General features: G+C 46.8%; 107 protein-coding genes and 1 tRNA gene (2 of these 108 only partly in view). 43 read left to right on the top strand and 65 right to left on the bottom strand.

Annotated elements, in window-relative coordinates; genetic code table 11:
- Positions 1 to 469: the 3' portion of a glycoside hydrolase family 20 protein gene (locus tag GK108_RS07395; protein ID WP_163945101.1), read on the top strand. The gene continues 1820 nt to the left of window position 1, outside the view; only the last 469 of its 2289 coding nucleotides appear in the window; its start codon lies off the left edge, out of view; its stop codon occupies positions 467 to 469.
- 58 nt (positions 470 to 527) lie between these two features.
- Entirely contained in the window at positions 528 to 1226 is a 699-nt protein-coding gene (locus tag GK108_RS07400) for an SIR2 family NAD-dependent protein deacylase (protein ID WP_163945500.1), read from the top strand.
- Positions 1227 to 1267: 41 nt separating this feature from the next.
- On the opposite strand, the gene GK108_RS07405 is transcribed toward GK108_RS07400, so the two are convergent.
- The gene (locus GK108_RS07405; protein WP_163945104.1) at positions 1268 to 3811 is read right to left on the bottom strand and encodes a TonB-dependent receptor; all 2544 of its coding nucleotides are present in this window, start codon (positions 3809 to 3811) and stop codon (positions 1268 to 1270) included.
- A gap of 195 nt (positions 3812 to 4006) precedes the next feature.
- On the opposite strand from GK108_RS07405, the gene GK108_RS07410 reads away from it, so the two are divergent.
- Positions 4007 to 4723 (top strand): endonuclease III domain-containing protein, encoded by a 717-nt coding sequence (locus GK108_RS07410; protein ID WP_163945107.1) that lies wholly within the window; start codon positions 4007 to 4009, stop codon positions 4721 to 4723.
- Positions 4724 to 4773: 50 nt separating this feature from the next.
- Here GK108_RS07410 and GK108_RS07415 read toward each other — a convergent pair whose 3' ends face one another.
- From GK108_RS07415 to GK108_RS07440, 6 genes are all read right to left on the bottom strand, one after another.
- A complete protein-coding gene (locus GK108_RS07415) occupies positions 4774 to 5433 on the bottom strand; it encodes a hypothetical protein (protein ID WP_163945110.1) in 660 nt (219 codons plus the stop codon).
- 57 nt (positions 5434 to 5490) lie between these two features.
- The gene (locus tag GK108_RS07420) at positions 5491 to 5976 is read right to left on the bottom strand and encodes a hypothetical protein (protein WP_163945114.1); all 486 of its coding nucleotides are present in this window, start codon (positions 5974 to 5976) and stop codon (positions 5491 to 5493) included.
- A gap of 39 nt (positions 5977 to 6015) precedes the next feature.
- Positions 6016 to 7011, bottom strand: coding sequence for an OmpA family protein (locus tag GK108_RS07425; protein WP_163945118.1), 996 nt, complete (start codon positions 7009 to 7011; stop codon positions 6016 to 6018).
- 169 nt (positions 7012 to 7180) lie between these two features.
- Positions 7181 to 8143 carry an ROK family protein gene (locus GK108_RS07430; protein WP_163945121.1) on the bottom strand — a complete coding sequence of 321 codons (963 nt, stop codon included), beginning with the start codon at positions 8141 to 8143 and terminating at the stop codon, positions 7181 to 7183.
- 39 nt (positions 8144 to 8182) lie between these two features.
- Positions 8183 to 9793: a hypothetical protein gene (locus GK108_RS07435; protein ID WP_163945125.1), complete on the bottom strand. Its 1611-nt coding sequence runs from the start codon at positions 9791 to 9793 to the stop codon at positions 8183 to 8185.
- Between the two features lie 93 nt (positions 9794 to 9886).
- Complete coding sequence (locus tag GK108_RS07440) at positions 9887 to 10759, bottom strand: carbon-nitrogen hydrolase (protein WP_163945128.1); 873 nt, start codon at positions 10757 to 10759, stop codon at positions 9887 to 9889.
- Between the two features lie 246 nt (positions 10760 to 11005).
- On the opposite strand from GK108_RS07440, the gene GK108_RS07445 reads away from it, so the two are divergent.
- From GK108_RS07445 to GK108_RS07465, 5 genes are all read left to right on the top strand, one after another.
- Entirely contained in the window at positions 11006 to 12103 is a 1098-nt protein-coding gene (locus GK108_RS07445; RefSeq protein WP_163945131.1) for a Gfo/Idh/MocA family protein, read from the top strand.
- A 181-nt stretch (positions 12104 to 12284) separates the two neighbouring features.
- Positions 12285 to 12515: a hypothetical protein gene (locus GK108_RS07450; RefSeq protein ID WP_163945134.1), complete on the top strand. Its 231-nt coding sequence runs from the start codon at positions 12285 to 12287 to the stop codon at positions 12513 to 12515.
- Between the two features lie 264 nt (positions 12516 to 12779).
- On the top strand, positions 12780 to 12971 hold the full coding sequence (locus GK108_RS07455) for a cold-shock protein (protein ID WP_163945137.1): 192 nt from the start codon (positions 12780 to 12782) through the stop codon (positions 12969 to 12971).
- 109 nt (positions 12972 to 13080) lie between these two features.
- The gene (locus tag GK108_RS07460) at positions 13081 to 15261 is read left to right on the top strand and encodes a Tex family protein (protein ID WP_163945140.1); all 2181 of its coding nucleotides are present in this window, start codon (positions 13081 to 13083) and stop codon (positions 15259 to 15261) included.
- Positions 15262 to 15336: 75 nt separating this feature from the next.
- Entirely contained in the window at positions 15337 to 15966 is a 630-nt protein-coding gene (locus GK108_RS07465) for a C40 family peptidase (RefSeq protein WP_163945144.1), read from the top strand.
- 83 nt (positions 15967 to 16049) lie between these two features.
- Here GK108_RS07465 and GK108_RS07470 read toward each other — a convergent pair whose 3' ends face one another.
- Positions 16050 to 16304: a GIY-YIG nuclease family protein gene (locus GK108_RS07470; RefSeq protein WP_163945146.1), complete on the bottom strand. Its 255-nt coding sequence runs from the start codon at positions 16302 to 16304 to the stop codon at positions 16050 to 16052.
- A gap of 171 nt (positions 16305 to 16475) precedes the next feature.
- Here GK108_RS07470 and GK108_RS07475 point away from each other — a divergent pair.
- The 5 genes from GK108_RS07475 to GK108_RS07495 all read left to right on the top strand — a co-directional run bounded on the left by GK108_RS07475 (position 16476) and on the right by GK108_RS07495 (position 19690).
- Positions 16476 to 16549 (top strand) — tRNA-Ala (locus GK108_RS07475).
- 93 nt (positions 16550 to 16642) lie between these two features.
- Positions 16643 to 17542 carry a tyrosine-type recombinase/integrase gene (locus GK108_RS07480; RefSeq protein ID WP_163945147.1) on the top strand — a complete coding sequence of 300 codons (900 nt, stop codon included), beginning with the start codon at positions 16643 to 16645 and terminating at the stop codon, positions 17540 to 17542.
- 31 nt (positions 17543 to 17573) lie between these two features.
- The gene (locus tag GK108_RS07485) at positions 17574 to 18053 is read left to right on the top strand and encodes a hypothetical protein (protein WP_163945149.1); all 480 of its coding nucleotides are present in this window, start codon (positions 17574 to 17576) and stop codon (positions 18051 to 18053) included.
- Positions 18054 to 18234: 181 nt separating this feature from the next.
- Positions 18235 to 18585: a hypothetical protein gene (locus GK108_RS07490; protein WP_163945152.1), complete on the top strand. Its 351-nt coding sequence runs from the start codon at positions 18235 to 18237 to the stop codon at positions 18583 to 18585.
- Positions 18586 to 18655: 70 nt separating this feature from the next.
- Positions 18656 to 19690 (top strand): DUF6414 family protein, encoded by a 1035-nt coding sequence (locus GK108_RS07495; protein WP_163945154.1) that lies wholly within the window; start codon positions 18656 to 18658, stop codon positions 19688 to 19690.
- Positions 19691 to 19882: 192 nt separating this feature from the next.
- Here the strand turns inward: GK108_RS07495 and GK108_RS07500 are convergent, their stop codons facing one another.
- From GK108_RS07500 to GK108_RS07600, 21 genes are all read right to left on the bottom strand, one after another.
- Positions 19883 to 20374: an SMI1/KNR4 family protein gene (locus GK108_RS07500; protein WP_163945156.1), complete on the bottom strand. Its 492-nt coding sequence runs from the start codon at positions 20372 to 20374 to the stop codon at positions 19883 to 19885.
- 137 nt (positions 20375 to 20511) lie between these two features.
- Entirely contained in the window at positions 20512 to 20901 is a 390-nt protein-coding gene (locus GK108_RS07505) for a hypothetical protein (protein ID WP_163945158.1), read from the bottom strand.
- A 12-nt stretch (positions 20902 to 20913) separates the two neighbouring features.
- Positions 20914 to 21651: a hypothetical protein gene (locus GK108_RS07510; RefSeq protein WP_163945161.1), complete on the bottom strand. Its 738-nt coding sequence runs from the start codon at positions 21649 to 21651 to the stop codon at positions 20914 to 20916.
- Positions 21652 to 21716: 65 nt separating this feature from the next.
- Positions 21717 to 22985, bottom strand: coding sequence for a sialate O-acetylesterase (locus GK108_RS07515; protein ID WP_163945163.1), 1269 nt, complete (start codon positions 22983 to 22985; stop codon positions 21717 to 21719).
- Positions 22975 to 23622 carry a hypothetical protein gene (locus GK108_RS07520; RefSeq protein WP_163945165.1) on the bottom strand — a complete coding sequence of 216 codons (648 nt, stop codon included), beginning with the start codon at positions 23620 to 23622 and terminating at the stop codon, positions 22975 to 22977. Before GK108_RS07520 ends, GK108_RS07515 begins: the two co-directional genes overlap by 11 nt.
- A gap of 11 nt (positions 23623 to 23633) precedes the next feature.
- The gene (locus tag GK108_RS07525; RefSeq protein WP_163945167.1) at positions 23634 to 24221 is read right to left on the bottom strand and encodes a lysozyme family protein; all 588 of its coding nucleotides are present in this window, start codon (positions 24219 to 24221) and stop codon (positions 23634 to 23636) included.
- An 86-nt stretch (positions 24222 to 24307) separates the two neighbouring features.
- Positions 24308 to 24775, bottom strand: coding sequence for a hypothetical protein (locus GK108_RS07530; RefSeq protein WP_163945169.1), 468 nt, complete (start codon positions 24773 to 24775; stop codon positions 24308 to 24310).
- Between the two features lie 21 nt (positions 24776 to 24796).
- Positions 24797 to 25075 carry a hypothetical protein gene (locus GK108_RS07535; protein WP_163945170.1) on the bottom strand — a complete coding sequence of 93 codons (279 nt, stop codon included), beginning with the start codon at positions 25073 to 25075 and terminating at the stop codon, positions 24797 to 24799.
- Positions 25076 to 25077: 2 nt separating this feature from the next.
- Complete coding sequence (locus tag GK108_RS07540; protein WP_163945172.1) at positions 25078 to 25665, bottom strand: transglycosylase SLT domain-containing protein; 588 nt, start codon at positions 25663 to 25665, stop codon at positions 25078 to 25080.
- A gap of 2 nt (positions 25666 to 25667) precedes the next feature.
- On the bottom strand, positions 25668 to 26381 hold the full coding sequence (locus GK108_RS07545) for a hypothetical protein (RefSeq protein WP_163945174.1): 714 nt from the start codon (positions 26379 to 26381) through the stop codon (positions 25668 to 25670).
- 27 nt (positions 26382 to 26408) lie between these two features.
- Positions 26409 to 26750, bottom strand: a complete 342-nt coding sequence (locus tag GK108_RS07550) for a hypothetical protein (protein WP_163945176.1) — start codon at positions 26748 to 26750, stop codon at positions 26409 to 26411.
- A 51-nt stretch (positions 26751 to 26801) separates the two neighbouring features.
- Complete coding sequence (locus GK108_RS07555; RefSeq protein WP_163945179.1) at positions 26802 to 27359, bottom strand: hypothetical protein; 558 nt, start codon at positions 27357 to 27359, stop codon at positions 26802 to 26804.
- Between the two features lie 69 nt (positions 27360 to 27428).
- Positions 27429 to 27599 carry a hypothetical protein gene (locus GK108_RS07560; protein ID WP_163945182.1) on the bottom strand — a complete coding sequence of 57 codons (171 nt, stop codon included), beginning with the start codon at positions 27597 to 27599 and terminating at the stop codon, positions 27429 to 27431.
- Between the two features lie 95 nt (positions 27600 to 27694).
- Positions 27695 to 28276: a hypothetical protein gene (locus GK108_RS07565; protein WP_163943866.1), complete on the bottom strand. Its 582-nt coding sequence runs from the start codon at positions 28274 to 28276 to the stop codon at positions 27695 to 27697.
- A 36-nt stretch (positions 28277 to 28312) separates the two neighbouring features.
- Positions 28313 to 28669, bottom strand: a complete 357-nt coding sequence (locus GK108_RS07570) for a hypothetical protein (RefSeq protein WP_163945185.1) — start codon at positions 28667 to 28669, stop codon at positions 28313 to 28315.
- A complete protein-coding gene (locus tag GK108_RS07575; RefSeq protein WP_163945188.1) occupies positions 28656 to 29114 on the bottom strand; it encodes a hypothetical protein in 459 nt (152 codons plus the stop codon). The genes GK108_RS07570 and GK108_RS07575 overlap by 14 nt, the downstream gene beginning before the upstream one ends.
- A gap of 2 nt (positions 29115 to 29116) precedes the next feature.
- On the bottom strand, positions 29117 to 29572 hold the full coding sequence (locus GK108_RS07580; protein ID WP_163945191.1) for an NDR1/HIN1-like protein: 456 nt from the start codon (positions 29570 to 29572) through the stop codon (positions 29117 to 29119).
- Entirely contained in the window at positions 29569 to 30225 is a 657-nt protein-coding gene (locus tag GK108_RS07585; RefSeq protein WP_163945194.1) for a hypothetical protein, read from the bottom strand. Before GK108_RS07585 ends, GK108_RS07580 begins: the two co-directional genes overlap by 4 nt.
- Positions 30226 to 30658: 433 nt before the next feature.
- On the bottom strand, positions 30659 to 31534 hold the full coding sequence (locus GK108_RS07590) for a CHC2 zinc finger domain-containing protein (RefSeq protein ID WP_163945196.1): 876 nt from the start codon (positions 31532 to 31534) through the stop codon (positions 30659 to 30661).
- A gap of 351 nt (positions 31535 to 31885) precedes the next feature.
- Positions 31886 to 33097: a VapE domain-containing protein gene (locus tag GK108_RS07595; RefSeq protein WP_163945198.1), complete on the bottom strand. Its 1212-nt coding sequence runs from the start codon at positions 33095 to 33097 to the stop codon at positions 31886 to 31888.
- 158 nt (positions 33098 to 33255) lie between these two features.
- Complete coding sequence (locus GK108_RS07600; protein WP_163945200.1) at positions 33256 to 33507, bottom strand: hypothetical protein; 252 nt, start codon at positions 33505 to 33507, stop codon at positions 33256 to 33258.
- Between the two features lie 133 nt (positions 33508 to 33640).
- On the opposite strand from GK108_RS07600, the gene GK108_RS07605 reads away from it, so the two are divergent.
- The gene (locus GK108_RS07605) at positions 33641 to 34036 is read left to right on the top strand and encodes a helix-turn-helix domain-containing protein (protein WP_163945202.1); all 396 of its coding nucleotides are present in this window, start codon (positions 33641 to 33643) and stop codon (positions 34034 to 34036) included.
- Positions 34037 to 34236: 200 nt separating this feature from the next.
- On the opposite strand, the gene GK108_RS07610 is transcribed toward GK108_RS07605, so the two are convergent.
- The gene (locus tag GK108_RS07610) at positions 34237 to 35820 is read right to left on the bottom strand and encodes an FG-GAP repeat domain-containing protein (protein WP_163945204.1); all 1584 of its coding nucleotides are present in this window, start codon (positions 35818 to 35820) and stop codon (positions 34237 to 34239) included.
- Between the two features lie 7 nt (positions 35821 to 35827).
- On the bottom strand, positions 35828 to 36985 hold the full coding sequence (locus tag GK108_RS07615; RefSeq protein ID WP_163945206.1) for a glycoside hydrolase family 18 protein: 1158 nt from the start codon (positions 36983 to 36985) through the stop codon (positions 35828 to 35830).
- A gap of 256 nt (positions 36986 to 37241) precedes the next feature.
- Here GK108_RS07615 and GK108_RS07620 point away from each other — a divergent pair, with 256 nt between their 5' ends.
- The 3 genes from GK108_RS07620 to GK108_RS07630 all read left to right on the top strand — a co-directional run bounded on the left by GK108_RS07620 (position 37242) and on the right by GK108_RS07630 (position 40435).
- Complete coding sequence (locus GK108_RS07620; RefSeq protein ID WP_163945209.1) at positions 37242 to 38453, top strand: ROK family protein; 1212 nt, start codon at positions 37242 to 37244, stop codon at positions 38451 to 38453.
- Between the two features lie 133 nt (positions 38454 to 38586).
- Entirely contained in the window at positions 38587 to 40062 is a 1476-nt protein-coding gene (locus GK108_RS07625) for a gluconokinase (RefSeq protein WP_163945211.1), read from the top strand.
- 61 nt (positions 40063 to 40123) lie between these two features.
- Positions 40124 to 40435, top strand: coding sequence for a hypothetical protein (locus tag GK108_RS07630; RefSeq protein ID WP_163945216.1), 312 nt, complete (start codon positions 40124 to 40126; stop codon positions 40433 to 40435).
- 76 nt (positions 40436 to 40511) lie between these two features.
- Here GK108_RS07630 and GK108_RS07635 read toward each other — a convergent pair whose 3' ends face one another.
- From GK108_RS07635 to aat, 3 genes are all read right to left on the bottom strand, one after another.
- Positions 40512 to 41762 carry a glutamate-5-semialdehyde dehydrogenase gene (locus GK108_RS07635; RefSeq protein WP_163945219.1) on the bottom strand — a complete coding sequence of 417 codons (1251 nt, stop codon included), beginning with the start codon at positions 41760 to 41762 and terminating at the stop codon, positions 40512 to 40514.
- Between the two features lie 75 nt (positions 41763 to 41837).
- Positions 41838 to 42872 carry a glutamate 5-kinase gene (gene proB, locus GK108_RS07640; protein ID WP_163945222.1) on the bottom strand — a complete coding sequence of 345 codons (1035 nt, stop codon included), beginning with the start codon at positions 42870 to 42872 and terminating at the stop codon, positions 41838 to 41840.
- 110 nt (positions 42873 to 42982) lie between these two features.
- Positions 42983 to 43621, bottom strand: coding sequence for a leucyl/phenylalanyl-tRNA--protein transferase (gene aat / locus GK108_RS07645; RefSeq protein WP_163945224.1), 639 nt, complete (start codon positions 43619 to 43621; stop codon positions 42983 to 42985).
- A gap of 316 nt (positions 43622 to 43937) precedes the next feature.
- On the opposite strand from aat, the gene GK108_RS07650 reads away from it, so the two are divergent.
- Together GK108_RS07650 and GK108_RS07655 are read left to right on the top strand one after the other, a co-directional pair.
- Entirely contained in the window at positions 43938 to 44555 is a 618-nt protein-coding gene (locus tag GK108_RS07650) for a hypothetical protein (RefSeq protein WP_163945505.1), read from the top strand.
- Between the two features lie 144 nt (positions 44556 to 44699).
- On the top strand, positions 44700 to 45734 hold the full coding sequence (locus tag GK108_RS07655; protein ID WP_163945227.1) for a DUF6807 domain-containing protein: 1035 nt from the start codon (positions 44700 to 44702) through the stop codon (positions 45732 to 45734).
- 69 nt (positions 45735 to 45803) lie between these two features.
- On the opposite strand, the gene GK108_RS07660 is transcribed toward GK108_RS07655, so the two are convergent.
- Positions 45804 to 46199, bottom strand: a complete 396-nt coding sequence (locus GK108_RS07660) for a hypothetical protein (protein WP_163945230.1) — start codon at positions 46197 to 46199, stop codon at positions 45804 to 45806.
- 279 nt (positions 46200 to 46478) lie between these two features.
- Here GK108_RS07660 and GK108_RS07665 point away from each other — a divergent pair, with 279 nt between their 5' ends.
- Positions 46479 to 47171, top strand: a complete 693-nt coding sequence (locus tag GK108_RS07665; RefSeq protein WP_163945233.1) for a type 1 glutamine amidotransferase domain-containing protein — start codon at positions 46479 to 46481, stop codon at positions 47169 to 47171.
- Positions 47172 to 47203: 32 nt separating this feature from the next.
- Here GK108_RS07665 and rfbC read toward each other — a convergent pair whose 3' ends face one another.
- Positions 47204 to 47749: a dTDP-4-dehydrorhamnose 3,5-epimerase gene (gene rfbC, locus GK108_RS07670; RefSeq protein WP_163945236.1), complete on the bottom strand. Its 546-nt coding sequence runs from the start codon at positions 47747 to 47749 to the stop codon at positions 47204 to 47206.
- Positions 47750 to 47866: 117 nt separating this feature from the next.
- Between rfbC and pyrF the strand changes: the two genes are divergently transcribed.
- Positions 47867 to 48688 (top strand): orotidine-5'-phosphate decarboxylase, encoded by an 822-nt coding sequence (gene pyrF / locus GK108_RS07675; RefSeq protein WP_163945239.1) that lies wholly within the window; start codon positions 47867 to 47869, stop codon positions 48686 to 48688.
- 50 nt (positions 48689 to 48738) lie between these two features.
- Here the strand turns inward: pyrF and GK108_RS07680 are convergent, their stop codons facing one another.
- On the bottom strand, positions 48739 to 49173 hold the full coding sequence (locus GK108_RS07680; protein ID WP_163945242.1) for a cytochrome B: 435 nt from the start codon (positions 49171 to 49173) through the stop codon (positions 48739 to 48741).
- Positions 49174 to 49247: 74 nt separating this feature from the next.
- Between GK108_RS07680 and GK108_RS07685 the strand changes: the two genes are divergently transcribed.
- The 5 genes from GK108_RS07685 (at position 49248) to GK108_RS07705 (ending at position 58763) form a co-directional block, all read left to right on the top strand.
- Positions 49248 to 49550 (top strand): DUF4286 family protein, encoded by a 303-nt coding sequence (locus GK108_RS07685; protein WP_163945245.1) that lies wholly within the window; start codon positions 49248 to 49250, stop codon positions 49548 to 49550.
- A gap of 171 nt (positions 49551 to 49721) precedes the next feature.
- Positions 49722 to 54014: an endonuclease/exonuclease/phosphatase family protein gene (locus tag GK108_RS07690; protein ID WP_163945248.1), complete on the top strand. Its 4293-nt coding sequence runs from the start codon at positions 49722 to 49724 to the stop codon at positions 54012 to 54014.
- A gap of 192 nt (positions 54015 to 54206) precedes the next feature.
- A complete protein-coding gene (locus GK108_RS07695) occupies positions 54207 to 54554 on the top strand; it encodes a WYL domain-containing protein (RefSeq protein WP_163945251.1) in 348 nt (115 codons plus the stop codon).
- Positions 54555 to 54853: 299 nt separating this feature from the next.
- On the top strand, positions 54854 to 57175 hold the full coding sequence (locus GK108_RS07700) for a glycosyltransferase family 4 protein (protein ID WP_163945253.1): 2322 nt from the start codon (positions 54854 to 54856) through the stop codon (positions 57173 to 57175).
- A gap of 94 nt (positions 57176 to 57269) precedes the next feature.
- A complete protein-coding gene (locus GK108_RS07705) occupies positions 57270 to 58763 on the top strand; it encodes a glycoside hydrolase family 130 protein (protein ID WP_163945256.1) in 1494 nt (497 codons plus the stop codon).
- 522 nt (positions 58764 to 59285) lie between these two features.
- Here GK108_RS07705 and GK108_RS07710 read toward each other — a convergent pair.
- Both GK108_RS07710 and GK108_RS07715 read right to left on the bottom strand, forming a co-directional pair.
- Entirely contained in the window at positions 59286 to 60758 is a 1473-nt protein-coding gene (locus GK108_RS07710; protein WP_163945258.1) for a SusD/RagB family nutrient-binding outer membrane lipoprotein, read from the bottom strand.
- Positions 60759 to 60830: 72 nt separating this feature from the next.
- Entirely contained in the window at positions 60831 to 64052 is a 3222-nt protein-coding gene (locus tag GK108_RS07715; RefSeq protein WP_163945262.1) for a SusC/RagA family TonB-linked outer membrane protein, read from the bottom strand.
- Between the two features lie 1469 nt (positions 64053 to 65521).
- Between GK108_RS07715 and GK108_RS07720 the strand changes: the two genes are divergently transcribed.
- The 3 genes from GK108_RS07720 to GK108_RS07730 all read left to right on the top strand — a co-directional run bounded on the left by GK108_RS07720 (position 65522) and on the right by GK108_RS07730 (position 68318).
- Positions 65522 to 66043 carry a hypothetical protein gene (locus GK108_RS07720; RefSeq protein WP_163945265.1) on the top strand — a complete coding sequence of 174 codons (522 nt, stop codon included), beginning with the start codon at positions 65522 to 65524 and terminating at the stop codon, positions 66041 to 66043.
- Positions 66044 to 66117: 74 nt separating this feature from the next.
- Positions 66118 to 66573, top strand: coding sequence for a hypothetical protein (locus GK108_RS07725; RefSeq protein WP_163945267.1), 456 nt, complete (start codon positions 66118 to 66120; stop codon positions 66571 to 66573).
- Positions 66574 to 66674: 101 nt separating this feature from the next.
- Positions 66675 to 68318 carry an ArnT family glycosyltransferase gene (locus tag GK108_RS07730; RefSeq protein WP_317166494.1) on the top strand — a complete coding sequence of 548 codons (1644 nt, stop codon included), beginning with the start codon at positions 66675 to 66677 and terminating at the stop codon, positions 68316 to 68318.
- Here the strand turns inward: GK108_RS07730 and GK108_RS07735 are convergent.
- The 3 genes from GK108_RS07735 to meaB all read right to left on the bottom strand — a co-directional run bounded on the left by GK108_RS07735 (position 68275) and on the right by meaB (position 71989).
- Positions 68275 to 69747, bottom strand: a complete 1473-nt coding sequence (locus GK108_RS07735) for a PQQ-dependent sugar dehydrogenase (protein WP_163945272.1) — start codon at positions 69745 to 69747, stop codon at positions 68275 to 68277. The two genes, GK108_RS07730 and GK108_RS07735, sit on opposite strands and share 44 nt — an antisense overlap.
- Before the next feature lie 59 nt (positions 69748 to 69806).
- Positions 69807 to 70877, bottom strand: coding sequence for a plastocyanin/azurin family copper-binding protein (locus tag GK108_RS07740; protein ID WP_163945275.1), 1071 nt, complete (start codon positions 70875 to 70877; stop codon positions 69807 to 69809).
- A 116-nt stretch (positions 70878 to 70993) separates the two neighbouring features.
- Positions 70994 to 71989 carry a methylmalonyl Co-A mutase-associated GTPase MeaB gene (gene meaB / locus GK108_RS07745; protein ID WP_163945276.1) on the bottom strand — a complete coding sequence of 332 codons (996 nt, stop codon included), beginning with the start codon at positions 71987 to 71989 and terminating at the stop codon, positions 70994 to 70996.
- Between the two features lie 364 nt (positions 71990 to 72353).
- Between meaB and GK108_RS07750 the strand changes: the two genes are divergently transcribed.
- A complete protein-coding gene (locus GK108_RS07750; protein ID WP_163945279.1) occupies positions 72354 to 72899 on the top strand; it encodes a YceI family protein in 546 nt (181 codons plus the stop codon).
- A 70-nt stretch (positions 72900 to 72969) separates the two neighbouring features.
- Here the strand turns inward: GK108_RS07750 and GK108_RS07755 are convergent, their stop codons facing one another.
- The 3 genes from GK108_RS07755 to GK108_RS07765 all read right to left on the bottom strand — a co-directional run bounded on the left by GK108_RS07755 (position 72970) and on the right by GK108_RS07765 (position 75235).
- Positions 72970 to 73653 carry a 2-C-methyl-D-erythritol 4-phosphate cytidylyltransferase gene (locus GK108_RS07755; protein WP_163945281.1) on the bottom strand — a complete coding sequence of 228 codons (684 nt, stop codon included), beginning with the start codon at positions 73651 to 73653 and terminating at the stop codon, positions 72970 to 72972.
- Between the two features lie 58 nt (positions 73654 to 73711).
- Positions 73712 to 74755 carry a tRNA preQ1(34) S-adenosylmethionine ribosyltransferase-isomerase QueA gene (gene queA / locus GK108_RS07760; RefSeq protein ID WP_163945283.1) on the bottom strand — a complete coding sequence of 348 codons (1044 nt, stop codon included), beginning with the start codon at positions 74753 to 74755 and terminating at the stop codon, positions 73712 to 73714.
- Between the two features lie 117 nt (positions 74756 to 74872).
- Positions 74873 to 75235: a hypothetical protein gene (locus GK108_RS07765; RefSeq protein ID WP_163945285.1), complete on the bottom strand. Its 363-nt coding sequence runs from the start codon at positions 75233 to 75235 to the stop codon at positions 74873 to 74875.
- Between the two features lie 353 nt (positions 75236 to 75588).
- Here GK108_RS07765 and GK108_RS07770 point away from each other — a divergent pair, with 353 nt between their 5' ends.
- Complete coding sequence (locus GK108_RS07770) at positions 75589 to 76602, top strand: gluconolaconase (protein ID WP_163945289.1); 1014 nt, start codon at positions 75589 to 75591, stop codon at positions 76600 to 76602.
- 104 nt (positions 76603 to 76706) lie between these two features.
- On the opposite strand, the gene GK108_RS07775 is transcribed toward GK108_RS07770, so the two are convergent.
- The 6 genes from GK108_RS07775 to accC form a co-directional block, all read right to left on the bottom strand.
- A complete protein-coding gene (locus GK108_RS07775) occupies positions 76707 to 77342 on the bottom strand; it encodes a 3-keto-disaccharide hydrolase (protein WP_163945292.1) in 636 nt (211 codons plus the stop codon).
- Between the two features lie 109 nt (positions 77343 to 77451).
- Positions 77452 to 77754, bottom strand: a complete 303-nt coding sequence (locus GK108_RS31230) for an anthrone oxygenase family protein (RefSeq protein WP_246224743.1) — start codon at positions 77752 to 77754, stop codon at positions 77452 to 77454.
- A 214-nt stretch (positions 77755 to 77968) separates the two neighbouring features.
- Positions 77969 to 78595 (bottom strand): NAD(P)-dependent oxidoreductase, encoded by a 627-nt coding sequence (locus GK108_RS07785; RefSeq protein ID WP_163945295.1) that lies wholly within the window; start codon positions 78593 to 78595, stop codon positions 77969 to 77971.
- Positions 78596 to 78662: 67 nt separating this feature from the next.
- Positions 78663 to 79481, bottom strand: coding sequence for an AraC family transcriptional regulator (locus tag GK108_RS07790; RefSeq protein ID WP_163945298.1), 819 nt, complete (start codon positions 79479 to 79481; stop codon positions 78663 to 78665).
- Positions 79482 to 79575: 94 nt separating this feature from the next.
- Entirely contained in the window at positions 79576 to 81018 is a 1443-nt protein-coding gene (locus GK108_RS07795) for an amidohydrolase (RefSeq protein WP_163945301.1), read from the bottom strand.
- 268 nt (positions 81019 to 81286) lie between these two features.
- Positions 81287 to 82786 (bottom strand): acetyl-CoA carboxylase biotin carboxylase subunit, encoded by a 1500-nt coding sequence (gene accC, locus GK108_RS07800; RefSeq protein WP_163945303.1) that lies wholly within the window; start codon positions 82784 to 82786, stop codon positions 81287 to 81289.
- A gap of 222 nt (positions 82787 to 83008) precedes the next feature.
- On the opposite strand from accC, the gene GK108_RS07805 reads away from it, so the two are divergent.
- Both GK108_RS07805 and GK108_RS07810 read left to right on the top strand, forming a co-directional pair.
- Positions 83009 to 84313: an aminotransferase class I/II-fold pyridoxal phosphate-dependent enzyme gene (locus GK108_RS07805; protein WP_163945306.1), complete on the top strand. Its 1305-nt coding sequence runs from the start codon at positions 83009 to 83011 to the stop codon at positions 84311 to 84313.
- 144 nt (positions 84314 to 84457) lie between these two features.
- Entirely contained in the window at positions 84458 to 84643 is a 186-nt protein-coding gene (locus tag GK108_RS07810; RefSeq protein ID WP_163945511.1) for a histone H1, read from the top strand.
- 74 nt (positions 84644 to 84717) lie between these two features.
- On the opposite strand, the gene GK108_RS07815 is transcribed toward GK108_RS07810, so the two are convergent.
- Entirely contained in the window at positions 84718 to 85134 is a 417-nt protein-coding gene (locus GK108_RS07815; RefSeq protein ID WP_163945308.1) for a MaoC family dehydratase, read from the bottom strand.
- Positions 85135 to 85269: 135 nt separating this feature from the next.
- On the opposite strand from GK108_RS07815, the gene GK108_RS07820 reads away from it, so the two are divergent.
- Complete coding sequence (locus tag GK108_RS07820) at positions 85270 to 86529, top strand: acyltransferase family protein (protein ID WP_163945310.1); 1260 nt, start codon at positions 85270 to 85272, stop codon at positions 86527 to 86529.
- A gap of 13 nt (positions 86530 to 86542) precedes the next feature.
- Here the strand turns inward: GK108_RS07820 and GK108_RS07825 are convergent, their stop codons facing one another.
- Positions 86543 to 86980: a YybH family protein gene (locus tag GK108_RS07825; RefSeq protein WP_163945514.1), complete on the bottom strand. Its 438-nt coding sequence runs from the start codon at positions 86978 to 86980 to the stop codon at positions 86543 to 86545.
- A 125-nt stretch (positions 86981 to 87105) separates the two neighbouring features.
- Here GK108_RS07825 and fabG point away from each other — a divergent pair, with 125 nt between their 5' ends.
- On the top strand, positions 87106 to 87843 hold the full coding sequence (gene fabG, locus GK108_RS07830; RefSeq protein WP_163945313.1) for a 3-oxoacyl-ACP reductase FabG: 738 nt from the start codon (positions 87106 to 87108) through the stop codon (positions 87841 to 87843).
- Positions 87844 to 87887: 44 nt separating this feature from the next.
- Here the strand turns inward: fabG and GK108_RS07835 are convergent, their stop codons facing one another.
- From GK108_RS07835 to GK108_RS07860, 6 genes are all read right to left on the bottom strand, one after another.
- A complete protein-coding gene (locus GK108_RS07835; RefSeq protein WP_163945316.1) occupies positions 87888 to 88763 on the bottom strand; it encodes an FHA domain-containing protein in 876 nt (291 codons plus the stop codon).
- Positions 88764 to 88882: 119 nt separating this feature from the next.
- Entirely contained in the window at positions 88883 to 92863 is a 3981-nt protein-coding gene (locus tag GK108_RS07840; protein ID WP_163945319.1) for an FtsW/RodA/SpoVE family cell cycle protein, read from the bottom strand.
- A 342-nt stretch (positions 92864 to 93205) separates the two neighbouring features.
- Positions 93206 to 94486 (bottom strand): serine/threonine-protein kinase, encoded by a 1281-nt coding sequence (locus GK108_RS07845; protein WP_163945324.1) that lies wholly within the window; start codon positions 94484 to 94486, stop codon positions 93206 to 93208.
- A gap of 138 nt (positions 94487 to 94624) precedes the next feature.
- Complete coding sequence (locus GK108_RS07850) at positions 94625 to 96169, bottom strand: serine/threonine protein kinase (protein WP_163945327.1); 1545 nt, start codon at positions 96167 to 96169, stop codon at positions 94625 to 94627.
- Complete coding sequence (locus tag GK108_RS07855; protein ID WP_163945330.1) at positions 96169 to 97617, bottom strand: PP2C family protein-serine/threonine phosphatase; 1449 nt, start codon at positions 97615 to 97617, stop codon at positions 96169 to 96171. Before GK108_RS07855 ends, GK108_RS07850 begins: the two co-directional genes overlap by 1 nt.
- Positions 97618 to 97795: 178 nt before the next feature.
- Positions 97796 to 98797, bottom strand: a complete 1002-nt coding sequence (locus GK108_RS07860; protein WP_163945333.1) for an FHA domain-containing protein — start codon at positions 98795 to 98797, stop codon at positions 97796 to 97798.
- Positions 98798 to 99172: 375 nt separating this feature from the next.
- Between GK108_RS07860 and GK108_RS07865 the strand changes: the two genes are divergently transcribed.
- The 3 genes from GK108_RS07865 (at position 99173) to GK108_RS07875 (ending at position 101444) form a co-directional block, all read left to right on the top strand.
- The gene (locus GK108_RS07865; protein ID WP_163945336.1) at positions 99173 to 99826 is read left to right on the top strand and encodes a DUF2975 domain-containing protein; all 654 of its coding nucleotides are present in this window, start codon (positions 99173 to 99175) and stop codon (positions 99824 to 99826) included.
- 3 nt (positions 99827 to 99829) lie between these two features.
- Positions 99830 to 100078 carry a helix-turn-helix domain-containing protein gene (locus tag GK108_RS07870; protein ID WP_163945339.1) on the top strand — a complete coding sequence of 83 codons (249 nt, stop codon included), beginning with the start codon at positions 99830 to 99832 and terminating at the stop codon, positions 100076 to 100078.
- 487 nt (positions 100079 to 100565) lie between these two features.
- Positions 100566 to 101444: a diacylglycerol/lipid kinase family protein gene (locus GK108_RS07875; RefSeq protein WP_163945341.1), complete on the top strand. Its 879-nt coding sequence runs from the start codon at positions 100566 to 100568 to the stop codon at positions 101442 to 101444.
- Between the two features lie 17 nt (positions 101445 to 101461).
- Here GK108_RS07875 and GK108_RS07880 read toward each other — a convergent pair whose 3' ends face one another.
- Together GK108_RS07880 and GK108_RS07885 are read right to left on the bottom strand one after the other, a co-directional pair.
- Positions 101462 to 103585, bottom strand: a complete 2124-nt coding sequence (locus tag GK108_RS07880; protein WP_163945344.1) for a cation:proton antiporter — start codon at positions 103583 to 103585, stop codon at positions 101462 to 101464.
- 12 nt (positions 103586 to 103597) lie between these two features.
- Positions 103598 to 104167 (bottom strand): hypothetical protein, encoded by a 570-nt coding sequence (locus GK108_RS07885; protein ID WP_163945347.1) that lies wholly within the window; start codon positions 104165 to 104167, stop codon positions 103598 to 103600.
- Between the two features lie 429 nt (positions 104168 to 104596).
- On the opposite strand from GK108_RS07885, the gene GK108_RS07890 reads away from it, so the two are divergent.
- The 4 genes from GK108_RS07890 to GK108_RS07905 all read left to right on the top strand — a co-directional run bounded on the left by GK108_RS07890 (position 104597) and on the right by GK108_RS07905 (position 109092).
- Positions 104597 to 105811, top strand: a complete 1215-nt coding sequence (locus GK108_RS07890; RefSeq protein WP_163945350.1) for an argininosuccinate synthase — start codon at positions 104597 to 104599, stop codon at positions 105809 to 105811.
- Positions 105795 to 107057 (top strand): glycosyltransferase family 4 protein, encoded by a 1263-nt coding sequence (locus GK108_RS07895; protein WP_163945353.1) that lies wholly within the window; start codon positions 105795 to 105797, stop codon positions 107055 to 107057. Before GK108_RS07890 ends, GK108_RS07895 begins: the two co-directional genes overlap by 17 nt.
- 39 nt (positions 107058 to 107096) lie before the next feature.
- Positions 107097 to 108077, top strand: coding sequence for an N-acetyl-gamma-glutamyl-phosphate reductase (gene argC / locus GK108_RS07900; protein ID WP_163945356.1), 981 nt, complete (start codon positions 107097 to 107099; stop codon positions 108075 to 108077).
- Positions 108078 to 108207: 130 nt separating this feature from the next.
- Positions 108208 to 109092 carry a hypothetical protein gene (locus GK108_RS07905; RefSeq protein WP_212592750.1) on the top strand — a complete coding sequence of 295 codons (885 nt, stop codon included), beginning with the start codon at positions 108208 to 108210 and terminating at the stop codon, positions 109090 to 109092.
- A 4-nt stretch (positions 109093 to 109096) separates the two neighbouring features.
- Here GK108_RS07905 and GK108_RS07910 read toward each other — a convergent pair whose 3' ends face one another.
- The 4 genes from GK108_RS07910 to GK108_RS07925 all read right to left on the bottom strand — a co-directional run bounded on the left by GK108_RS07910 (position 109097) and on the right by GK108_RS07925 (position 114096).
- On the bottom strand, positions 109097 to 110368 hold the full coding sequence (locus GK108_RS07910; RefSeq protein ID WP_163945359.1) for a replication-associated recombination protein A: 1272 nt from the start codon (positions 110366 to 110368) through the stop codon (positions 109097 to 109099).
- Positions 110369 to 110462: 94 nt separating this feature from the next.
- Positions 110463 to 111062, bottom strand: coding sequence for an RNA polymerase sigma factor (locus tag GK108_RS07915; protein ID WP_163945362.1), 600 nt, complete (start codon positions 111060 to 111062; stop codon positions 110463 to 110465).
- Between the two features lie 100 nt (positions 111063 to 111162).
- A complete protein-coding gene (gene ade / locus GK108_RS07920) occupies positions 111163 to 112887 on the bottom strand; it encodes an adenine deaminase (RefSeq protein WP_163945365.1) in 1725 nt (574 codons plus the stop codon).
- A 3-nt stretch (positions 112888 to 112890) separates the two neighbouring features.
- Complete coding sequence (locus tag GK108_RS07925; protein ID WP_394366272.1) at positions 112891 to 114096, bottom strand: acyltransferase family protein; 1206 nt, start codon at positions 114094 to 114096, stop codon at positions 112891 to 112893.
- Between the two features lie 133 nt (positions 114097 to 114229).
- Here GK108_RS07925 and GK108_RS07930 point away from each other — a divergent pair, with 133 nt between their 5' ends.
- Positions 114230 to 115343, top strand: the 5' portion of a protein-coding gene (locus GK108_RS07930; RefSeq protein ID WP_163945367.1) for a UxaA family hydrolase. It continues 560 nt past the right edge of the window; 1114 of the gene's 1674 nt are visible here — the first part of the coding sequence; it begins with the start codon at positions 114230 to 114232; the stop codon falls past the right edge of the window.

Genomic DNA, 115343 nt, shown 5'->3' on the forward strand with positions numbered 1-115343 from the left:
GCATAAAGGCAAGAATAAATCCTACACCTATGCTATTCCGCTGGAAAACAAGAGCGATCAGGATGGTAAAAAATTAACCGATGGCGTTCGTGGAGAAACCCCGCGCGATCGTCGTCAGTGGGTTAATTTCTTCGGCGATATGGATGTACTGGTTGATCTGGGCGACGTAACGAGCGTAACGAAAGTATCGCTGAACTTCCTGAAAGTTATTCTGGAAAAGAACTTTCCGCCGACTTCTGTCGATATTGCTTTATCGAAAGATGGCGTGGATTTTAAGGAGGCCATTGCCCAGCCCATTCAGTATGAGTTGAATGGCCCCTGGGATATTTTACCGGTCGTGGCCGACTTCAAAACAGCAAGGGCGCGTTACGTTCGGATTCGGGCGAAGAACGTTGGCGCGTGTCCGGCAGGGCATCCGAACGCGGGCGAAAAAACCTGGTTTTCAATCGACGAAATTGTTGTAGAGTAAACGTAGGACTTGGGGAGACGTAGCATTCTCCCCAAGTCCTATGCAAAACCTAAAGAGCATGGAAGCACGTAAGAAACTAGTTGTGCTATCGGGAGCAGGCATCAGTGCTGAGAGTGGTATCCCAACGTTTCGGGCATCGGATGGACTCTGGGAAAACCACCGAATCGAGGATGTGGCTACGCCGGAAGCCTGGCAACGTAATCCTGAGCTGGTACAGGATTTTTACAACCAGCGCAGAAAGCAGGCTCTCAGTGTCCAGCCAAATGCCGGACACCTGGCCTTGGTAAAACTGGAGGATTATTTTGACGTGACGGTCATTACCCAGAATGTCGATAATCTTCACGAAAAAGCGGGTTCGTCCAACGTGGTTCATCTGCACGGCGAATTGTTTAAATCACGTAGTACCAAATACCCCAATCTGGTGTATGACATCGAAGGTTGGGAGTTGAAAACAGGCGATCTTTGCGAAAACGGAAGCCAGCTCCGGCCCCATATTGTCTGGTTCGGCGAGGCTGTGCCGATGATGGACATAGCGACCGATATTACGAATGAGGCCGATATTTTTATTGTGGTTGGTACGTCGCTGAATGTCTATCCGGCTGCGGGCCTGGTGTATGCTGTTCGGAAGGGCGTTCCCATCTATGTAGTGGACCCTAATAGTCCGGACGTTCAGGGGCGATCGAACGTAACATACATCGTAGAGCCCGCCACAACCGGTCTGACTAAGCTAGCCGATCAATTGATTGCCGGTTTGTAGGTCAAGTGGGGTTTGCAATTCTTGCGTGTGTATAGTGTCAGCTACATTTCCCAAACCAGGTTCGTGTAGTAGAAACCTGCAACAGCTGGCCCGCCGATAAACGTGTAATAAGGTTTATTGAACAAGTTGGTACCTCCCACCTTTACCAAAACCCCTGGCGTAGGAAGCCGGTAACTGATCTGCCCATCCAGGGTATTGATCGCCGGTACGTTACCCGTGGCTAATTCTGACTGCCACAAAAAGGAACTCTGATACTTATAATTGACCGAAAAGCCCAGGCCATTCCACAGGTTCCCGTTCGACAGGTTCAGATTGGTAATCCATTGGGACGTATTGAAAGCGCTTTCTAACCCATCGCCATTTTCGGCCCGGTCTAGTCTGGCAAATGAGGCATTTCCGCCAATTGACCAGTTCGTTGTCAGACTGTAACGAAGCCCCAGGCTGGCTCCGTAATTGAATACCTTTGATTGTGAGTTCGTCCAGAGCCGATAGCGATCCTGCGTGTTCGCTGATGAAAAATAATACGCCAATGAGTCGGGATTTGAGCCCTTGGCCAAGTTCGCATTCACCTGAGCAATGAAATTTTTATAGGTCATGTAATAGGAATCCACATCCACAAAAAGCCGCTGACCAGCAAACAGCCCCTTATAACCGATTTCAAAACTATTGACCTGTTCCGGCTTCAGGTAGGTATAGGGGCTTTTTTTGAGCAACCCTTTATTTTTCTGGATTGCCTGACTGGTGGTTAGCCCATTTGTGTTTACATCGGCGGTAATCGCCGTTTGGAAAGCGTTAATAGAGGTGACCAGATAGGCGTTCTCGTAAATCCCGCTCGACATGATCGGTAATCCACCCACCCGCTTTACGCCCCCTGAGTTGATATTCGTAAAGCCTTCGAATAAGGAAGGAAATCGATACCCATTTTGATAGGAGACCCGTATGTTGTGATTATCCACGGGTGAATACACCATGGATAACCGGGGGTTTAACCGGGGAGCAAAATAGGAGTTTTTATCGAGCCGCAGCGAGCCTGCTACTTTTAACTTCGTATCAAAAAACGTTCGGGTAACCTGAATAAAGCCACCCATTTTGCCATACACTAAATCCTGATCGGGCTCGGTTGGATTGATGAAATAATTGCCATCGGGAAATACGACGTAGCGACGAAAATCGAACCCGGCCTGGATCGTCAGACCGGTCTGCTCCCGAAATCGTTTCCAGAGCACCCGTGTGGGTTCCACCTCCCCCTCTACATGATACATCCAGGATTGTACCTGTAAAGCCGCGCCAATGTCCCAGTTGTTAATAGCACGAAGTTTGGCAATCAACTCATTAAAGGCTGGTGTTCCTGGAACGGGCCTTCCCTGATCGGCAACCGCTCGGGCATTTCTGAGCGCGTTGGGAACGGCAATACCCGTCTGTGTCTCCTTGTTGAACTGGCTGGTGAAGTCCGAAAACCATTGATTGTCGGTTTTAAACGATCGGTCGATGTTTTCAGCCATAGATCGGATATTATAGGAATCTCCCGTGTTTTCGCTGCTTCGATAGGCCCGAACCTGGATGGACGGTGTCGTCAGCGTCAGGCTATGCTGATCAAGTCTGTACTTGTCGAGCCGGAAGCGGTTAGTACGTTGGTAGGCATTATTTAACGTAGCGCCCTGGTAGGTGTAGGCCAGTTCAACGGTTGGCGAAAACCGATAATGCAGCGATACATCGCCCCGCAGATTCCGCAAGCCGTAGTCAGTAGCATCCGCTTCGTAATAACCGGTTCGACCAATACTATAGCGTTTTCCTCCCAGCGTAAGCGTTCGCCGATTGGCCGCTTCGTTACCATAGCCGTTGACCGGGTCGTAAGCGGGATTATCCGCGCCAAACAAATTGAGCGACGCGTTGCCATTCGGATTCAAATCGTCCCGATTCCCTGCTACCCAGTCGTAGCCTGACTGATACACCAGATTCACTTTAAAACCAAATCGATCGCTGATCCGACGGGCATATCGGATACTTGTTTCTGAAAATAGCTTGGCGGGAACGGCGGCATCCCCGACATGGTTTATGCCCGTTTTCTGCCCGATACTCAATCCTTGCGAGTCGAACGGATTGCGAGTCAGAATGTTCACTAACCCATTCAGTGCATTCATACCATAGAGTGCCGAAGCAACACCTGGCACGAGTTCAACCTGCTGAATATCCAGGTCAGAAGGGGCTAAGGCACTGCCAATGGGTGCGCCAATATGGGGTGCCTGATTATCACGTCCGTCCACGAGCTGAACAAACCGAACGTTGGTGGTGGCGGCAAAGCCACGCGTATTATAGACTTTAAAGCCCAGACTAGACGTGAGCAGCTGAACGCCTTTCAGGTTTTCAATAGCATCAAAGTAAGATGGCTGCGCTGATAACCGAATCCGTCGGGCGTCGAGAATTTCTATACTCACCGGCGAACGTAGCACCGATTCGGCCACGCGAGAAGCTGACACAACGATCTCGGTCAATCGTATCGAACGTAGTGAATCGGCCTTAGGCAGGCTGTCTGTTGGTGTTGTAGCGGTCGATAAAATCGTCAGGAGTAAAGCTGTGTGCAACATGCCGGAAGACCAGTAGAGTAACGCGGTTGGAATAGGCGTTATTTTCGGGTAAATATAACGATGCGTACTGAAAACACGATACAGTGACCAGGTGCTTTTACCAATTTTTGAACGACGTTGAGGTCGAGTGAGACAACCTGACCAACATTTCGGCATAAATCAGGTTCAACAGAAATACTCAACGTTTGTGTTTTTATGGAATCGACGGCTAGTCTGGCAGAAAAGACGTTGGACGCTCATGACCGACTGAATGCTGTTTATGGCATCCAGACTATTTACGGACGAACTGATCCGATGCATGAATTGATCGGCACTATTTTGTCGCATCGGACCACGCACGCTAATGAAGTGACGGCCTACCGAACCATGCGAGAGCGTTTTCCTACCTGGGAAAATGTTCGGGATGCACCATTAGCTGAACTTATTGATGCGATCAAAACGGCCAACTATCCGGAGGTTAAAGCGCCCTATATTCAGAACGTGCTGGCGCATCTGATTCAGGAAACAGGAGCCGCCAACGTTGATTTTCTGGCTGATCTGTCCACGGAAGACGCCATGCAGTGGCTGACTAACTTGCCGGGTATTGGTTTGAAAACTGCTACGTTACTGCTGCTATTTAACTTTAGAAAACCAGTCTTACCCGTCGATACGCACGTACATCGGGTAACGCAACGAGTTGGCTTGATTGGACCAAAGGTGAGTGCCGAAAAAGCCCATTCCATTTTGCTGAGCTATCTGCCCAAAGACGCAACCGTTCTCTTCAACTTTCATAAACATTTCTACTGGCATGGGCAACGGGTGTGCACGTGGTATGATCCAAAATGCAGCGAGTGCGCATTGCGGGATATGTGTGCTTATTATCAGTCGGGTTGTCGGATGAGTCTAAGCAGTACACCTACCCGCAAAAAATAAAGCACTCGCCGTTTGAGTGCTTTAAAGTTATACCAATATGTGGTTACCGATCAGCTCCTTGGCCCGTATTTCTGCTCATGAAATGCTTTCGATTGGCTGACCCAGTTATCGCGTTCAATCCTGCCGGGAAAGAATTCAATAATTTCGTTCACCTTATCGATGTCTTCTTTGGTGAAATTAGCGATCTGTCGGAATGTATAAATGCCCAGGCTATGAAGCTTACGTTCCAGAAATGGTCCAACGCCCACAATGTCCTTTAAATCATCGGCATCTGCAGCAACTGCTCTGCCGATTCGATCGAAGTTGAGTTCGTCGGCTCGGGCTGCAATACGACTTAATATAGCTGCTTCTGAATTACTGTATGCTGGCATGATGGGCGTCGGAGCAGGAGCGGGGTTGACCGGGTTTTCCGTAATCAGTTCGGGTGTATCATCCTGTGAAAGAGCCGGTAATAGCGGGTCCGCGTGCACAAACGCGGGGATGGCTTCGGGTGTAATAGGGGGAGTAGGCTGAGGCTCTATTCCGGCAGCCTTGGCTCGGCGACAGTCGGCCAGTTCGGCTTCCTTAGCGGCAATGTCGTTACGTAAGGCGCTGATACGGCCACTTAGAACTAATCGGCCCAAAAGCCAGCCAATGAAAGCAATAACGGACAATATGAGAAGGATTTCGGCAACAGCTACCGGGCGACTAAAGGGGTCTAATCCAAACATAATTGGTGTAAGGTTAAGGTGATACGTTCTGGGTTGATGGCCTTCCGCAACCAGAACTTATTTTTTCTTCGCTAATTCAGCGGCCTGCCCAACCCAGTTGTCGCGCTCAATCCGGCCGGGAAAAAACTCAATGATATCGTTCACCAGGTCAATGTCTTCTTTATTGAAATTGGCTATTTGCTGGAACGTATAAATGCCCGCAGCGTGGAGTTTTTTCTCAAGGAATGGGCCAACCCCGACAATAACTTTAAGGTCGTCGGCTTCCGCCAGCGATGCATAGCCAATTCGGTTGAAGGCAAGTACACTGGCGCGGGTACGAATCCGACTGAGCACAGCTTCTTCGTCATTACCGGCTCTGACCAATGGTTGGCGCAGGCAATCGTCCACTTCCCGCTGCGAACTGGCCAGATCACCCTCTAATTGTCGAACCAGCCGTTGCCGGGAAGTATATCCAATAATGAAGCCTAAAACTAACGTAACAGCCCCCATAAGCAGGTGCTGAAACTGGGCTTCGGGTAGGTTAAGCGGGTTTAATTCAAACATGGTTTCTGAGTTTTTTCAGTTCGCCGTCTGGAGTTATACTTACTGCACGACTACCGATACGCGTCGGTTCGCTTTTCGGCCTGATATGGTGCTATTGTCGGCTTTCGGCTGACTTTCTCCTTTGGCTTCTACAACAATCTGGTCGGCACTGATACCCGCTTGTCGCAGTTTGGCCTTCACATCGTTAGCCCGGTCGCGCGAGAGCCGTAGATTGACATCGTCCGGCCCTGAACTATCCGTGTGCCCAGTCAGTCTGAGTTTTTTGTCTTTATGCTCCTTCAGATACGTGGTTGCTTCATCGAAGAATTTTTTTGTTTCTGGCGTCTTAATGTAATTGGCTTCGCTCAGCGGGAAATACAGATCAATTGGCTCAAAAACGGATTTGAATTTTTCGGCAGCCGCCAGATCCGCTTCGGTGGTTGGGGCGGTGAGCGTAATGGGGGCAGGCGTAGTGGCTACGGCAGACGTAGAGGTCGCCGATTCGGTGGTCGGCGTTGTTAGTTCGGTGCCGCTGAAGGTAAAATCAAGTCCTCCTTTAATCGAGTCACCCTGTGCTACAAAGGGTAAATTGCGTTCGGTGCCGGTAGTCGTCAATGACGTAGCAGGAATCCCTTGTTGCACTAAATACTGCTTAATTCCTTCGGCGCGGGCCAGGCCCAGGTTGGTAAAGGAACTGGTATTCGATTCAGAAGCAGCATAGTAGCCAATGATTTCCAGCTTTCGGTTTGGATTGGCCTTCAGATAGGTAACCAGTGATTCCAGCGAGCCGCCCAGCGTATTCATGTTCGCATTACTGCCTGATTTGGCGAAGCTGAAATTGCCGGGTAAATCGAGTCGAAATAAATTCCCGTCCGCTATCGTATAGCCATCCGCACCGGGGGGCGTTGTTTCTATTGGTGGTTCTGGGGAAATCGTTTCGGCTGATGGGGGGGCATCATTGGCACAGAGTTGTTTTATTTTACAGACATGCCACCAGGTTGAGCCAATCATCCATAAAACCAGAAGAACAATCCAGGGAGTTTTGTTGGCAAACATAGGGTAAAGGTTAAGCCCAAAACACGTTAATCAAGTAGACGTACCAACCGAAATCGTAGCCGGTCGATTCGCCAAAAATACAAGTCTGTTACGTAAATGCAAGATAATCAGCCGGGCAGGCTTTAGATGCTGCTACGTTACGTATCAAAATACGTTTGATTGGCAGATTCTATACCGCATAAGACTGGTTGCTGGCTATTCCTGCCAGTTGCAGTGCCCCAACGGGTACGGCATCTTCGCCCAGCTTCGCTAGTAAAACCAGGGGAGCAGGCTGGAATGTTTTCATCACAAAGCGGGGCAGAGCCTGCCGAACAGCCGCCCGTAATGGCTCGCCGATTAGTGATAATCCTCCCCCCAGCACAATGGCATCCGGGTGAAACAGATGAACAACATGGGATAACCCTAGAGCGACTACTGAGCCAATTTGCTCGATCAACATTTTAGCAACCGGATCGCTGGCTTCGTAGGCTGGGTGAAGAAAGCGGGCTTCGCCACCCACTTTTCCCGCTGCATGCGCCTGCTCCACCAGCAACCGTAACGTCGAATCGGCGGGAAGCTGTGGCAGTAAGTCCCGGATTTGTTTATCGACGGCCCAGCCCGAAATAGTCTGCTCGATGGTTTGCCCCGGCGAACCGGACGCATCGGGTGGAATAAGCCACAAATGGCCAATTTCGGCTTCTCCTGGCATTGCCCCGTGGAATAGCTGCCCGTTTTGTACCAGGCCACCACCAACGCCACTGCCCAGTGTTACGTAGAACACAGTATCGAAACTGGTTGCAACACCCCGACGAGCTTCGCCCAGTGCTGCTACATTAGCGTCGTTCTCAAGGCTAATAACGGCCGTTGGCATACGTTCCTGAAGCCAGCCCGCCAGATCAAAGCCAGACCATCCGCCAATCTGATGAGACGTAGCAATACGTCCATGTCGCCAATCGACCGGGCCGCCGAACCCTACGCCAATAGCGTTGGGCTGTTCGGTCAGTTGGGAAAGCGTTGACTCAATTTGTGCCAGAATACCCGAGGCCCCAAGATCGGGGTTTACGGAATACCGGAAGCGTTGGTTAATGTTACCTGATTCGTCGCTGGTGACTAATTGTAGCTTGGTACCACCGATTTCAATGCCAAGATTCATGACTGTTGGGTCGCGTTTAGGATAGGGGAGACCGGTTCTTTACGATCTCCCGGATGATTTCATCGTAGCGCGACCGAGAAAAATCTCATCGCCTTTGAGTGAAATAGTTGTGTAAAAAGTATAGCCGTTCTGAACGTAACGCATCATTACCTGCGTATTTTGATTGGGCCGGGCATACGCTTTCGTAGCAGCTACCAGAATCTGGTTGCCATTGACAATGGCCCGAACAAACGGTAAATCGCGGGTTTTGATTTGGTTGGCATTGTAGGCCACCCAGGTTTTGCCACCATCATACGAGCATTCGGTGGCTTCGTTCAGATACGTTTCTTTGCCATTGAACAAATCGCCATGATGCTTAAATAAGCGCCACATCCCATGAATATAATGTTCGTAGCAGGCATAATTTCGATCATTCCCCAATCCTTTCTGTTGAGGATCATTCGGCGAAGGCTGATCGGGCGTAAGCTGATTATGATCGTCCCAGAATAGCACCCCATAGGCACCGGTAAACCAATAAAAAATGCTGATTCCTTCGGCTACAGCGGGAGGGGCCGGGTGCTCGGCTTTGCCACTTTTCGGGAAGTCGGCACTTTGCGTATTAAATGTCCAGTGCCAGGCGATCCGTTTTTTGGACGATAGCTTCCGGTTCACTTCCTGCTCGGCCAGTAAAGAAGCCAGCCAATGCCGGTCTGCGTCGCTGGTATGTTGAGCCGAGTAATCAAAGTCTGGGTACAGGTAGTACGTACCGGGCATCTGGAAGTCTACGTAATCGGAAAACGATTTGCCCAGAATGTCGTCGGGCATTCCCCGTTGCTTACTGGTCGCGGTATGCTTGGCTGGCATATTCCAGAGCCAGTCGGGCCTGACAGTATAATGTTCAGCTTTCGAGTTACCAAAGCTATTATGAGGTACCGGCGCAATAGAGCCAATTTCGGTTTGGGGGCTTACGTTGGCTTTAATCGTTTTGGCCATAAACGTATATAAATTGGCCTGCTCCTGTTGATTCCCGGCGCTGGTTCCTTCATTTTCAATATCCAGAAACAGTTTTCCGAACGTGCTCTTCCAGCCATCGCCCGAGCAGTCGCCGAAGCCATAACAGCCGCCCGCCAGGTCTGATGAAGCCTGAAATAACGTATTGCGCATGGTTCGGGCATTAGCGGGCGGGCGATACGTAACGTCTTTGGCCAGCTCGCTATTTCGTGCCCAGCCTAGCCCGAAGGAGTTGGCAAAATAATCCTGGTAGATAATGAGCGACCGCTGGCTGGGACGTAGCGTGCTTTTCCAGCCTTTGGGTTGATCGCCATCGACCCATATTTCTACGTTGGGCACCATCCGTGTTTGCTCGATGGCCGAAAAGCCACGCCGGAAAAGCTTGGTGCGGTCCTGCTGAACATGCAGGTTACGGCCAGCTCCACAAAATGTAACGGTTTTAGTGGCTGGCAACGTGAAATCATCCACTACATCAATGTTATAGAAGCCTTTACGGGTAGTGGGTGTAAATCGGGATCGGGGCGTAGGGGTCAGTGCCGTTGACGTGGGTAACGGACCTTGTAACTCAATGGCGACGGGTTCCGGTAGTTTTTGCGGAATCGAATGCCAGATACCCAGACCTGTCAGGCTTACCCCTAGCAGGGAGGCAGCTATTTTCATAGTAGACTTCACGGTTGATCTTGATGGAATGCTGCTCATAGCGATACGTATCACCGTGAACAGGTTGTACCGCTATGAACGAAAAAGAAACGACTATTCGTCAATGTACCGCCGGGTAATTGGCTGGTATGAGTCGATGCGCCGATCACGGAAGTACGGCCAGGTAGTACGGTATTTGTCCGATAGGCCTAAATCAACCTCCTGTACGTGAATAGTTTCCTGGTCGTGAGGAGCCAGGTATAAAAGAGAGCCAAACGGATTGGAAACGAACGACCCGCCCCAGAACTGCTGGTCGGCTTCGCGTCCGACACGGTTCACCGAAACAACATGGACCCCGTTGGCAATGGCATGGCTACGCTGAATCGTTTGCCAGGCGTTATATTGCTCTGTATTCTGGGCCGCATCGGGTTCGTTGGTATCCCAGCCGATTGCGGTTGGATAAAACAGGATTTCGGCTCCCATCAGCGACGTAATACGGGCTGCCTCCGGATACCATTGATCCCAGCAGATCAGCACGCCAATCCGGGCAAATTTGGTATCGAAGACTTTGTAGCCAAGATCGCCCGGCGTGAAATAGAACTTTTCGTAATAACCAGGATCGTCGGGAATGTGCATCTTGCGATACTTGCCCAGATACGTACCGTCGGCATCCAGTACGGCCGTCGTGTTGTGGTATAACCCCTGCGCCCGCTTTTCGAACAGCGAGGCAATAATAACAACGCCCAGTTCACCAGCCAGTTCCCCTAAGCGCTCAGTGGTAGGGCCCGGAATGGATTCGGCCAGGCTGAAGTTGTGATGATCTTCTACATCGCAGAAATACAGCGATGTGAACAGCTCCTGCAGACAAACAATCTGAGCGCCTTTCTGAGCCGCTTCCCGAATGCCACTAATTGCTTTCTGAACGTTGGCCTCGACATCTGCCGAACAACTCATCTGCACTAAACCAATATTTACTTTTTTCGACATAGCAATTGACATAAAACCCATTTGACACCCGATTCCTTTACTGCTTTCTTAAGTGTCAAACGGCGGATCTATCTGTTGTAGATGGAATTGACAAGGATGCCTTTTGCGCGCAAAAATAGATTATTCGCAATTGACAGCATCTAAGGCAACAAAACTCTTATCGGGTGGGTTCGGCATAAAATTGGAGTTTACAAGCGAATAGTCTTAGTTTGAGACGCCAATAGTCAATTCATAAACTCGTTAACCATGACTTCTCGTCGATCTTTTTTACATGCAGTTGCTCTGACCGGAGCGGCAACAGCCATTACGCCAAACTCCCTTTGGGCGGCTACCCGACCCGCTAAAGACAAACTAGGGGTGGCGCTGGTTGGATTGGGCTATTACAGCACCGATTTGCTGGCTCCTGCGCTTCAGAAAACCAAAAACTGTTACCTGGCTGGTATCGTGACCGGAACGCCCGAAAAGGCCGAAAAATGGAAAAAGCAATACAACATTCCTGACAAGAACATCTACACGTACCAGACGTTCGATCAGATTGCCAACAACCCGGATATCGACGTAGTGTATGTTGTTTTACCCCCATCGATGCACGAAGAATATGTAGTGCGAGCCGCTAAAGCCGGTAAACATGTCTGGTGCGAAAAACCGATGGCCATTACGGTCAAAGAATGCCAGAATATGATCGATGCCTGCTCGAAAAATAAAGTATCGCTGGCTATTGGTTATCGACTGCAGCATGAACCCAATACGCAGGAATGGCGGAAAGGGTTACGGGATGGGAAAATCGGCAAAATTCAGATGGTTACCTGTTCCGCCGGTTATAACGATAACCGAACTACGCACTGGAAGCAGAAAAAGGAAATGGGTGGTGGCGTAATGTACGATATGGGCGTTTACGTAGTGCAGGGAGCCCGGCTGGCCGTTGGCGAAGAGCCGATTGCGGTAACTGCTCAACAATTCACGGCTCGCCCGGAGATATACAAGAACGGGCTGGACGAAACAACGCTGGCTCAACTGATTTTTCCGGGTGGCGCCCGAGCCGCTATCCAGACTAGTTTTGGAATGAACATGAATTATCTGGACGTAGTGGGTAACAAAGGAACGCTACGGATGGAACCCTATTCGGCTTATAATGGGCAGAAAGGGTATTGGAGCAACGGTGGTAAAATCGAACATCCGTATGAAGTGCCTTCTCAGCAGGCTATGCAGATGGACGACGATGCCGCTGCCATTATGAGCAAAAAACCAATGATGGTGCCGGGAGAAGAAGGACTGCGGGATATTAAAGTGGTAGAAGCCATCTATCAGGCGGCACGTAGCGGCAAAGAAGTAAAAATCAGCTGAAAAAAATGGGCTTCGGTTATAAATAGCTGAAGCCCATAACTAATCTGTTTCGTAGGGGTTTAGTGGGCATTGTATTTTAGTTGTATTGTATTGATGTTTGGGTTGTTTTATATAAAGTCGATTGGTATGGTTGTGAGAGCAGGGAGTTTTTGTTTATTTCGCTTGTCAACCCCATATGTGTATGCAACCCTCCGACTTTACCGAACTTCCAGCCCAGCAGCAACTCGATACGCTCTACTTTGCTGGTGATATTCTTGCTAATCGGTACGAGGGCGATAATATTTTTCTGCTTTACAATCTCCGCGACTTCTACGTTGAGTTGCGTTACGATGCCTACAATAATCAACTGCATCAGGTGACGGCTTTTCGGAGTACCGACAAACTGGAGCCCTATCTGCCATACCTGGCGTAATACGCTTTACTTATTGTCCTTACGGAAATCTTGAGTGCTACAGGTGAAGTTGTCCTAGACAGCAGGATGCTGTCTAGGACAAACTAATCATTGAATACAAATAGGATCTATAGAAGTTTTGGTTGTATTGAGCGTATAAGGGTGGATAATATATGAATAATTTCTTATTTGTTGGGCCGATGCAATAAATAAGTGCAGAAAAAAAACGATAGTATTTGGAAATGAGCATTATTGTGCCGTCCTTCGCCTAAATTTTAATAAACAATGCAAACAGGAACAGTAAAATTCTTTAATGAAACCAAAGGGTTTGGTTTCATTGTACCCGATGGTGGTGGTGAAGACATCTTTGTACATGCTTCTGGCCTCATCGATCAAATCCGTGAAAACGACAAAGTGAAATTCAACGTCGAACGCGGTAAGAAAGGCTTAAACGCCGTGAATGTCGAAATAGCTTAATTGTAAGATATAAAGACACCCGTAGTAAAAACATGCCATATGGCATGTTTTTTTTTGCCCTATCAGTTTGTAGGCCCATTTTTGCAGGTAGATTATTTTAGTTAATTGCATGTCTCAACCCGCATCAAATCCCTCCGGACGGAGCATCGTAGCGGCTTCTTCGCAGGAAAGCTCTGTTGAACAGAGGCTTGCCCGGCAACTTGGTTTGCAGGCTCGCTCAATAGCTGCTACTATTGACCTTCTTACTGGCGGAGCTACCGTTCCGTTTATTGCCCGATATCGAAAAGAAGCAACCGGCCAACTCGACGAAATTCAGATTGGCCAGATCAAAGAAGCCCACCAGAAGTTACTGGAACTGGATAAGCGCCGGGAGGCTATCATAAAATCAATCGACGAACAGGGAAAGTTAACCAGCGATCTGCGTCGGAAACTAGACGCGACCGATTCGATTACGGAGCTGGAAGATTTATACCTGCCCTATAAACAAAAACGGAAAACCAGAGCGTCCGTAGCGATCGAACGAGGGCTCGAACCGTTGGCTAATCTGATCATGCTGCAACGGGAGGCCAATCTTGAACGAACGGCTCAACGCTACGTAACAGACGCAGTTCCTGGCATTGATGAGGCTCTGCAGGGCGCCCGCGACATTTTGGCTGAACGTATCAGCGAGGATGCGGATGCTCGTCAGCGGATTCGTAACCTCTTCGAACGGGAAGCGATTATTCGTTCTGTCGTAAAAAAAGGTAAAGCCGAAGAAGGTATCAAGTATAAGGATTACTACGATTTTGCGGAACCGCTACGTCGGGTTCCGTCGCATCGATTGCTGGCCATCCGTCGGGGAGAGGCTGAAGGATTTCTGAATGTTAGTATCGGCCCCGACGAAGAAGCTGCCATTGAACGCCTGGAGCGACAATTTGTGGTTCGGTATTCAAGTGCTGCCGATTGTATGGACCAGGTAGCGTTAGCCGTTCGGGACGGGTATAAACGATTGCTAAAGCCTTCTATCGAAACCGAGTTCGACAATCTGTCGAAAACCAAAGCCGACGCCGAAGCAATTAAAATCTTTGCCGACAACCTGCGTCAGCTTTTGTTAAGTCCGCCTTTAGGACCGCAGCGGGTGCTGGCTATCGATCCTGGCTATCGGACGGGGTGTAAAACCGTATGCCTGGATGCGCAGGGTAATTTGCTGGCCGATGCGGTTTTGTACCTGTTTCAGTCGGAAGCGCAGAAGCAACAGGCCATACAGATCGTTCAAAAGCTGGTGGTGAACCATGCCATTGAAGCCATTGCCATTGGGAACGGAACGGCGGGTCGCGAAACAGAAGAGTTTATACAGAGCCTGCAATTAGGCAAGCCAATTTTTATGGTCAGTGAGCAGGGAGCATCGGTGTACTCTGCATCGGAAGTAGCCCGTGAGGAATTTCCTGATCGTGACGTTACGGTACGAGGAGCGGTAAGTATTGGCCGGCGCCTGATGGACCCGTTAGCCGAACTGGTTAAGATTGACCCTAAATCAATCGGCGTGGGGCAGTATCAGCACGATGTCGACCAAAGCGATTTGAAAAGCAGCCTGGATACGGTGGTTGAAAGTTGCGTTAATCAGGTTGGTGTGTCGCTGAACACCGCCAGTGCCTACCTGTTACGTTACGTATCGGGGTTAGGGCCTCAGCTGGCCGGGAATATCGTTACGTATCGAGCCCAGAATGGCCCCTTCACTTCGCGGGATCAGCTGAAAAAAGTACCAAGGCTGGGACCAAAAGCATTTGAACAGTGTGCTGGCTTCCTCCGGATTGAAGGAGCAAAGAACCCGCTCGACAATAGCGCTGTGCACCCCGAACGATACGCGGTTGTTGAACAGATGGCCTCCGATATAAAAAGCTCGGTAATTGATCTGGTTCGAAAGGCAGAACTACGTCAGCAGGTCAAGCCAGAGCGATACGTAACGGATGCGGTGGGTTTGCCCACGCTACGTGATATTCTGAACGAACTCGAAAAGCCCGGCCGGGACCCGCGCGAACAGTTATCTGTATTCGAATACGACGACCGTATTCGTTCGGTTGATGACTTGCACGAGGGTATGGTGCTGAATGGCGTCGTGACAAATATCACTGCCTTTGGGGCTTTTGTCGATATTGGCGTAAAACAGGATGGTCTCGTACACGTTTCGCAGATGGCCAATCACTACGTATCGGACCCTAAAACGGTCGTTAAAGTGTACCAGAAAGTAAGAGTTAAAGTGTTGGAGGTCGATAAGTCGCGCAAACGAATTGCGTTATCTATGAAAATTTAATAGTTTGCATTAGTCAGTCGGAGCGGCACAGATGCGTTTGCCCAAACTGACTAGTGAAACCCTAATCCCATCCGTATGCGTCAATGCTGGTTGCGGGGCTTATGGCGTCCCGTTCTTCTGAGCACTTGCCTGCTTTCACTACTTACCTCCTGCGAGGTACTACGTTCCTCCGGGCCTTCTCATTCGGTTAGCCGCCGTTCTGGTTCGTCGGGCTCGGTGGCTCGCCGTACGTCAACTGGAAAAACGCCTAATCGGCCACCAGCCGTACCCGCCAAGTCGGCCGGTCGAGTGGTAGATTCGCGTACGTACGAAAATCAGTACGTACCGGAGGTGGTTAAAATTGCCAGAACCTATACTGGTACGCCTTACCGATCGGGCGGTAACACAACCACTGGTATCGACTGTTCGGGTCTGGTGTATGCCGTTTTCAATACGGTAGGACTACGTATGCCCCGCATATCGTGGCAGCAATCGGAGGTCGGTCGCGAAGTGGAGGTAACTGATATTTTACCAGGCGATCTGATTTTCTTCGTTCCCGATAAAGGGCAGGCGGGTTATGTGTCGCACACTGGTATCGTAACGGAGGTACACGGATCGAACAATATTCGATTTATACATGCGTCTTCGTCGCGTGGTGTTCGGGAGGATAATCTGTTTGCGGATTATTTTAAGGGGCGATTTGTGAAAGCCTTGCGCCCTTTTTAGAGCTATCGCACGAGTTATAACCAAAACGAAGAAGCCGCTTTCAAAAGCGGCTTCTTCGTTTTACTACCTATGTTCGTTGACGATTAGACGACTAACTGAGGGCTTTCAATGAGTTCTTCCCAATACGTACGATCTCTGTTTTTAAGCTTCATTTCTAAACTTAATGCCTCATTACGAGTAGCAAATGGACGGGTGAATTTAACTTCCCAGGGTTTGCCATCGGCCGTAACGGGGTTTGTTTTAGCGTTATGTTGCCACAACGTAATTTTCAGATCTTTCGTCTGACCAATAAAGTACTGATCGGTCGAGGGGCTGTAAATAATATAAACGGTATGCATACGATGTCGTAGACTATTATCAAAACTACGTAATAGTTAACACAAAACAAACATAGTTTTAGGCAACGTAGCTGCAGAAAGAATGACTTAAAATTTTTTCTGATTGCGTTTTGGCTAATCTGATTTTTTGTTCATCTTTGCACCCACAAAACGCGAAAGAGCGTATTGGACGGGGGTATAGCTCAGTTGGCTAGAGCGCTACAATGGCATTGTAGAGGCCGTCGGTTCGAATCCGACTATCTCCACATAATAGTACTTTTCTAATAACAAGGCCGCTACAGGGAACTGTAGCGGCCTTGTTCGTTTAAATATTTCAAGTTCAAAACAATTTATCCACTATGCGAAAATCACCAACCCTAAAAGACGACTTAAAAGAGTATTTAGAGTACAAAGAATCAATCCTTAGAGACGATAGTTACAAGGTTTACAAGCTGTTTGGCAAGAAGTTCTTATCATTTTTAGAAGTTAAGAAGCTGATAGACACACCAACGAAAGACGTAACGCCGAAACTATGCGAGAACTACAAAAGGCACATTCTTAAACTGCATAAGCACACAACTACACGAAACAAGGAAATCGCCCAAATGAAAACGTTCTTTTACCAGTTCACTAAATCAGGCTGGGAGCGTTACCGGGTTAGTCCTGCTCAAAATATCGAATTGTTACCTAAGCAGGATAGTGAATTACACGAACCATTTAGCGAGAATCAGGCTAGTGAGATCATTGGCAAAATTTTAGAAAAGCGGGACTACTGGTTATTACTTTACATCTACATGATACATTACACGTTTGCCCGGCCCGGTCGTGAAGTACGTTTAATGAAGGTAGGAGACATAAAACCAAGAGCCTTATTAATCCGCCCTGAAAACTCAAAAAATAGACGTACTAAAACACCCACAATTGCAAAACCCGTTGAGCAGTTAATAGAGTATTTAGGCATAAAAAATATGCCTAATCATTATTACATTTTTGGTGCGAATGGTTGCCCAGGCACGAAACCCTGTGGCCGCAATTTATATTACCACCGTCACAGACAAATTCTAAAAGAGCTAAAGATAGAGGGTAAGTACACTCTGTATGGCTGGAAGCACACTGGAAATATCAGGGCTATTACGTTAGGTATCAATGAGCGAGAATTACAATTTCAGAACGGTTTTCGGGATCATAGAACGCTCGAAATATACATACGTAAATTGTCGGCTTATATGTCTAGCGAGATTTACGAAAAGTTTTTATAAAATTGTAACCTAATGGTTGATAATCTACACAATGAAGCACTTGTTCATATCCCTCTCCCTTGCATCCCTCACCCTCTTGGCCGCTTGTAAAAGCAATAATAATACAGTAGCCCCTTCAGTAGACACAAATTCCTTTGTCGGGATTTATGAAGGTGAAGTGACCCTTTCTTATGGCCGTACAGGAGCAATGGCAACTGAGAGGCCGCAAAGTGTTACGCTAACTGTTAGCCGAGTTATTGGGCCAGATCAACCTAAAGGGTTATTGTTTAAAGAACAGTATATAGGCTACAGCCGTCAATATTCCGTGTATTTTGATTTGGATAGTACAGCGTTCAGCGTTGATAAGTTTCAAGAGCAAGTTTCTGTAAATGGAACGCTTGCGCAAGGTGTAGCGAGCGGTATTGGTAAATTCTCTGCCGATGGTAAGAAAGTAAGTTTATATACGTCAACTGACGTAATTGTAGTGGGGCCTTATAATCGTTCGGTCAAAATAGAAGCAATAAAGAGATAACCTCTTACATACTCAATCAAACGGGGGCCCGGCCAATTGGTCGGGCTTTCTTATTAAAGAATTATAATAAAACTTTGTGCCACGAAGAAATTACACTAATTTTCCTCTATGGCAGATACCTATTGAAACTCAAAATAGTTAGTCTATTAGTATGATAAAATGGTTAATTTATACTGTGCTGATGGGAGCTATCCCTTTCTTCGTTAGATTGTTCATTTATTTTTTCTCAACTAAGCTGAAAATTGACTACATAGTTAGTGAGGTAGATATGGTAACATTTGGCCTAGTGCTTAATGTTTCGAATATAAATGAACTAGATGGCAGAAGTGATTTGGATGAAAGAAAAAAATCAATTTATGTAGGTTTATCAACTGTTGCGATAATAATATTTGGTGTTATTCTTGGTGTTGCATATGTAGCTGATATTGATAAGACAAAACTGTTTAATGCAGATAGAATAAAAATCGGTTCAGCTGTTCTAAGTATTGTATCTTTAATATTTAGTTATTCTTTTATTGTAAAAAGAGACTAGAACAGAATGATGAACTATTTAGATATTTTTATACTGATTAGTGTAGCAATAATTAGTATTGCGATGTTATATGTCGCAATTGATAACCTTAAGCAAGCCAGAAGAAAAAGTTATGACGAATTTGTTGAAAATAGAAAACAGCGCCACGAAAAAAATTAAATCATTTCAATATTTGGATACAGATAAAATGTATTCGATTTCATCTCAAATTTTTGAAGGATTGACAGATTATGTACTAAGCTCAAAACAGAAATCAACAGAAGAATCAAATACCCAGAAAGGTAGGGAGTGGGGCAGCGGCCGTATCTTAGCTGATATTATAGAAGAATCTGCTACTACAACGGAAAAGCGTTTTTTACATGATTATTCTTATAATTTATTTGAAGATGCTTTGGTTAGAGCACAGAGAGTAATTGAACTTGATGAAACTAATATCGCTGAAAATATTACCAATATCAACGACAAAAGTTTTGTAAGAATTACAGGTAAGGCATTATTTAATGATACAAATCGTGTAGTTAAATCACTTACAAACTTTAACGAATTCGGCTATGCTGTTTGGTACATGACTCAGGGTAAGGATTTAGTCAAGGCCTATAAAGAAAATAAAGCAAGTGCAAACAAAATTGTAGATAGGAATAAAAAAGCAGCAACATTATCGCATATTGACGGGATTGTAAATTTTAAAGAATTAATAGAAGAAGCTGGCTTGTATATAGATCCCGAACATCTACACAATATGGCATATCTATTAGATTATGGATATGAGGGACAGTTTGAAATACAATTGCCATTATATTTAGAGGATAGTGCTTACTTGTTTAGTGCACAACTAAAAAGAGGTATGCTTAAAGAGGAAGAAGCTTTACTTATAAGAAAGTTTTCAAGAGAAACTGAAAAGGAATTTACAGTTTTTGGAATCTTAACTCAATCACGAGGTGTATCTGAAAAATTAGATTCATATAGAAAAACTGATTCAGATCAAACTTTGAAGCAAGCATTAATGAATTTCGTTTCTACGCTAACTAAACTGGAAGATACATTTACAGGGAAGCTAGAACACGAATATGTAATTGATCCTATAGCAGTATATATTGAACTTTAAAAGGTAAACTAACCAAGACGGGTTTCTCTTTTTCTAAAAAGAGAAACCCGTCTTGGTTAGTTAGAAATTGAAGGTTTACATTTTTGCCTAGCTTCATACTTTATTATATTTAGGAATTTACTTTTAAGGAATTTTCAACTTTTATTACTTTTATGTAGTATTATTGACCCGTGAATTAGTACGTAATACAGGCTATTCATCATAGCCAGGTATTTTATAAAACATTTGCAAGAAATCCTCAAATGAATCAGCTAAATAAATCTTCATTAAATCTCCTGTACTATCTGTATAACCTGCATAATCAAGCAAAATTATCTTACCATAATCGTCTCCTTTATAGCCAATCATTGTTATACTACTATGGCAATAATTTTGGCCTATGGGAAGTAATTCATCAAGATGATAACCTGGTCTATAGCCCCCAATCTCATCCTCTTTAATTTCTTTGATTGCCCCTGTGAGTTCTTCAATACCATAAAGCCAAAATAAGCCGTCAGATGTTTTTTCTCCGGCACTGTTGGTAAAGGTAAACCCCCACTCTGCTGATCCATCAGCACCATTTGATTGTAGCAAAAATGTTCGATATTGTTCAGGTATTTGAATGGACATTAACTTCTCCCATGCATTAATATTTTCCTCTGTAGTAGGGGGTTTATAATATAAGAAGCTTCTTGTTAATTGCATGACATAAAGCGAGTTTGAGTAGTAATTGGACCTGGAAATGCGATAGGATTGTTTATAGTTTGCCACGAAAAATAAGAGATGCTCACATAACAGACTTACTCCCGGATCAATAATATATGAATTATTTATAGCAGTTGCTACAAAAACTGTGCTATCATCTGAGCATCAATACCACGTATGAGCCAATAGTTCGACAGGTTATCCGACTCGAACAGGAAACGAACGATTCGGCAATCGTCCATATCTTCAGATTCTAGTGCCTGCTGCGTTAAGTAATCATCGAAATTGCCGCCGTCAAGAATGCGAACCACAATGTATTTTACGGGAACCGATGGGGTAGGAGCGTCAGGGTTAACTACCTGCGTAACGTACTGATTCGTAACGTACTGATTGTTTACGGCTTCTAGTTTGGCCGTACTGTCGTGCTGTAGTTGGGCAACGGCATTTTCTAAGTTTCGCCTGCGCTTAACTAATACATAAGCTATATAGCCAACTACAGCGAATAAAATTAGGTGTCTTAATTTCATTGTTTGTAAGGGTTAAGGAATGGCTATTATTAAATCACCGTCCGCGTTTTTTACGCCCGTTGGCCGTTTCTCTATGGCGAAAACGGCAATACTGAAAATAGCCGCTAAACCGAATACAGCCAGCGACCGACGAAACCCGCCAAACACGTAAGCCAGAATGACAACAGAAAGCGCGAAATAGATGTAAACCTTTTCGCTCGTTAGTAAGGCTTTTAGGCTATCTGGAGCAACTAAACCACCATACAAATAGAAACGAACGTCTTGCCCTAAACGGTCGTTTGCGCTCAATAACCCGTCTGGCAGTACTACCGTTTTACCGTCGATAGATAGCGGCAAATACGAGTTGTGCCTATCTGCGCTACTGGTTTTCTGGAAGAACGTTAAGGGCTGTTTGTCGTAGGGGTTTTCATAGATTTCTACCGGGTGCGAATGAAACCGAATTGGCAAAGCGCCTGCCTGTAAAACCTCATTTCGAACGATTGCACTGTTAGCAGGCTGATAGGCTGTTTTGCGCTGTTCGCCTTGTAGCTGGTTCGGTAGGAGGGTGAAACGAGTAATTACCAGCGATCCAGAAACAGGGTAGGCCCAAAGAATGCCGCCCGTTTCTTCGTGTAGTGGGTAGATACTCTGTAACTGTTTTAAAACAGCCGCTTTTACTACCACATTAACCGGCGCTTTTAATACTAAGGTCTTGCGCCCTTCGGTCGTAACCTCTTTAAAATACCCTGCTTGTTGAAGTTCTGCTATCATAGTAGTTGCGGATTAAAAATTAAGCCGGGTCAATCCGCCCGGCTTAATTTGGTTATTCATCACGGTTAGACTTTACCAGTTAGCCGGGCTAAGGCCAGAAGCGCCAGCACCAGAAAGGCCCATAGTAATTTGCTGGATCGCTTTATGTACAAACCCACCAGCGCAAGCCCGGCTAAAAGTAGAATTGCCCAATCGACCCCGTTTAATTGAGCCGTAGGAGCTTTGTATAAAACAGCCGGAAAAACAGACGTAGCGCCTTGCGACACATAGGGCGTTGACTGCTTAAAAAACGAGTCGGTTAAGCTGTTAGCCCATTCGATAGCAAACTCGTCTATCGCGGTTCCGAATAAATGATCTTTCCCCGAACTGCTATGATAACTAGGCCAAAACTCTGTATTAAAATCCGGCCCTTTCCATGTATTAGGGTAGGATTGAATAAGCTGTTGTAAACCTTGCGCGGTCGGTATATCATATAGCGAATGAGGAACCGCCGTAAGTTCTTCCTGCACCAAAACAAGGGCTAAATCTGGCTTATTGAACGTAGTACGCACGTAGTTAAACACGGTCTTAAACCGATCTACAAACGTGGCCGTATCGGTTCCCCTATCGTTATAGCCATGCTCTACCAGAATAGCCCGAACGCCCGTTTTCGGCACGTAGTATTGCATGACCGTTTCAAGCGGTAGGAACGGCTGACGGCTTGCCGGGTCGGTGGTTCCGGGTGGTAACTGTGTGCGGGGTTGTCCGGTTAGGAGTTGCCAGTTTTGCAGGATATTTGACCCACCATAGGCGCAACCATACAACAATACCGGAACGCCTAAGCGTTGAACCAGGCGATCACCGAATTGGCCCCATGCGTCGGGCGAATCGTGAAACGGCCCGACTTTGTCAGTCAGTTTGCCAAACTGGTACTTACGGGTGCTAAGATCATCCAGTAAGGTAATTACACGTTCATCCGTTGCCGGTAGCTGGTGGCTTTCATCGTGTCCGCCCTGCATGAAGCTATGCCCGAACAGAATAAAGACTTCACCAGCACCCACCCGGCTAACCAGTACCGTTGTGTCACCCGCCGTAACGGTTAACGAATACCAGCCCCCCGGCACTTGCACCGTACCGGCAAAGTTACCGTTCACGTCTACCGGGATGGTTTGAACAATTGGTAAGGCATAGTCTAGGGTCTGAACATCGCTTACTTTAATTCGGCTAAAGCTGGCTTTTACATTGTCCGTACCAGCCGCAACGGTTCCCATAACTGGAATACTGGCAAACCCGGCATTGTTGCGCTGATAGACAGCGTTTAGGTAGGGTTCCTGAATAGAGAGATTAGTGAGCATGAGGAACAATAGCGGTTAAAAAGTGAAGGAATGCGGCCAGCAATCCGGCCAGAATTGCCAGCCGAACAGAGGGCGAAAGGCTTTTAAAATCGTCCCGTAAGCGTGAGAATGAATACTCGGAAACGAAGCCGAATAAGCTGATACAAGCCAGCCAGCAACCGCCCAACGCTACCGACATAGCCCAACAGATTGACCCGGCTGATTTGAGCAAATAGGCCAAAAAACCGGCTTCAAGTTGGGCGCTGGAATAGTCCGCAAACAGGAAGGCTACAAGGGTAAAAAAGGCTTTCAGAAACAGGCTATTAATCGAGCGTTTTACTTGGTTGTGTTGGGCTTCAATACGTTGTTCGTTCGATGCCTGTAACTCGGTTTCAGATACGATGCCTAATTCTAGTTTTAGCTCGTTTGCCTGTTTGTCTGCTACTTCAGCGAAGCGATAGAGCTTTTGTTTGTCGTCGTCGCTGTCGGCTTTGGCCGCTTGGTTTCTGTAGCCGTTCGCTTCGTTTTCCAGTACTGTAATCAGTCCTAGTTTTTCGTCCCGTTCGGCTTGAATAGCCTGTTGTTTCTGAAAGGCCAATTGCTCTAACTGGCTTTGTAAATCCTGTTCCTGGCTGGTTAAATCGTCTAAGTTTACCATGACTAAAGAGGTTAGGAACCAGCCGGTACAAAGCGGCTGATTTGTTGTTTCACATCGCGAATAGTGATAAGTCCGTCGCGGTTTACGTCGAGCACTTTATTCAGGTTGTAGCGCCTGCGATCTAAGGGCGTTTTGCCGTTGGCTCGGTACAAAACTTGACTGTCAGGTTTGCCCAAAAAAGCGGGAGCAAACACCACTAAATACACGTCGTACACATCGCGCATACGACCTTTGTAGGGTGCGAAATACTTTTCGACGTATGCGAGTTGTTCGACTGCGGACATAGCCGATAACTTGCCCGGCGTTGTGCCTAATCGGGTGGCTGTTGTCGGGATAAATTGGATTAATCCAACCGAACCCGAATAGGGATTCCGAACATTGGCCCGAAACGTTCCCGCCGTTTCGAATCGGATCACGATCATTAACCAATCCGGTTTTACCTGTAAACGGGTCGCTACGGTAACGACTTCCGAAACAAACGCGGCCCGGTAGGTTGCCGGTACGAGTTCAGAATAAACAAGGGTTTGGGGTTTACGTGCGGTATCGGCATAGAGGATGCCAGACACAGCCAAAAGCAGTACCAGAGCAAACGATTTCATAAACAAGAGGAAGGGTAGAACAAAAAAAGGGGGGCCGAACAAGTAGCCCGGCCCCCCTAACAGTGGCCTATTGTGGCCGTTGGTGGCTAGTTATTTATTTCGCTAATCGGCACGTAATGAACCGTTTCGATACAGACGATAACAGGGTACACATCAAGTGAAGCCCGTAAATCAATCGTTTCTTTGATTCCTGCGTATTCGCTTTGAATAGCGGGTGTATAAAAGCGATCCATATATTCACTAGAAAGCGGTTTGTTGGCAAATGAACCGTTTATTGTGTGAGTATCCAGCGGAACCCGGCCCGATATATAATACAGATATTGCCATTCAACTAGGTTGTCGTTATCAACCTCCACGTCAGCCGGTAAAGCGAGCTTACTCACCATTTTGGCAAACTCGCGTTCCCGTTCGCGCCGAATAAGAATCAAGCCGTTACCTATATAATTAGCAACACATATATAGGCTTCATCGCCTTCTACCTGAACCGATTGAATTTTGTTATCAGTGAGTTTAATAAACTCATACTGAGAACGTTTTACAAAATTTTTGATCATAATAAGGAAGGGTTAAGGGTACTATTTTTTATCGACCAGTAAGACCGCCGTACCGACCGAACTAACAAACGCTACGGTATGCGTACCGGCTGTTAGTGACAGCGAACTGCCCGGCTTAACAGCATACAAGGCGTTTAATACCGCGTTTTTGGCTGAAAATGGAAGGTTTTTTATGGCTTCGTCTATTTCCTCATTTGTTACAAGTAAATTACTATCTGAGGTGTTAATGAGCACCGATTTTGCGGCTACGGGGGCCACAACTGGCCCGGCTTGGTTAATCAGGGTGAAGGTTTTAGGCATTGTTAAACACGTTTAAGAGCGAAGAATAAAAACAGGACTACCGCAATAGCGGCAATAGGAAAAACCTTTTCGTCGGTGGTCAGACTACCGGCACTGTAACCGGCTGGAATGTAGCGGCTGATTACGGCCTTTATTTCACCGACTGTAATAACACCGTCGTTATTAGTGTCGAGCGCCTTATTACTGGTGTATTCTTTGGAGGGCGAAACATAGACCTTTTGCGCGTCGGGTCTACCGATATAAACCGGAGCAAAAACAGCTAGATATACGCTGTACAAATCGGTCATTCGGCCCGTGTACGGCTTTAGGTACTTTTCGACGTAATCAAGCTGGGTAATCGCGTCCATCACCTTAATTTGATCGAGCGTAACGCCCAATCCTGAAACGCCCACCTTTGTAAACTGAATCAGGCCGTAGGCTTCTGAGTAAGGGTTTTTAACCGAGGGCGAAAACGTACCGGCTGACTCGAAACGTATGACGATCATTAACCAATTCGGGTCGATCTGCAAGCGGTTTGAAATCGCCTGAACCTTTGCCAGAAAGCCAGCGCGGTAGGAGGAAGGGACTAGATTTTCGTATGCGAGTGCCATAGTTAACCAATTTTTACGGCACTTTTCAGCACCCAATTATACACGTCATACAGGCCAAAAACGGCGGGGTTCGAGTAGCGAACAAAGACGTTTTTATCGCCTTTATTCGGTATATCAGGGAGTACACGTTCTGACACGTATTTGCCCAAAACCTGCCCTTTGGTTGCCTGCGTATTACGCCCTAAGAAATCCGATTCGACATTGTAAGGCACAGCATCGACGCGAATATTAACCGTCTGATTGGCTGTTACGGTCTTGCCGACCAGGTTAATCGGAGAGCTGGTAGACGTGCCGCCCGTACTGCCTGAACTACCTGTTGTAGAGGTGGTTTTGTAGACGTAGTTCCAGAACGTTTGTAAATCAGTACGGCTTAACTCGTTCGATAGATCGGTCGTTAACTCAGAGCCAAACAGCACCCGGTACGAATCAGAAACGGCCTTATAATCTGTTATTTGTTGGCCCGTCTGCATGATCAATTCTACGTCTGTACCGTCTACGTCCATTAGAAAACTAACGCCTGAACGGTTCATTGCATCGCGTAGGGCTTGCGCCTGTTGGGTGTTAGTGTCGGTTCCTGCACCGTCCAAATAGGTCTGCTTTTTAGACTTGTTGAAGCCCGAAACAAACAGGTAAATAACAACAACGACGACGACTACTAAGAGCAGGTTATTATAACCGCCGTCGTTGAGTTCTTTAAGTCTATCATTGTTGCTCACTGTTGTAAGGGGTTAAGGGTTAGGAGGTTAAAACTTAAAGGTTTTGACGATTGCCCAAAAAGGAATTTTTTTAGCAATCTCCGGGAATGCCTTTTCAATATCATCTAATTTGATGGTTCCCGCGTCGGCTTTGGCCTTTAAGGAGTAGGCTTTTGCGATGTTGTCAGGGGTTAAGATTTTACGCGCGGTTGCCGGGTCTTGCTCAATACCGTCAGCGATTTTTTCGATAATATCGCAAGCCGTAGCCGGGTTGTCGGTCGCATCAGCCAGCCCGTTAAAAAGCCGGGCGAGTTGCTTTTGTACGTAGTCTTTGTCAATTACCTGCACGTCCATTGGTGCTGGTAATTCAGCGGTTTTTGTCGTTGCCATGATGGTATTTTTAAAGCGGCTTAGGGGATAGGGGTTGCAAGGGGAAAGGGCTTAAAGCCGGAAGCCGTTACCACCCGAAAAGACTTTCTTAATCTCGCTAGCGGCCTGAACTGTATCACTGGCTTTTTGGGCTACCTGCAAGAAATCGGGCATTCCGTCCTCATCCTCATCAGCGAACATTTTTTCTAGTTTCAAGACTCGTTTTTCAAGGTCTTTTACCAAATCCACCAGCGGCCCGAATTTGTCGTACATCTGTTCAAACATCATCGTTTTACGGGCTTCTTCAACGATCTGTTTATAAACATGATCGGCAACCCCGTAAGCATTTGTCGAGTTCACAGACTGCATAGAATGATTGGTTTGCTGGCTGGTTTGGCCTTTGGTGAAGGGGAATAGATAGGAGCCGGAGCGGTCTTTCGGATTGCGTGAACATTCCATTTTGTAGGAGCCAGCCGGTAAGAACTGAACCGTTTTTCTGAACTGCTCTATACTGCTGTTAATGTCGCTTTCGTCGGTATTATCGCCTATCTTATTATTGCCTGATTTGATCCACCAATAGGGCGTATTGTTGTGGCGTAGGTACTCAATCGCCTGTTCTACCGTATCCATATATACGCAAGATTTAAACAGGCCCGGCCAACGCCCAACGGGTAGGGGATTCTGTTAGCCGGGACGCTGTTATTTTTTCATTTTAGCCACCCGTTCACGCACTTGCTTACGTTGCATCGCTTCGCGTTTGATCGCGTCGTTATGCGCTTTTACTTTTTTGCAAGCTGCTTCGTATTTCTGCAAGGTTTTCAGGCTTGCCCCCGCTTTGGGAGCTTTGGGGTAACGCTTTAGTTTTGCCATTACTGACAGAGAGTTAAAGGGTTAAAAAAGAGGAAAGTTGCCGGGCTATTTGGGTCAACTGGAAGCCCGGCACAACCTATCGCGGGTCGGGGTTGTTATCGGCGTTTTTTCTTGCTCAAACCGAGAGCCGGAGCAATGAACGGTTTCCAGAGCAGAATGACCAGAATGAGTACGACTAACCACCAGTAGTTCGATAGGAACGTACTGATTTGTTCGCTAATGGTCGGAGCCTTATAGGTCGTGTCGGTCGTTGTTACCGTACCGCCCCCGGTGGTTGTACCTCCGCCCGTAGTAGTACCTCCGCCTGTGGTTGTACCGCCCCCGGTGGTTGTACCTCCGCTTGTTGGTGTGGGAGCGCCTACGTCTACCCAATCCGATTGGATATTTTCGTAGTAGTCAAACTGTGTGCCGGTTGCTGGTTGCTTGTAAGCCGGAATATTGCCAATGATCTGATTATCAGTATATGGCCCCAGCGTACAATCTGACGCGGCTTTCGGGAATTTGTAACGGTCGCCGTTGGTGCTCGTCTGTAAGGCTGACGCGTAAGCAGGTTGCTTAACAACCAATTTGTTTACGGCTATGTCGCCCAGAATAACAACAAACTTGCCCGGTGCGGCTGCATCATCGTAAAAAACTGGGCCTGCTTTACCTAAATAGCCGGTTTGAATAAGTGCCATTTTGAAATGGATTTAAGGGTTAAAAAAGTGAAAGGGTTACGCGTTAAAGTTTTGGTAAACAATCGGGTTGAACGATTTCCAGCCTACCGAATTTGACCATGCTTCGACAAAGGCCAGACCAGCACCCAACGCCAACGCGGGAAAGCGGTAGTCTCGGGTGGTTGTGTTGTTAGCATCTAGCCGGAGCGTTTGACGAATATCAGCCGGGCTAGATTCAAACCTTTTTGCTACGTCTGAATACACGCCAAGACTGCGTAAATAGTCGGGAGTTCGAAACATAACCCGCCCATTATCATCGGTAGAAAAAGCGTACCGCTTGCCGTTTACCAGCACTTCAAACAGGGGCTTATTAATGGCCGTTTGGCCGAACTGAGCCGTTCTAACGTTTGGCATTGGATTTAGGGTTAAAAAAGAGGAAGTAGAATAAGATTAACAAAAGCAAAAAGGTTATTATCAGAACTTTAGGGTCTGTAAAGTCGATATTGAAAACACGGTTGCTGGCACTAGGAGCGTTGTTTGTGGTGTCGGTCGTTCCAGTCCCTAACAGGCTGGCATAGGAGGGGTAAGAAGCTACTAAGTTTTGATTCTTAATAATCCCGTTTTTGGTCAGGATAGATAATGCCTTATCGCCGTACTTAAGGATGAAATCTAACGTATTCGCCAGTTTCGTATTACCGCTTGCGGTAGCGTTATCTTTGGCTACAGTAAGATCAGCGGTTAGTTTCGGATCAGACGGGGAATTAATTGCGTAGCCTTCGGATTCGTAGAAATCACGGTATGACTGCACATCGTCGTAACTCCAACCCTCCGACATATAGAACTCGTCAAACTCATTCATAATCAGATTGATTTAGTATCGAAGTCGAAAGATTGTTTTACAGGAATCTGGAAGCCTTCGGCATAGACTAGACCGTCGAGCGTTAGGTTTACTTTGCCTGATTTGAAGATGTTAACTATAGAACCTGCCGCCGTCAGTAAGTCGAAATAGGAGACTGTAACCTTGACGGGTAGGGTAGTAGTGCCGTTCGGGTTTATCGTTACCGGGCTGGTAATTAATGCTTTGCCTAAGAACTTACCGGCGCTCATTACGTCAAAGTCCGCCGATTTGATATTAACCGAACCGCTGCTAACGTTTTGCGCAATAAGCGGTAATTCAAACGTTACGGCCCCACCTTGTAAACTAAATTGTCTGGGTAAACCAACGCTAAATTCTAATTGTCTGGCTGTACTCACCTTGTTCAAGATGTATAAGGCAATCAGGAGTACAAAGACCAGAACGATAAATCCTTTTTTCATCTACGATTGCGGTTTTTAAGCCAAAGGAAGAAAAGCAGTAGTAAAGCAAAACCAGCGAAATAGTACCACGTCGGTACGGCTGTAGCTGCGTTGTTGGTTGGGTCGGTGGTCGTGTCGGTCGTGCCAATTTTGACCAAATCAGCGAGTAACTGATTACGAATAGTAGCCAACTGCTTTAAATCGTCGGCGTAAGCCTGAATCAGTGATTGAACCTTTAATTGCTCAATCGCTTGTGCTGTGTTCGCCTGATTGCTGATTAGCGTAATAGCAGAACCCACAACAGGAACCAAGCTAAGAGCCGACGTGACGATTTTAGAAAAGGCGTTGTAACTGTCTGCTGACTGACTTTGCAGTCTGGACAAAAGCTGATCGGTTCGCGTTTTAATGAACTTGACGCGCTCGTTAATCGCGTTAATTCGTTCATTGATCCATGCTTCACGCTCAGAATCGGTAGTGCCTTTGTAAGCGACTTTTACCGCGTCGGTCGTGCTGATTGCGTCCGCGTTTTGCTTTCGAATCTGATCTCTGATTTCGTCAGGCAGATAAATATTTCGCCACGCTTGCCACGGCCAGAAACCCGGCAATTTTGCGATAATTACGTCCGGGTCTTGAAAGTCAGGAGTTCCCGAATACGTTGTGTTTAGATAAGCCATTTACATAGTCTTGCTCAGTTTGTTTAATCTGCTTTCGCTGAATTGACAATGCAAGAATAGTATGACTTTTAGTATGTATTTAGGTTTACTAACTTTAACGCACGAAAACAGAGGAAAACAGAAGATGACCCACCTTTACGCATGAAAACACAAAGGCTAGGAGTATATAGTAAGACCGATTTTTTACTAGCTTATGGGGTTACAATGCCCACCTTTGAGAAGTGGATCGAGGACATAAAAGAGCCTATTGGCTGGAAAAAAGGCCAAAAACAGAAGTTCCCGCCTAAGCTGGTACAAATCATATTCGACCATTTAGGGGAACCATAAAAAAGCCCGGCAATTTGCCGGGCAATGATTGTAAGCCTACCTAATAGCCATCCGATTTTTTATACAAAGCCTACCAAAAGCCTGTCAAAAGCCACCTATAAGCCTATTATCTTGCTTTTAGGAACTCGTTAAAATCGTTGTAATGTGAGTATAGATTCGAGCGATCTATAACCGTACACCCGGCGTTTTGAATGTCCTGAACCGCTTTTCTCCCTGCCTTATCGTTATCGAGATAGCAAAACACGCCTACAGCGTTTTGCAATAGGGGTAGGGCTTGCTTTATGTTGCTGGTTGAGTTCAATACAATTGTAGTAGATCGGCTGGCAGGCTTGCCGAAATAGACAAGGGCAGACAGGAAGTTAAAAAATCCCTCAAATACATTTACTGTCTTACTGCCAGTTACTTCAATGGTTGTAATCTCGCTCTTTCCAATCCACGTTTTAAAGCCCGGATTCCGAACCGCCCAACTACCAGCGTCAGTCCGAAAGCCAACGCCAAAATAACGTTTATCCTTACGGGTGTAATGAATCTGACGAACCCACGGTTGAGCATAGGCGTAAGGAATACCACGTTCTTTTTCTACATATTCAATTAGTAAAGGATGCTGTAATGTGCGTACTGCTGTTATTTTAAAGTCAGTATTTTTTATTGCATCGTTCGCAATTTCATAAGGTGAAAATTGCAATGGTTCTGCAATGCTTATAAACCCTTGCAAACGCTTAACTGCATTAACAAATGTTATGCGTTCAATTTTTTGAACAAGCCTAATTACGTCGCCTTTTTCGCCTGTGCTGAAATCGTTAAAAACGTTGTCTCTCTCGTTTACAAAAAACGATGGTGTACGTTCCTGCGATAATGGCGAACAATAGGCATAGTCGTTTATTTCGCTGTTTAATTTATGCACGGGAAATACGCCTTTAGATTGTAAATAGGATGTAATAGGAACGCGCTTTACTTCATCGATTACGGTTTGGGGAATCATAGTTTTTGTTTGAAAGTGTATTTTTCTTTTAGCGGCTAAATACAACTTATTAGGCCGCTAAAAGAAAAGTGACGGTTTGAGAAAAAATAAAAAGTTTTGAAAAGTAGGGTACTACAACTCACTACTTACTACATTTTTACATAACGCATTGGCCCCTAGTCCCTTGTGACCCTTTACCGGCTTTTACTCCCTTACTACATACTACAACCTAAGCCCGAAAATGTAGTAAGTAGTAGTAAGTTTGTAGTAGGTACTATCTAACAGAGTTACTACATATAATACGCTGACTCTCTGTTATGTATGTAGTAAGTAGTAAGTGTAGTAAGTGGATTAGCAGAAAAAAGTATTTTTTCAGAATTGAGGGGTTGTGTCGGCCACTGGCTGACCATCGATATTGAGTAGGTTTTCTTTAAGATAGTAGCCATAAACTGGCATTTGTCCTATTCTCGTCTGTTCCTTTTCTACTCCCATTTTGCGCAAAGCCTTACCTATATTCTCGCTTGTAAGGCGTACCGTGTTACTTGCCAACTGTGTAAGACGTTCAACGAGTTTATAGGGCTGGTAAAATATTCCGCCTTGTTCTTTTTTGCAGGGTGTAAAATATTGCAGTAGCATTTGAAATTCTACAGTATCCCGTCCATAACGTGCGTTGTTATTTTCCGAATGTGCAATTTCTTCATTACTCAATTGTACCGGAAAACCGTTCTTAAACAAGTAATAGGCTTGCGCCCAAACTTTGTTTATGTCAATAGCTTTATAACCTTTCGGCCCTCCCATATCGTGGTTAATATGTAAGACCTCAAAAACTATCCATCGAACATTTCCCGTTTCATCGACAAGGAATTCACGCATATTTGTTGAGCCTACAAAAGAAGCCCGGCGTAACATAATAGAATCCTTTTTGTCGTATGGTAAACGTAATTTAATTTGTGATTCAGAAAAAAACGCTTTTGCTCGGTTTACGTCTTGTTTAGATAAACCTGCTAATTCATCTAGGTTTATCATAAAGTTTTCTGCTAAACTTCTTTTTGAGTCTTTACCCTCAAATTCAATATTCTTTTTAGAATAATTTGCCAATGGTGTTCCTTGAACAAGGTTTTCAAAAAAGTAAGTTTTCCCGTCGTTCTGATTGCTGAAAAACGTAAAACAATGTTTATTGAAAGCAATTTTGTTTAATCCTTGTGCAACCATTCGAACAAGCATTTTCTTGAATTGCCTTACATAAAATTCCTGATCGGTCGTTTTTACGTAATTAGCTAACATACCTATGTAATCATTTTCATTGTCCCATTTTGGTAAGTTTTCAAAGTATTCTAATATCGGGTCAAATTTTGGGACAAAAGACGATTTTAATAAGGCCGCTAATTGCTTGTCAAATCCTGTAAAACCTTCTAATAAAAGTTCTACTTCTAAATCAGATGGGTTTAACGTTTCCCATTCATTTGACTTTTTTAACTTATATTCTAAATCAATAGAAACCGTATTAAAACGGAAGTCGTATTTCTTTTTTAAGTAATCCATGATTAGCAAAAATTTAATTGGTTTATCTCCTGCTTTACTCATAGTGAAATTTTAGGAAAATTCGACGTAAAACGTACTGAACTTTTTATTAGTCGTGTGTTGAAAAAAAAGTCTTAATGCTTCTTGGAAATTATCTGCATTAATATTTACAATTCCTTTAATTCCACGTCGAATAGTGCGATAGTGAAAACGATAGCTTTTCATTGTTCTGTTACGTTATGGGTTTGGTTTTCATATTCTAGTATTTCATCAGCCAGAACAACAATCATAAAGGGAGCCTTACCTATTTTGTCTGTGTACTGCCAAACATCGCGGAACGCCCTCCAATAGTTTGTTTTATCGATTTCCCCGGCTTCTAGTAGTGCCGCTTTGTACTGTAATTGCTTGTGTGCCTTTGCGTTCTTGTAAGCCTGTCCGAGTACGTTTAAGGTTTTGCCTTTTACTGGATTCATAGTTTTTTTTTGTGGGTTGGTTAAACTTTACTATAGATTTACGTTCAAACGTCTAAATATTACGCTTAAGTGTCTGCAACGTTACGTTATGTTGTAATATTTGTCAACTAAAAGTTGTAGAAAATTTATAACTATGGAGCATCACGGAAATAAATTGAGGTCTATTGTAAAGGCTAAAGGATTTAACCTTAGTGAGTTAGCCTTTGATTTTGGCGTAACTAGAGCTGCAATAGATAAGCATATGAAAAGCGAAAGACTTACGCGAAAGGTTTTAAAACAGTATGCGGAAAAGTTAGACTTTTCGTTAGATGACTTTTTTGGAGATGTAATATTGAAGGAGTCGGCAAAGCCAGTGCTATCAGTTGATGACAACCGAACAAGCACAATAGTAAACCAGAATGGTACAACAGTACCGGCAGAAATGCACTGGGAACTACAACGAAAGTATTTTGATCTACAGGAGCGGTATAACGATTTAGTTATACGTTTTTTTCCGAACGCGGTACAACAGGCTATAATTACGGCGTAAATGAGCCTGCTGGTAAACCATATAAGAAATGAGGTTTATTCGACTGTAAAGTCGTACCGCTATTATGTGGAGATTGACGGAGTTTCCGACTATCTCCACTAAGTTGTATGAATCTTATGAAATGGCTGCGCAAAACACTGCGTAGCCATTTTTGTTTGAACTATTCCGAGAGACTTCAGCGCTACAAAAATCATCCCTGCTTACTTAACTGCTCTGCCGGAATTCTTTAACGTATTGCGTAACAATAGAATACCCGTTCCGGGCTTTTGCCACTGCTTCATCAATATGATGTGCCGGGGATCTGTTGGGCGAAAAAAGGACCCTAGCAAAATATCCTCGTCGCCGTCCTGATCCATATCGCCCGAAGTTATGGTTAGCCAGCGTCCACGTTCTGCATGGGCAAAGGTTCGGGGTTGAAACTGTAGATTACCCTGGTTCTCGAAAAAAATAAAACTTTCGTTGGGGGAGTGAGAAAAATCAGGGAAGTGGGCAATAGTGGCAATGTCGTCGTCGCCGTCCTGATCGAAATCCCGAACGATTGTCTGGGTAGCGCCATGCATTGGATAAAACCAGGCCTCCTTAAATCGGAAATTCCCGTCGTTACGAAAGATGCGCAGGCCATGATACGGCTTCAGTACAATTGAATAGTCAGCATTATCGCCGTTCGTGTAAATCAGATCGTCGTCGCCGTCACGATCTATGTCGGCCATTTCGACAGAACTGGAGCCGTAAACCGGCGGGAAGCGCAGGATAGTTTCTTTGCGAAACTGGCCGTTACGTTGGTTATAATAAATGGCAATCTGTTCGTCGCCCTGGGTGAGCAGCGCAATAATGTCTGGCCATTGATCTTTGTTGACATCCTTGATAATAACCGTTCGGGCTCCCGGTAAGCTGTCCAGTAGATGTTCGGTGTATCCGGATGCGGTCTGTTCATGCCAGGTTAATTTGCCAAGATGATGCCCAAACTGAGAGACCACTACGTCCTGCCGACCATCGCGATTCAGGTCGGCCAACGTAGCGTTTACGGGGCGCTGCAGTTTGGTCAACACAGGCGTTGGCGCTGTTGTTGGCTTCATCGACCAATGATTCCAGACACCCGCCTGTCGGTCGTTGGGATTTAGCACGCCAACCGTTAGCAGATTGGCGCTCCCATTGTTATTAAAATGAATGTCAGTGATTGGACTCGTTAAACGGACTGAGTCAAGACGGTTCAGGTTGTGGTCGAGCGCAAAGAGGTTGCTACGTCCGTCGCCCGCCCAGATCCGGTGCGAAACCGAATCATACCGTAGCAACGTAACAAACGCATCGATAGCCGATTTGGAGGGCTGAACATCAAATAAAGGTAGCTTTACGCTGACTGGTTGATGAGTGGGCTGGTTAGGTAACGTAGCAGGCGCTGTTGTTACGTAATAATCGACGATTTTTTGCCAGTCGGCGGGATGTAGGGTAGGCGTTTCGGGGAACGTTTGCGCATTCATCAGGCGCATCATCTCATCCGTATTGCTGATCCGCACATACTCCGTCATGGCATTGTCTGCCTGCCCCATCCGAAGAGCCATCTGGGGCAAAACACCCCGTTTCCAGGTTTCCTTGTCCAGCAGTGAAGGGTCTGGATACTGGTGGCAGCGGCTGCAATAGCTTTGACTAAGCTGCTTACCAGTTAGTTGTGTTTCAAGCGGTAAAGCCCGACTGTTGGTTGCTGCTGTTTCGGACGACGACGATTGGCAAGACACTATTGCTAGTGAACTAATGACAATAGCGCTTGCCAGTCGGAGAGAAAACATGAATGGATTAGTTACGTAGTTCCTTAATGAGTTTATTCAACAGTTTTTGCTGCCGCAGATCATAAATGTATTCCCAGAACATAACACCCGCCAGTCCTTTCGACTTAACGTAATTTACCTTGTGCTCGAAAGATTCTTCGTCGGCGTAAGATATAAACGTACGTGACTGTGGGTTCCATAAATAAGGAGCTTTGGCATCATCATCCCAATAACGGACGAAGCCATTTTTGCTGATGAATTTGTCGGCCAGTTCATCGTAACTGATAAACGAATGCTTTCCGGTAGCTGGCTGGTAAAGACCATTATCGTTGGGCGTTACGTCGGCCCAGCCACGTCCGTAAAAAGGAATGCCCAGCACGATTTTACTGGCTGGGACCCCGGCTTTGATATGCCCATCAACGCCGTCGGCCGAGCTGTTTCTCGATTGATTCCCCTTTTTCGACTGATACAGATTACTATGATGCCCGGTCACTTTATCATTTCCGTGATAAATATCGTACGTCATGATATTAACGTAATCCAGATACCGTTGCGCTTTGCCTAATTCCGTATGGCTGACAAAAGCCGTGTCGACGCCGGTGGCAGTGGTGAGCAGGTAGTGGTTAGCACCCGTACGTTTGTCGATCTTTCCTTGTTTGTCGAGCTGTTCGCGCAGTTCTTTAAAGAGGAGCGTGTAGTTCTGCTTGTCTTCCGGGCGGAAAATATTGTTATCGCCAATCTGGGCTGGGTACTCCCAGTCAATGTCAATCCCGTCGAGCTTATATTTTTTCAGCAGATCGATAGCGCTATTGGCAAATTTCCGGCGGGATGCGTCGGTCAGCGCTGCATCGGAAAAGTATTTGCAGCCACCCCATCCACCGATGGAAATAAGGATTTTCAGGTCCTTGTTGTCGGCTTTTAAGGTCGATAAGGTGATCAGATTCTGACCATCTTTGGCGCTCAGCGGGGCTAGTTCTCCGTTTGCCGCCGGAACAGCAAACGCATAATTTATGTGCGTAAGCTTTTGAGCATCAATCTGGTTTTTTGTCCAGCCGCCACCACTAATATAGCCAATGATGACGGGCTTAGTCGGACCCTTTCCGGATTGAGCGAATGAGAATGTTGAGTTGTTGATGAAGAAGGCAAGAACAATACTGAATGCAACGAGGTGATTTTTGGTTTTCATGCAGGTACAATTAGACTGGCAAGGTACTAACAACCGCTGAATCTAAGAAAGCAGTGTCTGGAAGAGGATAAGGAATGAGCCTAACAAAAAATAATCGGTTAGTTTGACGAGAGAAAAACGAAAAAAAGGAGTATTGAATTTAACTTGTTGTGTTTATAGAGAATACCAGCGTTCTGGTGGAACGTTGGATTCGTGAAATTTAAGCAAATCGGTAGTTGAAGCGTTGATACGTATCAAAGTAATCACGCTGTTTATCATGCAGGATAACGTTGTTCTTTCCGTTATAGATGCCAAGAAAAGTAAGCTGAAGCGGCAGATTATCAGAGAATTATATCGTTCTCAGTCTCGTACTATTTCCCAATTAGCCAATCGGCTGCATACCAGCATTCCATCCACTACGGCCCTGATCGAAGAATTGAGCCTGTCTCACTGGGTGCAGGGTATTGGTACTGGCGTGGCTCAGTTTGGCCGTAAACCGTCGCTGTTTGCTCTCGATGCTACGCAGTATGCTACGGTTGTAGTGGATATCAATATTCATGACACCAAGCTGATGCTCTTTAACCTGGCCAATCAACTGATTTATCGGCTGGATATCGATTTGCGCCTAGACAAGTCGCCCGCGTTTCTGAGAGTCCTGGCTGAGCCGCTGGAGCAGGTGGTGCAGCGAATAAAAAACGATCAGTTGCAAGTTATTGGGGTGGGCGTGTCATTACCCGGATTGGTGAATCCGTGGGAGGCTATCAATCATACGTATCCGAGTCTAAATAGTTCGGAGCAACCACTCGATCAGTTGTTACAGAATCTGTTTGATGCACCGGCCTATCTGATCAACGATACGAAAGCGACGATTTTGGGGGAGCATCGCTTTGGTCTTGCCCAGGGGAAGCGGCACGTACTGTCTATAAACATTGACTGGGGTATTGGATTAGGCGTCATAACAAATGGCGAGATCCTGCAGGGCGCGGCTGGTTTTGCGGGAGAATTAGGGCATATCCAGATGAAAACAGACGGTGAGTTATGTTCGTGTGGAAAAGTCGGCTGTCTGGAAACACTGGCTTCGGCCTCGTCATTGATTCGTCGGGCGAAAGCGGCCCTGGCCGATGGGAAGGCGTCGATGCTTGCCGATGCTGACCCCGACGCCATTGATATTGAGACTATCATTGCCAATGCCAATGCCGGTGATGAGCTGGCTATCGATTTACTGAGTGATGTTGGTAGAGCATTGGGGAAGGCACTGTCGACCACTATTCATCTGTTTAATCCCGAACTGATTATCATCAACGGCGTGCTGGCTAAAGCCGAAAGTGCCATCATCAAACCCATTGAGCTGGCTATCGATACGTACTGCCTGCCCAATTACCGCGATAACCTGACTATTGAATTATCTGAGTTGGGTGAGCTGGCTAAATTTTACGGAACACAAGCCTACGTTATTCAGAACTTACTGGAGCATGAGCTGATACCATAAAACACTACGTAGTGCTACGTTCATTGTTCGCGAACCGGATACAAGTCAAAAAGTATCCGGTTTTTTTATATTAGACGAAGCGACTAACCCGAAAAATATGTTGTTTTGGCGTTTCGAAACCATTTGCTGTTTTATGAATTGTGTGCTCGGAGTCGATATTGGCACCACCAATGTCAAAGTTCTCGCAGTTTCGTCTACCGACTGGGAAATAATTGCTGATACATCGCTACCTGTTCCTACACTATCACCACAGCCGGGCTATGCCGAACAGGACCCTGAGAAAGTCTGGCAGGCCGTTAAGCAAGGAATTAGCGAAGTTACCATTGCGGCAAAGCATAAAAAAGTTACGCTGGAATCGGTGAGCTTCAGTGCTGGTATGCACAGTGTGATGGCTATCGGTGCCGACGGTAAACCATTGACCAACGCTATACTGTGGTCGGATAACCGGGCAGAACCGCAGTCCGATGAGTTGCATACCAGTCAGAAGGAGCTGGGAGATGATATTTATGCCCATACTGGCACGCCCATTCATCCAATGATTCCACTCTGTAAGCTGGCGTGGTTTCGAGCTAATCAACCAGACGTATTGAGCCAGGCGTCAAAATTTGTTTCGTTGAAAGAGTATGTCTGGTGGAAATTGACCGGACGTTATGATATCGATTACTCAATAGCTACGGCAACGGGCTTATTCGATCAGCAGGAAAAAACGTGGTATAAACCTGCGCTGGATGTCGCCGGTGTTCGTTCAGAACAGCTCTCGGAACCTCAGCCAACCACATTTGCCGTTGTGTATGATCCTGAAAAGGAAGGAGTTGCCAGAACGGCTTTACCGGCCGGTATTAATCTGTTTCCGGGTGCGTCGGATGGCTGTCTGGCCAATCTGGGCGCGGGTTGTATTAAACCAGGAATCACAACAATCACGATTGGAACCAGTGGCGCTGTTCGGCAAACCGTCAATAAACCGCAGCGCGATCCGCATGGCCGCCTGTTCTGCTATTATCTGGATGAACGGGATGGTCGGCCGTACTACGTAGTAGGAGGGCCTTCGAACAACGGAGCTAATGTGCTGCAGTGGCTATCCGAAAAGCTAACCCAGCAGGAAACAAAAGCCGTTCTGGCCGAAGCGGAAACCGTTGCCGTGGGGGCTGATGATTTACTGTTCATGCCCTACCTACACGGCGAGCGGGCTCCTCTTTGGGATGCTTCGGCACGGGGAGCCTATCTGAACGTAGATTACCGTCATTCGAGAGCCCATTTTATACGTGCTGCTCTGGAAGGCGTTATGTTCAATCTGCTGAGTATCGAATGTCTACTGGCTAAGCAAACAGGCCCCACCCAAGTGATTCATGCCAATGGCGGTTTTGCCCAGTCTGACTTTTGGGTACAAATGATGGCTGATATATTCGGCGTACCTGTCAAACTGAATGCAAGTAATGAAAGTAGTGCAATGGGAGCCGTTTTACTGGTTTCCGACCTGAAAGCTTCCCTCGAAGACGTAGCGGAAGACGTATTGTTTGGCAAAACGTTTGAGCCAGACCCCGAGCGGCATCAGCAATACAAAGACGTGTTTTCCCGATGGGAAGAGGTACTTAAACGGATGAATGAATAACGTGTTGTTTCCAGTTGGGGCTTAACAACGACTAATAGGTCGAACGTAAACCCTTACAAGTATGGCACTTCGATTTATTCGTGACCGGGTCGTTTTCGATCCAACCCAGGGCCAGATTCAGAATGAGCCCCGCACTGTTAGTTTTCCGAGTCAGGTTCGGTCTGCACAGATTGCCTTAAATGGTTTCGATGTTCGCTACTCGGACGGCGATCATCATATTCTTCGGCAAATTGTCGATATAAGCGATCCGCAGATTAATGGGAATGCCGTGAGTTATACGGTTAGCTTATTATTAAGAGATGGCTCTGGTAACATCGATGACCGTTATCAGGGAACTGTTGACACGTTAGTGATTGCTGATACAGTTGGCTGAGTACCCTTGCATTGAAAACCCGAAACTAGAAACTCTGGTGTAGAGCCTTACGTTTCGGGTTTTCAATGCTTGTTATCTACCAACGTACCTGACCGTCGCCTACTACGATCCATTTTTCGGTCACCAGTTTTTCCAATGCAAATGGGCCGCGTGCATGAAGCTTCTGCGTTGAGATTCCTATTTCGGCACCGAGCCCAAACACGCCCCCATCCGTAAAACGGGTTGAGGCATTGGCGTAAACGGCGGCTGCATCGACTTCTGCCAAAAACTGATCGACAAGCGATTGATTTTGTGATACGATTGCTTCTGAATGGCGCGACGAATAAGTCTGAATGTGTGAAAGGGCTTCATCAAGGCCTGACACTACTTTAACGGCGCACTTATAATCTAAAAATTCCCGGCCAAAATCATCGGGGCTGGCATGTTGCAGTTTTTTGTATCCTGCCTTTTCGAAAATAGCGTAGGACGGTTCGTCGGCGAAAATCTCCACATTCCATTTGGTGAAATCTGCCGTTAACATAGGCAGAAACGTATCAGCAATGGTTTCATCGACCAACACGCAGTCGAGAGAATTGCAGACCGATGGCCGTGAAACGCGGGCATTAACCACAATATTGGCTGCTTTTTGCAGGTCGGCCGATTGCTCAATGTAGGCATGGCATACGCCAGCTCCCGTTTCAATGGTTGGTACGAGCGAATTTTTGCGGACAAACTGAATGAGTGATTCCGAACCACGGGGAATGATAATATCGACGTAACGGGTGGCCGTCAGTAGTTCATTAACCACAGCGCGATCGGGCGGGAGCAGACTTACGGCTGCTTTAGGAACACCAAATTCTTCCAGCACACGCTGAATCAAACTTACCAGGTAGCGATTGGAAAAATCGGCTTCTTTGCCGCCTTTGAGTACGCAGGCATTGCCTGAACGTAAACAAAGCGACGCTACGTCGACCGTAACGTTCGGTCGGGATTCGTAAATAACACCAACAACCCCAAGTGGAACCGCAATTTTTTTGAGTTTCAGGCCCTGCTCGATGGTTCGCTCCAGAATGACTTCGCCGGTCGGGTCAGGCAGAACCGCTACGTCCCGCAAACTTTTCGACAGATCGGCGATACGTGCTTCGGTTAGTTTCAGGCGATCATACTTCGGATCTGACTCAGGCATACGATCCAGATCTTTCTGATTCTCAGCTATAATGTCGGCCGTATGAGCGGTCAGCGTATCGGCCAGCTGATTTAAGAGCGCTGTTTTCTGTTCAGCGCTAAGCCGACGGACGGTAGCTGCTGCTTGTTGCGCATCCTGCAGGAGTGGAGTAATCGGTGTCATAGTAAGAAGCCTGGACGACAACGTCCGGGTATAAACGGGTTCTACTGTATCCAGACGTGGCCGTCCAGGATAGGGCTACAAAAGTACAATATCATTTGCATTTGCGACCTCAACATTTTGCTGGTTAAGCTGTTGGGTCAGATCGGCCGACGAAATACGGGCTCGGGCTACTGCAATCGTAGTTTCCTGGTCATCAATTATTTCGATCATCTCGCCTACCGTAAATTCACCCAAAACGTTACGTACGCCTACCGCCAGTAAACTACGTCGCTGTTGCAACGCCCGTACAGCTCCCCCATCAACGAGTATCTGACCTACGGCCAGACTACCACTGGCCAGCCAGCGATTACGAGCCGAAAGCGTAGTCGGTTGAGGAATAAACTCGGTGCCGATCTCACTTTTCAGGGCTCGATTTACGCTATCAGGCTCGTTTAATCCGAAAATAATGACCCGGATTCCCATGCGTGTTGCCAGTTTGGCAAACGTAAGTTTAGAAGCCATACCGCCTAGCCCTAGTGCTGACTTATCCGTTCGAACAACACCGAATACGTTTTCATCAAACGTAGTAATCTGACGAATGATTTTATTATTGGCATCGAGCAGCCCCCCGACCGAAGTACAGAGCATAAGTGCTTCGGCTCCAAAGCCGACGGCGATCAGCGTAGCAAGTTCGTCGTTGTCCGAAAATTTTAACTCACGATTGCTGACAACATCGTTTTCATTCGCAATCGGTATAATGCCGTTGGCCCACAATTCTTCGTAGGTCTGTTTGAGCTGCAGAAACTGATCGCGATTGGCAAAATGATGCCGTTCGCAAAGGCTCTGGGCAATGGCAATGCCATAAATGGAAAAAAAACGGGAGTACTGATTAAGGAGGAGAAGGTTACCAATGGCGGCAGCCGCTTTGCGCTGGGTAATATCGCCCCGATAATCCTGGATCAGCGATTTACCGGCACCTACTGCCCCCGATGATACCAGGACGATCCGATAATGTGGATGCAGGGCAGCCACTTGCCGGGCTATATCGACCATAACTGGCTCATTCGGTTCGCCGTTAGGTTTTGTTATCGAAGCTGTACCAAATTTAAGTACAAGAACAGGTTTTGACATGGAATACGACGTTTCCGCCTGTGAAATAGTTAACGAGCAGAAAGGCCGCAAAAATAAGCAGAGTAGAGAAGATGTGTACGAGTGAGACGAGTTAAAGCCAAAGAAGTGTGCTACAAAACAGAATCGCCTGCGTGATTTTTGAAAAGATGCTCAATAGTCGGTTCTGTAAAGCGGGCCTTTTTACGTAACGCTGCTTTTAGCTGTTTCATGTAGTCCGGTTTTGGAATTTCAATCGCTCCGTATCGACGAACATTGTCGTTAATAAATTGAGTATCAAGGAGCTGAAACTTTTGCTGACGTAGCGTTATAATTAAATAGTGGAAAGCAACTTTCGACGCATTATCGACCAGATAGAACATCGATTCTCCGAAAAAAGCAGCACCAAGCGATACGCCGTACAAGCCACCAACTAAACGATTATCAATATACGTTTCAATGCTATGCGCTAGCCCCATCCGGTGTAGTTCAGTGTAGGCATCAATGATTTCTTCTGAAATCCAGGTGCTATCAGTTTCGGATCTCGGCAGGGAGCAATAGCGCATAACTTGTTCAAAATTCTCATTGATACGTATGTCGAACTGTTTTTTATTAAGGACAGGACGTAGCGATTTGGCAGGTTTGTAAGTATCAATGGGAATAATAGCCCTAGGATCAGGGGCGTACCAGTAGAGTGTACCGTCCGAATCGGCCATCGGAAAAATACCGTTAATGTATCCGTATATCAGGTCGTCGGCGGTTAGCTTATTCATGAAAGTCGGAATGCCTTTTCGACAAATATAAAAAAATATAGAGAAGGTGTGCAGTATAGATTTTAGCGAGTTAGCGAAGCTTTCCAACTTTGTAAGAATTCAACCATAGGCCTGTGAACGTACATCGTTTCTGGTTGTAAACGAGCCGCATAGTTTGTTCGGAAGAAACCAGCACTCTATCTTTCCGTCTTATTGACGTATATATATTGTATTACAACATAGGCAAGAAACGCTCGAATCACGATTGATAGCGAATTAAACCAAATCTTTTCTATCCTGTCGAATGTTTACGAATAAAATGAATCAATTAGCAACCATGAAAAAAGGACTTGTTCTCTTGCTGGCAGTGCTGCCATTCTTATTTAGCCGGTGCAGCGTGAACCAGCAAATTTCACAGGCAAAAGCGTTGGGCGATTGCCGATATACCATTGCATCGGCCGATAGTGTGTTTCTGGCAGGAACCGATATTCGGGAATTTCGCAAAATCGAAGACTTAAACCCGGCTCGTTTCCCACGACTGGCAACTGGCTTGCTGACACGTAATGTTCCGCTGGATGCTCGGGTTAATCTGGATATTACGAACCCAACCAATAAAATGGCTGGTATTAACCAGCTAGAATACAGAGTTTTATTAGCTGGTCAGGAGTTATTTAATGGCTTTTTGAACCAGCGAATCGAAGTGCCCGCTGGTGGTGGCCGTACGCGCGTGCCTATCAAGTTGAGTACAAACGCCTATCAGCTGCTGACTGATGCGAAAACACGCGATGCTTTTACGCAACTGATACAAAATCTGTCGGGTGCATCAGGGTCGAAGCCATCCAAGCTGACAATCAAAATAAAACCGACGCTGGCACTCGGTAATAAGGCCATCAATTATCCCGGTTATATTACGATTGATCAGGACGTAACAAACAAGATATTACTTGGTAATTAGCCTAATACGGAATATAACTACTAGGATTATTCCGGATTTTGCCGAAACCGATCAGTAGTGTTTAGACAGCCCCGGCTTTTGAGGTCGGGGCTTTTTGTGCTCTATCGGACCCTATTAACCAATTGATTCAAACAATATAACCTGATGCGCCGAATTGTTTTTACCCTGTTACTTGCGGCAACAACGATGTTGACGAAGGGCCAAAACCAGCTAAAAATTACGCACGACGAAGCTAAAAAGCGGGTCGATGTTACGGTTGATGGCAAGCCATTTACTGCCTATATCTATCCTGGTCCTTCTGTTCTGAAGAAACCTGTTCTGTATCCAATTCTGTCAGCGGGAGGTAATTTCATCACGCGTGGCTGGCCGATGGACCCGCGTCCCGGCGAACGTATCGATCACCCGCACCATGTTGGTATGTGGTTCAATTATGGCGATGTGAATGGACATGATTTCTGGAATAACTCGACGGCTGTTGGACCAGAACATAAAGGGCCATTTGGCACCATTGTTCATACGGGGGTTAAGTCGATGAAGAGTGGTAAAGGTAAAGCCGAGTTAGTGGTTACGGCCGACTGGCTCGATAAAGATAACAAAGTGATGCTACAGGAAACAACTACGTTCGAATTTCGGGGCACTGCTGACAGCCGCACAATCGACCGTACTACCACGCTGAAAGCTGTTGATAAAGACGTACTGTTTAAAGATAATAAAGAAGGTATGATAGCACTTCGGATGGCCCGACAACTGGAGCAACCCTCCAACAAGCCCGAAGTTTTTACCGACGCCCAGGGGGTGGCAACTAAAGTTCCGGCCATGAACAATGCCGGTGTAACCGGTATGTATCACAGCAGCGAAGGCATTGAGGGAGATGCAGTTTGGGGAACACGTGGAAAATGGATGAATCTGACCGGAAACATAAACGGGGAGAATGTCTCAGTCCTTCTGATTGATCATCCTCAGAATGTTGGTTATCCAACGTACTGGCATGCCAGAGGATATGGCTTATATGCGGCTAATCCGCTGGGCCCGTCTGTTTTAACGAATGGAAAAGCTCCGGCTATGAACTATACGCTGCCCGCTGGAAAATCGGTTACGTTCCGGTATCGACTAGTAATTAACTCAGGAAATTCTCCCGAAAAGCTTATTGCTGACCAGGTATCTGGCTTTACACGTTAATCATTCCGTATTGGGACACTACCGCCTGGCTGCTTAACCAATCGAGGTTAAGCAGCCAGGCGATTGTTATTAGTTTAAGTGTACTAAGGCAGAACGATATACTCTTCCGTCGAGCGAGCCCATCCATGAGCGCAGCCTATCGTTTTCGCGAGTGGCCTGATTTAATTCAGCGTCAATTTGACGGAGTAGAAAGAATAACTGATGCACGTGTTGCCACTGGTGATGCAAACGATTGGCATCTTCGAGGTTACGGGCGCTTTGCCGGGCTTCGTTGGTTAACTGCCGCAGACTCATCTTAAGATGGTAGCGCAGAATCATTAATCGGCTTGCCATAGGCAGTTCGGCCGGATTACGCTCCATATGCGAAATTCCCTTGGCCAGTACATTGTTACGTTGTTGTAATTGGTCTGAAACAATCATCCAGGCATGTTCGGCCTGAATCGATTCATAGGAGGCAGTTTTCATTGTGAGTAGTACTGTACGGTTTATGAACAAATATACCAATGTTACTGACTTTTCAAAAGGTTATGTCTTGATATTGTAAAATTTTAATCTGTTAAATAGCTATTCAGCCAATTTTTGAAGGGGAATAGTTCAATTTAGCCGTTCTTATAATTTGGTTGTATTTAATGGGCCATCGTATCATATCAGGGCGATAGAGAAGTCCTGATGAATAGGCACTTTGTAGGAAACACTTTATATTCGTGCCGATACTGCTTTTATCGTGCAACTACCTCCTGACCCATGGACCCTATTTATAAAGCGCTGATTGTTTGTACCAATCATACAGACTATCCGACAAAACCGCATAAAACTGGGCTTTGGCTGAGCGAGGCAACGCATTTTTACGATGAACTGGCCGATCGAAATTTGCCTTATGATATTGCCAGCCCTGCTGGCGGAGTTGTGCCAATCGATGAGAAAAGTCTTGACCGACGTGATAACACCAATGAGAAGTGGTATAACAATCCTGCATTTCGACATAAATTAGAACACTCCTTACGTCTGAATGAGGTCCTGCCGTCCGATTATCAGATTCTGTATTTTGCTGGTGGACACGGTGCCATGTGGGATTTTCCCGAAAATGTGATGTTGCAGGCTATTACCCGGCAGATCTACGAAAATGGAGGAATTGTCGCGGCAGTTTGTCACGGAGTGAGTGGCCTGCTTAACGTAGCGTTATCCGATGGATCTTCGCTGATTGATAATCGTCAGATTACCGGATTTTCCAATATGGAAGAAAAGCTGGTACGTCTGGACGATGAAGTTCCTTTTTTGCTGGAGGATGCGCTTAAGCAAAAAAATACGTTGTATAGTAAAAGCATGATCCCCTTTATCCCCTATATCGAAGTCGATGAGCGGTTGGTGACGGGTCAGAATACACTATCGGCCCGAAAGGTTGGTCGGAAAGTGATGGAAGAAATGTACGAAAAATAGCCAGCAGGGGGCATCCTGCTGGCCGAAAGGAATTACACGGCTACGTGGGGGAAAACGTCACGTAACGTTTTAAGCTCCATATCCTTGTCTGAAACAATTGGGTCATTGATACCCCAATCGATGTTCAAGTCCGGGTCGTTCCAGATAATCCCGGTTTCGGATGCTTTGTTATACACGTTTGTGCACTTGTAGCTAAAAACGCTGTCTTCTAAGGCAACGAAACCGTGGCCAAATCCTTCAGGTATATAAGCCATGTTAGCGATTTTTGCATCCAGCAAAAAGGTTTCGTACTGACCGAAGGTAGGCGAATCGGGGCGTAAATCGACGGCAATGTCGAGAACCTGACCGGTGATCACCCGAACCAGCTTGCCCTGTGCAAAAGGCTCCTTTTGCATGTGTAGTCCGCGAAGAACTCCCTTTACCGAAAACGACTGGTTATCCTGCACAAAATCCATTGGCAAGCCCAGTGAAGAGAATAGGACTTTATTATACGACTCAAAAAAGTACCCGCGCTCGTCTTCAAATACGCGAGGAATTAGTTCAATTAGGCCGCTAATAGCCGTTTCACGAACTTGCATAGAGAATAGTTGACTGATAAATAATACTGGTCTTGCTCGTGCAAATCTACAAAAGCGAAAGCGTAGTTTGTACCTTTGCCCTAATCCTATTTTATTCTATGGGGCTATCAAACAAATATGACATACAACGAATTAAGTAGTCAAATTTTTCTGAAGCAATCGTATCTCTGTGTTGGTCTCGACACAGATCCTCTTAAACTACCCAGGCATTTATTAACTGAATCTGACCCCGTGTTTGCTTTTAACCGGGCTATTATCGACGCTACCGCCGATTTTGCGGTTGCCTATAAACCCAACATCGCTTTCTACGAAGCGCAGGGGCCTCGTGGTTGGGAAAGCCTGCAACGAACGCTGGACTATATTCCTTCAGAGTGCTTCACAATTGCTGATGCCAAACGCGGGGATATTGGCAATACGTCGAGTTTATACGCTCGTACTTTTTTTGATCCATCAGCTGCTGGATTGGATTTTGATTCAGTAACTGTTGCACCATACATGGGCCATGATTCCGTAACCCCATTCTTACAGTATGATGGTAAGTGGGTTATTCTATTGGCATTGACCTCTAATGTAGGTAGCGCTGATTTTCAACGGCAGCCGGTTGGCGAGCAGGAATTATTCGAAATCGTTATCGAAAAGGCGCAAACCTGGGCTAGCCATGAGCAACTTATGTTTGTTGTAGGCGCAACGCAGGCTGATGTTGTTAGTCGGATTCGGGAGATTGCCCCAGATCATTTTTTGCTCGTGCCAGGCGTAGGGGCGCAGGGAGGTTCGCTGGCTGAGGTATCTCGTCGGGGACTAACAAAAGCAGGAGGCTTGTTGGTTAATGCGTCGCGGAGCATTTTGTATGCATCCAGCGCAGACGATTTTGCCGACCGTGCCCGAGCTGAAGCCCAGGCCTTGCAAGTGGAAATGGCCCAGTATTTGGCTGAACTGTAATAGTACTTGAGCACAAAGATCGTTATCAACAACATTTGTGCTCAAGTCAATTAAAATAAGCCTGCGCCTAAACCCCGGAACGGCCACGGAATCATGGCTAAAACAAGGAGCAACCCAAGACCGTAAAATATGGCAATAAGCCGTTGCTTGGTACTAGCATTGAGGGCACGTTTTGAACGGGAATAGCCTATGGTTATGAGCACAATAGCAACCAGCATACCACTGATATGCTCTACCGTATAGAATCGGTATAGTTTATCGCTCATCATACTGAAATCAACTTTGGGGCTGATGAAGTATAAGAGTAAGCCTATAACAAGCTGCAGGTGAACACTGATTAAGGTGAACAGGTAAAGCTTACGATTCCCATCGGTATAATTACCCTGACCCTGCCATTTCATTACGGCTGTCAGGACAGCTGCAACTAATAAAAGGAGGGCAATCCAGCGTAATCCAGAATGTGCGTGTACTAGTCCAGTATACATAATAGAGGTTAATTTTTTGCCGTAAAGAAACAACCAAAAAGCTAACTTACGGCAGTTATTAGCGTTTGATACTTATGATTCTATATAATACGACCTATAGTGTTGCTAATGAAGTAGAGAAAGAATGGCTTCACTGGATAAAAACTGATCACATTCCAACTATCATAGCGACGGAAATTCCTGCCAGTTACAGGATATTACGTCTGCTTACTGAAGTTGATAATGGTGGCGCTACGTACTCCCTACAGCTTGACTTCAACGCCATGGAGGATTATTTTACCTATCTGAATCAGTATGCGGATGACATGCAACAACGGATCGTCGACCGCTTTACCAATCAATTTTTATCATTTGATACGTTACTAGAGGAAGTATAGATATGCAAAAATTCTAATTTGTGTATATATTATGTTACGTAGAAACAGTAAATGTAGCTTTTAGCGTAAAGTACTACGAAAAATAAAAATCCAGCCTGAAATTGGCTGTAATATGGCGTTTGTCAGCGAAGATGGTAGCTTTGTTATACTAATCTTCTATTCGCTGGCATTATGGATAATCTCTACGGGCGATTGTATTTGCTGTTTTTTCTGTGTGTTTTTTTTTCTGTGTCTGCTACCGCACAGCAATCAATAACAACTCCCGGAACGTCTATAACTCAAAATTTTAATACCCTACCCGCAAGTGGATCGGCTGTGTTTGCTCAGAATACCTTAATCGTAGGGGTTCATGCCGAACGGAATGGGACAGGCGTTTCTATTGTAGCTAATGATGGATCGTCGAACGCCGGTAATATTTACAGCTATGGTACCGGTACAAACGCAGATCGGGCGCTAGGTGCTATAAGCGATGGAGAGGTTTCCAGTAACGTAGCGTACGGTATTCGTTTGAAAAATAATACAGGAGCAACGATTACATCCCTTCAGGTTCGTTACGTAGGCGAGCAATGGCGAAATAGTGGAGCGGCCGCGCAATCAATTACGTTCGCTTATCTCGTGTCGGCGACGCCAATTCTAACGTTAAGTATGCCGACCAATGAGGCTGTTCCGCCAGGGTATACAAGCGTATCGGCTTTAGATTTTACGAGTCCTGTTTCGGGAACCTCAGTAGCCGTTGGCCCCATTGATGGCAATGCTATAGTTAACCGGAGTGTTCGAACCAGCTTACTTACTGGCTTATCGGTGCCTCCCGGATCTGAGATAATGCTACGTTGGTATGATGCTGATCATCCGGGCGATGATCACGGGTTAGCTATTGACGACGTATCGATAATGGCGTTGACAAGTAGTTCGCCATCCAGCGTTACGCTGGCGGCAACTCCATCCAGTATTACTAACCTTTCTACAACAGTCGGTATTGCATCAGCACCGGCAACATATACGCTTACGGGGCGGAATATAACCGCTCCTGTTACGTTATCGGCTTCGGCTGGTATTGAAATTAGTAACGCACCTACGGGAGCTGTTTATACGCCGACTATTTCCATAACTCCAACGGCTGGTAACATAAATGCAGTTGTTCGGGTACGGTTAACAGGAGCAGCGGCTGGCTCTATAAGTGCAGTGATTACGCATACCACCAGTAATACTGCCGGGCCTATCAGTACGGCGGTTGCGGTAAATGGCGTTGTGCAAAATGCATCTATAGGTATAGGGACAATACTGCAGGCCCGCAGTTTGCCTAACCGAACATCGACGGCAACCTTGCCCGGAGGTAAGGTTGCTGGCCGCGTTACGGTAAGCAGCCAGTTTGGGGGTAAACTCTTCTACATTCAGGATGCAACAGGAGGTATTTCTGTGTTTAATAGTACAACTGCTGTGGGCAATCAAGTGCAGTTGGGGGATTCGATTCAGGTTGCGGGGCCTGTGAATACCTATCAGGGAGCCAGAGAGATTGATTTTACGAGCTACACTATTGTATCCGGAGCACCCCAGATACCTACCCCCCGACTAGTGCGTATTAGCCAGCTGCCCGACTATGAAGGTCAGCTGGTTAACGTTCAAAGTACAACTATCGGTGGAAGCGGAGCGGCTTTTGCTACCACTACCTATCCGCTGTTGTCGGCTTCCGGAACAGGATTGCTTTTTATCAATGGTTCATCCGAGCTGAATGGAGCGTCAAAGCCAGCCGGAGCCGTAAGCGTTACGGCAATCGTGGACCACATTACCAGCGGAACAATTAATGTGTCGCAATTAGTACCTCGCCTGTTGACCGATATTGCCGGAGCCAGTTCGGTAGACCAGACATGTGGAGGCTCCGTTCTATCGACAGATCAGACGTTCGATATCAGTACGTGGAACCTTGACTATTTTGGGGCTAGTGCAGGTTCTGTTACGTGTACAACTGCCCCTCTCAATCGACCCTATAATAACCAGGGGCCTATTGACGAAGAGAAGCAGACCCGAAATGTTAAAACGGTACTTCAAAAGTTAAATGCCGATATCGTGGTAACGGAAGAAGTCAGCGATGAGGCCCGTTATGCCAGCGTTGTTCGATCCTTGCCGGGGAGTTACAGTTATGTTTGCTCGGATAAGTTTTCGAACTATTTTCAAAGCGACTGCGACCAGATTATTAACAGTGATGGGACAATTGCTGGCCCTGGTAAATACGCTCAAAAAGTATGTGTACTTTATAACCGAGCCACGGTTACCCCTATTTTAGCGGAAAGTAAACCACTGCTTGCCGATAAATATGTCTATCCGGGTTCTAACGCCTGGTCGTCTGGACGACTGCCGTACTTATTTGTAGCCAACATAACGATTAACGGTATCACCAGAAAAATTCATGTGGTGGGCGTGCATGCCAAATCGGGAAATACTACGTCCGATTATGAGCGTCGTGCAAGTGACATAAATGATTTAAAGGCTGAACTCGACCGAAATTATGCCAATGCTAATCTGATCATTCTGGGGGATTTTGCCGATCAGGTAAATAGTTCACTTACATCTGGCAGACCTTCTTCGTATAGTGCTTTTACTGCTGATACTGGGAACTATCAGATCGTGACGAAACCACTTGAAACATCATCCTGCGTAACTTTTACTACCGGAGCCAGTTTCGTTGACCATATTATCATGTCGAGGGCGCTGGACTCGGCCTATGTCCCTAATTCGGCCGCTGTATTCCTTCCCGAAACAGGCATCGAAGGGCCTTATACGTCTACTACGTCGGGTCATAACCCGGTTTTAGCTCGTTTTGATTTAAGTACCTTACCCGGCCCATCAGCTCCTTTGGCCGTAACGTTAACCATGAGTCCGGTAGTGGGTGGTAGAACCACGTTATCGGCAATGGCGACGGGAGGAACTCCTCCATACAGTTACACCTTTAGTGGCCCAGGTACTATTACGTTGACTGGTAATACGGCGACTGTTACTAGCTTGACATCGACGGGTATTCAGTCATTTACAGTACGTGTGGCGGATGCTGCAAACCAACTTGTGCTGGCTACCACCAATACGTCTTCCGTGACTGGTTCTAATGGAACAGGTGTTACCGGAACCAATAATCTTTTTGCCGGAACCGAGGCTGGATTTTCCATCACTACGGGTTACGCGAATGTCGGATTAGGGGTGAGAGCCCTGTATGCGAATAAAGCTGGTCTGAATAACGTAGCAGTAGGCGACTCCGCTGGCTATCAGAATCTTGTATCCTCGAACACCTTTGTGGGGGCAAAAGCCGGCTTCTCCAATACGACAGGAATACAGGCTACCTTTATTGGTGATTCGGCCGGATTTTACAGCAATGGCCGGGCTAATACGTTTATTGGGTATCGTACAGGCGTAAACACTACTGCAGGGAATCTGAATACATTTTTGGGGGTACAGGCTGGCTTTAATAATACGACCGGCTCCAACAACCTGATTACGGGTACGAACGCGGGCTTCAATAATACAACGGGTTCGGCAAACATCTTTATTGGCGATAATGCTGGTGCCGGAAATACAACTGGCGGTTCCAATATTTATCTGGGGGTTAATGCCGCTAATGCCGCTGGCGTAAATGGGGCCAGTAATGTAAGTATTGGCGTTGAATCGGGTAGGGGAAATGTAGGAGGGTCAACGAATACATTTCTTGGGTTCCGGGCCGATGCTGGAGCTGCCAATCTTATAAATGCAACGGCTATTGGTGCAAATGCTAAAGTAACGGCCAACAATTCGCTTATATTAGGAAACAGTGCCAATGTAGGCATCGGAACTACGGCTCCTACGGCCAGACTTGAAGTCACGAGTGGCGTAGGGGGCAGTTCTGGGATTAAAATAACGAATTTGACGAGTGCGTCGCCAGCCAGTATTGCGGCCCGTAAATTCCTGACTGTAGATGCCGCTGGTAACATCGTCCTGGCTAGTCTGGCAGCCGGGGCTCGTGTGGGCGTGTCGGAAGATACAGCAGATGCACTCTGGCAACGTAACGGTGCTACGTTGCAAAACACGGGTGGTGAGGCCGTTGTTATTGGCAATACCATCAGCAAATTACCCGCTGGTTATAAACTGTTTGTGGAAGAAGGAATTTTAACGGAGCGAGTAAAAGTTGCCATTAAAAACTCTGCTGACTGGGCTGATTACGTATTTGCCGCGAACTATACGCTAAAACCTTTAGCTGAGATAGAAGCATACGTACGGAAGTACAAGCACTTACCTGGCATTCCTTCGGCAGAAGATGTAACAAAAGAGGGGTTAGATCTAGGCAAGATTAATGCCAAACTTTTAGAGAAAATCGAAGAGTTAACACTTTATAGTATTCAGTTAGAAAAGGTGAATAAATCTCAGGAGTTAGAGTTACAAGAAGTTAAACAAAGGTTGCTAAAGGTCGAGCAGATGATCCAGGACCTTTTAAAGAATAAGTAGCTTTGATTCGGGGTTAAAGCTATTGAGTTAAAGCCGTAATAGGTTGATCTTTAATTGATTAATAGTTGTCAAAAAAATAAAGTAGGAAAAAAATGCGTATATGAAGGTTTTGGCATACTATATGGTGTAATATGTCATGTCAATAACGTTCTACATGATCTACTTTCTTTTCAGCCATAAACTACCTCTTAAATGAACCCACAACTACAAAATCACTTCCTTACGGTTATTGGTACTGCAATAACCGATCATCGGGTTATACAAATCAAGTATAACAACGTTTGGCGCACTATAGAACCTTATATGGCTGGTTTACACAAGGAAAGCCAGATGCCCAGCCTTTACGGTTTCTGCCGTGATGTGACACCTACGCTCTACACAAAGACAGACAATCGCTGGCAGATTTTTTCATTCAGCGATATTGAAGACATAGAATTAACCTATTACGAATTCAACCCCCACCTCGAATATACGGGGGCTAACGATCGGCTTCAGCCTGTTTACGTAAAATTGGCACCCAACCGAATTTTTAGTCGGTAGCGCAAAGCCAGCTAGAAAAACGTTTATTGATGGGGTTGTTTATCGAGAAATTATTTGATGCCCGTTGCTACGTATATAGGCAACGGGCATTTTATTTTTTGCTTTAGTTCTTTAAATGTGGTGAAAGAAATTATTTGTTGGATAATTTAAATTCAAGGGCGGAGGTAGAAATGAGGAAACGGAAAAAGTGAGTTTAAGTGCTAAACAAAATAGCCTAATAGATGATTAATAGTTAATGAACCGTGTTCCCGGTTGCCTGTTGAATTTCTGATTCTGGGCTTAACAATTACTCAACGGCTATGACAACGCATGCAACTGATTCGGTTGTTTGGACCCACAACCCTAAAAATGTGGCCTTTATTGGCGATTACCTTCCTCGGCAATGCGGCATCGCTACGTTTACTTCTGATCTTTATAAGTCCTATAATTCATTCATACCTAACTCCAGAGCAATGGTTGTATCGGTAAACGATACCCAGGAGGGTTATGATTATCCAAGTGAAGTACGATACGATTTCTATCAGCATGATCAGGAAGCCTACCGAAAAGCGGCTGAGTTCCTGAATGCAAAAGATACGGAAGTTGTTTGTCTGCAACATGAATATGGCATTTTTGGAGGGCCAGCAGGAAGTTATATCCTAACGCTTCTGCGTAACCTCACCATGCCCGTTGTAACTACGTTTCATACTATTCTGAAAAACCCGAATGAAGAACAGTTACTGGTCCTGAAAAGCATTGCTGATCTTTCTTCGAGGGTGATTTGTATGTCGGAGAAAGGCCGGGATTTTTTGATCAATATCTACGAGATACCCGAAGAAAAAATCGACCTGATTCCGCATGGTATTCCCGATATGCCATTTGTTGATCCGCATTTCCACAAGGACCGTTTCGGCATGGAAGGCAAACAAACTCTGTTGACGTTTGGACTTTTGTCGCCAAACAAGGGTATTGAAAACGTAATTCGGGCGTTACCACGTATCGTAGAACGTTTTCCGAATCTGGTCTATATGGTTCTGGGAGCTACCCATCCTCACCTGATCCGTCATGAAGGAGAAGCGTATCGGGATAGCCTTACCAAACTGGCTGCTGACTGTGGGGTTCTTGAGAATGTTCGGTTCTATAATGAATTTGCAGAGCTGAATGATTTGCTGGAATACCTGGGTGCCGCCGACATTTATATTACACCTTATCTCAATCCTGCTCAGATTACGTCAGGAACCTTATCGTATGCATTTGGTTGCGGCAAGGCAGTTGTATCGACGCCCTACTGGCATGCAGAAGAATTACTGGCCGATGGACGTGGAGTGCTGGTTCCGTTTGGGGACTCAGACGCCATTGCCGACCAGATCATTAATCTACTGGCCGACGAGCCCGCCCGTCATGCTATGCGTAAAAAAGGGTATATGATGGGCCGCGACATGATTTGGGAGCGCGTCATTCAGGAGTATGCCGGATCGTTTGCTAAAGCCCGTCGCGAGCGGATGAGTACAATCAATAATCAGACGCCATACGATATGGGTGGTAACGGTAGTTCGGCCTATAAATTACCGGCTTTACGGCTGGATCATCTCTTCCGCCTGACCGATTCTACCGGGATTGCACAGCATGCGCGCTTTCATCTGCCTTTTTATGAAGAAGGCTACTGCACGGACGATAATGCCAGAGCACTGATTCTTGCGCTTATGGTCCAGGAGGCCGGTTTGGGAAGTCAGAAACTAGCGCAGGCATCCGATGATTATTGTGCTTTTCTAAATCACGCTTATACGGACGATTATCGACGCTTCCGCAATTTTATGAGCTATGATCGTCGCTGGCTCGAAGAGGTTGGTTCGGACGATAGTACCGGACGTACTATTTGGGCATTAGGCGTTTGTATTGGGCGAGCCGTTGATCGAAATACGTCTACCTGGGCTATGAGCCTTATGGAAAAAGTACTGCCATCCGTCACGGATATGTCGTCGCCAAGAGCCTGGGCGTTTGCCTTACTTGGTATTTATGAATATCAGAAAAAATTCAACGACGACCGTCTGGCGAAAACCATTCAACGGCAGTTACTGGATAAATTAATGTTCCGTTACACCGAAACGGCAACCGATGAGTGGCCCTGGTTCGAAAACGTACTGTCGTATGATAACGCCGTACTGGCCCACGTACTAATCCGATCCGGTGTGTCGCATTTAGCTGAAATAGGTTTAAAATCGTTACGTTGGCTGGTGGATTTGCAGACGTCTGAACGCGGTCATTTTCAGCCTATCGGTTCCAATGGATTCTACACAAAAGGCCAAACTCGGGCTTATTTTGACCAGCAACCGTTGGAAGCGCAGAGCACGGTTTCGGCTTGTCTGGCGGCTTTTGAGCTAACGGGCGATGAGCAGTGGCATCGGACTGCCATTCGGGTATTCAAGTGGTTCTCTGGTTTAAATGATTTAGGGTTGCCCCTGTACGATACGCAAACGGGCGGTTGTCGCGATGGTTTGCATATTGACCGGGTTAATCAGAATCAGGGAGCTGAGTCCACATTGTCGTATCTCCTGGCATTAGCCGAATTATATAGTGTTCAGAAACAGCGGAAAGAAGTTAAATCCGTAAATGTCGCTATTTCTTCACTCGTAAACGGATAAGAATTAAATAATCGGATCGTTGACTGATTGAATGTAAGCGTAATCGCCTAAATTCAACCAATCAACGATCTGATCATTTAGTAACGTAACATAGATGAGTATAAAAGCAACTCGTACTGGCATTGTGCTACGGCCCGACCCTACACGTGTTCTGTTTCGCCCATTTGAACTAGGAGGCACCACTCGCACATTAAAAATTATTGCTCGGGTTGGCGGAATGACCGACGAAGAAGTAGCTCTGAAACTTGACGAAGTTATTCGGGAATTTGGCGGACGTCACTACAAACTGGAGCGTTTTTTATTACAGCGATTTGAGCAGATTAAGCCGCAATTGCTGACTGATGAGCCCCTGACATTGGAGCGAAAGCTGCTTTTAGGGGCTTATTTTACAATGGAGTACTCGCTCGAATCGGCGGCTCTGTTTAATCCCTCCATGATCTGGCATCCCGATCAGACGAACGTCCCACCGGGCTATAAACGATTTATTCTAAGTCTGAGAGCTACCGGTGAAGGACACGTATCGTCGATATCCTTTCGGATGGGGTATATTGACGAAGAAGGTAAAATCGTGTTGCGCAAACCATCACGCTACGTTACGTCGCCCGAAATCGTCCCCAATCATCGGTTCAACCGGGCCCAGTTCGAGCGGAAACTCTACGAACTTCGGCTCGAAAACAGTATTCAGGAAAAAATGATGATCGGGCTGGGCGACGAGTTTAGTTTGCCCGAACTCGAACAGCAAATAAAGCGCGTTTCTGCTCAGTATCGATATAATGCTGAGTACGAGACCATTGCCAGTGGTTTGCTGGCCTTGGCAAAGTCGAATTATGAAATTCACTTCGAAGAAGACCAAAGCCTCGACGAACGTTGTATTTTCCCTACCTCGCCTAATGAAACAAATGGAATTGAAGATGCGCGGTTTGTGCAGTTCACCGACGATGACGGCGAAGTAACGTATTACGCTACGTACACTGCTTATAATGGTCGAGTTACCTTTCCTCAATTGCTCGAAACTAAGGACTTTACGCATTTCACCGTCAGTACGTTAAATGGGGCCGAAGTATCAAACAAAGGTATGGCGCTGTTTCCAAGAAAAATTGATGGACGCTACGTCATGATTTCCCGTCAGGATGGCGAAAACATCTATCTGATGTATTCTGAAGACCTGTACTTCTGGCAAACAAAAGAACTTCTGTTAAAACCGACGTATCATTGGGAATACGTCCAGCTAGGAAACTGCGGATCGCCTATTGAAACCGAAGCCGGTTGGCTGGTGTTGAGCCACGGCGTAGGGCCTATGCGTAAATACGCGATTGGTGCCTTTCTGTTAGATTTGAATGACCCCAGTATTGTGATTGGCCGAACAACAGAGCCCTTACTGAGTCCGGACGAAAACGAACGGGAGGGATATGTGCCGAACGTAGTGTATAGCTGTGGCGGATTAATCAATGGCCGTGAACTGATCATACCCTATGCCATGTCTGACTATGCCAGCAGTTTTGCTACGGTAAATGTCGATGAATTACTGGCTGAACTCACCAGCAAAAGTAAACCGGAAACAATCACCTCAACGGAAACGATTTCGTAATTGAATAGAGTCTGAAGGCAGGTTTATAATAAATGCATTCGGGCAAGTAGAGGCAGCTTCTCAAACCTGTCTTTACTTGCCCGAATGCATTTATTTTTTTATTAATTTGTATTTGAAATATATTATTTGATTTACTTGTTGGGCTAATGGTTCCAGTCTGGATTCTACGTACCGCAATTGTTGTTTGCATAATAACTATTTTCTATCTTTTTTCTACCATCGGGCAATATGAGATTCATACAGTATATGCAATAAGTGCTACTGTGTATATTGTTTCTGTTGTTGGTTTTTTTCTGTATCTCCAACGATTTTTCGGAAACTGGCGAAAATCATTACCCATTACGTTGGGGTTGGTTTTATTTAGTATTTTGGTGTGGCTGTTAATTAAAGAATAAAAGCAGAAAGGGTTATTTTAGGTATTTCATTCACTAGATTCTAGCGCTCGATGAATACCTAGAGGACAAAACAAAAAGAGGGGGCCGAAAGTATCGGCCCCCTCTTTTTGTGTAGAAAGACAGAACGCTATTTCTTATCCCACCATACACGGGTGTACTGATCATCTTTACCCTGACTAGCTGTTACGGCGGCATAGTTAGCCGCGTTCAGCGTCGTTTCGGTTACAGGGTAAGCCAGACGACGAGGTATATCAGTTCCACCATTTAGCGGGCTTGGCGATGGTTTCAGGGTTGGATAACCGGTCCGGCGCCATTCGCTCCAGGCTTCAGTACCCTGGAAGAAAAGAGCGACCCAACGCTGATTGCTGATCAGCTCGATTGCTTTAGCGTCCGTATAGGCTACGTCAGGCTGCGCGATATACGTAGCGAACGTAGCATCCGAAAACGCTGAGCCCAGCCACTGCTGCATCGACGCTTTAATGGCCGATTCGTACAACGTTTTGGCATCGCCCGCTATCCAGCCCAGTTTAGCCGCTTCAGCCTGCGCAAATAGCACCTGGGCGTAAGTCATCAGGTTGACTGGGGCCGTTTGGGCGCTAATTGCTGAACCAGCCAGCGAATAATCCTGCGCTTTACCGGGAGCCGGGAAAACGCCATAGGGTGCTCCTACGATTTCGCCCTTAAGATTTGGCGCGGCATAAACAGGTAAACGCGGATCACTCAATTTTTTGAGATAATCGACAAACGTACTGCTCAGTGCGAAATCCTTACGGTTCGACCGAACATAGTTGGCGTACAATGGATTCTCGTTGTTGGCATCAGCCAAAAACTTGTACTGTACATTGTCGGCGTTAGATGCCAATACACCATCGGCCAGAGCAGCCGCAAATTCGGCTTTTCCGGTGGCCGGATCAACTTTCGACAGACGTAGCGCAGCAATCAGACGTAACGAAGCCGCAAACTTTTTCCAGCGCGTAGCATTGCTCGACAACAGGATATCGCCTGATACAGTCGCTCCGCCATCGAACTGAGCAGCCGCAGCCTTCCATTCCTTAAACAGGTCTGTGTAGATAGCCTGCTGCTTGTCGAAAGCGGGCGAGAAATTCTGGTCACCTTTCAGTGCCTGCGTGTAGGGAATATCGCCCCACCGATCAGTCATGAACTGATAGATGTATGCCTTCAGAATACGGGCAATCGCAATCTGATTAGCATTAGAGCCATACGTAGCAGCGCCACCGCGTGTTGCCTCATTTGTATTCTGATCAATTACCTGCTGGAGGTCTACCAGTGCGCCCGTATTAGCGCCTGACCCCGAAGCGCCGTAAATGGTATTGTAGCTAAAGTTGATGGTTTTATACCGCGAGTCCTCAATGTAGGTAACATCAGAAAACTGTTGTACGTACAGAGCAGGAGCGATATTAAAGCCACCAGGACCAACCTGCGAGTTTAACGTACCAACGACGCGTTCGGCACCGGTCATCAAACTGGCTGTATTCGGAAATAGAGCGCTGTTGGGGCTCACGTTCATATCCCCAAAATCATTGCAGGCAACGGTTGTTACCAATAGGCCCGCAAGAAGCGTGTATGTATATCCTTTCATTGTTTCTTACTATCGTTTTTAAACGCACAGCTCATGTATCCTATTCGGATAAACTCTGCTGTTTTTGTTTGTTTAGAAGCCTAACCGAACGTTAACACCAAATGAGCGAACAGGAGGGAGCTGACCACCTTCATACCAGATCGTTTCTGATTCGGAAATGTCGATACCACCACCCACAGCGCTATAGATCAGCAATGGATTCCGGGCAATCAGTGAGATATTGACTGATTTAGCCCACTTGTTGATCAGGCGGTTTGGCAGGTTATAGCCAAACGATACCTCACGTAGTTTGATGTAGGTTTTGTCGTAGATCCAACGCTCGTTTAGAGCAAACAACCAGCCCTCATACAGGTTCTGAGCATCTACACGCGTGGTGTTTTGCTTACCATCTTCGGTTACGCCATCCAGCAGAACGCCACCGCCAGTAGATGGATCGTCACGTAGTGGTTTGCCTAATTCGTTCAGACCAGCAGTTTCAGCAGCCAGACCTGAGCCAGCATTAAACATTTTAGTCGTCGAGAAGAATTTACCACCAACCACAAAATCGGTGTTGACACGTAGCGTCAGGTTTTTGTACGAGAACGTATTCAGCCATCCACCCTTGAATTTAGGCAGTACGGATCCCAGTTCTACGTTGTCCTGTTTGATATAAAGACCTGCGTTAGCTCCGCTGCCGTAAACCATTGGACGACCATTAGCATCTTTCTGAATACCCTGTCCAACGAGTAAGCCCCAATCCTGACCGGCGCGTGCATTTAGGGTCAGTGTCCGCCACTGTGGGCCATCGATCTGGTAATTGGTTAAGCCACTGGCCAGTTCCACAACCTCCGTACGGTTCCGGTCGGCATTGATATCGAATTCCCAGTTAAATCCACTCTGCGAACGAACTGGATTAGCATAGATATGCAGCTCCAGACCCGTCGTACGAATCAAGCCAGCATTGACTACGGCATTCGCATAGCCACTGGTTGGGGCTACCGGCAGTGGAATAATCTGGTTCTTGTTATTGTTTTGGTACGCTGTAAGCTCCAGACCAATTCGGTTATTCAGGAATTTAAGGTCAATACCGCCTTCAACTGATTCCGATAAGCCAGGCTTAAGGTTTGGGTTTGGAAGGGTACCGGGCAAAAAGGCCGTTGGCTTGTCGCCATAAGGCACACCGGCAGTATAAGCCAGTGCTGTCTGGTAAGGTCCTACGTCTGTACCTACCTGTGCATAACCCGCCCGAATTTTACCATACGACAGAATATTGTTCTTGGCAATGAACTCGGTGAAAATCAAGCCACCCGATATCGATGGATACAGGTAGGAATTATTAGCCTTAGGCAGCGTTGATGACCAGTCGTTACGGATCGATGCTTCCACAAAAACGAAATCACGGAAACCAAGACTTACGTTGCCAAATACGCTATTTACCTGACGCTCGAACAGGTAGTTATTCGAGAGCGGTCGGTTGATCGACGCAGCGATGTTGTAGAAGCCAGGTGCTGATAAACCGCCCTGCGTAGCCTGGAACAGAACGTCCGTACGGTTGTAACGAATGTTACCACCTGCGTTGGCAACTACCGAGAGGTCTTTGAAGTTCTGGTTGTAGTTTACCAGGACTTCGTAGTTGTTTTCGCGGCTGTTTGTATTCAGCGTAGAGAAGCCACCGAGGCCACCTTCGTTCAGGGTACCAATGGCAATACGTCCCTGCTGATAATAGGCATTCTGATCGCGACGTACCGTAGCCGACGCTTTCAGTGCAGGCGTGAATTGATACGTCAGGCCAATGTCGCCAAATAACCGGTCACTGCGGTTCGTGTTCGTATTTTCATACGCCTGCGTGTAGGGGCTGTCCCAGTATTTAGGATGAGGATCCGTTGGGCCGCCAATGTTCCAGCTACGGAACGTACCATCCGGGTTTTGGTAATTCCGAAGGTCATCCATCTTTAGCTGACGTTGGAACCACTGGTTAAACATACCCATTGTCTGGTTATACCCATTCAATACGCTGTTGCTAATGGTCAATGGAGAGCCTGTTCCTGTCAGGCCGCTGTTTTGCGGAGACGTACCGCCTGATGATCCGTATCGGTCAGCGGGCTGGTTTTTTGTGTTAGTTGATGTATAGTTAATATTCAGATTAGCCGTCAGATTCTTGGCGAATGTAATGGCATTCTTAGCACTGATGTAGTCCCGAGTTTGTGATGAATTTGGAATAATACCATTGTTGATGATATGCGTGTACGAAATACGCGACTGAAACGCATCGGTACCTCTCGAGAAAGCAATGTTCGTGTTATTGCTCACTGGCTTCTCGAAGAACTCGCGCACATTGTTCGGTTGTGGCGAGAACGGCGTTAGCTGGCCAAACTCAGGCCCTTGCTGCCAGGAGAAGGCCGACCGGTGTGGCGAGCCATCCATGCGAGGTCCCCAGCTTTCATCGGCCGAGTAATCCAGAATTTTTTGTCCATTGAACGATGACCATGCCGCCGGGTGGATTTTTGGATCGTACTGGAAGGTTTCCCACTCCTGCGAATAACCACCACCGTATTCATTCTGATACTTTGGAAGCAGAGCGACCATATCGAGCGTAGTGCTGTGATTGATATCTAACCGCGTTTCACCCGACTTTGCACGTTTGGTCGTGATAACAATAACCCCGGCTGAAGCCCGGTTACCATACAGGGCCGTAGCTGAGGGGCCTTTCAGAACAGTCAGATTTTCAACGTCATCCATGTTAACCTGACTGATGTCGGTAGGTGTGCCATCTACTACGTATAGTGGATCACCACCGCTCAGGGAGTTTACACCCCGAATCCGGATGTTCGGATTTCCGAATTTAGCACCCGACTGACCCAATACTTGTACGCCAGCAATCTTACCGGCCAGCGCATTGCCTACGTTCTGATCCCGTGCGAAGTTTAGCTTATCTGATTTTAAATCCTGAACGGCGTAGTTCAACGCCTTCTTCTCGCGTGAGATCCCTAGAGCTGTTACAACCACTTCCTGCAACTGCGAAGCATCCGGATTCATTACTACGGAAAGCGTTGTGCGATTGCCTACCGCAATTTCCTGACTTGTAAAGCCAATAAAGCTAAATACCAACGTCGAGTTGGCTGGGGCGTTGAGCTGGAACGACCCGGAAGCATCTGAACTAGTTCCGCGTGACGTTCCTTTAACGGTGATGTTAACACCGGGAAGCACTGATCCGTCCTCTGCAGACGTGACCTTACCGCTGACTGCAATATCCTGCGCCAGCAATGGCAGTGCGAATAAACACAGCAAGAGCTGTGTTAATAGAAGTTTACGCATAAAAAAAAGTTTAAGTTAAGAAGTGCTTTAAAAAGCAATTAAGAGCAAAGGTATTAAAAGAAATCTTTATTAAATAGGTGTTAAATTTTGTCAATATTTCATATGTAATGTATTTAACTGAGCTTTCTTGTTTTTTACCAAATTCTCTTCGCTTATTCTGCTTTTTCTAACTATTTGAGGTGTTTTTCGTAAGATAGATTAGACCTAAATCAAGCGCTTCTGAAGCCTGATTTATTTAAATAGAGACCGTTTGTTAATTTTATGAGGAATTATTTAATTGAATTTTAATCTTAAATTAATTGAATTTTAATCTGTAATTAAAATTCAATAGTCAGTATTTTTGTGGTAACTTGCAGATAATCAGTGGTATAGATTGGTAGATTTTCGGTAATTTGGTATTGGCTTATAGAGGGATTTAAAAGTATTTAGGAGATTATACTTACGAATAAATAAAATAGGCTTTATTTAAGTAATATCGAATAAGTCAATTCTATTTATCTATTCTTTTAACAAAAGGCTATGTGCTTTTTCGTTATTAATATATTCTTTTGTGATATGTCGTTCAGTAGGTGTAAGACGATTTGTTTTAGTTTTCATTTCTTAAGTATTTTTGCTTATGCATGTGAATCTCATTCTGCATACTATGTCCTAAAATAATGGCTAGTTTTTTGCGATTAATATAGGTACTATCAATATGTTTTATTCTATTTATATTGGGTATAAAAAAGAAATAACCCTCCCCTTTTTATTGCTTAAATCGCGGTAATACCAAGGGCATAATTTAGCTTGTTTGCATCATGCTCTAGTATAATTGCTACCATACATACTCTCCAATAAGACTGCAAATACAGGTTTGATGCCTATAAGATGGATTAGTAGAATGCATTGCTTTTTACCGGAATGCTCTATAATAGCTAGCAGAGAAAGAGGGTAGTCAATGACTAATCGACAGCTGGTAGAGCAGATCGACTAAAATGGAGGGGGGAATTGTTGTCAAGCTAGTTGTCAGATGATTTTTGCTGATACATCTGCATAAAAAAAGTGGGCCAACATGGTCAGCCCGCTTTTTGCATTACGCTTTATCCAACTATTAAATTATTGCTAGTATGAAACGCTTTAAAAATAGCGTTAACAAATATCTGTGGCTTTGATAAGCTGATAATGAGAACACAAAGGAACTTAGTCCTTTTGTAAGCTCACTATACCGCCGAATAAATAATACTGAAAAGAGGAAATTTATTGTGTTTTTCTACTTTTAAATTGTTTTTTATTGGGTAGATTAATTGTCTATGTTACGTGTATTTATTAAGCGGTGGTCTGGGTTTTGTTTTGCTCTTTCTTTGATATATGCCATTAATTATGATGCTGTTCTCATGTATTAGCCCCGGACCCTATACTTGAGTAAGTGAGAGATAAGCTAAACTTTTTTAGAATTGACGAGTTTTTAAGAGAGTAAATGACTCAACGCCATGAAAAACGACACGAAGGACGCAAAGCGCAATGGTGCACAAATAAGCGGTCGGACCGAAGGCCCCTTCGGTTCTGATGGTGCAGACATTGATCGTCGGAAAGAAGATAACAAACATTGGGAGGACCAGGAAAATTCGGCCAATGGGCTCGATAGCCAGCAGGTGAGGGGCGGACAGGATGGCCGTAACGACCGGGCTATCGGTAGTACCGATATGGATAGTAAAAATGGTATTCTTCGGATGGGCGACCAGACAAATAGTACCATGGAGGTTACTCAGGAAGGTCTTGATAGTGCCGTAGAAGGTCAGGATAAGACGAATACTGCTATGGTAGACGTAACAACCAGCGGTCCTGACGATTACGCTTCTGCCGATCAGGTGGGGACTCCGGAAGCAGAGAAAGAGGCTAAAGAGCAGAATAATGAGGATGAGTCACCGGAACAGGCTCCCCAATCTCAGGTTGATACTGATGGTGATGTTGCCCAAACGGGAACAGATCTAAATAATAAGCCTACGTATTAACTGGCAACACCCAATAACGGACAGCGATTCGACGCTGGCCATTTTACCAACTCAACACTAAACTAATCAACGTTATGAGCGTAAGTAGCAAAATCCGCAAAGAGAGCACCGAATCTTATGCAGCACGTCAAATGCATAGCACGATGGGAATTGCTCCTGAGTTAGCACAATTGAATGACAAGAATCTTGATAATGAACTTCCTTCACGCGTAGCGTCCAGTCGGGATACCGATGTACCCGGTGACGTAGCGGCAGCAGAGGCTCGGGCCACCGAAGAAGATGAGCCATCGGCGGCCGATGTTGAAGAAGCCAGACGAGCCTCATGGGGGCAGCCTGCTTTACCCGCTGATGCTGAAAATGCCACAGTAGATAAAGAAGATCCTATGACGGCCTACCAGCCACCCAATCAGGAAGCTAGCCTGCTAAACGATCAGGAAGTTCCAGATGCTGACTGGAATCGAAGCACAAATGATGCTGCTATACCAGCTACGCGGGCCAATGAACCTGATCGGACATTGGGTAATTCGTAAGTAAGAAATTCGATAAAAGTGAAGGGCGAACCAATGGTTCGCCTTTTTTTGTGTCAAAATGTAAACATAAAGTATCTGTGAGGCATAGTTCTGAAACAAAAGTGCCAAAGATTTTAACGATAAGCGGTTGGCCCGTGCTGATTATCGGCTTATTCATCATAGCCGTATTTTCGTATTTAGGCTATCTGCCAATCGATACCAGCTCCGATGAACCAAGGCGGGCTCTAGTCGCTCTTGAAATGATTTTGTCGGGCGACTATATCACGCCAACCATCAACGGGGAATTGTATTTCAATAAGCCTCCTTTTTATAACTGGGTTATTATCGCTTTTTATCGACTTTTAGGTAACTACTCGTCCTTTACGTTACGACTCCCAATGGCTGTTTCTCTGCTTCTTTTGGGACTGACTATTTTTTTTTTCGTACGTAAATATGTACCAGCCCGGAAAGAAAGCGCATCTGCTATAGCGTTCGTGGTCGCCATGATGGTATTAACGAATGGACGAGTGCTTATTTACGATTCGCTCTGGAGTTCAATCGATATTCCATTTGCCTGGCTGACGTATTTAGCTATGATGTTAGTGTACCATTTTGAGCGCCGGGGCAATTATTGGGCGCTTTTTCTGGCAACGTACGCGCTAACAGCTATTGGTTTTATGACAAAGGGGTTACCCTCCCTTGTTTTTCAGAGCTTTACGTTGCTAAGCTGGTTTGTTTATACAAAGCAATTTCGTCGTTTATGGCATCCGGCTCATTTTGCTGGCATTGGTTTATTCCTGCTTATCGTAGGAAGCTATTACTGGGCATACTTTAGCCGGAATCATATCCCACTGAGTAACGTAGCGGACGTACTGTTTGAGGAAAGCACCAAACGAACGGTCGTTACGTTCGGAGTAGTCGAAACAGCGCTCCATTTGCTCACTTTTCCCTTCGAGATGATTTATCATTTCGTACCGTATATGCTGTTGCTGGCGCTGCTTGTTCGCGCTAACAGTTGGGCAGTGCTACGTACCAATTCCTTTATTGCGTTTAACGTAGTGGTTTTTCTGGCCAACATATGGGTCTACTGGTCGTCACCACAGGTTTATGCCCGATATCTCATTGGCCAATTACCGCTGGTTTTTACTGTTTTGGCGTATTGCTACTACGAACTCAGCTCTCCCGACGACACGTCCCGTAAATGGATCGAACGAATCTGGTTAGGGTTGAGCCTTTTGGTTACGGTAGGGTGCTGGGTGGCGTTAGTTCACCCCAAAACGCGACTTATTGATGGAATTGGATGGAAAACGACAGCGGCTTTTTTGATGATGGCTATCGCCACCTGGGCGCTTTGGCAGGATAAGAATAATCGGCTTCGTCGTATGCTGTTGGTGATGATCGTTGTGCGGATCAGCTTAAACTGGATTGCCTTGCCGGGGCGGCTGGCTTCCCGCGTCTTTTACAAAAAGGAGTCCGAGCGTATTGCCCACGAAAGTTTGGGCGCACCGCTCTATGGCTACAAGGAAACGATTGGCAGCACAGGGGCCACGGATGTCAACTCGTTTCATATAGCCGCCTTCCGAGGAGAAATACTACGTTTGTCGAGTCGAAGACAGGCCGGAGCGTATTACCTTGCTGATTCGGTTAGTTTAGTGGGTGAACAATACGAGACAGTTGATACAACACGTCTGTTTGACCGACATCCGGCTAAACTGGTACGGTTTATTTCACCAACCGATTCAACGTATAGAAAACAGCATGATTAGCCAATTTCTGTCGACCGTTATTAGCAAGTAGATTGCCTAGCTTTAATTCGTAAATACGATTTATCTTCAGGTCATTAAGTGTTAGTGAAACCGTTTTGCGATCAGTGGAAAGCGTTACATCCGAAACCGAAACCGATCGGACATCTTTTTGCGGAGAACCATAGGCCTGATGATATTCGTAGTAATAACTGCGGCACTGGTAGTTAGCCAGATCGCGAGCTGCTGATTCGTCGAGCGGTTGGGTGAACGTAACGTCGAATCCGGTTGGCGTTAGTTTCATGCTGAGAATATCCAGCGGAACACCTCCTTTATACCGAATGCGTTGAATCCCCCGATCGCCAAGCCAGCCGTGGTCGGCCTGCCCGAGCCATAAGCTGCCATCTGGCGAAAAAGCCAGTCGGTTATTGCCGATACGTAACGGATTTTTACCGCCAGCATGATCATAAAAAGGAATACAGGCTCCCTGAATCTGACCATCAACTTCATCAGGAAGGATACGGATGAGCCGGGAAAAGTCCATCTCTCCTACAAACATCTGCCCGGCGAAAGGCCCGAATTTGCCGCCCGTATTGTCAGTGACGAGCTGAGTAGGCGAATGAGCAATCAGCTCATGTGGAAAAGCGACCGACTCCACCGTACGCATACTGTCGAGCGTGTGAACGGGTAGGGTAAGCGGGTCAATATCAGGAAAACCGTCTCGCCAGACCAGACTGGCTGGATGCCCATAAAATTTGCCTTCTTCTACGTGGTAGAGTTTGCTTGTTCCAAGCCAGTCGCCCTGATTGTCGGTAACGAACAGTCGTCCTTTGGCATCAAATCCAATACCGTTGGGCGATCGAAAGCCGCTAGCGAACGGTTTTACTGTACCATCGGGTGTAATTTGCATGACCCAGCCACGATACGGCACACAGGCATACATTCGTCCCTGGCGCCCTAAAGGATCGTATTTCCCGCGAACCTCGTCGCGAATACCAGCCCCATTCGATGCGGTGTTCAGACTGATATAGATGTTTCCTTTAGCGTCGCGTACGGGGCCGAATGCAAACTCGTGGTAATTGCCCGACATACCAAAATGATCCGTTACGGTCTCGTAACGATCGGCCACGCCGTCACCGTTTGTGTCCGTAATTCGGGTCAGCTCTGGCCGTTGCATAACCAATAGCTCCTGATTGCTGACGGCCAAAATACCCAGCGGATCGTGTAAGCCTTCAGCAAAGAGTTTCCAGGTTTTGGTTTTAGGATTATACAACATGATTTCACCGCGATGAAAGCAGGCTGCTAATCGCCCATCGGGCAAAAAGGTTAGCCCACCCGTTTCGGCTACCAGTCCCGGTGGTGTGGCAATGGTTTCTACGTCGTAGTAATCAGTAATCGTATCGGAAGGAGTCGAAAAAGATAGTAGGGTAGAGAGCAGGAAAGCGGCAAACATAAGTGAAACGACGGGGGATGCAGGATAGGGGACTATTGTTCTAACGTAGCATACTTCAATTATTGAGTCGATACGGTCATTGTAAACTGGCGTGTGCCGACCGGAAGCTTAACTTCGCCATGCTGTAGCCGGCCTACAGACGGCTTAAAACGGATACCGGGCTGAGCCGTGGCCAGGAACGTAACGGATTGCTTTGTTGGGGCAATCGTAAACGTTCGGATTAGTCCGCGACCCGTTGGCAGTGGTTTGATCAATTCACGAATCTCAACGCCATTGACAACGTAACGAAATTCAGGGTACCGGTTTATCAGTCTATAGCCTTTAAATTGTGGAGCGTCCGGCTGATTGGCACCCACTTTCCAGGGAAATCCGCCCGTATCCCGAAAATAAATCTCTCCAACAACTTTAGTAAACCGTTGCCCTTTTCCGTCCCACTGTTCCGTATTGTCGACAAAACCACCCGACCAGGCGTAACGCAGCCGACATTGTCCCGCATCAAATACATACGACTCTCCACCAGTGGGGGCTGGTAATCCTACGGCAATAGCGGCAGGACCACAATCGGGCATGAAGGTGCGGTAAACGGCTGGGAGTTGCAGCGGATAAGGATGCCCCGATTCGGCAGTATGATGATGAGCTGCTTCAGTAGTACGTTCCGGGTTAGGTATGTTTCTATCAGTTTCGGGAGAAGGCAGTAATTTCGGTGTGTTTGTTGCATAGATGATACCGTACATGATTGAGCCATGACCGGGGTACGTACAGACAAACGGGAAAGCGCCTTCGGTTAACGTAACGGTTAAAGAGTCTTTACCCCCTGGCTCCACGCTCGATGTGTGGGCCAATACGTCATCCATCATCGGGACATGATGCTGAGTGGGACCTTTTGCGCCTAATGCCAACGCAAATTCAACGACTCGTAGTCTTGAATTTGGGCGCGTGATGACCAGATTATGGGCCATATCATCCTTGTTCTGAAAAACAAGCCGCAAACGAGTGTTGGGCTTAAGCACAAGCCGCTTCTGGTCAAACTGCAGACCTCCCGATGCCGAGATGGTAATGAGCGTGTCGCGTTGAGCGATCGCCTGCAAAGTCGTCAGGAAAAGGCCTGCAAACAGGAGAAATCTGTCCATGTAACAAAGATAAAGAGAGCTGACCCAGATTGAGCTTTTCAGAAGTAGTTTAAGAGACACGCCAGCATTGAAAACGTGCCGAAGCCAGTCCGCAGGCTATTTTTTGCTAGTACTGATCAACTTTCTTCCGGGCTGCCTAACAGCGATTGAACGGCTTGAACGGGGAACAACGTACCGGCCTTGACCTGTTTTTCAATCGCTTCCAGTTTGGCCCGAATGGCTGGCTGCTTGAAAAAGCGACTATCCAGTTCATGCCGTAATAACGACCGAAACCAGGCTAGTTGCTGCTCATGCCGATGTGTTGTATGATAGCCACTCCGACGGGTCAATTGCTGATGCTCAACAATGGTTTGCCAGATGTGATCTATGCCATCGCCGGTCGTGGCCGAACAGGTCAGTACGGGTGGGTACCAGCCTGTGTCTGTAGGCGGAAAGAGGTGTAAAGCATTCTGATACTCCACTCTGGCCCGATTCGCGGAAGGGATATTATCGCCGTCGGCTTTGGTAATGGCCAGTGCATCGGCCAGTTCCATGATGCCCCGTTTCATGCCTTGTAATTCATCGCCAGCGCCTGCCAGCATCAGCAGCAGAAAGAAATCGACCATACCATGAACAACCGTTTCGGACTGACCAACGCCCACGGTTTCGATCAGAATAACATCGAACCCGGCGGCTTCGCAAAGGAGCAGCGTTTCACGGGTACGGTGAGCCACGCCACCCAGCGAATCGCCCGCTGGAGAAGGCCGAATATAGGCGTTGGGGTTCATCGACAATTGCTCCATCCGGGTTTTATCACCGAGTAAACTACCGCCCGATCGCTGGCTGGTGGGATCGACAGTTAGTACGGCCAACCGATGGCCAAGGCCAGTCAAATGAGCACCCAGTATTTCAATAAAGCTACTTTTTCCAACACCTGGCACCCCCGTAATACCAACCCGAGTGGAATTGAAATTGGTTGAACTCTTTGCCAGCACTGTAGATAAAACGTCCTGAGCCAATAGCTGATCGTCGGGATGGCGACTTTCAATGAGTGTAATAGCCCGGCTTAGCAGGAGCCGGTCACCTGCCAGAATGCCGTTAACGTATTGGTCACAAGAAAGTCGTTGACGCATAATTTAATTCAAGCCATAAAACGGGCGTATATAGTAACCAACACAACTCGTTGGTGAAAGCCAAAATGCTTCCTGTAAAATAAGCGACTGCGGCTCAGAAAACAGAGAATTAGCAGCGTTTCGACGCTGGAACTAATTGGTAAAGGCAACGTAGTGCAAACAGTTTGCTTTGAGTGAATAGCCGTTAATGTAAGAAAATGTTGACTAGGCGGTATCTCAAAGGATAGCGCTATCCTTTGAGATACCGCTATCTTACGCATACCAGGAGGTAGTAAGTTTGTGACAGCAATCACGAGATTGTGTGCTGCCGGTAGCCATGCTGTCGACAGAAAAGCAAATTTGTTCTATTAAAATGTAGTGTATCATGTCACAAACAACCTGGAATATCGATCCCTTTCACTCTGAAATACAGTTTAAAGTAAAGCACCTGGTTATTTCAACCGTTACCGGCTCGTTTAAGTCATTTAACGGGTCAGCCGTAGCGGATGGCGACGATCTGGAGAATGCGAAAGTAACGGTCAACATCGACGTGAATAGCGTTGATACGGGTCAGCCCGGCCGTGATGAGCACTTACGTAACGCAGACTTTTTTGAAGCCGAGAAATATCCTCAGTTCAATTTCGTTTCTACTTCCTTTAAAAAGAAAAAGGGCGATCTATATTCGTTGGTAGGTAATTTAACCATTAAGGGCATTACCAAAGAAGTGGAGTTAGAGGCTGAATACGGCGGTACCGAAAGAGACAATTGGGGCAATACCAAAGTAGGGTTTGAGGTGTCAGGCACCATTGATCGGAAAGATTTTGGCGTAACCTTCAACGCGCTTACCGAAACCGGTGGTCTGGCGTTAGGGGAGAATATTAAGATCCTGGCTAATATTCAGTTAACCAAAGTGCAGGAGGTTCTGGCCTAGATTAGCGATTGATTTTCATTATCCAGCAACGTAGCGCCGGAACGCTACGTTGCTGGATTTTTTTATGCCTTTAAAAACCTCTCAGATCGTCGGGCGTGGTGATTTTAATATTCTCGTATGAGCCCTCTATTAACGTAACCTGGAAACCTGCATATTCCACTACGCTGGCGCAATCTGTAAAAAAAGGTTGTTCGTCGGTCGCAAATGCCTGTCTGAATAAGTCCAGGCGAAAGGTTTGGGGCGTTTGAACAAGTCGGTACATCGTGCGATCTACGGCTTTGCTTCGTCCATCCTGATCAACCACCCGAACAGAATCTTTCACCGGCACACACGTAACGGCCGAGCCTGTCTGTGCGGCCACTTCATAGCTCGCCCGAATAATATCGGGCGAAATAAATGGACGAACGCCATCATGCACGGCTACGATCCCTGCTGAACTCATAATGGCCATTAATCCATTACGTACTGACTGAAAGCGGCTACTTCCGCCCGTAACGATTTGAATAGCCGGGTGGAAATGATGGGCTTCACAAAGCGAGTTCCAGGTAGACAGATCGCGGGCTGGTAGCACCAGAATGATCTGAGAGGCTGGAATAACAGCCAGAAACTGCTCAATCGTACGTTGGAGAATAGGTTTATCGCCGAGTAGCAGAAACTGTTTGGGTACGTCGGTTTTCATTCGGCTGCCACTGCCGCCTGCAACAATAATGGCAAAGTGTTGATGAGAAGAAGAGTCGGTGGGTTGATCAGCCATAAAAAAATAAGGGGTCAATAGACCCCTCAAAAATACGTACGAATCGACGGATGTTATTTTAAATAATCAGCATCGCGTCGCCATAGCTGAAGAAACGATATTTTTCCTTGATGGCTACTTCGTAGGCATGACGAATCAGCTCGTGACCCCCAAAAGCGCTTGTCATCATAATCAGGATCGATTCTGGCAGGTGCAGACTCGTCAGCAATGAGTTTGCAATTTTGAAATCGTAAGGCGGAAAAATAAACTTATCTGTCCAGCCTTCAACGGGCTTCAGACGGCTATTGGCCGATACTGACGATTCGATGGCTTTTAACGAAGTTGTTCCGACGGCGCACACTCGTTTACCAGCATCAAGAGCCGTATTAACGATCTGGGCGGCATCTTCAGGAATACGATAGTTTTCGGAATCTGTTTTGTGTTTGGTCAGATCTTCCACGTCTACCTGACGGAATGTACCAAGGCCAACGTGCAGCGTGATCGGGGCAAAGTGAATGCCTTTGATCTCCATACGCTTCATCATGGCGCGTGTAAAATGCAGACCGGCTGTAGGAGCCGCAACAGCGCCTACGTGTTCCGCAAAAACAGTCTGGTAAAGGTCACGATCAGACAGTTCAGCCTCTCGGTTGATTTCGCGGGGCAGTGGCGTTTCGCCAAGCTCATCAACGGCTTTCATGAATTCTTCATGACTGCCATCGAACAGGAATCGGATGGTACGGCCTCGTGATGTCGTGTTATCAATAACTTCAGCAACCAAATCACTATCACCGAAGTACAGTTTGTTGCCAACTCGGATTTTACGGGCGGGATCAACCAGGACGTCCCAGAGTTTCATCTCGCGGTTCAGTTCGCGCAAGAGAAAAACCTCAATCTTAGCTCCGGTTTTTTCTTTATTGCCGTATAGCCTTGCCGGAAACACCTTCGTGTTGTTAATAACCATCACGTCGCCGTCGCCGAAATAGCTTAACATATCCGAAAACTGCTTGTGCTCAATGGTTTTGTTTTTACGGTCGACAACCATTAACCGTGATTCACCCCGTTCAACTGGGTATTTAGCAATTAAACTTTCGGGTAAATCAAATTTGAATTCGGATAACTTCATGGTGTATCAGCACAGATAAAGAACAGCGCGTTTTGTGTAAAGGCCGCAAACATAGTGAAAATTCCGGAAAAATTTGACATCTATCCGGTATTTTTCTTGCAAATATGCGTAAAAGGTTTATTGCGCGGCTGGCGAGTTCGTAAGTGGCTCTACAGACCCTTGTGTATTGACATTAGCTCTGTCGGATATGTTAAATTTGGCCATTAATTCCGACGAAACTTCATTGGAATAAGTGCCCTGTGCGGATACAAAAACGCCCTTCATGCCACTATTGGTGGTAATGGCATACAACGTCATTTCATCGCCAGGGTCTGATGTGCCTTCGAACCGATGAAATTCATCGACGTTAAATTCTTCGCCACGTAATTTCGTTTCGGTGCTTTTTTCAATCAAGAAATCTTTTTTAGGAGCGAACTCGTGCGTATAACCTCGGTCCCGCAGGTCCTCCATGGCTTCAGTAAGGGTCTCAAAATGGTTCATAACATTGTAAGGATTTTTGTCTATATAGAACTCAAAACGGCATAGATAGTTTTCTCTGAGGCCAGCACTACGTCTTCCTGAGTTAAATAATGAGCTTAGGTCATCAAGTGGCAATAGATACTCGCATTGGGGCCTAAGAGCCGGTAAGATGGGCATCTGGATTGCTGAAAATGACGGAACTACGTTCTGTCTATAAGGTAGTGCTGTTTAACAGAAAGTTAGGTTTGGCCCTAATCTTGCTCATGCAGTATAGAGAGCTGAATAAGAATATACCTATGTTGTGAAAAATAAACAATTGCGCTGTCGTTATAGTAAAATAGTAAATAGATAAGTTCTCTTTAAGGAATATACCAATGACTATTTTTTGCAAAAAGATATCCTTCCTGTTCTTAATGGCGGGTAGTTTCGTCGCCTGTGATACCTACGATCCTGAGTTTAATGAAACGACGCTGCCAGAACGTATCACGTTCACGGCTCCTCGCCAGTATCCAGAGGGCATTGCCTATGCACCTTCCCTCGATAAATTTGTGATTAGCTCGATTACGCAGGGAAAAGTTGGGTTTGTTGATCAGAACGGACGTTACGAGGATTTTATTCAGCGAGATACGTCACTTATCAGTGCCATTGGTCTAAAGGTGTATAATGGAAAGTTATACGTTTGCAATGGCGACCAGGGGGTTTCTACCAAGAGCAAGGCGTCAACGACGCTTAAAACGGCCGGCCTATTTGTCTACGATTTAGCCACGGGTAATAACCTGGCTCGTTATGATCTGGCTGCGCTCTATCCAGACTCAAATCACTTTGCGAACGACGTAGCCTTTGATGACAAGGGGAATGCTTACGTAACCGATTCCTTTGCGCCAGTTATTTATGTGGTGCCTGCCGATACTACCAAACCACGGGTGTTTGTTCAGTCGCCGTTATTTGGGGGGACTACTGGATTTAACCTCAACGGCATCGTCTATCATTCCGACAATTTTCTCATTGTGGCCAAATCAAACGATGGTACGCTATTTAAGGTGAATTTAAATAACCCTAGTCTGATTAATCAGATTGTGGGGCCAGCTCTGCCGAGTGCTGATGGAATGGTGCTTCACGAAAACGATTTGTACGTAGTAAACAGCCGAAACCGGGTTACACGCGTACGGAGTGACGACAATTGGAGTACGTTTAAAATCGTTGAAACCGATTCGAATGGCTATGATCAGGCCACCACGAACGTAGTGGTAGATGGTCGGATCTTTACGTTGAATGCCAGAATAGGAGAGGTAGGAGCGGCAGTTTCGGCTAATAATCCGAATCAATTGCAGGCAAGCGAGTATAGCATTCAGCAGTTCAGGTCTGGCGTCCTGCAGAATAACCAATAAGCCTTAATAGTTTTCAGTTTATGGTTTGTAGTTTATAGTTGGCTGACGCAAGACCGCTTTGCGAACTACAAACTATAAACCATAAACTGAAAACTATAAACTTCTTAATCAGGCAGGACTTTTATCTGAATGTCCTTAAAGTGTACTTCGCTTTTAGGGTCATGACCTTGCAGGGCTACAGTGCCGCTGCTTAGTTTCTTGGGGCTTGATCCGTTGCTGATGCTATCGGGCTCAGTGTATTGGTTAATGATCTTGTCATTAATACGGATCGTCACCTTCTTTCCCTGAACGCTGATTTGCTCCGTGTACCACTCGTCATCTTTTACAAACGTCTCCTTTACGTCCTGTAGCGCATAAACACTACCCGTTTTACGCCAGTCGGTGTGGGTCTGGTTTACCTGAATTTCGTAGCCTTGGGCGGGCCATCCTTTTTCCTGATAAGCCGTGTGGATAAACATACCGGAGTTAGAACCGGGCATGGTTTTTACTTTCGCTTTCCATTCGAAATTTTTGAAATTATGATTGCCGACCGGCCCGTCATAGAACAGGTGAGCCCGTGGTCCATGAACAACAATTTCGCCATCCTGAACACTGAATGTTGCTGGATTTTCGGCGGCTTTCCAGCCATTAAGCGTTTTACCGTCAAAAATACTGACCCAGCCATCGGCATTCGTGCGAACGGTCAGGTTCATAAATACACCCGATAAAACGACGGCTGACAAAATCAACGTTTTTTTCATACAATTGTGGGGCTAGGTTTAACGTATTGAAGCCACCCGATCCTAAAAAGCATGGATTTGCCAAAACCTAATGATTGTGCTTGTCGGATCAATTAGCGGGAGATAGTCCTTAGTCGTTATTCGAAGGAGACAGACAGGCGACAATAACCAGCACAAGAGCCAGTATGGAGGCTGTTGTCCGAATCCTATGCAGCTTATTCCAGGGAATTTCAAAAGCGCGTCGTTGTGCTGCTACGTCGTCTGCCGATGCTGTCTGTATGTTGAATACGTCGAGGGCTTCGTTCAAAGGTACGTTTCCAAAAATTGTCACTCCGAAAACACCGACCAGATACAGAACCGAAGCACTCAGTAGGAGCCAGAAACGCATACGTAGCGGCTGACAGTACTGGAGCCAGGTACTTGCTGGCAGCAATAACGCAGTCCCGATAAATCCAGCGAAAAAACACTGGATTTAGAATTGCCCGATTGATAGATTGCATAGCCGTCAGGTAATCCATAGCTGCTAAACGACCCAAACCTGGGTTTACTAAACAGGAATAAGCGTAGAAAAGACCAGCCACAAGTGCCGTAGTAATAGTGGCACTAACCAAAATTAGGTTCTGAAACATTGCCATGATAAGTTCGGTCTAGTACGATTGACCGGGCGTTTTATGGAAATAAGTAGTGTTGGTTAGTTGCTTCAGCATAAAATCAGCAACGTCGGCTCGGGAAATTTTAAGTGTTAGATCTGCTCCAGATTCAAAAAAGCCGTGTTTATATTGACCGGTACGATTCCCATCGACGAAAGCAGCAGGTCGGGTAATAGTCCAGTCGAGGTGGCTTTGCTGAATGAAACGTTCCTGAAGCTCGTGATCTTTGTATGCTTTTTTGAGAAGCAGGCCAAACATGATGTATTTCCAGAAGAAGTTGAGTGTATTACGGCTATCGCCAGCGCCGAGTGTAGTTTGACAAATGAAGCGTTTGACACCCGTTTGCTCCATGGCGCGAATGACATTGCGGGTGCCTTCAGATCGTACATGGCCCTCTCTTCCGGCGCCGAGTGAGCATAAGACCGCATCCTGACCTGCTACGGCTTTAACTAATGATTCTGAGTCCAGTACGTCGCCCTGAACAACACGGAGGTTGGGGTGTTTGATTGAGTCAAGTTTAGCAGGGGTGCGAGCGAATGTCGTAACAGTATGCCCTTGTTCAAGAGCCTGGGTAACCAGATGGACTCCGATGCTACCAGTCGATCCAACAATGAGTAGTTTCATAGTTCTCTTATTTTTAAGCGAAACTATGCGGGTAAAAGCCCGTAAAATAGAACGAAACCGACAGAGGCTACTGAGTCCATTCCGCCAGGTTTTTGATTAATTCGTTGGTTTGTTTCCGATATTGATAAGGAGAAAAGCCCGTAAATTCTTTGAAGGCTCGAATGAAATGCGACTGGTCGGCATAGCCGTTGTCGAAAGCAATGTCGGAGAGCTTATGGTAGCCACTGTTACGTAACTGGCGCAAGGATGACTGAAAGCGGCAGATTCGGGCGAATAATCGGGGAGAAATACCAACGCGCTGCTTGAAATTACGCTCAAGACTTCGCTCCGATACATTCAATATCTCCTGTAATTCTTTCAGTGATACGTTCCCCTGCGATGCAAAGAAGGTAGCCAGCGCATAATCTGTCGTTACGTCTCGGTCGCAATTATTATGTCGGATTTTTGTCGATAAATAAGTTGATAGGAGGTTAATCTGATCTGTTGTCGTTGAGGCCGCGTTGAGTTGTTCCACCAGCGATTTCTCCTGTACACGCAGCAACAGGTTTATATCAACGCAAGTATCGGTCAGTTCGTTGGCATCCAGGCCAAAAACCGAGTGGAGTACATGCGGATAAAAGCAAATTCCTACGGTTTTGAGGGGGCCGCTTGTATGCAATTCGCGATGATGAACCGTTTGGCCATAGAGAAAAAGCGCGGGAAGTTCCTTCTTGCTCTGATCGAAGAACTTGCCGGATTGCTCCTGTTGAAACAACAGGCCAGGGCAACCGTCGGGGATTGGTCTGAAGATGGTTGATGAACTAGGTACTGTAGGGCTTTCCAACACCCAGAAATACTGAACGTAGCCTTTGAGCGACGGGGGCGGTGGAAGGTGTTGGTAGTTCATTATGTTTCACCAAAAGCGAGCAGACTACTACGTAATGATTTAAAAAGAAAACGTCCCAAAGGTTTGATTTTTTGGGACGTTACAATCAAAAATATTATTTACGGTAATCTAAGGGTGGTTTTCGGTCTCCAGCCAGCGATTTATAGACAAATTCCTGACCGCCACGTGCTTTATAGAGTTCTGTTTTGGCCTGTTTGATAGTATCTGGCTGGTTAAATAAATCGATCGCACTCAGCGAAATGGTTTTGGCAGCTACCATCATTCCTTTATAACCGATCGACATGCCATTGCAGGCAACAGCCTGCCAGCTGTGGGGCGGTATACCCGGAACGAACGTAGCGGTCGATAAGCCAGCGGTTGGAATCACCCAGCTTACATCGCCTACGTCGGTAGAGGCCGAGCCAACACCATTCAGTGCATAAGGCTGAATGGACGCGGCATAGTCGACAGGAGGCAGGCTTTCGCTATAAACGGTTTTGCGGATTTTGTTGGCGAAATCGGTTTCGTTGGCTGTATAGTTTACGCCACCAACTTGCTCCAGGTTTTTCTGCATCACGCGGGCCAGGGTTTCGTTTGGCAGTAGATTATAGAGCCCAGCCAGAATTTCGTAGTCCATAGTGGTTTCCGTTCCCAGAGCAGCCGCCTGCGCCGTTTTCATTAATCGCGCCCAGATTTCTTCTAACCCTTTCGCTGTTGGGTGGCGGATGGTGTATTCTACTTCTGCATAGTCGGGAACGATGTTCGACGTTAGGCCGCCTTTTTTAATAACGTAGTGAATGCGCGTTGTTGAGCTAACGTGTTCGCGCATCATATTGACCATATAGTTCATCGCTTCTACCGCATCGAGGGCCGAACGTCCTTTCTCCGGCGAGGCAGCGGCATGGGCAGCCAGCCCTTTAAACTGGAAGTTAGCCACCCGATAGGCGAGTGACGACGATGGACTGGCGCTATTACGATCGCCAGGATGCCAGTGCAACGTAGCGTCCACATTGTTGAATAATCCAGCTTTCACCAGATACGTTTTACCGCCACCGGCACCTTCCTCGGCTGGTGTTCCAATGAGCTGAATGGTACCGGGTTTTCCAGATTGCTGCAGCCAGTTTTTGACGGCTACTGCGGCTGCTACTGAGCCAACACCAAACAGATTGTGCCCACAGCCGTGTCCATAAGCGTTAGGCACCAGCGGCTTTCGGAAGGGAACCGAATCTTGCGACAGACCTGGCAATGCATCCATTTCGGCAAGAATGCTAATAACTGGAGCTCCCTTGCCGAAACTGGCTACAAAGGAAGTTGGTATATCGGCTACGCCCGTCGTGATGGTAAAGCCCTGTTGCTTTAATTCGTTCTGTAGCAACTGACTGGTCTGTTCTTCCAGGTAGCCGGGTTCGGCGAGTTTCCAGATACGTCCGGCGAGTTCAGCGTAATGAGCATACTGCTTATCCAGTTGCGAAATGATCTTTGTTTTGTCGGTTTGTGCATGAAGCGTACTGCACAGGAAGAAAGCGATGAGCGCAAGAACAGTTGATTTAAAATGCATATGGTAAATGATTGACTATAAGAGATACGGCCACCAATAGTATTAGAAGAAGGTCGGTGGATTATATTTTGCTATAAAGTTAACCTATAGATAAAAAGAATGGTTAATTTTATTTTGTTAGATTATAATTGGGTAATAATTGATTTATGTGATTTAATATTCTTGTTGTAATGGAGAGTATTTGGGGTTATGTAGCCTGGGCGTCCGGGTATAAACCGCACTAGTTTACCAGTACTAGATTGGGCTAATCCAGACATGGACATTCAGGCTACTTCAAGCGGTTTTCTTTCCACTTGCTACGTGTTTGGGTTAATTGAACCGGCGCTACGTTGGTAGTAGGTTTCTGGTTCTGCAGAAGCCAGGCCGCCAGAACAGCTGCGAGATCAGATTCTGTTTGGTCTGATTTAGCTGTTAATGAATCGGGAGTAAAGTAGTTGGCTACGAATCCCGTATCGAATTGGCCAGATCGGAACGCTTCATGTTCCATCACAAAACGGCAGAAACCCAGCGTGGTTTGTACGCCCGAAATCTGGTATTCATCAATAGCCCGTATCATCTTTTGAATCGCTTCCTCGCGCGAATCGCCATACGTAATGAGCTTGGCAATCATCGGATCATAATAAATAGGAATGCTCATACCCTGTTCAAATCCATCGTCTACGCGAACACCGTTGCCCTGCGGCCGTACGTACGTATCAAGTGTTCCGACATCGGGGAGAAAATTATTGGCGGGGTCTTCGGCGTAAACCCGAATTTCAACGGCATGCCCTTTGATCTGTAAATCGTCCTGTTCAATGGCTAACGGTTTACCTTCCGCAATGTAAATCATTTGCTTAACCAGGTCGACTCCGGTGATCAGTTCCGTCACTGGATGTTCGACCTGCAGGCGCGTATTCATTTCCAGAAAGTAGAAATTGAGCTGGTCATCCACAATAAACTCCACTGTTCCGGCCCCGTAGTAACCACAGGCCCGTGCTACGTCCACAGCAGCCCGGCCCATTGCGTCTCTGATTTCTGGCGTCAGGATGGCCGATGGTGCCTCTTCTACCACTTTCTGATGTCGACGCTGAATGGAACACTCCCGCTCGAACAGATGGATAATATTGCCGTGTTGGTCGCCCAGCACCTGAATTTCGACGTGCCGGGGCGACGTAACGTATTTTTCAATGAACACAGATCCATCGCCAAAAGCGGATTGCGCTTCGCTGACGGCTCGATCCATTTGCTCGTCGAAGTCATGTTCTGCTTCTACGACCCGCATTCCTTTTCCACCACCACCCGCACTGGCTTTGATCAGGATAGGATAACCAATTTTTGCTGAAATGGCCTTCGCTTCGGCCCGGTCTGTAATAGCCGACGGCGTTCCCGGAACCATCGGAATGTTATAATTCGCTACGGCAGCCTTAGCGGCTAATTTACTGCCCATGACTTCGATGCTCTCCGGCGATGGGCCAATAAAAATAAACCCGGCTTCGCGGACCATTCGGGAGAAATTGGCATTCTCAGAAAGAAATCCATAGCCGGGATGAATGGCATCCACATTCAATTGTCGGCATACCTCAATAATGACATCAGCTTTCAGATAGGACTCAGAGGAAGGGGCTGGACCCACGCAGTACGCTTCGTCGGCGTAGCGGACATGGAGAGCGTTTCGATCTGCTTCGGAAAAAATAGCTACTGTCTGAATGCCCATTTCTCGGGCCGTACGCATGATTCGCAGGGCAATTTCACCTCGGTTAGCGACTAGAATTTTCTTAATCTCGGGCATAACGAATAGGAACTATCAGATGCTGAACGCTAGCTTTGAGCTGGCTGGTAAAATGCAGGCCAGAGCGGTCAAAAACCAACATCTGCCCAAGTTAAAGCATTTGTAACAAAAGGATTAAAAAACTGAATTTTAGTACACAAGTTTGTACTCCCAAAAGATAAGCGTATTTTTGCACTTACCGCGTAAAAAACAAGGGTTTAGCCCATTAAACTATAAAAAAAAGTGGATTTATTTGAGAAACTGCGCACCAATCTAGGTCCTATCGGCTCACCGTCGCGGGAGTTCAACGGCCACCACTATTTCGCATTCCCTAAGCTTGAAGGCGAACTCGGACCCCGTATGCGTTTCCGGGGAAAAGACGTCCTCAACTGGAGTCTGAACAACTATTTGGGGCTGGCGAATCATCCTGAAGTGCGTAAAGCTGATGCGGAAGCAGCCGCCAACTGGGGGTTAGCCTATCCGATGGGCGCCCGGATGATGTCGGGAAACAGCGATCTGCACGAGCAATTTGAAAAAGAACTGGCGCAGTTCGTTGGTAAGGAAGATTCCTTCCTGCTCAACTACGGATATCAGGGGGTTATGTCGGCGATTGAGGCTGTTGTTGATCACCGCGATGTAATCGTTTACGATGCGGAATGCCACGCCTGTCTGATCGATGGTATCCGTCTTCATAAGGCCAAGATGGGCGAGTACTATAAATTTAACCATAACGACATCGCCAGTCTGGAGAAAAACCTTCAGCGGGCAACCAAAAAAGCCGAAGAGAAAGGTGGCAGCATTCTGGTCATCACGGAAGGTGTATTTGGTATGTCGGGTAAAGTGGGTAGCCTGGACAAAATCGTTGCGCTGAAAAAATCATACAACTTCCGGTTACTGGTTGATGATGCACACGGATTTGGAACAATGGGGCCAACCGGTGCTGGTGTAGGAGAGATGCTCGGATGCCAGGACGGCATCGATTTGTATTTCTCGACATTCGCCAAATCGATGGCAGCGATCGGAGCGTTTATTGCCGCTGACCACGATATTATCATGTATCTTAAGTATAACATGCGTTCACAGACCTACGCAAAGGCATTGCCGATGCCTTACGTTGTAGGTGGTCTGAAACGTCTGGAGTTAATCCGCAATTCGTCAGAGTATCGGGATAAGCTGTGGGAAAATGTTCGGGCGCTGCAAACCGGTTTGCGTGAGCGTGGTTTCGATATTGGTGATACCGAGTCGCCTGTTACGCCAGTATTCCTGCACAATCTGGAAGGTGGCGTTGCTGAAGTAGCAGCTATGACAAAGGATCTGCGCGAAAATATGGGCGTGTTCTGTTCTATTGTTGTGTACCCAGTTGTACCAAAAGGAACAATCATGCTACGTATCATTCCTACGGCTTCGCATAGCCTCGATGACGTACAATTTACACTCGAAGCTTTCTCAACAGTGGCGCAGCGCATAGAAGCAGGAGTATACCGCCTAAATTCGGTGCCAACAGCCCCTAAAACGCTCGAAGTATCGGCCGAAGCAGCCACTGAGTAGGGTTTTGCTAAAAAAGTTGCATTTTTTTGCTATTTTTTTGGCTAGGCTATTGCGCTGTATGGGAGAATGACTAAATTTCCGCTCAAAACCGCGTTTTTGGGCGGAAATTGGGCATTTTTCACACTTAAACCCATACAAATAGTTATGGCTCGCTTTGATGAAGTAAAAAATCTGGTTATGTCTTTAGAGGCAGATTTTGAGAAGTTTTATGAAAAGAACAACCAGGCTGCAGGTACTCGTGTTCGGAAAGGAATGCAGGATTTAAAAACACTTGCACAAACTATCCGTTCCGAAGTTCAGGATACCAAGAATAACGCTGAAAAAGCTTAATCATCGGTTTCTAATCCGTAAAACGCCCTTCTCCAATTTCAATGGAGAAGGGCGTTTTACGTTTTCCAAGGCAGTTACTGAATCTTTTCGCGGTGCATGAGTGTAGCTACTCCACGAGTGGTCACTTTCTTTGTTGAAACATCGCGGACCTCGCCCAGAATCTGCGCTGTGTGTTTAGCTGAATCAATAGACTGGACGGTAAAAGTGGCTTCGTAGTCGGTATCGACAAACATGGGGCGTAGAAACTCCAGCGTCTGACCCAGATAGACCGAACCATAGCCCGGAAACTCTGTTCCTAATACTTTTGTGAAAACACTGGCACCCAGCATGCCATGAATGATTGGCCGTTTAAAAGGTGTTGTTGCCGCGTAATCGGGGTCAAGATGAAGGGGATTGTTATCGCCGGTAACACGGGCAAATTCAGCAACGTCGGCCTGCGAAAACCGGAATGTGTACTGATGAACGGCATTGAGTGAGAATTCAGGAATCATGATACCAATGAATAATGAATGACAAAAACAGGCGAGCCAGCTGACTCAGATAAAGACAAAGTCAGCAAAGTTCGGAATGTACCTCTAAATCATTCATCATTTATCATTGATAATTCTCACGTACCTTCGCAGATTATGCTTAGAAAACTTTTTTCGCTCGAGGCATCTTACGATAAACGTGTGTTTGGGTTGGATGTGATGCGGGCAATTGCTATTCTGGTTGTGGTTGATTCTCACGCTACGGTGGCTCTCAAAGAATATTACAGTGGTACGTTCCTGCACCAGTTAATTCCTGATGGCGTCGAGTTGTTTTTTGTGCTCAGTGGTTTTTTAATTGGGGGTATTCTGATACGTTCCTACGAAAAAAAAGGCAGCTTCGACCGAAGCCTGCTGCTCAATTTCTGGACTCGTCGCTGGTTTCGAACGTTACCTAACTATTATCTAGTCCTGTGTGCCCTGATTGGTTTTACGCTGGCCAGGGCCTGGCGAAGTGGCCTTCAGCATACGCTACCGCCAACCAACGTAGTAATCAAATACTTCTTTTTCATCCAGAATTTTGCCAGCTACGTTCCCGATTTTTTCCCGGAAACCTGGAGCCTGGCCATCGAAGAGTGGTCTTACATTACGTTACCCTTATTGCTTTGGGCAATGCATCTGCTGTTGCCCGCCAGCTGGCCTCGTCGGCGGGTGGTGCTAATTGCTATCTTGACGGTTATTATTGGTACTAATCTGTTGCGGCTGATCATGGCCCTGCAATATCCTATTACAGAAGGTGAGCTAGGTTTTCGTGGGATTGTACTGACGCGGCTCGATGCTATTTCGTATGGCGTTTTAGCCGCTTATGCCAAGCACTATTTTCCTGGTCAATGGAATGATGAGCGGCTCAAACGTCGACTTCTGGTGGTTGGGTTGATATTGACAGTAACGGTTGCTTTTACGGCTTCCATTTATATTTTACGGTTCTACGTAGAAACGGGCGTTTATCCGCTCTATGTTTTTTATAAGCGTACTTTTTACTTCCTGGTTATTGGCTTGAGTATGACCTTACTCATGCCATACATGGACGGGTGGAAAGCAGCTACGGGGGGCTGGGCCCGCTTTGGGCTGGCCAGAGCAATTACGCACATCAGCCTGATTTCCTATTCGATGTATCTGCTTAACCTGACTCCGATTATGATCACGTTCGTGGATCGTGTTCCCACTACGTCGCTAACTGTAGGCTGGATAAAAGTAGGAGTATTTTGGGGATTGGTACTCGTTGTATCAACGTTGCTATTTAAGTATTTCGAGAAGCCGGTTACTGGGTTGCGTGAACGCTTATCGGTGAAAGAGCCAACGTTGCTGGCCGGAACAAAAGATCAGGAGCTACGAAATCGGGAATATCAACCGAAATAGCTTACGTGATTGATTAGCTGCTGGTATGGTCGCTTACAATCAGCCAGCGCTTTTTAATTTTTCGCCATAAAAGCGTAAAATGGCCGCCCGCATTGCCAACTTTGGGCCTTGTCAGATGCCAGCGCCCAATAACATAGGCAACATTGGGAGAAGGAAATGACATTTCCAGTACGTCGAATTTAAGCGTACCCATCGACTCCCGATCTGGATAGCGCTTTTTGTAGTTGGCAAGCGTGGCCGCATAACCATACGTAATACCTGTTTTATTGACAAAGGTGAGCGAATCAGAAGTCCAGTAGGCGCTCATAAATCGGTCAATCCGTCCGTCATTCCAGTCTTCGGTTTGCTGTTTGAGTAGTAGCAAAATGGCTCGTCGGTCTGTTGCCTGCTGGCCTAGTGCTGGTAAAGACAGGAAAGTGAGAAGGATGAATTTAGTAATAACAGCTAGCATTTTTATGCGGCCAGATTGATTCATTTGGGTCTTGACAAGAGCCTTTGCAGTCATGGGTGGTCGAAGTATGGAAGTTGTCTACTTGAGTATACTGTACTCTTCTGTTTATTGTTTACTGATAAGTTATGAGACTGTCTAATAAAGTTGCCATTATTACCGGAGCGGCTCGTGGAATTGGTCAATGTGGGGCCGAAGTCTTTTGCCGGGAGGGAGCTGCCGTCATCATCTGGGATCTGCTGGATGAGGGCGAAACCACAGCACAACGTCTACGTGATTTAGGCTTCCAGGCCAGTTTTATGAAGGTCAGTACAACGGACATAGCGGCCATAGAAGCCGCAACAAAGGCTGTGATTGATCGTTACGGCCGGATTGATATTCTGATTAACAATGCCGGAATAACCCGCGATAAGAGCTTGCTAAAAATGTCGTTCGAAGAATGGCAGCAGGTTATTGACGTTAACTTGTCGGGGGTGTTCAACTGCACGAAAATTATTGCGCCCTATATGGTTCAGCAACAATATGGACGTATCATTTGTACTTCATCGATCAATGGTGTACATGGAGCTTTTGGCCAAACCAACTATGCCGCAGCGAAAGCCGGTATTATCGGTATGGTACGAACCTGGGCTAAGGAACTGGGGCCAAAAGGAATTACGGTTAATGCGGTTGCTCCCGGCTATATTCGAACGCCTATGACGGATGCCATGCCGGAAGAGGTGCGAAACCAGGCTGTTTCGACCATACCGGTCCGCCGAATTGGTGAACCTACTGATATTGCCTATGCCTATCTGTATTTGGCATCTGATGAAGCCTCGTTTGTTAATGGACACGTATTGGCCGTTAACGGGGGAGCAGCGCTCTGATACATAGCCTATCACGATTTAACGGTTACAATACAGGACCATAGCTAGCATAGCTCAAACAGGAGCAGCACTTCGCCCCCCAACTCAATCTGATCGCCACTTTGGAGTGGGTAGCTCATGCCCGCAATATCGGCTCGTTCCGTCGAATCGTTCGAATGTATGATTTTCGTTTTATTGCCTCCAGCCGGCAACCCACCTGGATCGACGAGGAGTGCGTATCGATTTTGAATCAGATCGTAGCGAATGGTCGCATGTGCCCGACTAACCGCCCCATTGCCAGCACCTTTCTGCGGATCGAAACCAGGAGCGTCGTCATTTAAGATAACAATGTCATTGGTACGTACCCGACCCGATGCCGTTTGGGTTGTATGCCCGCGCCCAATACAGAACGTAGTCTTTTTAGTCGAATCGAGAATGTAGTCAGGCTGCTCCATCAGGCCGACCAGAGCCGAAACTTTGGCCAGAAGTGGTGAGCTATCCGGTTTTGCTTTATCGACAACGAATAAGCCCAGATTACCTTCCCGGTACGTAGCATCGGGCAATGCATCTGTAAAAAAGGCGTAGTCAAACTGCCAGTTCTTAGGTAACGTAATGTAATTGTCCGCCAGCTGACGAGTCAGTTCAGCCTGGAATTTGCCCGACTGATTTGTCCATAAGGCGACTCGATACAACTCTTCATCTTCAGGATTTGCACATAAAACAGACAACCGAAGCCCAATCGGAGCCGTGTCCGGCTCATTCTGATAGGCCCGAAGTTTACTAACAATAAACCGCATGACCTGCTCGCGTAACTGCGCGGCTGGTGGCGGACCAGTTGGCGCTGATTTTGGCGTAGCTGGAACCGGTTCGCTTGGCTCATTAGACTGCTGTTCCGCTGGAGTAAACCCGAATAAATTTTTGACTTTTTCTAGTAGGCTCATAGTATGTTAGTTTTTGTAGCGTGGACGTCCCGTCCGCGTAGCCGTAGGCTAATAATGGAGTTAGTGATTTGCCTATGTAACTTAGCCTGCGGCTACGCGGACAAAATGTCCACGCTACGTTAAAAGCTTCCCAAATAGTTACGCTGTTTTAAAATAGGGGCCACTACGGTATTGGCCAGGTTGACCGCATCGGCGGAGGATTCGCCCAACTCGATACGTACCGTAACCACCGTAGGCGACCGCCCGTCGGGTGTAGGGGCGAAAAATACGTACCAGCCGTCGTTTCGCTGAACACCCTGCACAATACGTTCGGGCGTACCCGTTTTCCCTGCTACCCGCGCATCACTGATCTTACTACGTCCCGCCGATGGATTCGATTGTTCAATCATAAATTCTTCTAACTGTTCCGCATAATCTGCCCGACGTGCTACGTTCTTTCCAGCACTGATAGCCCGCGATTTCCCTGCCTTATCCAGTACGTAGCGCGACGGTTGTAAGATGCCCTGATTGGCAATGGAACCTGCCATCCGGGCCATTGATACGGGAGTCGCCGTTAACTGACCTTGTCCCCAGGCCAACCCCGAAAACTCACTCCGATAGCGTCTTGGATATTGCGTGCTTTGATACAATTTCCGACGTACCACAAAGGAGGAGTCGCGCCAGTGTTGCCGAATCTTGCTACGTTCGTCGTCGGTATGCGTATCCGAAAACGAGTAGCCGCCGATCAAATCGACGTTCATGCCCGTGGCTAAATAAAGATCGGCCAGTTCATTATCCAGATTATTATCATTGGCCGTTCGGATAAAATAGACGTTGCTCGACCGAACAATTGCCTTTCGCATATCGACCGATTCTCCGCAGGGCTCCGATTCCCGCGCACCGCGTCGGATAATTTCCTGACACGAAATTGGATAGCTAACTGACGACGCCGACGAGCCCAGTTTATTAAAGGCTGCCATTGCCGTCAAAATTTTAGCCGTGGAACCGGGCGCTGTTGCGTACGTCATGCCCAGATCCCGTTCGGTTACCAGATACGGTAATTTGAGCCGATCCCGATCGGATAAGAGCATAACTTCGGGCGTTTTGAGATTGGGTAATGGGTGAACCGCCGACGCCAGTACGTCTCCCGACTTCGCATCCAATACCACTACCGAAAGGCGTTTGTTATTGTATTCAGATTGGGCCAACCCCTTCTGTAACGCAACTTGCAGTTCGGCATTGATGCTCAGCTTAATATCCCGGTTCTGGGCTTTGCGGTCGGCCACTTCACGGCTATCGATTCCGGCCCGTAAGGCTGGAGCCAACTCGCTATAATCGTAGGCAGTGAGTGTACGCGTTTGCTGAACCGTTGGGCTGAAGCGGTCGGCCTGGTAGTCGGTAGCAACAAGAGTCGTTTTTCTCGGGCGGCTATTAAATCCACGTAACTCGCTGAAATGAGTAGCCTCGGCGTAATAGCCGTTGCTTTGTCCCCAGAAAAGTTGCGTATTCAGATCGCCCGTCCAGAAAAATAAATGGTCACCAAACGGGTAATACCGTTGCAGTCGTTTCTGCGTGAGGGTTTGAAGTTGGTCCGATTTCAGGCCACTTTGCCGAAGCCGCGTTGATTGTTGTTTAACCTGTTCGGGCGAACTGGTTGCCAGTACCAGACCGTTGCGGTCATAAACAGTTCCTGCCGCCAGCACACGAGTCAGCCGCTCGATTCGGGGATTGTAGCTGTACACAGGATCGCCATTGCGGGTCACTACCCGAGCCGGGCGAACTATATACTCATTACCCCGCCAGCCGATAATCGGTAATAAACGACCGATTAGAACCAATACACCAATCAAAAACCCGGCAATACCGGCCATCAGCACTACGTCGTAATGCTTCTCCAAATATTGACGTTGCTCAATCTGCCCCGGTCGATGCGCTACGCTAAACACTGCGCCCATCGCCATTAAATTGACAATTAGCGAAATCTTGCCGTAACTCAGAAATGGTACGCTAATGCCTGTCAGGGGGAGCAAGCCAATGGAGCCGCCAGCAATGATCAAGAATTGAACACCCGTGGCAATGGCAATACCAGCCACGAGGAAGAAACTAAAGGGCTGACCGGCTCGTCGGGCATGCAATAAGATTCGGTGTAGTAGTATGCCCATCAGCAGAAATACGGCCACTACGCCCAAGCCACCCAGCCCTTCGCCCACACTCGGCAGAATCATATCGGTATGGGCGGCTGGCATGGCACTCGCAAAGCCCTTTCCCAATCCCTGACCCGTCCAGCCACCAGATGATAATGCCCAGAAACTGTGTGCCAGATGATCACCTCCATACACGTCGTTATTCCAGGGGTTGAGCCACATTGCTTTCCGGTCGGCAAGGCGACTTCCTACAAAGGGCAACTGATCCCCAAACGAGAACATCGCCATCACCAGAAGAAGTAAGACAGGCGCTTCGGTCAATAAGGCGGCCCAACCCAATTTTGTCCGCGAACGCGCTTCGCCCTGCCAGTACATATACCCGATTAGCACAACTAAACTGAGCAACGTAGCAGCCCAACCCGGTAGTAACCAGAGCGCTATGCCATAGCCAAGCCCCGTTGCCAGCGTTAGGGGCAGGTTCCCGCGAGCAATGCTATAAAACAGCAGAAACGTAAAGCAGACGACCAGAGCCGGACCCATATCGCCCAGCAAGAGATAGAGCAACATAAGCAACCCTGCTCCGGCCAATGCGCCCAAACTCACCCTAAACCGCCAGCGCAGATCGGGTAGTTGGCGAATCTGTTGTTCATTGGCGGCAAAGAATCCAGCAAAGAAGATCAGCAGCAGGTATTTGGTGATTTCGCTGGGTTGAAACGTCAGACCCAATATCGACAGGTTCACTCGTACACCACTCCCTTCCGGCCCCGAACCGATGAGCAATGTCAACGTAGCGAGGCCAACCGCGAGCACCAGCCACGTCCAGCCCGACAGCCGTACGGAAGACCGGTTTCGGAACGTAACAAGCCAGTCGTAGCGCCAATCCGCGTAAAATCGCCCAATGTTTAGCTGGGATAAAATCGTCATGCCAGCCAGACCTATCGCTATGCCCTGTACTGTTTGCCAGGCGTAAAGCATATCCTGCAACGGGTCCTGAATGGCTAAAAGCGTCAGTACCGATATACCCGTCAGCAGCATCAGAATGGGCAATAACAACGGGTCGGGTTGAAAGCGTCGAATATCCCAAAAGCCCTGCACTAGCCAGAATAGGAGTATAAACAACACAACAATTGCCCAGAACTGCGCCGTAAAGGCGGTTGGTGTTCGAACCGTAAACGCATGGTCGTTTTTGAGCTGTCCATAAACGGTTGAGCCAATAAGACGCAGTTGATGCCGACGAGCGGTGAACGTATAGGACTGGTCACTGGTTAAATGGCTCGTCCCTCGGCGACTCCCAAATTCAAATCCGGGCTTCAGTGGAATGACACTATAGCCTGAACGTTCCGTCAAACCCGTAAAAGAGAATCGGCCATCAGCATCCGTTCGGGCGTACGTGAACCGGTCTGGCAACGTATCGGGTTGGGCGGTGGCGGGATGGCGCTTTAGCTGAACCAATACGCCTGCCATCGGTTTTTCGTCGTGCATAACCCGCCCCGATATTGACTCTGACCCACTTCCTGCGTTAACGGTAGCGGGGTATGCTTTGGGATTGTTTAATTCACGAACATACAGCACCGAATCGAAGCCCATTTGCTGACGCGATACCTGCAAGCGACTCTGAAAATCGGTACCGCCAACCCGACTACGCCAGGGAACAGGAGCCAGCACTGAAAATAACCGTTTGTTTAGGCTTCCCAGATTATCGGGCGAGCCATTTTGCCGAAGCTTCACAGCCAGCGAATCGGCAATGAATACCCGATCTTTCAGGTCGCTGTAGTAGTTGCCAGTGTTGAGAATCTGCTGGATCGACGCCGATTTTAGTCCTGCTTCAAGTGTTAACGCCTGCCCGCTGGATAAGGCTTCTTTAGTCTGGTTCAGCGCAGGAGACAAGTTCATATACAACCGCCCAAACAGTAGAAGCAGAATTACCGATGCGCCCAGCAAATAAAAACGCCCGGAAGGGCCAGAGGATATAGTCATGTTGTGATGGTGGTAATCGTAGACACCTGCATTCCTCTATTGATTTGAAGAAATTAATTGGGAAGCGCAATCAATCCATTTTCCTATGCGACCACCCCCAACCCCCGGAACGCCGGACCGCTCCTAAAACAGGAGGGGGCTCTCTCAAAGACACTTGTTGGTCGTTTATTCTGAACTAGAATAGGGGAGCAATTATGTCCCGGCATAGCCCCCTCCTATTTTAGGAGGGGCCGGGCCAGCGTGCTGGTTGGGGGTGGTAAAAAGGTACCCAGACGATCAGCGACCTATTAGGCGATTATTTTCTTCAAATCAATTAGAAACTACGGTAAATGCTGGTATTAGTTAAAACGTCCGTGTTGAATCAACGACTGCTTTCGATGAATCAGGTACGGCTGGTGGCGGTTCGGGTACGACCTCCAGATTGCTTTCGGTTGTGGTCGAATCCGTTGGGCTCTCAATTATGTAGCCTGATGAAGCGTCCGTCGTATCCTCAGGCATTGTGTCGATCGCCGACGTATCAGATGCTGTGTATGTCGAATCTGCTACAATTGGGGATTTAGTAGTGGCTTCATCCTGACGCATTTTGTACAGAATTGCCAGCCCGATGAGTAACGTCACGATAAAGAAAGCCAGGCCAACAGCCCATCCATTTGAGCGACGCTCAGGTTCATCATCAGCGATTGGTTCTACCGGTGCTGCTGGCTGGGGCACTTGTATCGGGGCCGCCATCGTGCGCGACGTAGCAGGTGCCCGTCGATCCGTAGCCCGATTCGGCTGCAACTCTTCAACATGGGCCTGTTTTAGCAACAACACGAATTCGTTGACGTCGCTCAGCCGTTCGGACGGATTTTTGGCTAATGCCCATTCCAGAATGGTGTCCAGACTCGGCGGAAGATACTGGCCGGAAGGAAGGCGTAAAGCCGGTGGCGGGGTTCGCAGAACATGACCCATAAACGTAGCAATTCCAGCACTGTCGATCATCGAGAACGGTACCCTGCCCGACAGGCATTCGTACAACACAACGCCCAGCGAATAATAATCCGTAGCCTTATCAACACCCCGTGGATTATCGAACTGCTCCGGCGACGCGTATTCGTAAGTCATCAGCGATTGGCCCGTCATCGTTTGCGATTGTTCACGCAGGCGGGCCACCCCGAAATCGGTCAGCAGAAAATGGATTTCGCCACTGGGCAAGGGACGATACAGTATATTTTCTGGCTTGATATCGCGGTGAATAATGCCGCGCGTATGAATCGCCTTAAAGGCTTCGGCCATCTGCAATCCCAGCCGAATTGTATTGGATACGTCCAGATAGCCCTGTTCGCCGAGAAGTGTGCGCAGATTTCCGCCCTCCACCCATTCCATCACAATAAACGGCATGGGCATATCCAATTGTACTTCTCGAACAAGTACTACGTTCGGATGCTGAATGTCGGTCATTAACTGCGATTCGAGACGAAACCGACGTAGCGTATCCGCGTCGGTATTGACCGTGAAGTGCTTAATCGCCACTAAATCGCCGGTTGCCAGATGACGTGCCTTCAGCACACGGGCGTTTGACCGACCCAGTTCGCCGATGATTTCGTAACCCGGAAAATACGTATTGACACTAACAGTTGGCATGGTCAATTAATGTAACGAGTCTGTTATGAAACCGCACGAGCGGCCCCGGCAGATTATTATGATCGTTAAGATTGTCAACACTAGTTGTAGAAAACCAAAAAATCATAATTCATCTTATTAATCATAAAAATCTGTGTTCTATTGTGTTGAGTCAGCAGCCATCAGCGAGTCCAGCGGTTGGGCAAACTGATGTTCGACAATTTTGTACGTAACTTTAGTACCGCGATCGCTATTGGGAGCAGTTTCAATTAACGACGAATTGGGCCCGACATTACTGAAATTTACCTTTTCTGATTTGTAAAGACCTCCGTTTTCCTTGTAATAGTTCACCTTAACCCCAACCGACGAAAAGGTGATCTGACTCGGATTTGTCAGTTGAAGCTGTACGTTTTTTATTCCACCGAATAAGCCTACCCGGTAATCATTCACCTTAACCGTTAGCCCCTTAACTGCAGCAAGCGCTTCCAGTCTGAGTTGTTCCTGTCGTACGGCTTCCACTTCTTCCTGTTGCCGACGTATTGTTTCTTCGTTATTATTACTCCCACCAGACGTATCAGGAATGGTAGTAGACGTATCAGAAATCGTTGTACGAGAGCTGGATTTTGGTTTGAGAACAACGTAGTACAGGCCAACGATACCTAAAAAAATAGCCAGTGCAAGGGCCGCCCATTTTAATCCACCCGATATCGGCCGACGAGGTGCGGATCTTGGCAAAGGCTTCGCTTCGGCTACCGTATTGTTTGCTACGTCAACCGCTTTTGGGACAGGCTCAGGGGTGATGGCTAGCTTTATTGAGGCCGAACTTGCAGGCCGTGAAAAACTAGTGCGATTGGTTTGTAGATGAGCTAGTTCGGCTTGCTTGAGTAGCCAGGTCAATTCATCAGGGTCGCTCAGTCGCTCGGTTGCTTTCTTTTGCAATAATCCGCGCAGTAAATCCGTAAATGGGCTAAGTGTCTGGTCATTGCTGGAAATCGTCAGCGCGGGCGGTGCTTCGTTCAGCACTTTATTCATGAACGTAACGATTCCCGAATGATCGTCCAACGCAAACGGTACGCTTCCGTGCAGGCACTCATACAGAACCACGCCCAATGAGTAGTAATCCGTTGCAGTGCCAACATTCCGAGGATCATTGAACTGCTCCGGCGACGCATATTCATAAGTCATCAGCGACTGCCCCGTCAACGTAGTCGATTGCTCGTGCAAGCGAGCCACGCCAAAATCAGTCAGCAGAAAATGGAGTTCACCGCTTGGCAAAGGACGATACAGAATATTCTCCGGCTTGATATCGCGGTGAACAATGCCTTGCGGATGAATCGCTTTAAAGGCACTGGCCATTTGCAACCCTAACCGACTAACCGTCGATACGTCTTGCGCGCCCTGACTGTCGATGAGTTGCTTTAGGCTGCCTCCTTCAATCAGTTCCATGACAATGTAAGGCAACTCCGCTTCGAGCTGAACCTCCCGTACCTTTACGATATTAGGATGGACAATGCTAGTCATAATCGCTGATTCCCGCTCAAAACGACGTAGCGTTTCGGCATCGGTGTTAAGAGCAAAGTGCTTTATAGCCACCAGATCGCCCGTTGCGAGGTGACGTGCTTTCAGGATACGCGCATTGCTACGTCCTAATTCACTGAGCACTTCGTACCCCGGAAACCGTGTATCAAATCGAATTGTGGACATTAGTGGCGCTGTTTTTGGGCTGAATCAGGCTGATTTTGTACTGACAGAAAGACAACGGCTTTGCGGAACGTATCCTGCCGAATAGCCACGCTAATGGGCAAACCTACGTTTTTGAAGTATACGTTTGAGAGCTGCAACTTCGCATCGCGGCTTGTCTCAATCCCCGTTCTAAATCCGTTGATGACAATATTTTCCAGATTTACGGCTCCAGATCGGCTGATACGTAGTGCTACGTGCGTTTGTGCTGAGTCGGCAGGTAGTAAGACGGCTAACCGATTATCGCCCACGATACGTTGCAGGGAATCGTTTATGAGCAAGGTCTTCGTGAGCCGAAACGTATCGGCAGGCAAAATAAGATGATGGTCTTTACTACGGTAGGCCGTTTGTAGCAACGAATCAAATCGCATCTCCTGGGTTGATATCGCTGATGCTACGTTCGGTTTATTGCTGATCGTTGCCAGGCTATCGGCCACTTTTGTGTCAGATTGTCCTGATGGCTGATATTGATACCACACTATTGCCGCTATTAGCCCGATTGCTACTAAACCAAACAGCGGCAAGAACCCCGTCGACCGCTTTTTGGCGGGCTTTATCTGGTTAGATGGTACCGCCTGAGCTACGGGAGCCGCTTGTGGTATTACCGGCGTTGGCACGTCGACAGACTTGGCTGAATTAGGCGGTAGAGGCTTGATAGCAGACGTATCGTTTTTGGCCAGAACAACAGTGATGTTGTCATTACCGCCTTGCTTATTGGCAAACCGAATCAATTCAAGTGTCTGCTCATCAAGGGAACGTTTTTTACTCAGAACCGCCTTCACTTGTGACTGCGTAATCATATCCGTTAAGCCATCGCTGCAAAGTAGTAACTGATCGCCCGGTAGAAAATCGGTTTCGCCCGACTCCAGAAAATCAGGATCATCGACCCGGTGTTCCATGGAGCCAACGTCCCGCAGAATTTCGTTTCGGCGCGGGTGTTCCATCGCTTCGGCTTCGGTGAGTTCATTGGCATCCTCCCGAACGCCAACCAGCGAATGATCGTGCGTCAATTTTTCAAGAACGCCCTGACGGAGTCGATATAAACGGGTATCGCCCACATGAACGTAGTACAACTTTCCTGCCTGACTATCAGCTACAGCAGTAGTCAACACACAGCACATTTGCGCCAGTTTTCGATCCCGCTGCCGCTCTTTATTGATCTGATTATTGGCAAATACGACCGCTTCACGTAGCATCGACAACGGATTGCCGTTTGGCGTAGCCATGTATTGCTCTATCGACTCGCGGGCAATAGCCGCAGCCCGGTCGCCCCCGGCGTACCCGCCAACACCATCAATAACCGCCAGCAATGCAGTATGTTCTGCCCAAATCGTTGAGCAGATAAAGGCATCCTGATTATCGGTTCGGCGCTTACCTACGTCGGTTGTGCCAGCAAATACTAATGAATTCATTTAGTAGCATGCTTTATTCGTTGACAGGATTAACATGATTGACAGGATATGGATGAGAACAATCTTGTCAATCATGTTAATCCTGTCAGAGATTTATCTCGGTAAATCCTGAAAATGTTTCAAAACCAGAAACACAACAAAGAGGAGTAATCCGAAAACAAGTAGTGCATCGATCATGCTACGTAGTACGTTGGAAGTGTAGGGTAACCATACTGTTGAGCAGAATTTGAGCTTTATCGGGCAAGGAATACCACTGTGGATTAGCGGGTTCACTACGTGGAATGAGCTGTTCATTCACGCGGGTTTCGTTTCGACTGAACGAGGCTAGTTGAAACGTTTGGGTTGCATCATCGTACCGAATACGTGCGTGCGGGTTTGATACGTAGGCCGATTCGAGCAGCAAATAGTTCGGAAAATGCTGATTGTCGGGTTCTTTTCTGGCTACTACAATCTCCCGATCGCGCATTAAATACGTATCCTCTTTATTCAATTCGGCAACGTAGTACGTAATCTCGGCTAGTCCGGCGGCCATGCTACGTGGTAAGCTAGGCACGTTTCGTGTAGCTGATCCCGTCATCGGAGCCCGTTCGTTTGGCGAAGGCGACGTATCAAATTTAAATTTCACGACAAAAGCCCCCGGCTCGCGAAAGTCGATATGCTGAAACGTATTCAGGTCGACATCCACTTTTTCGTAGCGGTTGGTTTGTTTGACGCGTCGCGTTACGTGTAGTTTATCGGACGATTGACGCTGTTCGTTACCGGGCAAAATACCTGTGAGCGCACCCACTACGTAGACATCTGTTGGCGAAACCGTTTCTCCCCCAAATTCATGGCCACCCCCAAACTTAAAAAACCAACTGGAGGCCACGGGTGCTATACGTTCATACGGCCCTTTATGCGACTCAATAACCGCTTTAAACGACTTAACCGCTTCATCAACGATTACCGGAAATGCATTCTGGCGTTCCTCGTACGTATCTGGGTGGAGGATAATTAGAAAGTGCGCATTGAACAGCATACTTGTTCCTACAGACTCCCGGCCGATGGAATCCTCGAACGATGTCACCAACTCAGTTAAAATCCGTTTGTTGGTTACGGCAACGGTAGAGCTGGTTTGACTCTGGCTGGGGGGCACGAGTAGATTTCCTAATTTATGAAGCCAGTTGGGCTGATCTGCCATGGGTGAACGTGAATAGGTTCGTACTACACCCTTAAACGATGCTCGCTATCATTTTCTTTTGACAGCCGTCAAGTTGATTAAGTTGAGGGCGGTGGCCATAGGCCTAATAAGGTGAGATATGTCTATTTGCAAGTAATAACTCTCACTAAAACAAGGTAGCTGCGTAATCCGCTACGTTTAATAACTAGTGGAATACCTACCGTTCAGTACAGAAGCTTTCATTGGGTTATGAGTTTTAGCATTCAAACTAAAGTGCTCCTTGTTTAAATAGGATATTTTTATTTATTCAATAAATATTTTCTCTAATTCGATTAATATTTATTGATATTCAATAAATATACTTTCCTTTGTTTCATCAATCAATTATCGACACATATGGAAACTAATTCTCACTTGGTATTTCCAACCGTTAAGGGGCTGGTTACCATCTTTTATTATCTGATGCTGGCTGTTCTGATTCTATTCGCAGCCAAAAGCGGGCTCAAACTGTTACAGGCACAAGCCGGTCCATTTCCTCTGGATCAGGAACATCCAAACTATGTATCGGTTCCGGTAGCCTGGGCACCAGCCAGCGATAAGACCATCATGACGACTGGGAAGCCTCAGCTTTTTTTAACCCCTCAAAAACAGACTGGACAACTCCAGGTTCCAATTCGATCAATTCCGGGGTTGTTGATGAGCCTACTGGGAATCGTTGGCTTGGTGACCGCAACCTGGATGTTCTTATTGCTCCGGCAAATTTTTCGTTCGGTTCAGATCCAATCTCCTTTCCAGGCGGCTATTGCCCGACGCATTACAACAATGGGTTTCCTTTTTTTAGGACAAACTGCCATTGAAGCGCTCCTTAAACTGGCGCTTTGGCAGCAGACCAGGCCTTATTTCAACCACATTCGACTCGCCAATCAAGCTTCGTTGAGCGTGGATATTCAGTTGGATGGCCCTTGGTTGTTGGGGTTAATTTTATTGGCTTTAGCCCAGGTCTACCAACGAGGCATCGAACTCCAACTTGAAAACGAATTAACTGTCTGACTCATGCCTATTATTGTCAATCTGGATGTGATGATGGCCAAACGTAAAATGTCGCTCTCCGAACTGGCCCAGAAAGTAGACCTCACGCTAGCCAACCTCTCGATTTTAAAGACAGGCAAAGCCAAAGCGATCCGCTTCAGCACGCTGGAAGCCATTTGTCAGGCTCTGGACTGTAAGCCCGGAGATATTCTCGATTTTGAATCCGATAACCCCACCCCGTCAACACCGGTCGAAGAACACGCTCTGCTCTGATTTCACCCAACCGTTTCTCGTGGTGATTATAGTGGTTTCATATAAGCCTGATCACCGTGTCTAGTGTCAACTTTCGGTTTACCCTTTCTAACATTCATTAGTTAAGGTGGATGGATACTAAAGGAATGATAAAAAAACGGAGCAATGCCCAGGCCACCCTAAAATCACGTATAAAACAGCCAACGTTTAGTTACTTATCGTTAACTGTTGTAATAATCCTGCGAAGTGTTCTTTTTTTCAAGACATCGTATGCTTCCCTTGTCCTGTTTATACGCACCAGTGAACCTTGAAATGGGGGCTAAAACCAAATACTGGAAGCGGAATCCTGTAAACTGATTAACTTTACATAAGGATTCTGTATGATAACGTAGCAATGGACCGGATCAGGAAATTTTACAACGAGTATAAACCTTATATTTTTTCAGACGGCTGGTACTACGTCTTTATCGTCGTTTTTATTCTCATTCTCTTTATCTTCTTTTCCTGAGTGGCCTCTTTATCAGCCGTTCTGGCTATCATCAACCCCTTATCTGGCACTACGTCTGCTGAGCAAAAAGCGTTGATTCGTGAAACCTTTTTACGAAAGGCTGAAGCCCTTGGCTTTGCCCCGGAGGTAGCCGTAACAACACATCCTGGCCATGCTACAGAATTAGCTGCCCACGCGGTCCTGCGTGGTGTAAATCGTGTTTTGGCCATTGGGGGCGACGGAACAATTAACGAAACAGCTCAGGCATTACGTCGGTCGGCAACGGCCCTCGGCATTGTCCCGGTTGGGTCGGGAAATGGGCTGGCCCGTCATCTTAACGTACCGCTTAATCCGCTGGTGGCTGTTGAACGAGCGCTGCGGGGGCAGCCTGTTGTTATCGACAGTGCAGAAATCAATGGACATCCTTTTTTCTGTACAGCGGGTATGGGCTTTGAAGCTTACGTAGCACACGAATTTGCTCAACAACCAGTACGGGGTTTGCCAACCTATATTAAGACGGCATTTCGCGCATTTTGGGCCTATAAGCCAGAGCGTTTTATCATCGATGGGCAGGAACGGGAATTGTTTTCGCTAACGTTTGCCAATGCTGGTCAGTTTGGCAATAATGCCTGGATGGCGCCTAAAGCCAACATTGCCGATGGCCGACTCGAACAGTGTGAGATACACCCTTTTCCGGCTCAGGCAGCGGCAATGTTAACCTGGAGGCTATTCAATAAATCCCTGGATGCTTCGTCGTATTGGCGGGGAAAAGCAGTAATGAAAGCGGTCGTTGAGGCCAGTGGCCCGCTACGTATCCATGTCGATGGCGAGCCGTTGATGTTACCCGACAATAAAGCCGACATACGAATACTGCCCAGTAGTCTGCTGGTTTTACTGTAAGTAGTTGATTTGTAAGGTTATTTAAAGATTTTGCCGATAATATTACCAATCTCGACAAAGTCTTCATTGTTGCTTACTGATCTTTGCTCTATATAATCGTCGTTGTTGTCGGTGTGCGGGAAGACGAGCAGGTAGTTTTTGTCGGCAAACTTTGAATTCAGCATGTCAGGGATTACGCGCATTTGTGGCATGTAAGAGGTCATATCCCGCTTAGCCATCATCAGGATTAGCCCTTCGTCGTCGTTCAGTGATTTAGTCGCTCGCTCCATTTCGTGCCAGTTATTGATGGGGGTAAAATCGGCTTCAATAGTTACTTTTCTGAGAATGTTCTGGAGAATATCGATGGTCGATTTTTCGGCAAAAAAGCTGAGAACCGCGCCTGAGTTTCGGGCAATATTCCATATCCTGAGCAATGCATAAAAGAATCCCGGTTCCTTATGGGATTTAGGAGGAAGTACAACCAAGTGTCTTTTTATTGTGGATATAGGCTGTACCGCATGATAGACCAGTACATTCGTGCTTTCATTCTGGAGGTAGCCGTTATAGAGATTATAAACAAACGATGGCGAGAATCCCTTGCTGCTTTCAAGGCCGATAATCAGATCGGTAACTTTTTTCTCCTTGATTACATTATTGATCCCGTTGATAACATCGTTGTCATAGCGGGTTAGCGGGCTAAGGCTTATGTCCGCAGCGGAGGCAATATTGACGGCATTGTGCAGAATCTTTTCCGCATTTTTTACAGACGATTCCTGTTTCTCCTCATTAATAACATTCAGCGCGAAAAGACGGTCTGTATTGGTTTTTGCTTTAATGATCAGCGATAGGTTAACCATCTTTTCGACCGTCTCCGAGTGGTTGACGGCCAGCAAAACACGCTCCTCCTCCGGGCTATTACCGGCAACCGTTTCTTCGTGATCGGTTTCGGCTATTTTTTTCGCGTTGGCCATAGAAACGAAAGATGAAACAGTACAGGATACCAGGATCATCAGAATGCTGCCGTTTAATACGTGTTCATTCAGAAGCCTGACAGGCTCACCGGCTTCATTTTCCGAAATAATGATATTATAGCCAACCAGCACGGCCGCCAACGTAGCGGCTGCCGATGCCGAACTGAGTCCGAATATAAGCCCACCTTCTTCTTTGCTTAGCTTAAATGTTTTTTGGGTAGCAACAGCGGCCAGGTATTTTGTACCTATGGCGGCAATCGTCATTAGGGCAGCTACTTTTATGGTTTCCAGGCTTTTAAAAAACACGGAAAAGTCAATCAGCATGCCTACGCTAATCAGAAAGAAGGGGATGAATATGGCATTTCCCACAAATTCTACCCGATTCATTAGGGAGGAGGTGTGAGGTATTAGTCGGTTTAAGGCGAGCCCTGCCAGAAAGGCACCAATAATCGCTTCTACACCCGCCAGTTCGGCCAGCATGGCAGCCAGATAAATCATCACCAATACAAAAATGTACTGGGAAATTTTGTCGTTTACTTTCTTGAAAAACCAACGACCAATAATTGGGAAAAGAAGCAGAACGGTCAGGCCGAAAAGCAATACAGATACAGACAAACGTATCCAGAATTCGCTGCCAACGTCGCCCTGAGCCATGCCAACCGAAATGGCCAGCACTAAAAGGGCTAGTATATCGGTAATCATTGTACCGCCAACCGTTATGTTAACTGCCGGATTTTTAGCTACCCCCATTTTACTCACCAAAGGGTAGGAGATCAACGTGTGCGACGAAAATAAACTGGCAAATAATATGGACGTTAAGGGTGAAAAACCAAGCAGATAATAAGCGCCAAGATACCCTAAAACCAGTGGGATGGTGAATGTATACAGGCCGAACGTAAGACTTTTCCATTTGTTCCGCTTGAAATCGCCCATATCAATCTCCAGTCCGGCCAGAAACATAATATAGAGGAGGCCTGTAGTACCGGTAACAACAATACTACTGTCCCGGGCTAATATGTTAAGGCCATTGGGACCAATGATAGCGCCGGCAATAATAAGCCCCAGCAAGTGAGGAACTTTGATTTTATTGAGCAGGATGGGGGCTGCCAAAATAATAACCAGCACAACCAGGAATTTCAATACAGGATCTTCAATAGGTAGCGACAAGTTATGGATACTCAGTATTGTCATGGTGGTTACTCGTTATTGGTTGGTACGGCTTAATTCTACGGAGAATTTGGCCGAACATTTATTGTCTATCGAAAGGGCGCGCGTACCTCTCATTTTGTTTGGTGTGATTTCATTTAAAACCACATTCATTTCTACTTGCTTGCTGGTAGCGGAGTCGGTTCTAAAACTAAGGTTGATCTGATTGTCGGCATACGTAGCAGCATAAACCCTAACGAGTTTGTTATTATTGATGACTTTGGTGACAATCTGAGTGGAATCACTACTGAACTCCCACAGGTCTGAGCGTTGATCGCCCACAACGTAGTCCGGACAGCTCGACTCGGTACAAATAACTTTGCTGGTCCATGCGCCAGCAATTGTTTCGGGCCAGGCCGCAATAATTACCATAGTGTCGTGGGTAGCCATCAGGCTATCACGCATTCTGGTGAGGGCTTGATAATCAGTTTCTTTTAACGCAAATTGTTTTTCTTTTTCCAGCAGGGCCTGCTCACGTTGTTCCAGTTGCTGCTCGCGTTCTTTATCGTGGCAACCACTTAAGAGGACCCCTGAACTTACGAGGAGTATAATAAGGTATTTAGTCATAATGAGTAAATAATAAGGCTATAACTTGAGTAATACGGCTTAATATACTATTTTTTCTTGAATAGATATAAACGTAGTCCGGTATAAAAGCTGCGGTCTTTCTAATTAATAGACAGATTTTAGAGGGAATTGGTTAGACGGTAGCTTTACCGTAAAGTCAGTACGCACTTTGCCATTAAGACGGCTGTTGAGTCGTAATTCCCTTTAGATTAGGCATATTACAACCCCGCAAATAATAATTGATTGAGGTGTTTTACTGGAAAAAAGGCAGTGCTAGAGGCATCCTAACTCGATTTTCGCTAAAAAGAAAGGTCGTTCATAAACAAAGCCGGGCTTGTTTATGAAAAAGCCCGATATTTGCCCCTCCAAAACTATACTGATGGCGGACAGGCCAATCAATGGGGTCGAGCGTCCGGCGTCCAATGTCTAATGTCGAAGAAAAAAGTAGTTCTTGCCTTTAGCGGAGGACTTGATACCTCCTTTTGTGTTAAATATCTGTCTGAAGACCGGGACATGGAAGTCCATTCTGTGTTGGTCGATACGGGCGGCTTTTCCGATGCTGAAATTAAAGCGATTGAGGAACGGGCTTATTCATTAGGCGTTAAATCGCACGTAACGATTTCAAAAACAGATGATTACTATCAGCAATGCCTGAAGTTTCTGGTCTATGGTAACGTATTGAAAAATAATACGTACCCACTGAGCGTCAGTGCAGAACGGATTTTTCAGGCCATAGCTGCTGCCGAATATGCCCGTCAGATCGGCGCTAATGCCATTGCGCATGGTTCTACAGGAGCTGGTAATGACCAAGTTCGGTTCGATATGGCGTTCCGGATCATCATTCCTGATGCGGAGATCATTACGCCAATCCGTGACCTACGCCTGTCGCGTGAGGCTGAAATTGAGTATCTGAAATCAAAAGGTGTCGTTCAGGAATGGCACAAAGCAGCTTACTCCATCAACAAAGGGTTGTGGGGAACGTCAGTCGGTGGTAAAGAAACACTGACTTCCGACCAGTTTTTGCCCGAATCAGCCTGGCCAACGCAAGTGACAAAAACGGAGCCAGAAACGATTACGCTGACGTTTAAACACGGCGAAATTAAGGGTATTTCTGGCGCTACGTTCGGCGACGAAACGTATGATAACCCCGTTGATGCTATTCGGAAGTTAACCGAACTGGCCGGACCCTTTGGCATTGGTCGGGACATTCACGTCGGCGATACTATTATTGGTATTAAAGGACGGGTTGGTTTTGAAGCACCGGCTCCGTTGATTCTGATCAAAGCCCACCATACACTCGAAAAACACGTACTGGGCAAATGGCAGATGTACTGGAAAGAGCAATTGGCTAACTGGTACGGTACTATGTTGCACGAAGGCCAGTTTATGGATCCTGTGATGCGGAATATCGAAACCTTCCTGAGCGATACGCAGGGACACGTAACGGGTAAAGTACACGTACACCTGGCACCGTATCGTTTCCAGGTGTTGGGAATCGAATCTGATTATGACCTGATGTCGTCGGCATTTGGCAGCTACGGCGAAATGAACAACGCCTGGACGGGCGATGACGTACGGGGCTTCTCGAAAGTGGCCTCGAACCAGGTGATGATTTACGAAAAAATCCGTGAACATAATTCTTGACGCTAGTCCGCTTGGTATCGGATTTTATCACCGACAGGCTCGGACGGGCATCAGCCGCGTTGTAGAACAGTTAGTAGCTGGTCTACAACGGGCTGATGACGTTACGTTGCTGTTGGCTGCTCCAACCCATCTGACCGAGACAATGCGTTACGCCGAAGTCGCTTTCGGTCCGCAAGTTCCTGCGTTTGCCAATCCGTCAACGGAGCAAAGATGGGCGCATGTTGAGAATAGTTTATTGAAGCCTTTTTCGCCAGTTGGAAAGCCGTCGAAACTACTTCGGCGTATCGCTTACGAGGCTCGGTTGAGACTGGGAAAAGAGACGTCTCGTTTTGAGACCGATCATTTGCCCGCCAACGCTCTTTATCATGCTACTTTTTTCCCGGCTCCGGATGATATCCGCAAAAGCAGGAAAATGCCGTTACTGCAGAGTATTCATGATTTGATTCCGATTCGGCATCCAGAGTGGTTCACATCGGGCGAACAAACGGTAAAGCAGGTGCTGGCGACATTGCCCGCTAATGCGTGGGTAACAACGGTATCGCAGGCAACGAAAGATGACTTCTGCGATCATACGGGCTTCGATCCTGCTCGGGTAGTACCTATTTTGCTAGCGGCTTCTCCTGATTTATTTTATTCTGGGGCTGATGAGGCTCAAATCCGTACTATTCGACAGAAGCTGGGCATTGGTGAGCAACCGTATCTGTTGAGCCTGGCAACGCTGGAGCCGCGAAAAAATATTGCCCATCTTATCCGTTCATTTGGAAGACTGGTTGATGGAGGAGAGTTGCCTGCCGACATACGGCTGGTATTGGTTGGAACAAAAGGCTGGAAGTTTGATGAGATTATGGCGGAGGCCAGCAAAAATCCAGCCTTGGCGTCGAGGCTGCATTTTACGGGCTTTGTTCAGGACGAGGATTTGGCACCCCTGTATAATGGCGCTTTAGCCTTTGTATACCCATCGCTATATGAGGGCTTTGGGTTGCCTCCGTTAGAAGCGATGCAGTGTGGTTTGCCCGTCATTACGTCAGATATTCCGGCAATTACTGAAGTAGTTGGCGAAGCGGCTATTCGGGTAGCGCCGACAGATTCAGATGCGCTTTGTGAAGCTATTCTTAAGCTAGTAGCCTCACCATCGTTACGGAATGAACTGTCCGCAAAAGGTATAAATCGGGCAGCGATGTTTTCGTGGGACAAATTTACGTCGGAACATGTTGCTCTCTATAAACGCATCATTGAATTAGTTTGAAATGCGGGCCTGTTGGAAATACGGTAGCCCAGATAAAGTATGAAACTGAACGTTGGTATCATTGGCGGAGCGGGCTATACGGGTGGCGAACTGCTTCGAATTCTCATTAATCACCCTTTTGTAGACATTGCTTTTACCCACAGCAAGAGTCAGGCCGGAAAACCAGTCTGGACAACACACACCGATTTGCTGGGCGATACCGATCTGACGTTCTCTGGCGATGAAATTGCTACGTTGTTATCAAAGGAAGGCCTGGATGCCATTTTTCTGTGTTCCGGACACGGAGCTTCTGCTAAGTTTATGGCCGAGAATGAAATCTCAGACGATATTACCGTAATCGATCTTAGCAATGATTTCCGGGATGAGCACGATGATTTCGTATATGGTTTGCCTGAATTGCAGCGTGAACGAATTCAGGAAGCTACCCGTATTGCCAATCCAGGTTGTTTTGCTACCAGCATTCAATTGGCTCTCTTGCCATTAGCGAAAGCTGGTTTACTACGTGAAGCTGTTCAAATAAGTGCCGTTACGGGTAGTACGGGAGCTGGTCAGGCGCTTGTGCCGACAACTGGTTTTACGTGGCGGAACAATAACATCTCCATCTACAAAGCTTTTACGCATCAGCATCTGGCCGAAATACGGCAGAGCCTGACGTCACTCGACCCTGACTTTAGCCACGCCATTAACTTTATACCCTACCGTGGCGATTTTACTCGTGGTATTATGGCTAATGTGTATATGCCATTTTCGGGGACGATTGAAGAAGCCAGGGAGTTGTATAAATCGTTCTACGCTAATCATCCGTTTACGCATGTCAGTGAAACACCGGTAGATGTGAAGCAGGTTGTCAATACCAATAAATGTTTGCTTCACCTTGAACTGCACGATGGACAATTGCTCATTACCAGCGTTATCGATAACCTGACAAAGGGAGCAGCGGGACAGGCAGTTCAGAACATGAATCTGGTTTTTGGATTGCCAGAAGATGCAGGGCTACGGCTTAAGTCTGTTGCATTTTAAGCGTTAGTTTGTTCATTATCAGTCATGCGGTGGCGTAATGGCCACTAATGGCTGATGTAGGTAAAGCTGAATCGTGGTAAAACTACAGCGTATAGGCTTGTTTATTACGTGTCTAGGGCTTGTTTCCTGCATGCCATTGGGTAGGATCAGCAAAAAAGGAAAAGATACTGGCGATTATTGCGCTCCGGCACTACGCTACGTGTACGATTCTACTTATGTGCCCCTTGGCGATGTTCAGGCGATTCTCAAAACGGATACGAGCTTTTTTAGAAAGTACTCCCGTCACGATTTACTGATGGCGAATGCTACGGGTATATTGCCGTTACTGAAAGAATTAAGTCAGTTAGAAGGCAAGCAGGACGATGATTCTCAGTTGGAGCGTGTCAGAAAGCGGCAGCAGATTCAGAGTCGGTTATTATTAGCTTCTACTGAAATAGCCAGTTTCGCGGCTGAACTGGATTGTGAAGGAGAGCGGGCTGAACAATTGGCTACGTATCTGGACCAGAAAGATAACAAGCGGATTCGAAAGCTCACCATTTTTTCAGTTGTTATTGGCGCGGTAACAACCGTAGCAACGGCACTTATCCAAGCCGATAATACGTCGAAAGTGGTAGGGGTGGCTGGTGGCTTAGTGAGTGCTGCAACGGGTGGACTGGCGGCTTTTTCGTCTAACCAAACCATTCCATACATGCATAAACGGAATTTGCTGGCCGATTTATGGACTCAACCGAAGGAGTCGACCATTTATCCGCCATTCATATGGTATGTGCTGAATGAAAAGTCATTTAGTAACAGCGGTCAGACCTCAATCGCTTATAATATCAGGCAACGCTGGAAAGACTATATGCTGGAAGATTCATCCCAGGAAGAAAAGGTGCTTTACTTTAGCGAAGGCGGAAACTACCAGGCCGATGATCTGCATGTACGGGCCAATATGATTAATCAATTGCAATCGTCAATACGATCAATCAATCAGGACTTGCAAAGCCTGACATTGAGTTTAGGTGATAAATAGTAGTTTAGTATTCATACCACGCTCCCCACCATTTCTGCAAACTACGCCGAATTTCGGCTTCGCGGGCGTTTTGTCCCGGTTCATATAGTTTACGTCCTTTCAGATCGTCGGGGAGGAAGTTTTGCTGAGCAAAATTACCTTCGTATGAATGAGAATACTGATACTCTTTTCCGTAGCCAATCTCTTTCATCAACTTCGTTGGCGCGTTACGTAGATGCAGGGGAACCGGTAAATGAGCTGTTTGTTCGGCCAGGGCAATGGCGGAGTCAATAGCTACATAACTGGCATTACTTTTTGGTGATGTAGCCAGATAAACGGCAACCTGCGATAGAATAATACGACCTTCCGGCATACCAATCGCTCGGATTGCCTGTACGGCTTCCGATGCCATGATCATAGCCGTGGGGTTTGCATTGCCAATATCTTCCGACGCCATGATTAGCATACGACGGGCGATAAAGATAGGGTCTTCGCCCGCAATGATCATGCGAGCCATCCAGTACAAAGCCGCATTGGGGTCCGAACCGCGTAACGACTTAATAAAGGCGGAAATTATATCGTAATGTTGCTCCCCCGATTTGTCGTACCTGGCTATGTTTTGCTGTGCAACGGTTGTTACGTATTCGTCGGTAATGATCAGTGGATCGGTCGATACGTGGGCTGATGCCACCAGTTCCAGCAGATTGAGTAGCTTACGTCCATCACCACCCGATAATCGTAACAGCGCATCATACGATTCGATGGTGATTTTTTTAGATTGGAGAAAGGGGTCCTTTGCGATGGCTCGATCTATTACCTGAATTAGTTCTTCACGACTCAGGGCTTCGAGGATATAGACCTGACAACGCGATAACAGAGCGCTATTAACCTCAAACGAAGGGTTCTCGGTCGTAGCGCCAATCAGTGTAATCTGTCCTTTTTCAACGGCGCCCAGCAAAGCGTCCTGCTGACTTTTATTGAAACGGTGAATTTCGTCAATGAAAACGACCGGAGGAAACATGCCGGAAGGGCGGCTTAATACGTCCCGGATTTCTTTTACACCGGAATTAATAGCACTGAGCGCAATGAAAGGACGTTTTACGGCCTCGGCCAGTAGAAGAGCCAGCGTTGTTTTGCCTACGCCTGGTGGTCCCCATAAAATCATAGAAGGAAGTCGTCCGGCATCGACTGCCCGACGTAGCGAACCGGCCGGGCCAATGAGTTTACGTTGACCAATAACATCATCTAATGTTCGTGGGCGAACTCGTTCAGGAAGGGGCGTTGAGTCTGTAGTCATTCGACAAAATTACATACAAAAAACGGTAGCCACTCGCGTGGCTACCGTTTTCAGATAGGTTTAGGAATAATCAGGTTATACGTTTAAGCAGTTATTACAAAGCAACATTTTCGGGCGTGATATATCGTTTAAGGTTACTCATTGCGCCAAAAATAAGATTGTAAACAGACTGTATATTTATTTGCATTAAGGCAGAAATTTCTTCATTACTCATGTTTTGAAAATAGCGTAGATGAACGGCTTCGCGCTGACGACGAGGAAGTTTTTCCAGCGCCTGATGCAGACAATCGTTCATGTAGGAATCTTCTTCGTGAGCGATCAGTAAATTTTCATGAGAAGGGTCCGCTCCTGGGAGCATATCCCCAACGCGACGGCCATTCGTTACATCGTCTTGGCTTACTAATTTCTGTTCAGCCGTTAAATGGCGAACTAACTTACGTTTAATGGAAGCCATCAGATAAAACCGAACTGATGTTGTTGGGCCAATAGTGGTCCGATGTTTCCAAAGCTCAACGAACAGATCGTGGATACAATCCTTGATCAGGGCTCTGTCGGTAGCAAAATGGGCACAGTAGTGATAGAGCGTCTGAACATAATTTTGGTAAAGGCGTGCGAAAGCAGTTTCATCGCCATTGCGGAATAAGTTCCAGAGTGTTTCGTCGTCAGGTCCGTTTTGCGTGCGGGAACGAGGCATGAGCAGGTAGGTATAGGTTGAGGACTCGTTAGGAGTGTGTAAACATATTAATAATAAATTGAATTTAAAATGGTATGGCAAATAAAATTTTTTTGTGGGCTTATTTCACAATTTGAAGAGGGGTAAACGAGAACGTACTACCATCGAATAAACCCTTATCGCTAAGCTTCAAGGCGGGAATAACCAGTAGGGCCATGAAGGATAATGTCATAAAAGGTGCTGCCAATGTGCTGCCGAGTTCCTGTTTAGCAAATAAATCCAGTAGGGTATATTGCGCTGCTACGTCGTACCCGTCCCTATCGGTCATAAGGCCAGCTACGGGTAATGGTAGTAATTGAGTTTCAGGAGTGGTTGTAATATGCAAAAACTCCCGCCGGCTCATGAGTTCTTGATCATGCTCGTGTGGCCGGGTCCCGGCTACCGCCGAAAGACCGCCCTGGGCATCGATAACCAGATTGATTGCCTGAGCAATACTCTCATCGTCGCAGCCAACGGCGGTGATGTTATGCGAATCGTGCCCTACAGAAGATGCAATAGCCCCATGTTTCAACCCGAAATTTTTGATAAAGGCTACGGCTGGAGGTGCATTCTGGTAGCGATTCACCACGACCAGTTTAAGGATGTCTCGCTCTACGTCGGGCACAATCTGCCCGCTTTCAATGCTGGGCTCCAGCAGAAGCTCATTGGTGATGAGTTGACCATCAAGGGCTTCAATAACACGGATCAATCGTTCTTTTGGGCTCTGCCCTTCAGAAAAAGGGGTTAACGTAACCGCAAGCTCGTCGGCGGTTTTAGGATCGCAGTTAAATTGGTTGATGTGTTCGCTACGTAGATCAGCTATAGCAGACTGGCCATTTTCGGCCACTACCTGTCCGTTGATAACGGTTTGTTGTAGTTGAAACGCTTGAAGGTTATTAACAATAAGATAATCGGCGGGGTCGCCCTCGCGGAGCAAACCAACTGGTAATCGATAATGGAGAACGGGGTTCAGACAAGCGGCCCGCAGTACGTTCCAGATAGAATGGCCCTTCGCCAAGGCCCGTAGAACAAGCTGATTAATATGGCCTTCGGCTAGCGTATCGGGGTGCTTATCGTCGGAGCAGAACATAATCTGTTCCGGAAATTCGGCCAGCAGTGGAATCAACGCGTCAAAGTTACGGGCAGCGCTTCCTTCCCGGATCAGGATTTTCATGCCCCGTTTTGCTTTATCGAGTCCTTCTTCGTACGTAAAGCATTCATGGTCTGTGCTGATTCCGGCATCGATGTAGCGTTGTGCCTCTTCGCCCCGTAAACCAGGGGCATGTCCGTCAACGGGTTTATTAAACGCTTGGGCCAGCGCAATTTTGGTCATAACCTCCGGGTCCTGGTGTAAGACCCCTGGAAAGTTCATCATTTCGGCCAGATAGCCAATTTCTTTCAGACTCAGCAGGTACCGAACATCACGGACTCCGATAGTTGCGCCCGCTGTTTCGAATTGGGTAGCAGGAACACAAGACGGTGCTCCAAACATGAATTTAAAGGGCACACGGCTTCCTTCACGGAGCATATATTCTACCCCCTCGACGCCCAACACATTCCCAATTTCATGCGGATCAGAAACGGTCGCTACGGTGCCATGAACAACGGCCAGCCGGGCAAACTGGGGTGGTGTAAGCAGCGAACTTTCTATATGAACGTGCGCATCAACAAATCCGGGTAGAATGTAAGGTTCACCGGGTTGCTCGGGTCCGAGTCGGTCAACCCGGGCAATACGGCCGTTCTCGACGGTCAACGTACCATAATATATTGTCTGATCGAAGAGGTTGAGAATGTTAGCCGTCGGCATAAGTCAGATTCGGATAAAGAGTTTTCGGCGGTACATCCACCGTAGAATAAGATAAAAAACGCCAAGCGTACTGGCACCAATTAGTAACTGTTCATACGCTGGACCAAAAATCAGAAAGGGAGCATGCCCCAGATGAATGTAGAACGAGTTTATAATAAAACGGTCAATCAGATGAACCAGGCAGTAAATAGCAATGGAATTCATGCCCACAACAACGAGAGGGAAAGCCCAGTTACGGTGTTGGGTAACATCAATAACGTAGTAAAAAAGAGTTAGTAGCCAGAAGCACCAGCCTCCGCTAAACAAAACCCAGGCTGGTGTCCAGATTCGCTTAACAATTGGACAAATGCCTACGATGTGTAGTAGGATACCACTGGCGAGTCCGATTGCCCCAGCTATCAAAAACCATGTGATCAAGACACGTGGTGCTAGCCCAAGCCGGAGCCATCGCCCAGCCTGAAGCCCCAGAATCATGGTACCTAGTGTGGGTATAAAGCTGAGCGTAGCATAGCCACCTCCGTTGAATAGAAAAGGTTTTGCTCGTGGAAATAGGTTAAGAAACCAGGTATCGAATGCCCAGGCCAGATTACTGTTTTTATTGAAATGAGCCATTAAGCCAGTGTAATGCTCGGGCCAATCTGCCGCAACGCCAACCTGGCTATAATCAAAATTCGTGCCTGGCAACGGATAAAGGACAAAGGCTAACCAGTACAGTACTAGAATCATACTAAAGGCAACCCAGGTTGTTTTGGGTGAAGTTCTACCCAGCAGAAATAGAAACGGGTAGCCAAGACCGATTTGAGTAAGTGTATCTTCAAACGTAAAATTGGTCTGTTCTTTATGCGTAGATCGAAGAAAAATGCCGAGTAGAATCAGTATAAGCGATCGACGTAGCGCATGACCAAATTGAGCCTTGACCGACTGGCCCTGCGTAATACGGCTGGCTATCGAATAAGGAAGCGCTACGCCAACCAGAAAGGAAAAAGATGGCTGAATAAGATCATGCAACGAGCAGCCTGCCCAGGCAACATGGCTTTGATGATGTCCCAGAAAAGCCCAGAACGCATTATCGGGAAATGCTTCATGGAGTCGTTGGAAATCCAGCAGTTCGGCGGCCATGAGCACCATCACGAAACCGCGATAGGCATCCATAGACATGAGTCGGCCAGCCGGAAAGCGGGTCTGGTTATCTAGAATAGGAAGGGACATTGGTAAGGAGGAAATCAGAGATCAAAACTTGGGATTGATGCTCACATTCGCAATAGAAACCTGCAAAGTTTTTTTAGAAAGGGTGGTATATTTCGGGCTAATGCGTCTCTTACAGTAAAAAATAGCTTTTCTGATGTCTGCCCGTGTGCTGAAAGTTCATCCTGCCGATAATGTCATTGTTGCGCTCCGCAACCTGGCCGCTGGTGAGCAAATTGAGTTTGATAATGCCGTTTATGATCTCCCCTATGCCGTTGGAGCTAAACATAAATTTGTGACGGAAGATCGACAAACTGGCGATCCTATTATTATGTATGGTGTGTTGGTCGGCAAAGCAACCCAGCCCATTCGCCGGGGAGAGCCGATTACAACCTTCAACCTGAAACATGATGCCGACCGCTACGGCCTTGATAAAAAACAACCGTACTCGTGGCAGCCGCCCGATGTATCGAAATGGGAGGACCGTACATTCATGGGGTATCATCGCGCCGATGGTAGCGTCGGTACCCGTAATTATTGGTTGGTGGTGCCACTGGTTTTCTGTGAAAATCGGAACGTATTGATTCTGAAAGATGCGTTCGAGCGCGAACTGGGATATGCCCAGCCCGAAACGTACCGTGAGCAGGTTCATGAACTCCTGAGTCTTTACAAAGCTGGTGACCTGAATGTTATCAAAAAAATGGAGCCTTTTGTGGATGAAGATCAGAATAAAACGCTCCATCATACGCATCAGTCAGTAAATCGCCCATTCAAAAATATTGACGGTATTAAGTTCCTGACTCACGAGATGGGTTGTGGTGGAACCCGTCAGGATTCGGCCTATCTGTGCTCATTACTGGCCGGGTTTATCAATAATCCGAACGTAGCAGGAGCCACGGTATTGAGCCTGGGGTGCCAACATTTGCAGGTAGATATGATTGAGGCCGAAATAAAGCGGCAGAATCCAAAATTTGATAAGCCACTTCTATTGTTCGAACAACAGGCCGGAACGGAATATGCGCTGATGTCTCAGGCGGTTAAAGAAACATTCCTTGGCTTAATAGAAGCCAATAAAATTGAACGTAAGCCTGCTCCGCTGAGTGCGCTGACGGTTGGACTTAAATGTGGAGGGTCTGACGGTTTCTCCGGCATTTCGGCTAATCCAGCCATTGGTCAGTTGTCTGATATTGTCGTTGGGTTAGGCGGGAAAACCGTTCTGGCCGAATTCCCCGAATTGAATGGCGTTGAGCAGGAACTCATCAATCGAACTG

Source organism: Spirosoma terrae (genome assembly GCF_010435915.1).
In the GTDB taxonomy this organism is placed as follows: domain Bacteria; phylum Bacteroidota; class Bacteroidia; order Cytophagales; family Spirosomataceae; genus Spirosoma; species Spirosoma terrae.

Excerpts from the sequence above, each read along its gene's own strand:
- GK108_RS07400 (WP_163945500.1), top strand. The coding sequence starts at position 528 with ATGGAAGCACGTAAGAAACTAGTTGTGCTATCGGGAGCAGGCATCAGT.
- GK108_RS07405 (WP_163945104.1), bottom strand. The coding sequence starts at position 3,811 with ATGTTGCACACAGCTTTACTCCTGACGATTTTATCGACCGCTACAACA.
- GK108_RS07410 (WP_163945107.1), top strand. The coding sequence starts at position 4,007 with ATGGAATCGACGGCTAGTCTGGCAGAAAAGACGTTGGACGCTCATGAC.
- GK108_RS07415 (WP_163945110.1), bottom strand. The coding sequence starts at position 5,433 with ATGTTTGGATTAGACCCCTTTAGTCGCCCGGTAGCTGTTGCCGAAATC.
- GK108_RS07420 (WP_163945114.1), bottom strand. The coding sequence starts at position 5,976 with ATGTTTGAATTAAACCCGCTTAACCTACCCGAAGCCCAGTTTCAGCAC.
- GK108_RS07425 (WP_163945118.1), bottom strand. The coding sequence starts at position 7,011 with ATGTTTGCCAACAAAACTCCCTGGATTGTTCTTCTGGTTTTATGGATG.
- GK108_RS07430 (WP_163945121.1), bottom strand. The coding sequence starts at position 8,143 with ATGAATCTTGGCATTGAAATCGGTGGTACCAAGCTACAATTAGTCACC.
- GK108_RS07435 (WP_163945125.1), bottom strand. The coding sequence starts at position 9,793 with ATGAAAATAGCTGCCTCCCTGCTAGGGGTAAGCCTGACAGGTCTGGGT.
- GK108_RS07440 (WP_163945128.1), bottom strand. The coding sequence starts at position 10,759 with ATGTCGAAAAAAGTAAATATTGGTTTAGTGCAGATGAGTTGTTCGGCA.
- GK108_RS07445 (WP_163945131.1), top strand. The coding sequence starts at position 11,006 with ATGACTTCTCGTCGATCTTTTTTACATGCAGTTGCTCTGACCGGAGCG.
- GK108_RS07450 (WP_163945134.1), top strand. The coding sequence starts at position 12,285 with ATGCAACCCTCCGACTTTACCGAACTTCCAGCCCAGCAGCAACTCGAT.
- GK108_RS07455 (WP_163945137.1), top strand. The coding sequence starts at position 12,780 with ATGCAAACAGGAACAGTAAAATTCTTTAATGAAACCAAAGGGTTTGGT.
- GK108_RS07460 (WP_163945140.1), top strand. The coding sequence starts at position 13,081 with ATGTCTCAACCCGCATCAAATCCCTCCGGACGGAGCATCGTAGCGGCT.
- GK108_RS07465 (WP_163945144.1), top strand. The coding sequence starts at position 15,337 with ATGCGTCAATGCTGGTTGCGGGGCTTATGGCGTCCCGTTCTTCTGAGC.
- GK108_RS07470 (WP_163945146.1), bottom strand. The coding sequence starts at position 16,304 with ATGCATACCGTTTATATTATTTACAGCCCCTCGACCGATCAGTACTTT.
- GK108_RS07480 (WP_163945147.1), top strand. The coding sequence starts at position 16,643 with ATGCGAAAATCACCAACCCTAAAAGACGACTTAAAAGAGTATTTAGAG.
- GK108_RS07485 (WP_163945149.1), top strand. The coding sequence starts at position 17,574 with ATGAAGCACTTGTTCATATCCCTCTCCCTTGCATCCCTCACCCTCTTG.
- GK108_RS07490 (WP_163945152.1), top strand. The coding sequence starts at position 18,235 with ATGGGAGCTATCCCTTTCTTCGTTAGATTGTTCATTTATTTTTTCTCA.
- GK108_RS07495 (WP_163945154.1), top strand. The coding sequence starts at position 18,656 with ATGTCGCAATTGATAACCTTAAGCAAGCCAGAAGAAAAAGTTATGACG.
- GK108_RS07500 (WP_163945156.1), bottom strand. The coding sequence starts at position 20,374 with ATGCAATTAACAAGAAGCTTCTTATATTATAAACCCCCTACTACAGAG.
- GK108_RS07505 (WP_163945158.1), bottom strand. The coding sequence starts at position 20,901 with ATGAAATTAAGACACCTAATTTTATTCGCTGTAGTTGGCTATATAGCT.
- GK108_RS07510 (WP_163945161.1), bottom strand. The coding sequence starts at position 21,651 with ATGATAGCAGAACTTCAACAAGCAGGGTATTTTAAAGAGGTTACGACC.
- GK108_RS07515 (WP_163945163.1), bottom strand. The coding sequence starts at position 22,985 with ATGCTCACTAATCTCTCTATTCAGGAACCCTACCTAAACGCTGTCTAT.
- GK108_RS07520 (WP_163945165.1), bottom strand. The coding sequence starts at position 23,622 with ATGGTAAACTTAGACGATTTAACCAGCCAGGAACAGGATTTACAAAGC.
- GK108_RS07525 (WP_163945167.1), bottom strand. The coding sequence starts at position 24,221 with ATGAAATCGTTTGCTCTGGTACTGCTTTTGGCTGTGTCTGGCATCCTC.
- GK108_RS07530 (WP_163945169.1), bottom strand. The coding sequence starts at position 24,775 with ATGATCAAAAATTTTGTAAAACGTTCTCAGTATGAGTTTATTAAACTC.
- GK108_RS07535 (WP_163945170.1), bottom strand. The coding sequence starts at position 25,075 with ATGCCTAAAACCTTCACCCTGATTAACCAAGCCGGGCCAGTTGTGGCC.
- GK108_RS07540 (WP_163945172.1), bottom strand. The coding sequence starts at position 25,665 with ATGGCACTCGCATACGAAAATCTAGTCCCTTCCTCCTACCGCGCTGGC.
- GK108_RS07550 (WP_163945176.1), bottom strand. The coding sequence starts at position 26,750 with ATGGCAACGACAAAAACCGCTGAATTACCAGCACCAATGGACGTGCAG.
- GK108_RS07555 (WP_163945179.1), bottom strand. The coding sequence starts at position 27,359 with ATGGATACGGTAGAACAGGCGATTGAGTACCTACGCCACAACAATACG.
- GK108_RS07560 (WP_163945182.1), bottom strand. The coding sequence starts at position 27,599 with ATGGCAAAACTAAAGCGTTACCCCAAAGCTCCCAAAGCGGGGGCAAGC.
- GK108_RS07565 (WP_163943866.1), bottom strand. The coding sequence starts at position 28,276 with ATGGCACTTATTCAAACCGGCTATTTAGGTAAAGCAGGCCCAGTTTTT.
- GK108_RS07570 (WP_163945185.1), bottom strand. The coding sequence starts at position 28,669 with ATGCCAAACGTTAGAACGGCTCAGTTCGGCCAAACGGCCATTAATAAG.
- GK108_RS07575 (WP_163945188.1), bottom strand. The coding sequence starts at position 29,114 with ATGAATGAGTTTGACGAGTTCTATATGTCGGAGGGTTGGAGTTACGAC.
- GK108_RS07580 (WP_163945191.1), bottom strand. The coding sequence starts at position 29,572 with ATGAAAAAAGGATTTATCGTTCTGGTCTTTGTACTCCTGATTGCCTTA.
- GK108_RS07585 (WP_163945194.1), bottom strand. The coding sequence starts at position 30,225 with ATGGCTTATCTAAACACAACGTATTCGGGAACTCCTGACTTTCAAGAC.
- GK108_RS07590 (WP_163945196.1), bottom strand. The coding sequence starts at position 31,534 with ATGATTCCCCAAACCGTAATCGATGAAGTAAAGCGCGTTCCTATTACA.
- GK108_RS07595 (WP_163945198.1), bottom strand. The coding sequence starts at position 33,097 with ATGAGTAAAGCAGGAGATAAACCAATTAAATTTTTGCTAATCATGGAT.
- GK108_RS07600 (WP_163945200.1), bottom strand. The coding sequence starts at position 33,507 with ATGAATCCAGTAAAAGGCAAAACCTTAAACGTACTCGGACAGGCTTAC.
- GK108_RS07605 (WP_163945202.1), top strand. The coding sequence starts at position 33,641 with ATGGAGCATCACGGAAATAAATTGAGGTCTATTGTAAAGGCTAAAGGA.
- GK108_RS07610 (WP_163945204.1), bottom strand. The coding sequence starts at position 35,820 with ATGTTTTCTCTCCGACTGGCAAGCGCTATTGTCATTAGTTCACTAGCA.
- GK108_RS07615 (WP_163945206.1), bottom strand. The coding sequence starts at position 36,985 with ATGAAAACCAAAAATCACCTCGTTGCATTCAGTATTGTTCTTGCCTTC.
- GK108_RS07620 (WP_163945209.1), top strand. The coding sequence starts at position 37,242 with ATGCAGGATAACGTTGTTCTTTCCGTTATAGATGCCAAGAAAAGTAAG.
- GK108_RS07625 (WP_163945211.1), top strand. The coding sequence starts at position 38,587 with ATGAATTGTGTGCTCGGAGTCGATATTGGCACCACCAATGTCAAAGTT.
- GK108_RS07630 (WP_163945216.1), top strand. The coding sequence starts at position 40,124 with ATGGCACTTCGATTTATTCGTGACCGGGTCGTTTTCGATCCAACCCAG.
- GK108_RS07635 (WP_163945219.1), bottom strand. The coding sequence starts at position 41,762 with ATGACACCGATTACTCCACTCCTGCAGGATGCGCAACAAGCAGCAGCT.
- proB (WP_163945222.1), bottom strand. The coding sequence starts at position 42,872 with ATGTCAAAACCTGTTCTTGTACTTAAATTTGGTACAGCTTCGATAACA.
- aat (WP_163945224.1), bottom strand. The coding sequence starts at position 43,621 with ATGAATAAGCTAACCGCCGACGACCTGATATACGGATACATTAACGGT.
- GK108_RS07650 (WP_163945505.1), top strand. The coding sequence starts at position 43,938 with ATGAAAAAAGGACTTGTTCTCTTGCTGGCAGTGCTGCCATTCTTATTT.
- GK108_RS07655 (WP_163945227.1), top strand. The coding sequence starts at position 44,700 with ATGCGCCGAATTGTTTTTACCCTGTTACTTGCGGCAACAACGATGTTG.
- GK108_RS07660 (WP_163945230.1), bottom strand. The coding sequence starts at position 46,199 with ATGAAAACTGCCTCCTATGAATCGATTCAGGCCGAACATGCCTGGATG.
- GK108_RS07665 (WP_163945233.1), top strand. The coding sequence starts at position 46,479 with ATGGACCCTATTTATAAAGCGCTGATTGTTTGTACCAATCATACAGAC.
- rfbC (WP_163945236.1), bottom strand. The coding sequence starts at position 47,749 with ATGCAAGTTCGTGAAACGGCTATTAGCGGCCTAATTGAACTAATTCCT.
- pyrF (WP_163945239.1), top strand. The coding sequence starts at position 47,867 with ATGACATACAACGAATTAAGTAGTCAAATTTTTCTGAAGCAATCGTAT.
- GK108_RS07680 (WP_163945242.1), bottom strand. The coding sequence starts at position 49,173 with ATGTATACTGGACTAGTACACGCACATTCTGGATTACGCTGGATTGCC.
- GK108_RS07685 (WP_163945245.1), top strand. The coding sequence starts at position 49,248 with ATGATTCTATATAATACGACCTATAGTGTTGCTAATGAAGTAGAGAAA.
- GK108_RS07690 (WP_163945248.1), top strand. The coding sequence starts at position 49,722 with ATGGATAATCTCTACGGGCGATTGTATTTGCTGTTTTTTCTGTGTGTT.
- GK108_RS07695 (WP_163945251.1), top strand. The coding sequence starts at position 54,207 with ATGAACCCACAACTACAAAATCACTTCCTTACGGTTATTGGTACTGCA.
- GK108_RS07700 (WP_163945253.1), top strand. The coding sequence starts at position 54,854 with ATGACAACGCATGCAACTGATTCGGTTGTTTGGACCCACAACCCTAAA.
- GK108_RS07705 (WP_163945256.1), top strand. The coding sequence starts at position 57,270 with ATGAGTATAAAAGCAACTCGTACTGGCATTGTGCTACGGCCCGACCCT.
- GK108_RS07710 (WP_163945258.1), bottom strand. The coding sequence starts at position 60,758 with ATGAAAGGATATACATACACGCTTCTTGCGGGCCTATTGGTAACAACC.
- GK108_RS07715 (WP_163945262.1), bottom strand. The coding sequence starts at position 64,052 with ATGCGTAAACTTCTATTAACACAGCTCTTGCTGTGTTTATTCGCACTG.
- GK108_RS07720 (WP_163945265.1), top strand. The coding sequence starts at position 65,522 with ATGAAAAACGACACGAAGGACGCAAAGCGCAATGGTGCACAAATAAGC.
- GK108_RS07725 (WP_163945267.1), top strand. The coding sequence starts at position 66,118 with ATGAGCGTAAGTAGCAAAATCCGCAAAGAGAGCACCGAATCTTATGCA.
- GK108_RS07735 (WP_163945272.1), bottom strand. The coding sequence starts at position 69,747 with ATGTTTGCCGCTTTCCTGCTCTCTACCCTACTATCTTTTTCGACTCCT.
- GK108_RS07740 (WP_163945275.1), bottom strand. The coding sequence starts at position 70,877 with ATGGACAGATTTCTCCTGTTTGCAGGCCTTTTCCTGACGACTTTGCAG.
- meaB (WP_163945276.1), bottom strand. The coding sequence starts at position 71,989 with ATGCGTCAACGACTTTCTTGTGACCAATACGTTAACGGCATTCTGGCA.
- GK108_RS07750 (WP_163945279.1), top strand. The coding sequence starts at position 72,354 with ATGTCACAAACAACCTGGAATATCGATCCCTTTCACTCTGAAATACAG.
- GK108_RS07755 (WP_163945281.1), bottom strand. The coding sequence starts at position 73,653 with ATGGCTGATCAACCCACCGACTCTTCTTCTCATCAACACTTTGCCATT.
- queA (WP_163945283.1), bottom strand. The coding sequence starts at position 74,755 with ATGAAGTTATCCGAATTCAAATTTGATTTACCCGAAAGTTTAATTGCT.
- GK108_RS07765 (WP_163945285.1), bottom strand. The coding sequence starts at position 75,235 with ATGAACCATTTTGAGACCCTTACTGAAGCCATGGAGGACCTGCGGGAC.
- GK108_RS07770 (WP_163945289.1), top strand. The coding sequence starts at position 75,589 with ATGACTATTTTTTGCAAAAAGATATCCTTCCTGTTCTTAATGGCGGGT.
- GK108_RS07775 (WP_163945292.1), bottom strand. The coding sequence starts at position 77,342 with ATGAAAAAAACGTTGATTTTGTCAGCCGTCGTTTTATCGGGTGTATTT.
- GK108_RS07785 (WP_163945295.1), bottom strand. The coding sequence starts at position 78,595 with ATGAAACTACTCATTGTTGGATCGACTGGTAGCATCGGAGTCCATCTG.
- GK108_RS07790 (WP_163945298.1), bottom strand. The coding sequence starts at position 79,481 with ATGAACTACCAACACCTTCCACCGCCCCCGTCGCTCAAAGGCTACGTT.
- GK108_RS07795 (WP_163945301.1), bottom strand. The coding sequence starts at position 81,018 with ATGCATTTTAAATCAACTGTTCTTGCGCTCATCGCTTTCTTCCTGTGC.
- accC (WP_163945303.1), bottom strand. The coding sequence starts at position 82,786 with ATGCCCGAGATTAAGAAAATTCTAGTCGCTAACCGAGGTGAAATTGCC.
- GK108_RS07810 (WP_163945511.1), top strand. The coding sequence starts at position 84,458 with ATGGCTCGCTTTGATGAAGTAAAAAATCTGGTTATGTCTTTAGAGGCA.
- GK108_RS07815 (WP_163945308.1), bottom strand. The coding sequence starts at position 85,134 with ATGATTCCTGAATTCTCACTCAATGCCGTTCATCAGTACACATTCCGG.
- GK108_RS07820 (WP_163945310.1), top strand. The coding sequence starts at position 85,270 with ATGCTTAGAAAACTTTTTTCGCTCGAGGCATCTTACGATAAACGTGTG.
- GK108_RS07825 (WP_163945514.1), bottom strand. The coding sequence starts at position 86,980 with ATGCTAGCTGTTATTACTAAATTCATCCTTCTCACTTTCCTGTCTTTA.
- fabG (WP_163945313.1), top strand. The coding sequence starts at position 87,106 with ATGAGACTGTCTAATAAAGTTGCCATTATTACCGGAGCGGCTCGTGGA.
- GK108_RS07835 (WP_163945316.1), bottom strand. The coding sequence starts at position 88,763 with ATGAGCCTACTAGAAAAAGTCAAAAATTTATTCGGGTTTACTCCAGCG.
- GK108_RS07840 (WP_163945319.1), bottom strand. The coding sequence starts at position 92,863 with ATGACTATATCCTCTGGCCCTTCCGGGCGTTTTTATTTGCTGGGCGCA.
- GK108_RS07845 (WP_163945324.1), bottom strand. The coding sequence starts at position 94,486 with ATGCCAACTGTTAGTGTCAATACGTATTTTCCGGGTTACGAAATCATC.
- GK108_RS07850 (WP_163945327.1), bottom strand. The coding sequence starts at position 96,169 with ATGTCCACAATTCGATTTGATACACGGTTTCCGGGGTACGAAGTGCTC.
- GK108_RS07855 (WP_163945330.1), bottom strand. The coding sequence starts at position 97,617 with ATGAATTCATTAGTATTTGCTGGCACAACCGACGTAGGTAAGCGCCGA.
- GK108_RS07860 (WP_163945333.1), bottom strand. The coding sequence starts at position 98,797 with ATGGCAGATCAGCCCAACTGGCTTCATAAATTAGGAAATCTACTCGTG.
- GK108_RS07865 (WP_163945336.1), top strand. The coding sequence starts at position 99,173 with ATGGAAACTAATTCTCACTTGGTATTTCCAACCGTTAAGGGGCTGGTT.
- GK108_RS07870 (WP_163945339.1), top strand. The coding sequence starts at position 99,830 with ATGCCTATTATTGTCAATCTGGATGTGATGATGGCCAAACGTAAAATG.
- GK108_RS07880 (WP_163945344.1), bottom strand. The coding sequence starts at position 103,585 with ATGACAATACTGAGTATCCATAACTTGTCGCTACCTATTGAAGATCCT.
- GK108_RS07885 (WP_163945347.1), bottom strand. The coding sequence starts at position 104,167 with ATGACTAAATACCTTATTATACTCCTCGTAAGTTCAGGGGTCCTCTTA.
- GK108_RS07890 (WP_163945350.1), top strand. The coding sequence starts at position 104,597 with ATGTCGAAGAAAAAAGTAGTTCTTGCCTTTAGCGGAGGACTTGATACC.
- argC (WP_163945356.1), top strand. The coding sequence starts at position 107,097 with ATGAAACTGAACGTTGGTATCATTGGCGGAGCGGGCTATACGGGTGGC.
- GK108_RS07905 (WP_212592750.1), top strand. The coding sequence starts at position 108,208 with ATGCCATTGGGTAGGATCAGCAAAAAAGGAAAAGATACTGGCGATTAT.
- GK108_RS07910 (WP_163945359.1), bottom strand. The coding sequence starts at position 110,368 with ATGACTACAGACTCAACGCCCCTTCCTGAACGAGTTCGCCCACGAACA.
- GK108_RS07915 (WP_163945362.1), bottom strand. The coding sequence starts at position 111,062 with ATGCCTCGTTCCCGCACGCAAAACGGACCTGACGACGAAACACTCTGG.
- ade (WP_163945365.1), bottom strand. The coding sequence starts at position 112,887 with ATGCCGACGGCTAACATTCTCAACCTCTTCGATCAGACAATATATTAT.
- GK108_RS07925 (WP_394366272.1), bottom strand. The coding sequence starts at position 114,096 with ATGTCCCTTCCTATTCTAGATAACCAGACCCGCTTTCCGGCTGGCCGA.